The sequence below is a fragment of the Pseudomonas sp. NFACC25 genome, assembly GCF_900100935.1.
Classification (GTDB): Bacteria; Pseudomonadota; Gammaproteobacteria; order Pseudomonadales; family Pseudomonadaceae; genus Aquipseudomonas; species Aquipseudomonas marginalis.
This window is the reverse complement of sequence record NZ_FMUC01000006.1, coordinates 1-115343: the sequence shown is the minus strand read 5'-3', so window position 1 is coordinate 115343 and position 115343 is coordinate 1. Positions and strand designations below refer to the sequence as shown.

Here is a 115343-nt window from a genome sequence, read left to right as displayed (position 1 = left end):
CGAAAACGCCTTCTTCATGCACAGCGCCCGCGAGCATTGGGTACTCCAGGCCCACAGCACACCGGGCTATGTGGACAGCCAGCCCGACCTGCTGCTGGCCTGGGACCAGGATGGGCGCCTGCACGCGCTGAACAGCAAGGCGCGCCAGGCACTGCGCCGGCGTTTCGGCCAGGTGCCGGCGCATATCGGCGAGGTGTTCGACCTGGATGCATTGCGCGCGGCCACCGATCAATCGACCCAACATCTGCAATGGCTGGGCGAGCCTGGCGTGCTGCACGTGCGGGTCAACGCCCCGCGCCGCAAACCGGCACGGCCCGTTGCGCACACCCAGGTCGACCCACGGGTGGAAGAACACCTGCGCCTGGCCGTGCGTGTCAAGGACCGCAACCTGCCGGTGCTGGTGCAGGGTGAAACCGGCGCCGGCAAGGAAGTTTTCGCCCGCCAACTGCACGAACGCAGCGCCCGGCGAACAGGCCCCTTTGTCGCGGTGAACTGCGCGGCGATCCCCGAAAACCTGATTGAAAGCGAGCTGTTCGGCTACGTGGCCGGAGCCTTTACCGGTGCCTCCAGCAAAGGCATGCCGGGGCTGTTGGTGCAGGCCGATGGCGGCACCCTGTTCCTCGATGAAATCGGCGATATGCCGCTGGCGTTGCAGACGCGCCTGCTGCGGGTGATGGCCGAGGGTGAAGTCGCGCCCCTGGGCGGGGCCAAGACCCGCACGGTGGACATTCAGGTGATCTGCGCCAGCCACCGCGACCTGGCCGTGCTGGTCAGCGACGGGCGCTTTCGCGAAGACCTGTACTTCCGCCTCGGCTGTGCACGCTTCTGCCTGCCGCCGCTGCGCGAGCGCAGTGACAAACTGGCATTGATCAACCGGCTGGTGGAGCAGCAAGCGCGCGGCAGCGGCATCTCGGTAGGCATCGGCCAGGCCGCGCTGGAACGCCTGCTGGGCTATGCCTGGCCGGGCAATGTGCGCCAGCTGCACCATGTGCTGGCGTATGCCTGTGCAGTGTGTGAAGGCGGCACGATTCAGCTGGCGGACTTGCCGGTGGAAGTGCGTGGGGAGCAGGTCGAGACGCTGGCCGAACACAGCGTCAGCCCGGAACGCCAAGTGGTACTGGATGCCTTGATCCGGCATCGCTGGAAGCCGTTGCCGACGGCGCAGGCGCTGGGGATTTCCCGGGCCACCCTGTACCGCCGAGTCAACCGGTTGGGCATCGACATGCCCGGCAAGCACTGACACAACAGGGTCACCCATGTGGGAGGGGCTTGCCCCCTCCCACATTTAACACCGTCGGCCTTGGGAGATCAGCGATAAACCAGCCCACCGTCGATCAAGGGCGCCTGTCCGGTCATGTAATCCGCATCCGGCCCGGCCAGGTAGGCCACCAACCCCGCCACATCCTCCGGCGTTTCCGCACGGCCCAGGGCAATCCCATCCACATACTGCTTGTAGGTCGCACCCACTTCGGCGCCGGTAATCTCGGCCATGCGCTTGTCGATCTCCACCCACATGTCGGTGCCCACTACGCCCGGGCAATAAGCGTTGACCGTGATCCCGGCGCTCGCCAGTTCCTTGGCCGCCGCCTGGGTCAAGGCGCGCACGGCGAACTTGGTGGCCGAGTACACGCCCAGCAGCGCGAAGCCTTCGTGGCCGGCGATGGAACAGGCATTGATGATCTTGCCCTTCTGCTTGAGCGCCTTGAATTTCCTGCCTGCAGCCTGGATACCCCACAACACGCCCTGCACGTTGATGCCCAGGGTGCGCTCGACCTGTTCCGGGCTGACGTCCAGCAGCGCGTCGATCTGCGCGACCCCGGCGTTGTTGACGATAATGTCGAAGCCGCCGAGGGCCTGGTGTGCGTGTTCGACCGCCGCCACTACCTGGTCGCGCTTGGACACGTCGGCGATAAACACCGAGGCCTTGCGCCCCAGGGCCACGACTTCGGCGGCCACGGCTTCGAGCTTGGCGCCATTGATGTCGACCAGGGCGATGTCGGCACCGTCCTGTGCCAGGCGCAGGGCGATGGCCCGACCAATGCCCTGCCCGGCGCCGGTCACCAGTGCAACTTTTCCAGCGATACCCATGATGATCTCCTGCAAGGGTTAGAGAAGTCCTGTCTATCGCAGGTGGGCACGCAGGCTGTCGAGAGGCACGTCATTCAGTGGGCGGGCTGAGACGGGACGTCTCACTTGTAAAACCGGGCGGTTATGCCTAGCTTATGCGCCCCCCGCCCTGCGCTTTAAGGCCCTCCCCCATGGTTTTGCGTTTTCGTCCTGTCGTCAGTACACGTTTCGCCCTCGGCCTGCTGCTCAGCGGCGGGATCGGCAACAGTTGGGCGGCACAACTCGAGCTGCCGGCGTTGCAAGTCCAGGGCGAGGACACGTCAGGCTATCGCGCAGACACCGCCTCGGTCGGCGGCTTCAACGAGGCGCCGCTGCTGGACACTCCTGCCTCGATCACGGTGATCAATGCGGCGCTGATCAAGGACCAGCAAGCGCGCCTGCTCAGTGAAGTGCTGCGCAACGACGCTTCGGTGGGCGATAGCTACGCCCCCATCGGCTACTACGAAAATTTCGTGGTGCGCGGTTTCTCGCTGAATGCGGCGAGCAGCTACAAGATCAACGGGCGCACCATCACCGGCGAGCAGAACGTCGCCCTGGAAAACAAGCAGCAGGTGGAAGTGCTCAAGGGCCTGGCCGGTTTGCAGAGCGGGATTTCCGAGCCCAGCGGCGTGATCAACTACGTGACCAAGCGTCCGGAAGACGTGCGCCAGGTGACGGTGTCCACCGATGACCGCGGCAGTGGCTATATCGCCACCGATGTGGGTGGCTGGTTTGGCAGCGAGCAGCAATTCGGCCTGCGGGCCAACGTCGCCCATGAAGACCTCAATGCCTATGTGGAGCACGCCAACGGCCAGCGCGACTTTGTGTCCCTGGCCTTCGACTGGAACATCAGCCCCGACGCGGTGCTGCAACTGGACGCGGAATACCAGAACAAGCAACAGCGCTCGGTACCGGGCTACCAGTTGCTGGGCGGCACCGAGGTGCCCCACGACGCCTCGCCGAAAAAACTGCTGGGCCACCAGAGCGGTTCCAGGCAGGTCGGCATCGATTCGCTGAACCTCAACGGCAGGTTCGAGTACCGCTTCAGCGACCAGTGGAAAGGCAGCGTCAGCGCCGCGCGCAGCAAGGTGGTGATCGATGACTACAGTTCGTTTGCCTGGGGCGGCGACACCAACGGTGTCGGCAACCACTTCACGCCCGAAGGCAACTACGACGTCTACGACTACCGCAGCCCCGACGACACCCGCCGTGACGATGAAGTCCAGGCGGCGATGACCGGCCTGTTCGACACCGCAGGCATCGGCCATGAACTGACCTTCGGCACCAGCGCGTTTCGCCGGGTGATCGACAAGCGCAAGTCCGTCAACGAGTACATCGGCACGGCCAATATCGACGCTGACGCGCCGACGTTCACGCCCACCGACAAGCCGTTGAACGACAGCCATCGCACCCTCGACAGCCGCCAGTATGGCCTGTTCATCACCGACCGCATCCGCCTCAACGAGCACTGGCAAACCCTCCTCGGTGGCCGCGAAGTGCGCCTGGATGAAAAAGCTTTCGACGGCGTCACTGGCAACCAGGCCCGCCACACCCAGCAATACGTGTTCCTGCCCCAGGCATCGTTGATCTACAAACCGGTGGAAAACATCTCGCTGTACACCAGCTACAGCAAAGGCCTGTCCCTGGGCGGCACCGCCCCCTGGTTTGCCAGCAACGCCGATGAAACCCTGGCCCCGACCACCTCGCGGCAAATCGAGGCCGGGGTGAAATACGACTGGCGTCGCATCAGCTTCGCCGCCGCTGTGTTCCAGACGCGCCAGGCCTACCAGTACGCCAAGCCGGATGGCGCCGGCCAGTTCACCTACGTGCAGCAGGGCGAACAGAAAAACACCGGCGTGGAACTGTCGGCCAACGGCTGGGCCACCGAGCGCCTGCAGATTTCCACCAGCGTGGCGGCGATTCGTGCACGGGTCAGCGGCAGCGGCACACCGGCATACGAAGACCACCAGGCGATCAACGTGCCCAAGCTGCGCGCCAGTGTGTACGCCGATTATGCGTTGCCGTGGGTCAATGGCCTGGCGGTGCTCGGCGGCGTGCAATACAGCGCCAAGAAGTACGCCAATCGTAGCGGCAATGTGGAGGTGGGGGATTACGCGGTGGTCAACGTCGGCAGCCGCTACACCACCCGGGTCGACGGCTACGAGACGGTGTTGCGCCTGAGCGTCGACAACCTGTTCGACAAGCGCTACTGGCGCGACGCGGGCGAGTACATGGGCGATGACTATCTGTTCCAGGGCGCGCCGCTGACGGCGCGCCTGAGTGCTTCGGTGAACTTCTGACACTTACTGCTGTGGCGAGCGGGCTTGCGAATCGTCGCACCGCCCGCGTTGGGGTGCGAAGCGCCCCTGATGAAGACGAATGGGGTATATCAGGCACTCCTCTGCGCCTGGTTTTGGGGCTGCTGCGCAGCCCAGCGCGGGACAAGCCCGCTCACCACAAAAGAGCCGTCTTCAACCGCCTTATTCAGGCATCTTGCGGAAACCTACCGCGAGGCGGTTCCAGCTGTTGATGGTGGCGATGGCCACGCTCAGGTCGACTTGCTCCCGGGGGCTGAACTCGGCGGCGAGCGCGGTGAAGTCTGAGTCCGGGGCGTGGGTCTGGCTCAGCAGCGTCAGGCTCTCGGCCCAGGCCAATGCCGCGCGTTCACGCGGGGTGAAGAATGGCGTTTCGCGCCAGGCCGACAAGGTGTACAGGCGACGCTCGGTCTCGCCACCCTTGCGGGCATCGGCGGTGTGCATGTCCAGGCAAAAGGCACAGCCGTTGATCTGTGAGACCCGCAGGCGGATCAGCTCCAGCAATGGCAGTTCGATGGAGAGTTTGCCGACGGCGGCTTCCAGGGCGAGCATGGCTTTCATGGCGTCTGGGGAAGCGGTGTAGAAATCGGTACGGGCTTGCATGGGGAACTCCGGAACGGTGGGAAGTGGTGGCTAGGTTAGCCACCGGGCCGTAGGGGAGAAATAGCCAATTACGGGGAAGAACAGGTGACCAATGGCGCGATCAACCTGGTAATGGAATTACCCGCAACGGTCGCACCGACTTATAGGAAAAACTCGAATAGATCTCCTTGACGCACGGCAGCGTCTGCAACACCTCCCGCGCAAACTCGCCGAACGACTCCAGGTCCCTGGCCACCACCTCGAGCAAAAAGTCATAGCGTCCCGACACGTTATGACAGGCCACGATTTCCGGAATATCCAACAGGCGTTGCTCGAACGCCCGGGCGATTTCCTGGGTGTGGCTCTCCATCATGATGCTGACAAACGCCGTCACCCCATACCCCAGCGCCTTGGGCGAGAGGATCGCCTGGTAGCCGCTGATCACCCCGCTTTCCTCCAGGTTCCTGACCCGTCGCCAGCACGGTGAAGTGGTCAGGGACACGCGGTCGGCCAGCTCGGCCACGGTTAAACGGGCATTACCCTGCAGGGCGTTTAATAGCGCTTTGTCGGTGCGATCCAGCGTGATGGGCATGACGTGCCTCTGTTTATTGTTTTTAGCGAGTTTTCATCCCAGGACAAGGGATTTGTCGGCAAAGTTTGGAAAATACGGCCGTGGTTATAAGCATAGCATTGTAGGAAATAAGGAGCGCCCGACATGAACACTAAACACTATGCATTCGGCTTTTCCACCCGTGCCATCCACCACGGCTACGACCCCAAGGACCACCACGGCGCACTCGTGCCGCCGATCTACCTGTCGGCCACGTTTGCCTTTCCCACCGCCGAATACGGCGCCGCCTGTTTCGCCGGCGAGGCCGGCGGCCATTTCTATACGCGCATTTCCAACCCGACCCTGGCGCTGCTGGAGTCCCGCATGGCCAGCCTGGAAAACGGCGAGGCGGCGGTGGCGTTCAGTTCGGGCATGGGCGCGATTGCCGCGACGTTCTGGACCCTGCTGCGCCCAGGCGATGAGGTGATCGTCAGCCAGACGCTCTACGGCTGCACCTTCGCCCTGCTGCATCACGGTATCGGCGAATTCGGCATCAAGGTGCGCCACGTGGACCTCACCGACCTGGCGGCCCTGCAAGCGGCACTCAGCCCCGCCACCCGCATGATCTACTGCGAAACCCCGGCCAACCCCACCCTGCAACTGGTGGACATCGCCGCCGTGGCCGCCCTCGCCCATCAACAGCCGAACGTGACCGTGGTGGTGGATAACACCTACTGCACGCCGTACCTGCAACGCCCCCTGGAACTGGGCGCCGATGTGGTGGTGCACTCGGCCACCAAGTACCTCAGCGGCCATGGCGACATCACCGCCGGCATCGCCGTGAGCAACCAGGCCCTGGCCCAGCGCATTCGCCTGCAAGGCCTCAAGGACTTGACCGGCGCGGTGATGTCGCCCCAGGACGCTTCGCTGTTAATGCGCGGCCTCAAGACGTTGGCCCTGCGCATGGACCGCCATTGCAGCAGCGCCCAGGCCGTGGCCGAAGCCTTGCAGGCGCATCCCGCCGTGGAGTGGGTGACGTATCCGGGGCTGCGCGGCTTCGCGCAACACGCATTGGCGGCGCGGCAGATGAGCCAGGCCGGCGGCATGATCGCCTTCGAACTCAAGGGCGGGATCGACAGCGGACGACGCTTCATGAATGCCCTCAAGCTGTTCACCCGCGCGGTCAGCCTGGGCGACGCCGAGTCACTGGCCCAGCACCCGGCGAGCATGACCCATAGCACCTACACCCCTGAAGAACGCGCGCACCACGGCATCAGCGAAGGCCTGGTGCGTTTATCGGTGGGGCTTGAGGACGTCGCCGACCTGTTGGCGGACGTGCAGCAGGCGCTGGCCAAGTGCACCCGCGCCTTGCCACGCCAAGCGCTCAAGCCTCTCGCACCCTCACCTTCAAATGCCGCGCATACCAAGGCCGCTTCGGCACGCGCTTGAACAGGCCCTGCAACAGGTGCTCGTCCTCGCCAAAGGTAATGCGCAAGGCGAGCTTCATGGTCTCCGGGTCCATCTCCATCGACTTGCCCATCTGCAACCCCGGGGTGGTGCTGCAGCCATGGGTGTCCGGGCCCAGCCACGGGTCGTCGACTTCGACCCAACGCCCCGGGGCGAACCAGGCCACGCCGTTGACGTCCAGGCGCCTGACTTCGCCGGGGTTGAAGCGTTCGTGGGCGCGATACCAGTCTTCGATACGGTCGTCGATCCAGCCGTGGAAGTGCCAGAACACCGGGTTTACATGGGATGAAAACGGGTCGCCGAGGAAGTCGTTTTCCGCCGCGTACCAGCGCGGGGCAAAGTCTGCCGGGTCGCGGGCCAGGGGGACCGGCGCGCCGTTGGACGGGTCGCGGGGCACCGAGGCCCAGCGCATGTGCAGCCAGTCGTGCAGGCCCAGTTCCATTTCGGAGCCGAGTTGGCCCAAGGTCAGTCTGGCCAGGTAGCGCGGGTCGCGGTACTGCGATTCCCAGACCTGGAAGTTGCTGTGGTAGGTCTCGGCGGCCTTGATGTCGCTGACCCACTGGGTGTATTCGCTGTCGTCCGGGGCTGACCAGGTGGGCGGCAGCGCGAAGCCGTCGTGGTTGTCGAAGTAACGCAGGAAACCCAAGCGGTCGCGCTCCAGCGCCGGTTGCGGTTCGGGGAATACGGGCCACGAGGGCAGATCCTGCATGGAACGCGCGGTGCCGAGCATATGCCGGTGCATGAAGAAGAAATCGATGCCCGAGCCGTTGCGGTCTTTGTGTTTGCCACGGGCGTCACGCTCCTTGCCGCGCGGGCCGGGTTGCCAGCCGATGCCGCGCAGGGCGTCGCGTTTTTCTTCGGAGAGTTTGTGCCACTGGTCACGGGTGGCGTGCCACAGCTGGTGAAACAGGCGGTGCTCCGGGGCAATCAGCCAGGCCAGCAGGGTCGGGTTGAGGCCGATGCGTTGGCGGGCTTCGGGAAACAGCTGTTTGTGGGCGATAAAGCGGTTGTCACGTTCGGTCAAGGCCAGGGGCCGATCAAGGTCGAGGATGTGCCCGCTGAGGGTGCCGCTGCCGGCGTTGGCAAAGTCGGCCCAGACTTCATCGAGGGTCATCTTGAACTCATAGGCGGGCCGGCCGTCGAGGGCATCGCGGTCGATCAGGCGCCAGTAGAGCAAGGCGCCCTCGCCCGTCAGCAGGTCACCCAGCACGCGGTAGCGCGGTTCGCCTTCGCTGCGCAGGTTGGCGGCGGTGTCCAGGTAGCCGCGCAGGCCACGGCCACGGGGGGCGATGTCGAGCAACAGTTCCAGGCCTTGCAGCGGCAGGCCCTTGAGGCCGGCATCGCGGCCTTCCAGGCGCAGGCGCCACACCCCGCGCAAGGTGTTGGCCAGATGCTGCCCGGCGGTGTCGGCCAGGTCCACGGTGGCTTCGCCGGGGGTGATGGGGAATTCTTCTTCGCGCGTCAACTCGCGATGGGCATAGAAAGCGGCCGGCACAGCCGCGCCGGTCAGCGCCAAGCCTGCGATGAACCCACGTCGAGAGATGGTCATTGTCTACCTTAGGAAACGGCTTTATCAGAGCTAGAACGTTTGCAGGCCGGGGAAATTTACCGCCCTGCCCGCGCCGCCTAAATTTCCCCGCGCACCACTCGTTCTTCCCTGATAGCGAAGGCCTCAACTGACTGAGATGGCAATGACAAAACCACGTTCGAAAAAGGCGCTGTACATCGGCGTGCCGCTGGCACTGGCCATCGGTGCCGGCGCAGGCTTCCTGGCCTGGGATCACTGGTTCAAGGGCAATGCCGGCTACCCGCTCGCCGTGATCAAGCAGGCCAATGAACTGCAGGACCGCCTGCTGTCGTTCGACAGCCACATCACCGTGCCCATGGACTTCGGCACCGCCGGCAACGAGGCGGACAAGGACGGCAGCGGCCAGTTCGACCTGGCCAAGGCGGCACGCGGTCGCTTGTCCGGCGCAGCCCTGACGATCTTCGGCTGGCCGGAAATCTGGAATGGCCCCAATGCCCCGCACAGGCCTACTGACGGCTTTGTCGAGGAAGCCCGCCACGAGCAGGAGGTGCGCTACAAGATCATCTCCGGCATGGTGCGTGACTTCCCCAATCAGGTCGGCATCGCCTATACCCCGGATGACTTTCGACGCCTGCATGGCGAAGGCAAGTTCGCGATTTTTATCAGCATGCTCAACGCCTACCCCCTGGGCAATGACCTGAACCAGCTGGACCTGTGGGCCGCCCGTGGCATGCGCATGTTCGGCTTCAGTTATATCGGCAATAACGCCTGGTCCGACTCATCGCGCCCACTGCCGTTTTTCAATGATTCCGTCGATGCCCTCGAAGGCCTGTCGGACATCGGCAAGCAAGCAGTGCAGCGCCTCAATGACCTGGGGGTGATCATTGACGTGTCGCAGATGTCGACCAAGGCCCTGGAGCAAGTCGCGCACCTGAGTCGCACGCCGATGGTGGCGTCCCACTCGGCACCGCGCGCGTCGGTGGACATCCCGCGCAACCTCAGCGACAAGGAACTGCAACTGATCAAGAACAGTGGCGGCGTGGTGCAGGTGGTGGGCTTCCCGGCCTACATACGCCCCCTGAGCCAGCCGACCCAGGACAAACTCAACACCCTGCGCGCGCGTTTCGACCTGCCGCCGCTGCCCAACCTGGCCATGGCCCTGATGCCGGGGGACGCGATCATCGCGGCATGGCCGGAGCAGAAGTTCGGCCAGTACGCCCAAGGGCTGTACGGGATTCTTGAGGAAGAACCCAAGGCCACGCTCAAGGACTGGGGCGACGCCGTCGACTACACCGTGCGCAAGATCGGGATCGATCACGTCGGCATCGCTTCGGACTTCAACGACGGCGGAGGTATCGACGGCTGGAACAACGTCGGCGAAATCCGCAACGTCACCGCCGAACTGATCCAGCGCGGCTACTCCGAAGCCGACATCGCCAAGCTGTGGGGAGGCAACTTCCTGCGGGTCTGGGACCAGGTACAAAAAGCCGCCAGACCCTTGGCCAACCGCTAATCACCTAGAAGCAAGTCCATGACTGACCGCCGTACGTTTCTCAAGCAGGCCGGGGTATTCGCCGCCAGCCTGCCATTGGGCGCTGCACTCATCCCGCAGGCACTGGCTGCCACCACCACGGATGACCCATGGACGGGGTTCAAGCAGCTGTTCAACCAGGACCCGGATTACCTGCACTTCTCCAACTTCCTGGTGGCCTCGCACCCCAGGCCGGTACGCGAGGCCATCGAGCGTTACCGCGCCCAGATCGACCGCAACCCAGGGCTCGCCATGGACTGGGACCTGGAGGAAACCTGGAAGCGCGAAGGCCAGGTACGCGAATGGGCCGGCCGCTACCTCAAGGCCACCCCGGCGCAGATCGCCCTGACCGGCAGCACCTCCGAAGGCCTGGCGATGATCTATGGCGGCATCAAGGTGCGCCCGGACCAGGAAATCCTCACCACCGTGCATGAGCATTACGCGACCCAGAACGTGCTGGATTTTCGCGTACTCAAGGAAGGCACCCAGGTGCGCCGGATCAAGCTGTTCGAGCGGGCCAGCCAGGTCTCTGCCGATGAAGTGCTGGGGAATATCCAGCGCAATATCCGACCCAACACCCGCGTGCTGGGCATGACCTGGGTACAGTCCGGCAGCGGCGTGAAACTGCCCATCGGCGAGATCGGCAAGCTGGTGGCGGCGCACAACCGCAACCGCGACGACAAGGACCGCCTCCTCTATGTGGTGGATGGCGTGCATGGTTTCGGCGTGGAAAACCTCGATTTCCCCGACATGCATTGCGACTTCTTTATCGCCGGTACCCATAAATGGATGTTCGGTCCGCGGGGTACCGGGCTGGTGTGCGCGCGCAACCCTGAAAACACCTACGTCACGCCCATGGTGCCGACCTTCTCCGAAGACAAGGACTTCGCCACCATCATGACCCCCGGCGGCTATCACGCCTTCGAGCATCGCTGGGCGGCGGATGAGGCCTTCAAGCTGCACCTGCAACTGGGCAAGGCGCCGGTCCAGGCGCGCATCCATGGGCTGAACGCCGAACTCAAGGCGCAATTGCTGGCGCACCCGCAGATCGAACTGGTCACGCCGCGCAGCCCCGAACTGTCTGCCGGCTTTACCTTCTTCCGGGTCAAGGGCCAGGACAGTGATCGGGTGGCGGCCTACATGCAGAAGAACCGCGTGGTGATCGACGCGGTGGACCGCGACGTCGGCCCGGTGATCCGCACGGCGCCAGGCCTGCTCAACAACTCCGACGAAATCCAGCGCTTCATGACCCTGCTCAGCCAGCGGTTGTGACGCGCCTTTTTCCCTTTGCACGAGAGGCCCCTATGACGCCACTGCGACTCAACCCCCTGACGACCCTGGCACTGACCGCCCTGTGCGGCGCGCTGCTGCCGGGCCTGGCCCAGGCTGCCACGCCGCAACCGGGCAAAGTGTTCAAGGACTGCAAGGACTGCCCGGAAATGGTGGTACTGCCCGCCGGCACCTTCACCATGGGGACGCCGGAAGACGAAGTCGGCCGCGAGCCGGACGAAGGCCCGATGCATGAAGTGACCTTCGCCAAGCCGTTCGCCATGAGCCGCTTCCACATCACCGCCGGCGAATGGGACAGCTATATCCGCCAGACCGGGGTGAAGATCGCAGACGGCGACACCCGCCCCGGCCGCGAATGCATCGCCAGCAAGCCACGCTACCCCCAGGGCCCGCGCCAGCCGGCGGTGTGCATGGACATGGACGACATCAAGCACTATGTGGCCTGGCTGTCGAAAAAGACCGGCCAGCAGTACCACATGGTCAGCGAAGCCCAGCGCGAATACGCCGCACGCGCCGGCTCCACCGGGCCATTCCCGTTCCCGTTCGACGAGGGCAAGGGCTACAGCATCGCCAAGCATGCCAACACCTACGGCCCGGCGGACGGCTACAGCTATTCCTCGCCCGTGGGCAGCTACCCGCCGAATGCGTTTGGCATGTACGACATGCATGGCAATGTCTATGAGCGGGTGGCCGACTGCGAGCACTCCAGCTACATCGGCGCGCCCACCGACGGCAGCGCATGGATGGAGCCAAACTGCGAGGGCTACATGATTCGCGGCAATGACTGGGGCGAGGCGCCGGTGTTTTCGCGCTCGGGCAACCGCAACAACATCTATCCGCAGACACGGGGGGATTGGATTGGCTTCAGGGTCGTGCGCGATCTCTGAAGCTGACGGGATTTAATCTGGGAGGGGGCTTGCTCCCGATGGGGTGCGGCAGTCGACATCGCCATTGACTGATACTCCGCCATCGGGAGCAAGCTCCCTCCCACAGTCAAATCGTGCGCGGCTTAGACCCCCTTCTGCGCCAGCAACTCCAGGCCTTCATGCAACGCCGGGAACAGGCTGTTATTGAAGTTGTTCCAGCGCAGTTCGAGGATGGTGTCGTCCGGCGAGATTTCGGTCTTGAGCACGTCGTGGAACACTTCGCCGGAGTCGATGCCGTTGTCCACGTAGTGGAACGAGGCGCCAGTCAGGTACAGCGGTTCACACGGCTGCGTCTGCTTGGTCGCCCAATCCACCACGGCTTGTCCGCGGGCACCGTACAAGGCATTCCAGGTGGCGTAGGCACCCCGGCGTTCATAGGGCGATTCGATACGGGTAATACCGGGGTGAATGTTCATGATCCGACGGGCAAACGGCGCGCCCGGACGCACCAGTTCATCGAGGATCACCAGCAGGCCGTCCAGCACCACGATATCGGCCTTCAACTCCACCAGGGTGTCATGCAGGCGGCGTTCGAAATCCTGCTTGCCGGCAACGTGTTCCGCGCTGCCCCGAGGCAGGCGCCGATAGGTGGACGGCACGCTCAGCAGCAGATCGTTGACCAGGCGCCCCTGCACCCGCAGGTCGGCCGGGTACAGCCACTGGCGGCCGGGCTTATAGGCAAAGCCGTAGTCGGCCACCAACTGCTGGTCCCGCGGGTTCTGCTCATCGTCGTCATATATCACGCCCACCAGGTTGTAGGCCTCGCCCAGTGACGTGTCGTTGAGCGACCCCACCAGAAACTCCAGCACCGACTTCATGTAGCGCTCGTGGTCCTTGTAGGCCACCGGCTGGCCGGCCTTGTCGGCAGCGGCATTGCGCAGGGACCACACGTACACCAGGTTCTTTTTCGTCATTGTTTCGCTCTCGCTGGAAAGATCAGGCACGCGCCGATACGCGTGCGCCTACACCACAAGAACGAACCAGCCCACGCGCAATTTATCCGCCACCACCACCGCCGGGCACGCCGAGCTAAATAGTCGCGCCAATCCTTCGTTTGTCATGGGTAAGGGTCTGTGTGCCCAGCCCCCTCTTTTTCACTTTCCGGGAAGTACTTATGACCGATCCCAAGCGCGGCGCCTTCACAGGTTTGCTTGCATTGCTCAGGCCGTTTCGCACCATCGTGACGGTCTCCATCGCCCTGGGCATGGCCGGCGGCCTGGCCATCACGCTGTTGCTGGCGACCATCAATAACGCGCTGCACTCTTCCACGGGTATGACCCAGGGCGTGATCCTGAGCTTTGCGGCGCTGTGTGTGCTGGCGCTGACCAGTTCGATCGTCTCCGATATCGGCACCAACTACGTGGGCCAGCGGATCATTGCCGCCCTGCGCAAGGATCTCGGCGAAAAGGTGCTGTCGGCGCCCATCGAACAGATCGAACAGTATCGCTCCCACCGCCTGATCCCGGTGCTGACCCATGACGTCGACACCATCAGCGACTTCTCCTTTGCCTTCACCCCGCTGGCCATCGCCACCACCGTGACCCTGGGCTGCCTGGGGTACCTGGCGTACCTGTCGGTGCCGATGTTCCTGATGATGGTGGTGGCGATCGTCATCGGCAGCAGCGTGCAGTTCATCGCCGGCGCCAAGGGCATTCGTGGCTTCGACGAAGCCCGCGACCAGGAAGACGAGTTGCAACGCTACTACTCGGCAATCGCTTCCGGCGCCAAGGAGTTGCGCATCCACCGACCCCGCCGCTACCGCATGAACACCCACCGCATCCAGGAAACCGCCGACCGTATCAGCGATATCCAGGTGCGTTCGGTGAACATCTATATCGTCGCCAAGACCTTCGGCTCGATGCTGTTCTTTGTGGTCATCGGCCTGGCGCTGGCGATGCAGGCCTACAACCCGAACCCGGACCCGGCGGTGATCACCGGTTTTGTGCTGGTGCTGCTGTACATGAAGGGCCCGCTGGAACACGTGGTGGGTTACCTGCCGATCATCGGCAAGGCGCGCATTGCGTTTGCGCGCATCACCGAACTGTCCGAACGCTTCTCTTCCCCCGAACCGCACCTGCTGATGGACGGCAGCGAAGCGCCGACACCGGTGGTGCACAGCCTGGAGCTGCGCGGCGTGAGCTACAGCCCGCCGCCGGTGGAAGGCAGCCAGCCGTTCCACCTGGGGCCGATCAACCTGAGCATCAAGCAGGGTGATATCGTGTTTATCGTCGGCGAGAACGGCTGCGGCAAGACCACCCTGATCAAGCTGCTGCTGGGCCTGTATCAACCCGAGGCCGGGGAAATCCGCCTCAATGGCGAAACGGTGACCGACCCGGCGCGCGATGACTATCGCCAGCTGTTCACCACAGTGTTCGCCGACTACTACCTGTTCGACGACCTGGTCCAGGGCAGCGCCACCCAATCGCTGGACAGCGCCGCCAAGTACCTGGAGCGCCTGGAAATCGCGCACAAGGTCAGCGTCAAGGACGGCGTATTCAGCACCACCGACCTGTCCACCGGCCAGCGCAAGCGCCTGGCACTGGTCAACGCCTGGCTGGAAGAGCGCCCGGTGCTGGTGTTCGACGAATGGGCCGCCGACCAGGACCCGGCCTTCCGCCGCGTGTTCTATACCGAACTGCTGCCGGACCTCAAGCGCCTGGGCAAGACCATCATTGTGATCAGCCATGACGACCGCTATTTCGATATTGCCGACCAGTTGGTGCGCTTGAGTGCAGGGAAAGTCGTTGCGGAGTTGGAGCCCGCATAATTTTTTCCGGTTTATGCGAGTGCGAACGTCTCATATGCAGCAATGAGAATTAACCGCATTAAGTACCCATCTGCCAACACTTAAAAAAGAGAAACAACACCATGCCAGTACGGCTTGCCCTCAGCCCATTGAGCACCGCACTTTCCATGCGGCGGGCCCTGAAATTCAACGCTCTGCCCAATAGCCTGGCCCTGGCGGCCAGCCTGTCGATGGCGGGTTATGTGCAGGCGCAAGAGTTCGAATTGAACATCCCCGCGCAGCCGTTGAGTACTGCGCTGCAGGTATTTGGCCAACAGACCGACCTGCAAATCCTGTACAGCCCGGAAACCGTGCAAAACAAGCACAGCGTGGCGGTCAGCGGCAAGATGGACCCGGTACGGGCGATCGAGCAAATGCTGGGAGGGACCGGCGTCAGCTACAGCCTGCAAGGCAGCTCGATGATCATCAACGCGCCCGGCTCCGGTAGCGGCGCCCTCGAGCTTGGCGCCACCCAGATCAACGCCAACCAACTGGGTACCATAACCGAAGGTTCCGGTTCCTACACGCCAGGCACCATCGCCACCGCCACCAAGATGGTGCTGACACCGCGCGAGACGCCCCAGTCGATTTCCGTGGTCACCCGCCAGACCATGGACGACTTCGGCCTGAACGGCATCGACGACGTGATGCGCCACACACCGGGCATCACCGTCTCGACCTTCGACAGCGAGCGCACCAACTATTATTCCCGGGGCTTCCCGATCCAGAATTTCCAGTACGACGGCGTGCCGACCACCCGCAACGAAGGTTACTCGGCCGGCCAGACCCTGAGCGACATGGCGATCTACGACCGCGTCGAAATCCTCAAGGGCACCACCGGCCTGATGACCGGCGCCGGCGGCCCGGGCGGCACCATCAACCTGGTGCGCAAGAAGCCGACCGCCGAGTTCCAGGGGCATGTGGGCCTGGGCGCCGGCTCGTGGGACAACTACCGCTCGGAGCTGGACGTGAGCGGCCCGCTGACCGAAAGCGGCAACGTGCGCGGGCGTGCCGTGGCGGTGTACCAGGACAAGCATTCGTTCATCGACCACTATGAACGCAAGACCAATGTCTACTACGGCATTCTCGAATTCGACCTGTCACCGGACACCCTGCTGACCGTCGGTGCCGACTATCAGGACACCGATCCCAAGGGGTCGAGCTGGTCCGGCAGCCGCTCGTTGTTCGATGGTGCAGGTAACGAGATCAGCTTTGACCGTGGCTACAACAATGGCCCGAAGTGGAGCAGCTGGGGGCAATACAGCCGCAGCGTTTTCGCTACCCTGGAACACGCGCTGGATAACGGCTGGATCGCCAAGGCCAACTACAGCAACCAGCTCAATGGCTACAACGCGCCACTGGGTTACGCTTCTCCAATAGATAAATCCACCGACAGAGCCTCGGTCTATGGCTCCAAGTTCACCGGCAAGACCATCAGCAACAACGGTGACTTCTACCTCTCCGGGCCATTCAGCCTGGGCGGTCGCGAGCATCAACTGGTCGTCGGTTCTTCGGTTTCGCGCTCGCACTGGGAAGGCAACGACTATTACGGTTACGAAGCGACCTACAGGGACAGCAATAACTTCCCGCTCTATGAGTGGAACGGCGACAGCCTCGAACCGCAATGGGGCCCGGCCCACGAGAAAGACGACATCACCCGCCAGGCAGCGGTCTACTTCTCGACACGCCTGAGCCTCACTGACGACCTGTCCCTGTTGCTTGGTTCGCGCCTGACCGACTACCGGCTGACCGGCACCAACGACTCGCGCGAGACCGGCAAACTCATCCCGTATGCGGGCGTGGTGTACGACCTTAATAAAAACTTCTCGGTGTACGGCAGCTATACCTCGATCTTCATGCCGCAGCAGCTGCGGCCCGACCGCAACAACAAGATGGTCGAGCCTGACGAAGGCGAAAACTATGAACTGGGTGTGAAGGGTGAGTTCTATGACGGCCGCCTGAATGCCAGCCTTGCCTACTTCGAGATTCATGAGTCCAATCGCGCCGAGGAAGACACCGAGTACAACAACAATATGCCGGCCAACTCGCCTGTCGAGTGGGCCTACATGGGCGTCCAGGCCAAGACCAAGGGCTATGAAGCCGAGATTTCCGGTGAGCTGCTGCCAGGCTGGCAGGTGCAGGCGGGCTACACCCACAAGGTGATCCGCGATGACGATGGCAAGAAGTTCTCCACCTGGGAACCTCAGGACCAGCTCAATTTCTACACCAGCTACAAGCTGACCGGCGCCCTCGACAAGCTCACCCTCGGCGGCGGTGCGCGCTGGCAAGGTGAGGCGTGGCAGGATGTCTACAATCGCGGCAAGAGTGTCACCCAGCGGTTCTCCCAAGACCCGTACTGGCTGGTCGACGCCATGGCGCGCTACCAGATCAGCAAGAACCTCTCCGCCTCGATCAACGTCAACAACGTGTTCGACAAGCGCTACTACACCAACATCGGCTTCTACACGTCGTCCTACTCGGGCGACCCGCGCAACGTGATGCTGTCGACCCGCTGGGACTTCTGATCTAACCCCGGCAACCTCCAGACACCCTGCGCAGCCCGCCTGCCCGGGGTGTTTTTTATGGGCGATGCTTCACTGCCCCTCCCCCCAGAGCCCACCCACAAAAAAGCCCCGGTTCACACCACGTGAGCCGGGGCTTTCTGCCCAATTGACGGTTACGCCATGGCCGTCACCAGGCTGTGTACAAATTCGGCGTTGTCGATGATGCGCTCATGGTCCACCTCAATCACCACCGACCGCACCACACAGCCCTCGCCAATCACCCGCTGCATGCTGGCTTCGATCAACGCCCGGTGCTGACCGGCCCGGCTCATGGCGGCCCACCAGCAACTGATAGGCGCCTTGAGTGGCTTGAAGTCAGCCTGCTCCATGCGCTTGACCAACGTTCGGTCGACGTCCCAGGACACCTGCGCTTCGTTGCCCTCCAACAGCGCTTGCCTGATGTCGAGGAAGGCGTCACCCAGGGTGGCCTCGGCCCATTCGACGAAGCGTGCCCATTGCGTGCCTGCATCGGCGTGGGTGGCCTGCACGTCCTGCCAGGTGGCATGGACAGCCTCTGCAAACGCCGGGAACATCACCCCGAGCAAGTCCACGCGCCGTTCGTTGTCGGATATCTCGCTGTCGTCGGTCACGATTGCCGCTTCCCAGTACGGGGTGAGCCAGCGCGGCGGCGACGAATCGATCCAGCCGACAAACTCCACCTGTCGGCCCGCCTGTTCCAGGTGATAGGCAACCTCTACCGCCAGGTTGCCGCCCAACGACCAGCCCGCCAGGCGGAAGGCCCCTTCGGGCTGGGCTTCCAGCAATTGCGCGGAGTAATCCTCGACCATGCTGGACCAGGCCGGCACTTCGGTGCCCTCCTCGGCCAACGCACGGCAGATCACCCCGACGACCGGCCGCTGCTCACGCAACGCCAGGGCGATGGCCTTGTAGCAATGCACCGAACCGTAGCTGGGGTGGAACAGATAGAGCGGCGTGCCTTCGGTGCGGCTGTTAAGCGGCACCAGCAGCGAGCGGCGAGTGATGCCTGCGAGACAGCCGACCTGCGCGCGTACGGTCGGGTTGAGCATCAACTGGCTGACCGAAAGGCCGATGCCGCTGGCCTTGCGAATCCGTTCCTTGAGCATCAGCACCAACAGCGAATGGCCGCCCAATTCAAAGAAGTTGTCATTCAACCCGACGTGTTCCACACCGAGCACATCGGCCCAGATCGCGGCGACTTTCTGTTCAAGCTCGGTCCGTGGTGCTTCAAACCGCTGGGTCGACTGCGTGTCCGGTTTCGGCAATGCCTTGCGGTCCAGCTTGCCGTTGGGGCTCAGGGGCATCTGTTCCAGCAGCAACCATTGCGTCGGTACCATGTAATCCGGCAACTGCACAGCCAAGTGTGCACTGAGGGTTTCACGCCAGCCCTCGCCCTGCTCCTGCAAGACCAGGTAACCCACCAGGTGCTTGCCGTCCACCGCCAGCACCGCCGCCTCGCGCACCGATTCGTGCTCCAGCAGGCGTGCTTCGATTTCACCCAGCTCGATACGCAAGCCGCGCAGTTTGATCTGATGGTCGATACGCCCGGCGTATTCGATCACACCGTCAGGGCGGTAGCGCGCCAGGTCTCCAGTACGGTAGAGGCGCTCGCCCTTGATGAACGGATGCGCGATGAAGCGCTCGGCGGTCAAGCCCGGGCGCCGGTGATAACCGCGCGCCAGGCCCACGCCGCCCAGGAACAGCTCACCCAGCACGCCGGCCGGCACCGGCTCGAAATGGCTGTCCAGGACATAGCAGCCCAGGTTGGCAATCGGCTTGCCGATCGGCACTGCGTCGCGGCCTTCATCCACGCACGTCCAGTGGGTCACGTCGATGGCCGCTTCGGTCGGGCCGTACAGGTTGTAAAGCGCGGTGTGCGGCAGTTTGGCGAACACTTGCTGTTGCGCATCCACCGGCAACGCCTCGCCACTGCACACAATGCGCTGCAGGCTGGCGCAGGAAGACACGTTCGAATCCTGCAGGAACGCTTGCAGCATCGACGGCACAAAATGCAGTGTGGTGACCTGTTCACGCGTGATCAGGCCGACCAGTTTTTCAGGGTCGCGATGGTCCCCCGGTGCGGCGACCACCAGGCGTGCGCCGGTCATCAGCGGCCAGAAGAACTCCCACACCGAGACGTCGAAACTGAACGGGGTTTTCTGCAACACGGTATCGCGGGCATCCAGCGCGTAGGCCTCCTGCATCCAGCACAGGCGGTTGGTCAGTGCGCAATGGCGGTTGCCCGCGCCTTTGGGTTGCCCGGTGGAACCCGAGGTGTAGATCACGTAGGCGAGGTTTTCGCCGTCCAGGGCGATGCCTGGGTTGGCGTCGCTGTAGCCCTCGAAGGCAGACTCGCCCAGCACCAGGGTTTCCAGGCCTTGGGTAATCGGTAATTGCTCAAGCAAATGGGCTTGGGTCAGCAGCAGTTTCACGCCGCTGTCGTCCAGCATGTAGGCCAGGCGCTCACGCGGGTATTCCGGGTCCAGCGGCACATAGGCGCCACCGGCCTTGAGCACCGCGAGCAGGCCCACGACCATTTCGATGGAGCGCTCCAGCGCCAGGCCGACCAGCACGTCCGGGCCTACGCCGGCTTCGAGCAAACGATGGGCCAGGCGGTTGGCGCGGCGGTTCAACTCGGCGTAGCTCAGCCGCTGCGTGCCAAATGCCAGGGCGGGAGCCTGCGGCGTCAGGGCGACCTGATCTTCGATCAATTGGTGCACACCGCGCGGCAGCGGGTACTCGCGCGCCGTCGCATTCCAGTCCTCGACGATCACCTTGCGCTGTGCCTGAGGCAGGGATGGCAGGTCCGCCAGGCGCTCCACCTGCGCAAGAGTGAGTGCCTGCAACACCTGCTCGAAGTGCTCGGCCAGATGGACGATGTCCTGCTCGCCGAACGCAGCCGGGTCGTAGTTGAACTCCACGGCCAGGCGTTCACCCATGGCCAGCAATACGGTCAAGGGATAGTGCGTCTGTTCCAGGCTGTCCATCGCGCCGAAACGCAGGCCCGCCGGGGCGCCCTGCTCCAACGCCGCCGACACCGGGTAGTTCTCGAACACCAGGATGCTGTCGAACAGCGCTTCGCCACCGAGCCCGGCCCATCGCTGGATGTCGAACAACGGCGTGTGCTCTTGCTCGCGCAGACGCAGGTTTTGCCCCTGCACCTGCTGCAACCAGGCGTCCACGCTCAACTGCGGGCTCGGCGTCGCCACCACTGGCAAGGTGTTGATAAACAAACCGACCTGCTGCTCGATGCCCGGCAACTCGGTCGGACGTCCCGCCACCGTCGCACCGAACGCTACGGTGTCCAGGCCGGTATGCCGTTGCAACAGCAGAAGCCAGGCACTTTGCACCAGGGTATTGAAGGTGACCTTGTGCCGCTGGGCAAAGGCCTTGAGCTGCTCGGTGGCCGACTGCTCCAGTACCAGCCGGTGAATGCCGTTGACCTGGGACACACCCTGCTCGCGCCTGGCACCGCGCGACAGCCGGGTAGGTTCCTGCAGCCCCGCCAGCTGCGCCTTCCAGAAGGTTTCGCTGGTGACCGGGTCCTGTGCCTGCAGCCAGGCGATGTAGTCACGGTAACGCCCGTTCGGCGCGCGCAACACCTCACCGGCGTACTGCTGCAGGACCTCGCCGAACAACTGCGATGAACTCCAGCCATCCATCAGGATGTGGTGGTTGGTGTAAATCAGATGATGGCTGTCGGCACCGGTACGCACCACCACCAGGCTCAACAATGGGGCCTGCTCAAGCACAAAGCCTTCGGCCCGGGCGGCTTCGGCCAGTGCGTCGAGTGCTTCGGCGCGGTCCGTGCGGTGCTGCCAGTCGTGTTCGAGCAAAGGCACCCGCACCGTCTTGTAGACCACTTGCAACGGCTGCTCCAGCTCGGTCTGCCAGAGAAACGCCGTGCGCAGGATATCGTGATGTTCCACGGCAACCTGCCAGGCCGCCTGGAACCTGCTTACATCCAGCCCTTGCACATCGACGCGCATCTGGTTGATGTAGTCGCCGGAACCCTGTCCATACAAGGATTGGAACAGCATGCCCTGTTGCATCGGTGACAACGGGTAGATGTCCTCGACCCGGTTCAACGGCAACGACAGGCCATCCAACTGTGCCTGGCTCAAGCGCGCCAATGGGAAGTCCGACGGCGTGGCACCGGTGTTTTCAGGCTGGCAGCAATGCGCGATCAGTGCCTTGAGTTCCTGGGCATAGTCATCGGCCAATTGCTGGATGCTGGCCGGGTCGAACATCTGCTGGCTGAAGCTCCAGGTCAGGTTCAATTCGCCGCCATACACCTGGCCGTTGATTTCCAACCAATTGCCCAAGGATGCCTCAGGGCTTTGATCGGCCCCTGCAGCGTCACCGGAAGGCGCAAACAGGCCCGGCTCCTCGCTGTCATCAAAACTGGCATCGAACTGGCCCAGGTAGTTGAAGGTAATGCGTGGCTGCGGCAAGCGCGCCAGGGCTTCGCGAACCTGCGGTTGCCCCAGGTAACGCAAGGCACCAAAGCCGATGCCTTTGTCGGGAATGGCGCGCAGTTGCTCCTTGATCCCCTTCAACGAGTCCGTCGGGGTCAGGGCCGGCGTCAGTTTGACCGGGTAGAGACTGGTGAACCAACCGACGGTACGGGTCAGGTCGATATCGTCGAACAGGTCTTCGCGGCCATGGCCTTCCAAACGGATCAGGGTCGACGCGTGCCCGGTCCAGCGCCCGATCACCCGGGCCAGGGCGGTCAGCAACACATCGTTGATCTGGGTGCGATAGGCCGCCGGTGCATCCTGCAACAGACGCCGGGTGTGAGTGCTGTCCAGGTGCGTGGTCGCACTGCCGGCATGCCGGTTGCTCAAGCTGGCACCCGGTCTGGCAGCTGGCAGGTCGACCTCGGCGTCGTGCAACTGCGCTTGCCACCATGCCAGTTCGCCGGTCAGCGCATCGCCCTGGGCGTACTGCTGCAGTCGGTGTGCCCAATCGCGGGTGGAACTGGTCTTGACCGGCAATACCACGGCAACGCCACGGGCGAGCTGACGGTAAGCCGTTTGCAGGTCCTCCAGCAGGATCCGCCACGACACACCATCCACCACCAGGTGGTGGATCACCAACAGCAAGCGCTGTGCACCACCGTCCAACTCGACCAGTACCGCCCGTATCAGCGGGCCGTGGCCCAGGTCCAGGCTGCGTTGTGCCTCTTCACCCAAGGCCGCGAGTTCGTCGATGTCCTGCAGCGTGCGGTGCCACAGCACGGCGTCGGCCTGGTGCTGTTCGGCACCGCGATAGACGCCCTGCCAGCCACCCGCACCGTCAAAGAACTGCGAACGCAACGCATCGTGATGCACGATCAACGCCTGCAAGGCCTGGGTCAGCGTCGTGGCGTCGAGGTGTTCATGGGGTTGCAATACCACCGATTGGTTCCAGTGATGACGCTCGGCGATCTCATCGGCGAAGAACGCTTGCTGGATAGGCAGCAGCAAGGTTTCACCACTGAGCGCGGCCTGGCTGATCGTCACGCCTTCGACGCCTTGGCGCGCGACACCGGCCAGGCTTTGTACGGTCTGGTGCTGGAACAGGTCCTTGGGCGTGAACCGAATACCCGCCTGGCGAGCACGGCTGACCACCTGGATCGAGATGATTGAATCACCACCCAGCTCAAAGAAGTTATCGTTCAGGCCCACTTGCGGCAGGCGCAGCACCTCGGCCCAGATCGTCGCGAGCTGTTGTTCCAGCTCGCTCTGCGGGGCCACGTAAGCCTGTTGCAACAGGCTCGCATCCGGTTGCGGCAGGCCCTTGCGGTCGAGCTTGCCGTTGGGGGTCAGCGGCATTTGCGCCAGGAACATGAAGTACGTTGGTACCATGTAATCCGGCAGGCGGGTTTTCAGGGCACGGCGCAGGTGGTCGCGGAATTCGGCTTCGTTGACCAGGCTGGCGTCGGCCGGCACCACGTAGGCCACCAGCTGTTTGCCGGTCGGGCCTTCCTGGGCCACCACCACGGTTTCACCGACGTTGTCCTGCTCACGCAGGCGCGCTTCGATCTCCCCCAGTTCGATACGGAAACCACGGATCTTCACCTGGTGGTCGACACGCCCGAGGTAATCCACCACGCCATCCGGGCGGCCACGGGTCAGGTCGCCGCTGCGATACACGCGGCTGCCCGGTTTGCCGAACGGGTCCGGCACGAAGCGTTCGGCGGTCAGCGCCGGGCGTTCCAGGTAACCACGGGCCACGCCCTCGCCGCCCAGGTACAGCTCACCGGCGACGCCGATGGGTTGCAGGTTGAGCTGCGCGTCCAGCACGTAGCCGCTGCGGTTGCCCAATAGCGTACCGATTGGCGCATAGACGGCGCCGCAGGGGTCGCCCTTGCGCGCCTTCCACAGCAGTGGCGTGACCACGGTTTCGGTCGGGCCGTAGCCGTTGAACAGGTAGGTCGGCTTGAGCGCGCGCCAGGCCAGGTCATAGCTGGCCTGGGCCACGGCATCACCACCGAAGCAGTACACCCGCACTTTCGGTGGATTACCGTCGCGCTCGGCATGCTCGGCCAGTTGTTGCAGGTACACCGGCGGGAACACCGCCATGGTCACGTTGTGACGGTGCATCTGCGCGTAGGTGTACTCGGGCAGCCACAGGCTGTCGTCACGGATCAATACGCTGGCGCCGTTGATCAGCGGGTGCATCCAGCCTTCGTGGGAGCCGTCGAAGGCGAACGACATGAAGTGCAGTTCGCAATCGGCCGGCGATGTTTCATAACGCTCGCCGGTAGCGATGATGTGCGCCACCAACGGCCCATGGGACACCGCCACGCCCTTGGGCAGGCCGGTGGAGCCGGAGGTGTAGATCACGTAGGCGAGGTTGTCGCCGTGCAGTTTTACCGCCGGCGCGGTGTCGCTGTAGTCGGCCCACGCCTCGGTGCGATCGATGGCCAGCGTCTGCATGCCGTCGGGAATCGGCAGTTGCTGCAAGGCACTGGAATGGGTCAGCAGCAGTTGCGCGCGGCTGTCCTGCATCATGTACAGCAGGCGATCACGCGGGTATTCGATATCCAGCGGCATATACACACCGCCGGCTTTCATCACCGCGAGGAACGCCACCAGGCTCTCGGCACTGCGCGGCATGGCAATCGCCACGCGCACTTCGGGGCCGATGCCACGGGCGACCAGGGCATGGGCCAGGCGGTTGGCCTGGCGGTCCAGCTCGCCATAACTCAGGGTTTGCGCATCGAACTTGACCGCCACCGCAGCGGGGTTTTCGGCGGCGCGGTCGGCAACCATTTCGTGTACCAGACGCTCGGCCGAGAAGCCGGCGTCGGTCTGGTTCCACAGCTGCAGGATGTGTCGTTGCTCATCCTGGCCCAGCAGGTTGAGTTGGCTGATGGGTTGCTGTTGGTCGGCAACCATCGCCTGCAACAGGTTCTGCCAATGGCAGGCCATGCGCTTGATGGTCGAGGCGTTGAACAGGTCGGTCGCGTAACCCAAGGTGGCCCAGATGCTGTCCGTGCCTTCATGCACATCCAGGTCCAGGTCGAAATGGGCGGTCTGGCTTTCCCATTCCAGGCCTTCGACGCGCAGTGTGCACAGCGCGTGTTCGACGCCGCCCAGGCGCGCTTCGGTCTGGTGGTTGAACATCACCTGGAACAACGGGTTAAGACTCAAACTGCGCTCGGGTTGCAGCGCCTCCACCAGTTGTTCGAACGGCAGGTCCTGATGGTCCTGGGCCTCCAGCGCACGCTGGCGGACCTGCTGCAACAGTTGCGTGACCGAAGTCTGCTCATCGATATCGGCCTTGAGCACCTGGGTGTTGACGAAGAAGCCGATCAGCCGCTCGATCTCGACCCGGTTGCGGTTGGCAATCGGCACCCCGACGCGCACGTCTTCCTGGCCGCTGTAACGGTGCATCAGCGCCTGGAACGAGGCCAGCAACAGCATGAACAGGGTCACGCCTTCGCGTTGCGCCAGGCCCTTGAGGTCGGCAACCAGCGCGGGCGGCAGCTCGACAAACAGGCGCGCACCACGATGGCTTTGCTCGGCCGGGCGCTGGTGGTCGAAAGGCAATTCCAGCACCGGTTGCTCGCCGCCCAGCAAACCTTGCCAGTACGCAAGCTGCCGGGCTTTTTCGCCCGCGTCCATCCACTCGCGCTGCCAGCGGGCATAGTCGGCGTACTGGATCGGCAAGGCCGGCAGTTGCAGATCCAGGCCCTGGCTGTAGGCGCTGTACAACTGCACCAGCTCATCGACCATGATTTGCATCGACCAGCCGTCGGAGACGATATGGTGCAGCACCAGCACCAGTACATGCTCGTCCTCGCCCTGGCGCAGCAACGTGGCCCTGAGCAATGGCCCGGCCTGCAGGTCGAACGGGCGGGCGATCTCGGCTTGCACCTGGGCCTTGAGCCGGGTCGGGTCGCTCTCGACCAGAACGATGTCGACCGTGGCCTGCGGAGCAATCACCTGCACGGTCTGCTCATCACCCTGATGCAAATGGGTGCGCAGACTTTCATGGCGCGCTACCAGCGTGTCGAAGCTGCGTTGCAGCGCGTTCAGGTCCAGCTGGCCCTTGAGGCGCAACGCGCTGGGCACATGGTAGGCGGCGCTTTCGGGCTCCAGCAGCCAGAGGAACCACTGGCGCTCCTGGGCGTACGACAACACCAAGGGCACATCGCGGGAAGACGGCACCAACGCCGGCGCCGTCGAACCGCCCTGCTTGCCCTCGCTGTGCAGGGCCGCGACAAAGCCGTCGAGGCGCGGTTGTTCGAACAGCACGCGCAGCGGCAACTCGATCCCCAGGTTATGCCGCAGGCGCGACGCCACTTGCATGGCCAGCAAGGAATGGCCGCCCATCTCAAAGAAATGATCGGTCAGGCCAATACGTTCAGCACCGAGGATATCCGCCCAGATCGCGGCAACCTGCTGCTCCAGCACACTGACCGGCGCCACCCAACTGTGCAGCGCCTGGCTCGTATCCGGGCGTGGCAAGGCATGGCGATCCAACTTGCCATTGGGGCTCAACGGCAGTGCCTTCAGGAACATGAAGTGCGCCGGCACCATGTAGTCCGGCAGCTCATCGCGCAAAGCCGTGCGAAGCTGCTCACGCAGTGCGTCCTGCCCGGACTCGGCCATGGGGGTAACCAGGTAGGCGATCAGTTGCTGGTCGGCAGCAATCACCAGCGCTTCGCGCACCGCATCCTGGGCCAGCAGGCGCGATTCGATTTCACCCAGTTCGATACGGAAGCCACGCACCTTGACCTGATGGTCGATGCGCCCGATGTACTCGATCACACCATCGGCACGGTAGCGCGCCAGGTCGCCGGTGCGGTACAGGCGACCGCCGCCAGCGGGGTCGAAGGGGTCGGGAATAAAGCGTTCGGCGGTCAGCGCCGCGCGGTTGAAGTACCCCCGCGCCAGCAATGGCCCGCCGATCACCAGTTCGCCGGCCACGCCCACAGGCACCGGGTTGAGGCTGGCATCCAGCAGGTAGATGGCGCGGCCGTCCAGTACGCGACCAATCGGCATCATTTGCGTGACGGCTTCGCGGCCATCGACATAACCCGCACAATCGAGGGCCGTGACCGTAACGGTCGCCTCGGTGGGGCCGTAGGTGTTGAGCAGGCGCACATGGCCCAGGCCGGCATCGCGCCAGGAAGCCAAACCTTCCGGCGGCATGGCTTCGCCGCCTGCATGCACCTGGCGCAACCGCCCATAGTCCCGCACACCTCGCTCGGCAAAGTCCCGGGCAATCAGGTGCCAGTAGGCGGTGGTGAGGTCGACCACCGAAATCTCATGTTCGATCAGTTGGGTGTAGAAGGTGTCGCTGTCCCACAGCTCGCCGCCACGCACCACCACCGCGGCCCCGCAGCATAGCGCCGGGTAGAGTTGCTCGACGAAGCCGTCGAAGTTGAATGTACCGAATTGCAGCACGCAGTCAGCGGCGGTCAGCGCAAACACCTCGGTAAACACCTCGACGTGGCGTGCCAACGAAGCCTGGTCGATGCCCACGCCCTTGGGCCGCCCGGTCGAACCCGAGGTGAACATCAGGTAGGCCAGGTTGGCCGGGAACGCGCGCACCTCGGGGTTACTCGACGGGTACTCGGCCAACCACTGCGGATCGGACTCCAGGCAGATCAACGCCAGGTCGGCACTGATCGGCAGGCGCTCCAGCAAGGGATGCTGGGTCAGCAACAGCTGCAAGCCGCTGTCTTCAATCATGCATTGCAGGCGGTCGCAGGGGTATTGCGGGTCCAGCGGTACATAGGCGCCGCCGGCCTTGAGCACAGCCAGCAGGGCCACGATCATTTCCAGCGAACGGTCCACGGCAACGCCGACCAGGCTGTCGGCGCCCACGCCCTGTTCGATCAGGGCGTGGGCCAGGTGGTTGGCGCGCTGGTTGAGGTCAGCGTAACTCATGCGCCGCTGATCCATGATCAGGGCGACGGCGTCGGGCCGGCTCGCCACCTGCTGCTCGAATTTAACCAGCACGCTGCTGTGGGCGGCACGCGCGGGTTGCGGCGGGTTCCACGCATAGAGCATCTGCGCTTGCTCATCGCGGCCCAGCATCGGCAAGTCGGCGACACACTGCCGGGCCGTGCCTACCACGCTCTTCAGCAGGTTTTGCCAATGCGCGGCGAAGCGCTGCAGGGTACTGGCGTCGAACAATGCGGTCGCGTAGGTCAACGAAGCGTGCAGGCCCTCGGCAGACTCCTGGGTGTCCAGGCTCAGGTCGAAATGCGCCGTATGACTGTCCCACTCCAGCCCCTGCACCTGCAGCCCCGGCAATTGCTGGCTGCCACGGTTGGCATGGGCGTCGGACTGGTGATTGAACATCACTTGGAACAGCGGGTTGTGGCTCAGGCTGCGCTCGGGTTGCAGGGCCTCGACCAACTGTTCGAAAGGCAGGTCCTGATGGGCCTGCGCCCCCAACGCGTGCTCCTTGACCTGCTGCAACAGCTGGGCAAAGGTCATGTGCCCGTCGATCTCGGCCTTGAGCACCTGGGTATTGACGAAGAAGCCGATCAGTTGTTCGGTTTCCAGGCGGTTACGGTTGGCGATAGGCACGCCGACACGGATATCCGACTGGCCGCTGTAGCGGTACAACATCGACTGGAAAGACGCGAGCAGCAGCATGAACATGGTCACGCCTTCGCGCTGCGCCAGGGCGCGCAAGCCCTCGACCACGGCAGGTTCGACCAGCACATCCAGGCGCGCACCTTCGTAACGTTGTATCGCCGGGCGCGGGCGGTCCAGCGGCAGCTCCAGTACCGGCTGCACATCCCCCAGGCGGGCCCGCCAATAGGCCAATTGCCGGGCTTTTTCGCCCGCCTCCATCCAGCCACGCTGCCACTGGGCGTAGTCGGCGTATTGAATCGGCAGTGCCGGCAGCACTGGCTCGAGCCCCTGGCTGTAACCGGCATACAAACTCACCAATTCATCGACCATGACCTGCATCGACCAGGCATCCGACACGATGTGGTGCTGGACCAGTATCAGCACATGCTCGTGCTCGCTCAGTTGCAGCAGCTTGATGCGCAGTAACGGGCCGGCCTGCAGGTCGAATGGCCGGGCGATTTCGCGCTCCACCCACCCCTGCAATTCGCCGGAGGTGGCTGCGCCCACAACCTGGTGTTCAATGACCGGCGCAGCCTGTTCGAGCACACGCTGAACGGTCTGGCTAACGTCGGAAAAAAACACCGTGCGCAAGGTTTCATGGCGCTGCACCAGAGTGTCGAACGCACGTTGCAGGGCCACACGGTCAAGCGCACCCGACAGGCGCAGCGCGGCAGGAATGTGATAGGCCGCGCTGTCGGGTTCCAGCTGCCAGAGGAACCACTGGCGCTCCTGGGCGTACGACAGGGCCAGCGGCTGTGCGCGATCGGCGCGGGTGATCTGCGCGACCTCGGCGCCTGCATCCCCCAATGACGCCACGAAGGCGCCCAGCACCGGCTGCTCAAACAGGCTTTTGAGTGCCACCTCGATACCCAGCGCCTGGCGCACACGGGACACCATGCGGGTCGCCAGCAGCGAATGACCGCCGAGCTCGAAGAAATGGTCCTCCAGGCCCACCTGTGGCACACCCAGCACCTCGGCCCAGATCGCGGCCACCTGCCGGGCTTTCTCACCGACCGGCGCCACATAGCGTTTTTGCAGCAGGCTGGCGTCTGGCTTGGGCAGCGCCTTGCGATCCAGCTTACCGTTCGGTGTCAGCGGCAGGCGGGCCAGGAACAGCATGTGCGCCGGCACCATATAATCCGGCAGCACCTCGCGCAGTGCGGCCTTGAACGCTTCGCGCAAGGCGCCCTGATCGGCTTCCGGCGTCAAGGTGTCGGTCACCAGATAGGCCAGCAACTGGTCATGCTCGGCCACCACCACGGCTTCGCGGATCGCACGCTGCTCACGCAGGCACGCCTCAATCTCTCCCAGTTCGATACGGAACCCACGCACCTTGACCTGATGGTCGACGCGGCCGATGTACTCGACCACGCCATCCGCGCGATAGCGCGCCAGGTCGCCTGTGCGATAAAGCCGCTCGCCGTTGCGCGCAAACGGGTTGGGCACAAAACGTTCGGCGGTCAACGCAGCCCGGCCGTGATACCCCCGGGCCAGGCCGACACCGCCGATCAGCAGCTCGCCTGCAGCGCCTACCGGGCACGGCACGAGATCGGCATTAAGAATGAACAATGAGGTGTTGGCGATCGGCCGCCCGACAAAGGGCACCGGCTCGACCAACTCATGGGCCGCCGACCAAATAGTGGTTTCGGTCGGGCCATACAGGTTCCACACCGTGCCCTGCTGGGCCAGCATGCGCTGGGCCAGGTCGGCCGGCAACGCTTCGCCACCGCACAGGCACTTGACCCCGTGCAGCAAGGCACGGCGTTCGCTGTCCAGAAGCATGCGCCAGGTCGAGGGTGTGGCTTGCACCACACTGATCGCATCGCGCTGCACCAGACCCAGAATCGCCTCGGGGTCCAGGGACACTTCCTTGTCGGCCAGCACCACCGTCGCTCCCGTCGCCAGTGGCACGTAGAGTTCCAGGGCAAAGATATCGAACGAGAACGTGGTCAACGACAACAGCCGCGCGTCAGCGCCAATGGCCAGGGTGCTGGCCATGCCATGGGTGAAGCTGCTCAGTGCGCCATGACGCACCATCACGCCCTTGGGCTTGCCGGTGGAACCGGAGGTGTAGATCACATAGGCCAGGTGCTCGCCCGTCAGTGCCACCTCGGGGTTGGCGCTGCTGTAGCGTGCGTCTTGCTGCGCGTCCATGAACAACACCTGCTGGTCGGCCGCCAGGGGCAGGCGTTGGTGCAGGTCGCCGGCAGTCAATAGCACGCGAGCGCGGCTGTCTTCCAGCATGAAGGCCAGCCGGTCCGCCGGGAATTGCGGATCGAGCGGCACGTAGGCGCCACCGGCCTTCAGCGTCGCCAGCAGGGCCAAGACCATGTCCACCGAGCGGTCGAGGGCCACCGCCACCAGCACGTCCGGCCCGACACCCGCAGCGCGCAGGCGATGGGCCAGGCGGTTGGCGCAACAGTTCAGCTCGCCGTAACTCAGCGCCTGGCCGTTGCACACCAGGGCAATGGCGTCGGGGCGCGCTTGCGCCTGGGCCTCCAGCAACCGATGCACGCCCTCGTCCTGCGCAAACGCCATGGGCGTGTGGTTCCAGCCGTGCACCTGTTGCTGCCACTGGGCATCATCCAACAGGGGCAATTCACCGATACGGCCACCGCAATCCTGGGCCACCCGGTGCAACAGGCGATGCCAATGGGCAAGGAAGCGCTCCAGGCCCGGGGCGTCGAACAAGTCAGTGGCATAGGTCAGCGACGCCTGGATACCGTCAGCCGACTCCTGAGTGTCGAGGCTGAGGTCGAACTGCGACGTCTTGCTGTCCCACTCCAGCCCTTGCACTTGCAACCCCGTTACGCTGCCGCCACCGCGCTGAGTGTCGGTCTGGTGGTTGAACATCACTTGGAACAACGGGTTGTAGCTCAGGCTGCGCTCGGGCTGCAGCGCTTCCACCAGCTGTTCGAACGGCAGGTCCTGATGGGCCTGGGCCTCGACCGCGCGTTGGCGGGTCTGCTGCAGCAGTTCACGGAAGGTCATCTGGCCGTCGATATCGGCCTTGAGGATTTGCGTGTTGACGAAAAAGCCGATCAGGCGCTCGGTCTCCACCCGATTACGGTTGGCCACCGGCACGCCGATGCGGATGTCACCCTGGCCGCTGTAGCGGTGCAGCACAGCCTGGAACGACGCCAGCAACAGCATGAAGATCGTCACACCTTCACGCTGCGCCAAGGTCTTGAGGCCTGCCACCAGAGAGGCTTCCAGGGTCAGGTCCAGCCTGGCCCCGCGGTAGCTCTGTAGCGCTGGCCGTGGACGGTCCATGGGCATTTCGAGGACCGGTTGATCGCCGCCGAGCATGCCTTTCCAGTAACCCAATTGGCGCTCACGCTCGCCCGCCTCCATCCAGCTGCGCTGCCATAGCGCGTAGTCGGCGTACTGGATCGGCAAGGCCGGCAGTTGCAGGTCCTGGCCCTGCACATAGGCGGCGTACAGTTGCACCAGCTCGTCGACCATCACCTGCATCGACCAGCCATCGGAGACGATGTGATGCTGCACCAGCACCAGCACATGCTCCTGGGGCGCCAGGCGCAGCAGCTTGACCCGCAACAGCGGGCCTTGTTGCAAATCGAATGGCTGGGCGATCTCGGCTTCCACCAGCGCCTTGAGTTCGGATTCCTCGGCGTCGACCAGGGCGATCTCCACCCGTACCTGATCGGCAATCACCTGCAAGGCACTGTCGCCGTCCTCCTGCAAATGCGTGCGCAGGCTTTCATGGCGCAGCACCAGTGTGTCAAAGCTGCGCTGCAACGCGGCCACGTCCAGTTCGCCGGTAAGGCGCAAGGCCCTTGGCACATGATAGGCGGTGCTCTGCGGCTCCAACTGCCACAAAAACCACTGCCGCTCCTGGGCATAAGAGAGCCGAAGAGGCTCACCTTCCTGGCGCTTGAAAACCGGGGCAATCTCAAACAGGTTGATGCCTTGCTGCTTGAGCATTACCGCCAACGCTTTCTTTTGCTGCGCCGAAAGTGACCCAACCGACTCGATTAATGCTTGCACGCCACGCCCCTCAGGAAGTCAATTTATCCAAATCTTCTGCTGATAGACGTTTGAGAGCCTCCAAGGATTTAGCCAATGCGTCCTGCACCGGCGAATTATTTGTCTGCTGGCCTGCCACATAGGCGCTGAAATCGGCCAGGGTCGGGGTGGTGAAGATCGATTTGACGTCGAATTCGGCATGCAGCTGCTCGCGCAGGCGCACCACCACCTGGGTCGCCAGCAGCGAGTGCCCGCCCAGTTCGAAGAAGTTGTCGTTCAACCCCACGCGCGGTACCGCCAGGACTTCGGCCCAGATCGCGGCGATCTGCTGTTCCAGCTCGCTCTGCGGCGCGACGTACGCCCGCGCGTGCAAGCTGGCGTCCGCCTTGGGCAAAGCCTTGCGATCCAGTTTGCCGTTGGGGCTCAGAGGCATCTGCTCCAGCAGCACCCATTGGGCGGGCACCATGTAGTCCGGCAACTGCTGGGCAAGATGGGCGCTGAGCACATCGCGCCAGTCGTCCCCGGCGTTTTGCAGCACCAGGTAGCCCACCAGGTATTTACCGTCGACCGCCAGCACGGCGGTCTCGCGCACCCACGCGTGTTCCAGCAGGCGCGCTTCGATTTCCCCCAGTTCGATGCGCAGGCCGCGCAGCTTGACTTGATGGTCGATACGCCCGGCGTATTCGATCACGCCGTCTGCGCGGTAACGTGCCAGGTCGCCGGTACGGTAAAGGCGCTCGCCCTGGATGAACGGGTGGGCGACAAAACGTTCGGCAGTGAGTGCCGGGCGGCGGTGGTAACCCCGGGCCAGGCCGATGCCGCCGAGGTACAACTCGCCGAGCACGCCGACCGGTACAGGTTCAAAGTGGCTGTCGAGGATGTAGCAGCCGAGGTTGGCGATCGGGCGGCCAATTGGCACCGCATCGCGGCCTTCGTCCACGCAGGTCCAGTGGGTCACGTCGATGGCGGCTTCGGTCGGGCCGTACAGGTTGTAGAGACCGGCCTGGGGCAGCTTGGCGAAGACCTGCTGCTGGGCGTCCACCGGCAACGCTTCACCACTGCACACGATGCGGTGCAGGGTATGGCAAGTCGCAACCGTCGGCTCCTGCAGGAAGGCCTGCAACATCGACGGGACAAAGTGCAGCGTGGTGACCTGCTCGGCATTGATCAGGCGCACCAGTTTGCTCGGATCACGATGATCCCCCGGCGCGGCGACCACCAGGCGCGAACCGGTCATCAGCGGCCAGAAGAACTCCCACACCGACACGTCAAAGCTGAACGGGGTCTTTTGCAGCACCGTGTCGCTGACGTCAAGGCCGTAGGCTTCCTGCATCCATTGCAGGCGGTTGGCCAGGGCTGAATGGCGGTTGCCGGCGCCTTTGGGTTGGCCGGTGGAACCCGAGGTGTAGATCACGTAGGCGAGGTTTTCGCCGTCCAGGGCGATGCCTGGGTTGGCGTCGCTGTAGCCCTCGAAGGCAGACTCACCCAGCACCAGGGTTTCCAGGCCTTGGGGAATCGGCAGCTGCTCACGCAAATGCGCCTGGGTCAACAGCAGCTTCACACCGCTGTCGTCCAGCATGTAGGCCAGGCGTTCGCGCGGGTATTCCGGGTCCAGCGGCACGTAGGCGCCACCGGCCTTGAGCACCGCGAGCAGGCCGACCACCATCTCGATGGAACGCTCCACTGCCAGGCCCACCAGTATGTCCGGCCCTACGCCGGCTTCGATCAGGCGGTGGGCCAGGCGGTTGGCGCGGCGGTTCAGCTCGGCGTAGCTCAAGCGCTGCTCGGCAAATACCAGTGCCGTGGCGCCTGGCGTGCGCGTCACCTGCTGTTCAATCAGCTGATGCACGCCGTGCTGCAACGGGTAGTCCCGCGCCGTGGCGTTCCAGTCCTGTACCACTTGCCGGCGTTCGGCCACATCGAGCATCGCCAGTTCGCCGAGGCGCTGCTGGCCGCCCTCGAGCATGGCTTGCAGCAGGTTGAGCAGATGGCGGCCGTAGGTTTGCACCGTGTCCGGGTCGAAGTGCGCACGCGCAAAGCTGAACTGCACCGACAGCGTGTCACCGACGTCCACCAGCACCGTCAGCGGGAAGTTGGTCTGCTCGCGGGACTCCGGCAGGCCAAAACGGATACCGCTGCCGCCACTCTGTTCCAGGGCCTTGGACACCGGGTAGTTCTCGAACACCAGGATATTGTCGAACAGGGCTTCACCGCCCTGCCCGGCCCAGCGCTGGATATCGTACAGCCCGGTGTGTTCATGCTCGCGCAGGGCCAGGTTCTGCGCCTGCACCCTTTGCAACCAGTCGGCCACGGTTTGCTCGCCCTCCACTGCGCAGATCACCGGCAGGGTATTGATGAACAGGCCAATCTGCTGCTCCACCCCCACGAGGTCTGCCGGGCGCCCGGCCACGGTGGCGCCGAACGACACCACCGCCTGCCCGCTATGGCGCTGCAACAGGACCAGCCACGCCGCCTGGACCAAGGTGTTGAGCGTGACTTTATGGCGGCGGGCGAAGGCCTCGAGGCGACCCGTCAGCGGGCGATCCAGGCTCAGCGCGTGCTCGCCATGCCCGTCCGTCGCCATGGGCTGGCTGCGGCCCAGGCGAGTCGGCGCTTGCAGTGCACTCAACTGCTCGCGCCAGAAGGTTTCGGTCGCACCGGCATCACGCTGCTGCAACCAACCGATGTAATCGCGATAGCGCCCGGCCGCTTCGGGCACCGCCACGCCGGCGTAACGTTGCAGCACTTCACCGAACAGGCGCGAATTGCTCCAACCGTCCATCAGGATGTGATGGCTTGTGTAGATCAGCTCATGGCGTTGCTCGTCGGTACGCACCAGCACCAGACGGACCAGGGGCGCCTTGGCCAGCTCAAAGCCCTGGCGACGCTGGGCTTGCTGCAGGTCTTGCAACGCCAGCTCAGGCTCCGGCATGGCGCGCCAGTCGAGAAGCTCGATGGGCAGCCGGGCCTCGCGGTACACCACCTGGCATGGCCACTCCAGCTGGCCCTCCCAGAAAAACCCGCTGCGCAGCACGTCATGGGCCTGCACCGTGGCATCCCAGGCCTGCTGGAAGCGCGCCACATCCAGGCCCTCGGCCGTCACGCGGATCTGGTTGATGTAGTCGCCGGCGGCCTGTTCGTACAGGGTGTGGAACAGCATGCCCTGCTGCATGGGCGACAAGGTGTAGATGTCGTCAATCCCATCGGCGGCCAGCGGCAAGGACTCAAGCTGATGCTGGTTCAGGCGTGACAACGGGAAGTCGGAAGCCGTCACGCCGTGATTGCCGGGGGTGCAGCAATGTTCCACCAATGCCGTCAGCTCACGGCTGAAGGCCTGGCTCAAGGCGTCGATCTGCGCGGCCTCGAACATCAGCGGGCTGAAGGTCCAGCCCATGTGCAGTTCACCGCCGAATACCTGGCCGTTGAGGGTCAGCCAGTTGCCCAGCGGCGCCTCCGGGCTCTGCTCGGCTCCGGCGCTTTCCGCTGCGAGTACAAACAAACCGTCCGGCTGGTCAAAGCTGGCGTCGATCTGGCCCAGGTAATTGAAGGTGATGCGCGGCACCGGCAACGCGCTGAATGCCTGGCGCGTGGCCTCGTCGCCGAGGTAGCGCAGCGCGCCGAAGCCCAGGCCCTTGTCCGGCACGGCGCGCAGTTGCTCCTTGATCTGCTTGATCGAGGCGCCAAGGGATTCGGCCGGGGTCAGGCGCACCGGGAACAGGCTGGTGAACCAGCCCAGGGTGCGGGTCAGGTCGATATCCTCGAACAGGTCTTCACGGCCGTGGCCTTCCAGTTGGATCAGGCTGGAAGCCTGCCCGGTCCACTGGCAGATGACACGCGCCAGGGCGGTCAGCAGCAGATCGTTGATCTGGGTGCGATAGGCCGCAGGCGCCTGTTGCAGTAATTGCCGGGTGTGCTCGGCGTCCAGTCGGCTGACCACTGTCTGCGCCAGGCGGCCAGGACGCGCGCCATGGGGATCACGGCAGGGCAGATCGGTAGGCACGTCCTGGAGCTGTTGCAGCCAGAAGTGTTTTTGCGGCTGTACCGCTTCGCTGCGGGCATGGGCCTGCAAACGCTCGGCCCAGGCCTTGAACGACGAGGTCTTGGCCGGCAACGGCTGTTGGCGGTAGAGGCTTTGCAGGTCCTCGAGGAACACCCGCCAGGACACGCCATCCACCACCAGGTGGTGCATGACCAGCAACAGGCGCTGGGAACCATCGGCCAGTTCAGCAAGCACCGCACGCAACAAGGGCCCCTGTTGCAGGTCGAGGCTGCGCTGGGCTTTTTCGCACAGCGCGGCCAGCTCGTCGGCATCCGCCACCGTGGCCTGCCACAACACCTCAGGGGTGGCGGCTGCATGCTCGGCCCGCCACCCTTCGGCGGGCTGGCTGAAGCTCAGGCGCAGCCCATCGTGGTGGTGGACGATGGCGTGCAAGGCCGCTTGCAGTCGATCTGCCCGCACCGGCTCGCGTGGCACCAGCAGCAAGGACTGGTTCCAGTGGTGGCGCTCCGGCAGGTCCATCTCGAAGAACAGCTGCTGGAACGGCAGCAACGGCGTCTCGCCCTGCGCCGGGCCCTGGTCAAACACCTGGGCAACCTGCAACTGCGCCACCCGCGCCAGGCTGCGCACGGTCTGGTGCTGGAACAACGCCTTGGCGGTGAAATGGATACCGGCGGCGCGGGCGCGGCTGACCACTTGGATCGAAATGATCGAGTCACCGCCGCGCTCGAAGAAGTTGTCGTTCAAGCCCACCTGTTCGACACCCAGCACCTCGGCCCAGATCGCCGCGATCTGCTGCTCCAGGGCACTTTGCGGGGCTTCGTAGTGATGGGTGGCTTCGGGTTTGGGCAGGGCCTTGCGGTCGAGTTTGCCGTTGGGGCTCAGGGGCATTTGCTCCAGCAGCACCCACTGTGCCGGGACCATGTAGTCCGGCAGGTGCTGGGCCAGGTGGGCGCCGAGGACTTCGCGCCAATCATCGGCAGCGTCCTGCAGCACCAGGTAGCCCACCAGGTATTTACCGTCGACCGCCAGCACGGCAGCCTCACGGACCCACGCGTGTTCCAGCAGGCGCGCTTCGATTTCTCCCAGCTCGATGCGCAGGCCGCGCAGCTTGACTTGATGGTCGATACGCCCGGCATATTCGATCACGCCGTCTGCGCGGTAGCGTGCCAGGTCGCCGGTGCGGTACAGGCGCTGGCCCTGGATGAACGGGTGGGCGACAAAACGTTCGGCAGTGAGTGCCGGGCGGCGGTGGTAACCCCGGGCCAGGCCGATGCCGCCGAGGTACAACTCGCCGAGCACGCCGACCGGTACGGGTTCGAAGTGGCTGTCGAGGATGTAGCAGCCGAGGTTGGCGATCGGGCGGCCAATTGGCACCGCATCGCGGCCTTCGTCCACGCAGGTCCAGTGGGTTACGTCGATGGCGGCTTCGGTCGGGCCGTACAGGTTGTAGAGCCCGGCCTGGGGCAGCTTGGCGAAGACCTGCTGCTGGGCATCTACCGGCAACGCTTCACCGCTGCACACGATGCGCTGCAGGCTTTGGCAGGTCGACACCGCCGGATCCTGCAGGAAAGCCTGCAGCATCGACGGCACGAAGTGCAGCGTGGTGACCTGCTGTTGATTGATCAGGTTGATCAGCCTGGCCGGATCACGGTGGTCACCGGGCGCTGCAACCACCAGGCGCGAACCGCTCATCAGCGGCCAGAAGAACTCCCACACCGACACGTCGAAGCTGAACGGGGTCTTTTGCAGCACCGCGTCGCTGGCGTCCAGGGCATAGGCTTCCTGCATCCAGTGCAGGCGGTTGGTCAGTGCGGAATGGCGGTTGCCGGCGCCTTTGGGTTGGCCGGTGGAGCCCGAGGTGTAGATCACGTAGGCGAGGTTTTCGCCGTCCAGGGCGATGCCTGGGTTGGCGTCGCTGTAGCCCTCGAAGGCAGACTCGCCCAGCACCAGGGTTTCCAGGCCTTGGGGAATGGGCAGCTGTTCACGCAAATGCGCCTGGGTCAAAAGCAGTTTCACCCCGCTGTCGTCCAGCATGTAGGCCAGGCGTTCGCGCGGGTATTCCGGGTCCAGCGGCACGTAGGCGCCACCGGCCTTGAGCACCGCGAGCAGGCCCACGACCATTTCAATGGAGCGCTCCAGCGCCAGGCCGACCAGCACGTCCGGTCCTACGCCGGCTTCGATCAGGCGATGGGCCAGGCGGTTGGCGCGGCGGTTCAGCTCGGCATAACTGAGCGACACCTCATTGAAACGCAACGCCGGTGCATCCGGCTGCGCCTGCACCTGGGCCTCGATCATCTGATGCACCCACTGCCCTTGGGGGTAGTCGCGCGCGGTGGCGTTCCATTGAGCGAGTATCTGCTCGCGCTCAGCGGCGTTGAGTGTCGCCAGGTCGTGCAAGGGCAATGCAGGATTCGCCACGGCCGCCCGCAACAGGCTCAGCCAATGTTCGGCCATGCGCGCGACGGTGGCGGCGCCGAACAGGTCGGTGGCGTAGGTCAGGGACGCCCAGATCGCGTCGCCGCTTTCCTGGGTATCCAGGCTCAGGTCGAACTGGGCGCTGTGGCTGTCCCATTCCAGGTTGGCCACGCGCAGGCCCGGTAACTGCTGCGCGGCGGCGGGGGAATTGGCCTGGTGGTTGAACATCACCTGGAACAGCGGGTTATGGCTCAGGCTGCGCTCCGGTTGCAGGGCTTCCACCAACTGCTCGAACGGCAAGTCCTGATGGGCCTGGGCCTCCAGCGCACGGCGCTTGGTCTGCTGCAGCAGCTGGGCGAAGCTCATGTGGCCATCGAGGTCGGCCTTGAGCACTTGGGTATTGACGAAGAAGCCGATCAGCGATTCGGTCTCGACCCGGTTGCGGTTGGCAATTGGCACGCCGATGCGGATGTCCTGCTGGCCGCTGTAGCGGTACAGAAACGCCTGGAACGAGGCCAGCAACAGCATGAACATCGTCACGCCTTCGCCCTGGGCCAGGGCTTTCAATCCTGCCACCAGTACCGGTTCCAGCGCGATGTCCAGACGCGCGCCACGGAAGCTCTGTTGCGCCGGGCGGGGCTGGTCGAACGGCAATTCCAGCACCGGCTGCGTGCCGCTGAGCAATTCGCGCCAGTACGCCAGTTGACGGGCCTTCTCCCCCGCTTCCATCCAGCTGCGTTGCCACAGTGCGTAGTCGGCGTACTGGATCGGCAGCGGCGCCAATGCACAGTCCTGGCCCTGGCTGTAGGCGGCATAGAGTTGCATCAACTCCTGAACCATCACACCCATCGACCAGCCATCGGAGACGATATGGTGCTGCACCAGCACCAGCACGTGCTCGTTTTCAGCGACGGTAAGCAGGCTGACGCGCAGTAGCGGGCCTTGCTGCAAATCGAACGGGCGGGCGATTTCGGCTTCGACGCGGGCCTTGAGCAGGGCCTCGTCGACCGAGCTTTCAGCGATCTCGATCACGCCGTGGGCCAGTACTTCCTGGGAGCGCTGTTCATCATCCAGGTGCAGGCGCGTGCGCAGGCTTTCATGGCGCACCGCGAGGGTGTCGAAACTCTTTTGCAGCGCAACCTTGTCCAGGCGCCCGCTCAGGCGCAGGGCGCCCGGTACGTGATAGGCGGCGCTGTCCGGGTCCAGTTGCCAGAGAAACCACTGCCGTTCCTGGGCGTAGGACAACGGCAGCTTCCGGCCGTCCTCGCGGATCGAGGCAATCGGCAGCTGGGCGAAGCTCATGCCCCGGCTTTGCAGGCGCTGGTAGAACTGCTGGCGCTGCTCCAGAGGCAGGCGAAGAAAGCGCGAAACCAGATCGATATTAGGGTTGGAAAGCATGGGTCAAATCGCCTCTAGTTCGCTCAAAAAGTCACGAAGATCATCAAAGTCTTCCGCGCTGCCGGCGCGGAAGGTGGCAGCCGCCTGCACATAGGCGCGCAGCGTTTCAGTCTGGAACACTTCCACCAGCGGCACTTCCAGGCCCAGCTCGGCCTGGACCCTGGAGGTGATCTGGATGGCCAGCAGGGAGTGGCCGCCCACTTCGAAGAAGTTGTCGTTCAAGCCCACACGCGGCAGGCGCAGCACCTCGGCCCAGATCGTGGCGATCTGCCGTTCCAGCTCGGTCTCGGGGGCCACATAGGCCTGTTGCATAAGGCTCGCATCCGGTTGCGGCAGGCCCTTGCGGTCGAGCTTGCCATTGGGGGTCAACGGCATTTGCGCCAGGAAGATGAAATGCGCCGGGATCATGTAGTCCGGCAGGCGGGTCTTGAGTGCGCGGCGCAACGCGTCACGGAACTCGGCTTCGTTGGACGGGGCGGACACCGGAACCACATAGGCCACCAGCTGTTTTCCGGTCGGGCCGTCCTGGGCCACGACCACCGTTTCACCGACGCTGTCCTGCTCACGCAGGCGCGCTTCGATTTCCCCCAGTTCGATGCGGAAACCACGGATCTTCACCTGATGGTCGACACGCCCGAGGTAATCCACCACGCCATCCGGACGACCACGGGTCAGGTCGCCGCTGCGATACACGCGACTGCCCGGCGTGCCGAACGGGTCCGGCACGAAACGTTCGGCGGTCAGCGCCGGACGTTCCAGGTATCCACGGGCTACACCCTCGCCGCCCAGGTACAGCTCACCGGCGACGCCGATGGGTTGCAGGTTGAGTTGCGCGTCCAGCACGTAGCCGCTGCGGTTGCCCAGCAGCGTGCCGATTGGCGCGTAGACGGCGCCGCAAGGGTCGCCCTTGCGCGCCTTCCACAGCAACGGCGTGACCACGGTTTCGGTCGGGCCGTAGCCGTTGAACAGGTAGGTCGGCTTGAGCGCGCGCCAGGCCAGGTCATAGCTGGCCTGGGCCACGGCATCACCACCGAAGCAGTACACCCGCACTTTCGGTGGATTACCGTCGCGCTCGGCATGCTCGGCCAGTTGTTGCAGGTACACCGGCGGGAACACCGCCATGGTCACGTTGTGACGGTGCATCTGCGCGTAGGTGTACTCGGGCAGCCACAGGCTGTCGTCACGGATCAATACGCTGGCGCCGTTGATCAGCGGGTGCATCCAGCCTTCGTGGGAACCGTCGAAAGCGAAGGACATAAAGTGCAGTTCGCAGTCGGCCGGCGATGTTTCATAACGCTCGCCGGTAGCGATGATGTGCGCCACCAACGGCCCATGGGACACCGCCACGCCCTTGGGCAGGCCGGTGGAGCCGGAGGTGTAGATCACGTAGGCGAGGTTGTCGCCGTGCAGTTTTACCGCCGGCGTGGTGTCGCTGTAGTCGGCCCACGCCTCGGTGCGATCGATGGCCAGCGTCTGCATGCCGTCGGGAATCGGCAGTTGCGGCAACGCACTGGAATGGGTCAGCAGCAGTTGCGCGCGGCTGTCCTGCATCATGTACAGCAGGCGATCACGCGGGTATTCGATATCCAGCGGCACATACACGCCGCCGGCTTTCATCACCGCGAGGAACGCCACCAGGCTCTCGGCACTGCGCGGCATGGCAATCGCTACCCTTACTTCGGGGCCGATGCCACGGGCGATCAAGGCATGGGCCAGGCGGTTGGCCTGGCGGTCCAGCTCGCCATAACTCAGGGTTTGCGCATCGAACTTGACCGCCACCGCAGTGGGGTTTTCCTCGGCGCGGTCGGCAACCATTTCGTGTACCAGACGCTCAGCCGAGAAGCCGGCGTCAGTCTGGTTCCACAGCTGCAGGATATGTCGTTGCTCATCCTGGCCCAGCAGGTTGAGTTGGCTGATGGGTTGCTGTTGGTCGGCAACCATCGCCTGCAACAGGTTCTGCCAGTGGTCGGCCATACGCTCGATGGTCGCTGGGGCAAACAGATCGGTGGCGTAGCTCAGGGAGGCACGCAGGGTCGCCTGGCTTTCCTCCACGTCCAGTGCCAGGTCGAACTGGGCCACGCCTTCATCCCAGCTCAGCACTTCGACGTCCAGTTCGGTGAGGCGTTGCAGGTGATTGGCTGCCGAGGTCACGCGATGGTTGAACATCACCTGGAACAGTGGGCTCAGGCTCATGCTGCGCTCGGGCTGCAGCGCTTCGACCAGCTGCTCGAACGGCAGGTCCTGGTGGGCCTGGGCTTCGAGGGAACGTTGGCGTACCTGTTGCAGCAGTTGCACAACGCTCATCTGCCCGTGGATATCGGCCTTGAGCACCTGGGTATTGACGAAGAAACCGATCAGCCCCTCGGTTTCCAGGCGATTGCGGTTGGCGATCGGCACCCCGACACGCACGTCTTCCTGGCCGCTGTAGCGGTGCAGCAACGCCTGGTAGGACGCCAGCAGCACCATCGGCAACGTCACTCCGGCGCTCTGCGCCAGGCGACGCAAACCGGCCAGCAGCTGCGGTTGCAACTCGATGCCCAGGCGAGCGCCGCGATGGCTTTGCACGGCCGGGCGCAGGTAGTCGAAAGGCAATTCCAGCACAGGCTGCACACCGCCCAACTGCTCATGCCAGTAGGCCAGTTGACGGGCCTTCTCTCCCGCCTCCATCCATTGGCGCTGCCACACGGCATAGTCGGCGTACTGGATCGGCAAGGCCGGCAGGGCTGGCGTCTGCCCGTGGCTGAAGGCGGCGTACAGTTGCACCAGCTCCTCGACCATCAGTTGCATCGACCAGCCATCGGAGACGATATGGTGCTGCACCAGCACCAGCACATGTTCGTCCTCGGCCAGGCGCAGCAACCGGGCCCGCAGCAACGGCCCGCGCAGCAGGTCGAATGGCTGCGCAACGACGTCAGCCACCCGTGCCTTGAGGCCGGCTTCATCGGTGTCGACCAAATCGATTTCAATCAGGCCCGAGTCTTCAATCACTTGGACCGTACCGGCGGCGTCCTGGCGCAAATGGGTGCGCAGGCTTTCATGGCGTGCCAGCAAGGTGTCGACGCTGCGTTGCAGCGCCGCCAGGTCCAACGGGCCTGTCAAACGCAGGGCGCTGGGGATGTGGTACGCGGCGCTTTCGGGGTCGAGTTGCCAGAGGAACCATTGACGTTCCTGGGCATACGACAGCGGCAACGGCTGGCTGCGATCGGCCTTGAGCAGCGCCGGCGCGAGCACGCCCTCCTCACCCAGGGCCATCACGAAGTCACCCAGCAACGGGTGTTCGAACAGGGTCTTGAGCGCCACTTCCAGCGCCAGTGCCTGGCGCATCCGCGATACCACCCGCGTGGCCAGCAGCGAATGCCCGCCCAGCTCGAAGAAATGGTCGTCAAGACCGACCTGGGGCACGCCCAGCACCTCGGCCCAGATCGCCGCGACCTGTTGTTCGCGCGGGGTGACGGCGGCCACATGGCTCTTCAGCAACAGGCGGGTATCGACCTTGGGCAAGGCCTTGCGGTCGAGCTTGCCGTTGGGGGTCAAGGGCAGGCTGTCGAGGAACATCAGGTGCGCCGGCACCATGTAGTCCGGCAGGCGCTCACGCAATGCCGCTGTGTAGGCTTGCGCCGGCTGTGCCGCAGACGTCACCAGGTAGGCGATCAAGCGGTCGTTGTCGGCCAGCACCACGGCTTCGCGAACGCCTTCATGCTCGCGCAGGCAAGCTTCGATTTCGCCCAGTTCGATACGGAAGCCGCGTACCTTGACCTGATGGTCGACCCGGCCGATGTACTCCACCACGCCGTCGGCACGGTAGCGTGCCAGGTCGCCGGTGCGGTACAGGCGCTCGCCCGGCGCGCCGTACGGGTTGGGCACGAAACGTTCGGCGGTGAGGGCTGGCCGCGCGTGGTAGCCGCGTGCCAGGCCGACGCCGCCGATCAGCAGTTCGCCGGCCGCACCCACCGGGCATGGACTGAGTCCGGCATTGAGGATGAACAACGCGGTGTTGGCGATCGGGCGCCCGACCAAAGGTTGCGCCTCCAGCAGGCGATGGGCCGCCGACCAAATGGTGGTTTCGGTGGGACCATAGAGGTTCCATACCGGGCCTTGCAGGTCGAGCATGCGCTGGGCCAGATCGGCCGGCAGCGCTTCGCCGCCGCACAGGCACTTGATACCGCGCAGCACGTCGGCACGTGGGCTTTCCAGCAGCATGCGCCAGGTGGACGGCGTGGCTTGCAGTACGCTGGCGGATTGGGCGGTGACCAGATCGATTATCGCCTCCGGGTCGAGCGCCAGTTCCTGACCGCTCAGCAGCACCGTGGCGCCGACTGTCAGCGGCACGTATAGCTCCAGGGCGAAGATGTCGAACGAGAACGTCGTCAGCGACAGCACCCGCGCCTGCGCGCCGATGTCCAGGGTGCCGACCATGCCGCAGGTAAAGCTGCACAGCGCCTGGTGCGGCACCATCACGCCCTTGGGCTTGCCGGTGGAGCCGGAGGTGTAGATCACATAGGCCAGGTGTTGTGGCGTGACGCTGACCTGCGGGTTGTGTTCGTCACCGCCGGCGTCCTCGACCAAAAGCACCTGCAGGCCTTGCGGTTGCACCAGGCGCCCAATCAGCGGCGACTGAGTCAGCAGCACCTGGGCGCGGCTGTCTTCGAGCATGAAGGCCAGGCGCTCCGCCGGGAATTGCGGGTCCAGCGGCACATAGGCGCCACCGGCCTTGAGGGTCGCAAGCAGGCCGACCACCATGTGCAGGGAACGCTCCACATGCACCGCCACCCGCACGTCCGGGCCGACGCCCGCCGCGATCAGGCGATGGGCCAGGCGGTTGGCGCGGCGGTTGAGTTCGCTGTAGCTCACGGCCTCGCCATTAAATTGCAGCGCGATGGCGTGCGGCTGTGTCAGGGCTTGTGCTTCGAACAACTGGTGGACACAGCGCTCGCGTGGGTAGTCGACGCTCGTGTGGTTCCAGTCTTCGACCATCTGCTGCCATTGCGATGGGCTGAGCATCGCCAGTTCGTCCAGGGCCTGGGAGGCATCGTTGACCACTGCGCGCAGCAGGTTCTGCCAGTGCACGGCCAGGCGCTCCAGGGTGGCGGCGTCGAACAGGTCGGTGGCGTAGGTCAGGGATGCCCAAAGGCCGTCGACGGACTCCTCGGTTTCCAGATTGAGGTCGAACTGGGTCGTGTGACCGGCCCAATCCACCGGCTGCAGAGCCAGGCCAGGCAGTTGCACCGGGCCGGCGCGCAGGTTGTCCTGGTGATTGAACATCACCTGGAACAACGGGTTATGGCTGAGGCTGCGTTCCGGTTGCAGCGCTTCTACCAGTTGTTCGAACGGCAAGTCCTGATGGGCCTGGGCTTCCAGGGCACGTTGCTTGACCTGGGCCAGCAACTGCTCGAAGGCCATCTGCCCGTGCAGGTCGGCCTTGAGCACCTGGGTGTTGACGAAGAAGCCAACCAGACGCTCGGTTTCCAGGCGATTGCGGTTGGCGATCGGCACCCCGACACGGATCTCGGCCTGGCCGCTGTAGCGGTGCAGCAACGTCTGGAACGACGCCAGCAGAAGCATGAACAAAGTCACGTCCTGGCGCTGGGCAAGTGCCTTGAGCTCGGCCACCAGGGCGTTGTCCAGGTGTACCCGCCGACGCGCACCGCGATGGCTTTGCACCGCCGGGCGCGGGTGGTCCAGGGGCAGTTCCAGCACCGCGTGTTCGGTGCCCAGGCGTGCACGCCAGTAATCGAGTTGGCGTTGTTTCTCCCCGGCCGCCATCCAATCGCGCTGCCACACGGCATAGTCGGCGTACTGGATCGGTAAGGCCGGCAACGGCGCCTGGCCTTGATACAGCGCCAGCAGTTCGTCGACCATCACTTGCATCGACCAGCCGTCGGAGATGATGTGGTGCTGGGTGATCACCAGCACATGGTGCGCGGCCGTGATCTCCAGCAGCATGACGCGCATCAGCGGACCGTTGAGCAGGTCGAACGGGCGTTGGATCTCTTGCGCGACCGCCTGCTCGATGGCCGAGTCTTGCACCTGCTGGCGTTGGATCACCATCGCCAGGTTGGGCTGGATGACCTGCCAGGTGTGCTCAGCCTCTTCCACGAAGGTGGTACGCAACGGTTCATGACGCTGCACCAGGGCCTGGAACGCGTGCTCCAGTGCCGGGATATCCAGCTCACCGCGCAGGTGCAATGCGGTCGGTACGTGGTAGGCGGTGCTGCAGGGATCCAGTTGCCAAAGGAACCATTGGCGTTCCTGGGCGAAGGACAGTGCCAACGGCCGGTCGCGCCCCAGCGCCACCATCGAGCTGGCAGTGCCGGCCTGCAACCCTGCGCAGGCCGCCGCGAACGCTTCCAGCGTCGGCTGCTCGAACAACGCTCGCAACGGCACGTCCAGCTTGAGGTCGTGACGCACGCGGGAGATCACCTGAGTGGCCAGCAACGAATGGCCACCGCGTTCGAAGAAATGGTCATCGAGCCCCACCTGCTCGACGTGCAACACCGTTTGCCAGATCGCCGCCAATTGCATGTGCAGCGGGCTTTGCGGAGCGCGGTAGGCGTGTCGCGCCTGGCTCAGGTCCGGCAGCGGCAGTGCGCGGCGGTCAAGCTTGCCGTTGTTGTTCAACGGCAGGGCATCGAGCACCAGCCAATGCCCCGGCACCATGTAATCCGGCAAGGACTGGCGCAAGACCGCCGCCAGCGCCTGGGTATCCAGTGATTGGCCGTGGGCCGCGACAACGTACGCGACCAACTGCGTACCGGTGGCACTCGGCTGCGCAACGACGGCAGCTTCGCGCACCCACGGCAGGGCTTGCAGACTGGCCTCGATTTCGCCCATTTCGATACGGAACCCGCGGATCTTCACCTGATGGTCGATACGCCCCACGTACTCCAAGGCGCCCGCCTCGTTGTAACGGGCCAGGTCGCCACTGCGGTAGAGTCGCGCACCGGGAACCGTCGAAAACGGATCCGGGAGGAAGCGCTCGGCGGTCAACGCCGGGCGGTCGAAGTAACGCTGGGCCAGGCCGAACTCGGCACCGATGTACAGCTCGCCGACGCCATCGGTGGCCAACAGCTCGAAACCGCTGTCGAGTACATACAGCGAGCGACCATCGCTCGCCCGGCCAATCGGCACACCGAACGCATCACTGGCATCCGCCAGTTGGCACTCATGCACGCTGGACACCACGGTGGCCTCTGTCGGCCCGTAGGTGTTGACCAGGCGCACGCCGCCCAGGCCGGCCGCGTGCCAGGCGCGCAGCCCTTCCACCGACATGGCCTCGCCGCCCACATGCACCTGGCGCAGGTTACCCAGGGCGCGACCATCGGCCGCGCACTCCTTGGCCAACAGGTACCAGTAGGCCGCCGGCAAGTCAGCCAGGGTCACGCCCTGCTCGACGATTTCCCGTGCCAGTTGCCCGGCATCCCACAGTTCATCGCCACGCATGATCAGCGCGGCGCCCACACACAGCGGCGGGTAGCACTGTTCGACAAAGCCGTCGAAACTGAAGGTCGCGAACTGCAGCACGCGGTCCTCTGCACACAGTTGGCTGTAGACCTCGGCGCTGTCGCAGAATTGGCCGAGGGCCGCATGGTCGATGGCCACGCCCTTGGGTTGGCCGGTGGAGCCCGAGGTGTAGATTACGTACGCCAGATCGGCAGCGGCAGCGTGGGTGAGTGGGTTGCTGACAGGGTAGCCGGCCAGCTCGGTACCGGAGACGGTGAAGTCCAGACGGGCCAGCCCTTGCGGCAGCGGCAGGTCGGCCAGCAACCCGGCTTCGCTGAGCAACAGGTCCAGGCGGCTGTCCGCCAGCATGTAGGCCAGGCGGTCGGCGGGATAGTTCGGGTCCAGGGGCACATAGGCCGCACCGCTTTTGAGCACGGCCAGCAGGCTGACGATCAGTTGCGGGCCGCGCCGCGACGCCAGGCCCACGCGCTGGCCCGGGCCCGCGCCCAGTTCCAGCAGGCGATGGGAGAGCCGGTTGGCATGGGCATTGAGCTGGGCATAGCTCAAGCGCGCTTCGCCAGCCTGTACCGCCAGCGCGTCCGGTGTGGCAGCAGCCTGGGCCGCAATGCGTTCGTGCACGCGCAGCTGGCGTTGGGCAGCGCCCGGCGACTGGCTCAGGGCAAGCACGTCGCGCTGTGCGGTGGCGTCAAGCAATTGCAGGTTGCCAAGGGGCGCCTGGGCATCCGCGAGCAACTGCACCAGCAGGTGGTGCAGGTTGGCGCTCAAGCGTGCGACCTGTTCAGCGCTGAACCGCGCCCGGTCGTAACTGAACTCCAGGCGCAGGCTGGCCCCCAACTCAATGCCCAAGGTCAAAGGGTAATGGGTGCGTTCATGGTTGTGAATATGGCCAAACGCCAGGCCTGCGGGTGCGCCCTGCTTCAGGGCCTCGGCCACAGGGAAGTTTTCGAACACCAGCAAAGTGTCGAACAATGCGCCCTGCTGGCCGGCCCAGCCTTGTATGTCGTACAGCGGCACATGCTCGTGGTCACGCAGGCTGAGATTCAGGGTTTGCAACTCGTTGAGCCATTGGGCGGCCGGTTGGGCTGGCGAAGGCGTACTGACGATAGGCAGCGTGTTGATGAACAGGCCCAGTTGCTGCTCGATCCCCGGCAGCGGTGCCGAACGCCCGGCGACAGTCGCGCCAAAGGCCACGCAATCCTGACCGGTGTAGCGCTGCAGCAACAGGCTCCACGCTCCTTGCAGCACCGTATTGAGAGTGATTTTCTGGCGACGGGCGAACTCGCCGAGGGCCTGTGTGAACTCGCCCTCAAGGATCAATTGATGCTCAGCCGTGCCCAGGCCATCGACCGGCGCGCGCAGCGCTTGCGCGAGCAAGGTGGGTGTTTGCAACGGCGCCAGGGCGGCTTTCCAGAACGTCTCACCCGACGCTTGCTGTTGCAGCCAGCCGAGGTAATCGCGGAACTGCCCCAGCGGCGCGGGCAAGGCCTGGCCGGCATAGTGGGCGATGACTTCACCCAGCAACTGGGCGTTACTCCAACCGTCCATGAGGATGTGGTGGCTGGTGAAGATCAGATGCCAGGCGTTACCGGCGCCCCGCACCAGCATCAGGCGAAACAGCGGCGCAGCATTAAGCGCGAAGCCCTTCTCGCGTTCAGCCTCGGCAAGCGCATCGAAGTCGGCATCGATGTCTTCGATCACGTGCAACTGCACGTCGACCTGACGCTGGATGACTTGATGGGCACTGTCCAGGCCCAGCCAGTGGAAGCTGCTGCGCAGAATGTCATGGCGGTCCAGTGCCGCCTGCCAGGCGCGGCCGAACGCCAGCAGGTCGAGGCCGTCGATATCCACGCGCAACTGGTTGATGTACGCCTGGGCTTCTGGCGCGTAGAGGGTATGGAACAACATGCCCTGCTGCATCGGCGACAGCGGATAAAGGTCGGCAATCGCCGGCCCCGCCACGGGCAACGCGTCCAGTTGCTGTTGGGTCAAGCACGCCAGTGGGAAGTCCGAAGGGGTAACCTGCCCTGCCGGGGTGGCTCGGCAATGCTCGATCAAGGCCTTGAGCTCTGCCGCGTAGTCATCCGCCAACTGCTGCACAGTCGACACCTCGAACATCTCGCGACTGAACCCCCATTGCAGCGCCAGCTCACCGCCGTACACCTGCCCTTCCACCGTCAGCCAATTGGCCAACGGTGCCTCGGCATCCTGGGCCTGGCCGCTGCCCTGGGTAGACGGTACAAACAACGCGGATTCGTTGAACTGGCGGTCGAACTGGCCCAGGTAGTTGAAGGTAATGCGTGGCGCGGCCAGGTTCGCCAGGGCTTCGCGGGCCGCAGGCGGGCCGAGGTAGCGCAGCAGACCGTAGCCGATGCCTTTGGCGGGCACGGCGCGCAGCTGCTCCTTGACCGACTTGATCGCGGCCGACAGCTCGCCGTCGGCTTGCAGGCGTACCGGGAACAGGCTGGTGAACCAGCCCACGGTGCGGGTCAGGTCGACACTGTCGAACAGGTCTTCGCGGCCATGGCCTTCCAGCTGGATCAGTGCGGCGGCCTGGCCGCTCCAACGGCTGACCACCCGCGCCAGGGCGGTGAGCAACAGGTCGTTGACCTGAGTACGGTAGGCCGCTGGCGCGTCCTGGAGCAGTTGACGGGTGTGTTCGGCGTCAAGGCGTATTTCGAGCTTGCTGCCCACGCGGTTTTGCAGGCCGCCCTGGAGGTTGTCGCACGGCAAGTCCGCGTCCGCCGACTGCGCCTGCCAGTACGCCAACTGGTGGTCCAGCGTAAGGGCATGGGCTTGCAACTGTTCGGCCCACAGCTGGTAGGCGCTGGTCTTGGTCGGCAACGCTGCCTGGCGGTAAGCCTGTTGCAGGTCTTCCAGGACGATGCGCCAGGACACGCCATCGACCGCCAGGTGATGGATCACCAGCAGCAGGCGCTGGCTGCCATCGGCCATGCTCACCAACGCGGCACGCAGCAGCGGGCCTTGCGCCAGGTCGAGGCTGCGCTGGGCCTCATCGCACAGCGCCGACAGCTCATCGTCGCTGCTGGCTTGTGCTTGCCACAGGCCCGGCGCGGTGACCGGCGCGGCATAGGCTTGCTGCCAGGTGTCGGCCTGTTGCACAAAACGCAGGCGCAAGGCGTCGTGATGGTTGATCACCTGGGTCAGGGCGGCTTCCAGGCGCGCCGGTTCCAAGCGCTCGCGCGGGGTCAACAACAACGATTGGTTCCAGTGGTGACGCGCGGGGATCGCCTGGGCGAAAAAGCCTTGCTGCACCGGGGTGAGGATCACCTCGCCGCGGGCGGGACCTTGGTCGATCACGGCGGTGTGCTCGAAGCCGGCCACCAACGCCAGGCTGCGCACGCTCTGGTACTGGAACAGGTCGCGCGGGCTGAGGCGAATCCCCGCCTGGCGCGCGCGACTGACCACCTGGATGGAGATGATCGAATCGCCGCCCAGTTCAAAAAAGTTGTCGTCCAGGCCCACCTGCTCGACGCCGAGCACATCGCTCCAGATCGCCGCCAGGGCTTTTTGCAGGTCGTCTTGCGGCGCGATATAGGCCTGTTGTGGTGTTGCATCCGGTAACGGCAGGGCCTTGCGGTCGAGCTTGCCGTTGGCGGTCACCGGCAGCTTGGCCAGGGGCACCATATGGGTCGGTACCATGTATTCCGGCAGGCTGCCGAGCAGCCAGGCCTTGAGGTCGGTGGGCGTCTCGCCCTCCAGCACCAGGTAGGCCACCAGTTGTTTGCCGCCGTGTACCAGCACCACCGCCTCACGCACCGCCGGGTGTTGCATCAGGCGTGTCTCGATTTCACCCAATTCGATGCGCAAGCCGCGCAGCTTGACCTGGTGGTCGAGACGGCCAAGGTATTCGATCACACCGTCGTCACGCTGGCGCACCCGGTCGCCGGTACGGTACAGGCGCGCGCCGTCACCAAAGGGGCTGGGCACAAAACGTTCGGCGGTCAGCGCCGGACGGCGGTGGTAGCTGCGCGCCAGGCCGGTACCGCCCAGGTACAGCTCGCCGGCCACGCCGGCAGGCACCGGGTTGAGCTGCGCATCGAGCACGTAGGTGCCGAGGTTGGCAATCGGACGGCCGATGGGCACGGCGTCACGGCCTTCGTCGATGCAGGTCCAGTGGGTCACGTCGATGGCCGCTTCCGTCGGACCATAGAGGTTGAACAAACCGGCCTGGGGCAGCTTGGCGAACACCTGCAGTTGCGCGTCCAGGGGCAAGGCTTCGCCGCTGCAGACAATGCGCTTGAGGCTTATGCAGGCCTGCACGCCCGGCTCATGGATAAACGCCTGGAGCATGGACGGCACGAAGTGCAAGGTGGTGATCCCGTGCTCGCCGATGGTCTCGATCAGGCACGCCGGCTCGCGGTGTTCGCCAGGGGCGGCGACCACCAGGCGGGCGCCGGTCATCAGCGGCCAGAAGAACTCCCACACCGACACATCAAAGCTGAACGGGGTTTTCTGCAGCACCGCGTCACTGGCATCCAGGCCGTAGGCCTGCTGCATCCAGCACAGGCGGTTGACCAGTGCGCGATGGCTGTTGCCGGCGCCCTTGGGCTTGCCGGTGGAACCGGAGGTGTAGATCACATAGGCCAGGTTCAGCGCGTGGATGTCGACGGCGGGCGCTGCGACGCTGTAAGCGTCGAGCCAGCCGGGCGCCTGGTCGAGGCGCATCACCCGAATGCCTTCGACAGGCAGCAGTGGCAGCAGGCTGCGCTGGCTGAGCAGCAGCTGGATGCCGCTGTCTTCGATCATGTAGGCCAGGCGTTCCTGGGGATATTCGGGATCGAGGGGGACGTAGGCGCCGCCGGCCTTGAGCACGGCCAGCAGGCCGATGACCATCTCGATGGAACGCTCAACGCAGATACCCACCAGCGCATCAGGACCGACCCCGTGGTCGCGCAAGGCATGGGCCAGCTGGTTGGCACGGGCGTCGAGTTGCGCGTAAGTCAGCGTGGTCGCGCCGAACACCAGCGCCGGCGCATCCGGCGTGCGCTGTACCTGGTCTTCGATCAGGTGATGAATGCCACGTTCGGTGGGATACGCTTGTGCGGTCTGGTTCCAGGCGTGCACCTGCCTCTGTTGCTCATCGACGGCCAGCATCGGCAACTCGCCGATGCGCTGTTCGCCATCGGCCACCATGGCCTGCAACAGGCTGATCCAGTGGCGTGCCATCCGCGCGATGGACGGCGCGTCGAACAGGTCATTGGCGTAGGTCAGCGCAGCGTGCAGGGTGCCGGACTTTTCATAGGTGTCGAGGGTCAGGTCGAACTGGGTGGTGCGGCCTTGCCACTCCACCAGGGCCAGTTCCAGGCCGGAGGCGGTGCTGACCGAAGCGATGTCGGCCACCACCGGCTGATGGTTGTACATCACCTGGAACAGCGGCGTATGGCTGAGGCTGCGCTCGACCTTCAGGGCTTCCACCAGGCGCTCGAAGGGCAATTCCTGGTGCGCCTGGGCGCCAAGGGCGTGCTCCTTGATACCTTGCAGCAACTCGGCGACCCGGGTTTGCCCGCTCAGCTCAGTGCGCAGGACTTGTGTGTTGACGAAGAAGCCGATCAACCCTTCGACTTCCGTACGGTTGCGGTTGGCGATCGGCACCCCGACGCGAATATCGCCCTGGCCGGTGTAGCGATGCAGCAACACATTGAAGGCGCCGAGCAGCAGCATGAACAGGGTGACGTTGTGCTGTTGCGCGCAGGTGCGCAACTGCGCGGCCAGCGCCGGCTCAATCGCGAAGGTGTGACGGGTACCCTGATAGCTGGGCATGGCCGGGCGCGGGCGGTCCGTCGGCAGTTCCAGCACCGGGTGCTCGTCGCCCAGGCGCGCCTGCCAGTAGTCCAATTGACTAGCCTGCTCCCCGGCTTCCAGCCAGCGGCGCTGCCACAGGGCGTAGTCGCTGTACTGGATCGACAGCGCTGGCAATGGCGGCGCTTCGTTGCGCTCATGGGCGTCGTAGAAACGAATGAACTCGTCGATCAACACGTTCATCGACCAGCCATCGGAGACGATATGGTGCAGGGTCAGCAGCAGTACGTGCTCCTGGGCATCGAGCTTGAGCAGTTGCACACGCAACAGCGGGCCGTGTTCCAGGTCGAACGGCAGCAGCGATTGGCGGGTGGCCGCATCGTTGACGGCGTGTTCGCGTTCGGCCGCGGCCAACGCCGTCAGGTCCAGTTGCTCAATGGCCAGCGACGGCTGTACGGCCACCTGCATCAGGCGCTCATCGGCCTGGCGCTGGAACACCGTGCGCAGGGTTTCGTGCCGGTCCACCAGGCTGGCAAACGCCTGCTCCATGGCGCCCAGGTTCAGCGCACCCTTGAGGCGCACCGCGCCCGGCAGGTTGTAGGCGCCACTGCTCGGGTCCAGTTGCCAGAGAAACCACATGCGCTGTTGCGCATAGGACAGCGCCTGGCGGTCCTCTGCCTCCACGCCGGCCGGAATCGGAAACCGCGAAAAATCCACCCCTTCTTTCTGCAGTGCCTGCAGGAACAGCTGGCGCTTTTCCAGGGGCAACCCGATAAACCGGCGAGCAAGTTTCAAGGAGTCTTCAGCATTCATTTGTTGGAGTCCGGAGCAATAGGCAGGAAGCACAAAGGCACGTCGTCCCTATAAAACGAACCGGACAGGGAAAAATTAGCGGGGGATGGGAGGCGTAGAGCGAGCTGTCATCAGGGGTTACATCAATCCTCGGGAAAGACCCACGAACCCCAGCTAGCATTGACGAATACCACTTTTTGCAACTACATTTAGTTACACGCAGGGAACGCCGTGTCCAAAAATGAAAAGCTGCTCGCCAAATTGCTCAACGAGCAGATGGCATTTACCTGGCCAGAGCTCGTCACGCTGCTGCGTCGTCTCGGCTACACACAGATTGAGGGGGCTGGAAGCCGGGTCAAGTTCGACATCGGCGATCCGAGCGCAATGATCACCTTGCACAAGCCTCATCCCGGCAACGAACTGAAACACTACATTCGACGCCAGATCATCGAACAATTGAAATCAGGAGAACTGATTCAGTGAACAACCAACTGAAACACAATGGCTACATCGGCTCTATCGAAGCCAGCCTCGAAGACAATTGCCTGTTCGGCAAGATCCTGTTCATCAAGGCACTGGTGAGTTACGAAGGCAAAACCGTCGCGGAACTGGACGCCGCGTTTCGCGAGGCTGTGGACGACTACCTCGCTACCTGCAAGGCCCTTGGGCAAACACCGGAGAAGCCGTGCAAAGGCTCTTTCAACGTGCGGGTCGGCCACGATCTTCATCTTGCAGCCGCCCTTGAAGCGACACGTAAAAAGGTGACCCTGAACGACCTGACGCGCCAGGCGCTGAACGAATTCCTGCAACACCACCGAGGGGATTCCTGCCCCGTGACTGGCTGACGTTTCATTGCCAGGATGACGCTCAACCCAACCGCCGATACCCCAACACCGCTGACCCCATCACCACCGCCCCCGCCGCCAGCGCCACCCAGAACCCGCTGGCTGCCCCGAAGTGATCGATCATCCAGCCGGAGCTGGCGGCACCGATGGCCACGCCGATGCTCAGGCCGGTGATCAGCCAGGTCATGCCTTCGGTCAGGCGGCTCGCGGGCACGCTCTTTTCCACCAGGGCCATGGACACGATCAGGGTAGGGGCGAAGAACAGTCCGGAAATGAAGATGGCCACTGCCAGGCCCGGAATGTGGGTGACCAGCAGCAACGGCAAGGTGGTCAACGCCGTGGCCACGCCGCAGAACAGGAACTGCCGGGGCAGCGGCGCCTTGAGCTTGAGGGTGCCAAAGGCCAGCCCCGCCAGACACGAGCCGATGGCGTACACCGAGAGCACGATGCTTGCCGCCGCCGGCTGGCCCTGCTGCTGGGCAAAGGCCACGCTGACCACATCCACCACACCCACGATCACCCCCATGGCCAGCAGCAGGATCATCAGGATCAGCACCGACGGTGAGGCGATCAGCCAGCCCCGATGGTGAGCGTGGTGTTCATGCACAGGGGGTTCGGTCGCGCGTTGCAGCACAAACGTGGTAACCCCAACCGCCAGCAGCAGCGCGGCCACCAGCGGCCCGGCTTCGGGGAACAGCACCACGCTCAAGCCCACCGAAATCGGTGGACCGATGATAAAGCACACCTCATCCAGCACCGATTCCAGGGCGAATGCGGTTTGCAGCCTGGGCTGGCCGCGGTACAGCTCGGTCCAGCGCGCCCGCACCATGGCGGACATATTCGGCATGCAGCCCGCCAGGGCAGCAAACAGGAACAGCGTCCAGGTCGGCGCCTGCAACCGCGTGCACAGCAACAGCAGCAACAGCGCCCCGCCGCCGATCAGGGCGGCAATCGGCAGCACCCGGCCCTGGCTGTACCGGTCCACCAAGCGTGACACCTGCGGCGCGCAAAACGCCGTGGCCAGGGCGAACACCGCCGCCACCGAACCGGCCAGGCCATAGCCGCCGTGCACCTGGGAAAGCATGGTGATCAAGCCAATACCGGCCATGGACACCGGCATGCGTGCCAGCATGCCGGCCAATACGAAGGCCCGCGAGCCGGGAACCTGGAACAACTCGGCGTAAGGGTTTGCCATCCTGCTCAACCTCTTCCTGATGCCCTGGAACTTGCTATCCGCAGTGATCAAGGCAAAATACATACGGTGCGTATGTGGCGAATCATGCGTAACATACGCGGCGTATGTCAATCTTTCACTTGCCCATTGTGAGTCCTGCCCATGAGCCGAGCCCGTGCCGAAATGATCGAAGACACCCGCGCCCGGCTGCTTGCCAGTGCACGGCAGGCCTTCGCCACGCAAGGCTATGCCAACACATCGATGGACGATTTCACGGCCCACGCCGGCCTGACACGCGGCGCGCTGTACCATCACTTTGGTGACAAAAAGGGGCTGCTGGCCGCCGTGGTTGCTCAACTCGATCGTGAGATGGACGCATGTTTGCAGCGTATCTCAGACGAAGCCCAAGACCCCTGGAGCGGTTTTTGCGAACGCTGCCGCGCTTATTTGCGCATGGCCCAGGACGGCGAAATCCAACGCGTTGTGCTGCAGGATGCGCCGGCTGTATTGGGCGATACCGGCTCCCAGCAACACTGTGTCGAGTCGTTGCGCCAACAGCTGGAAGCCCTGATGCACGCGGGCGTCGTCCCTGACGCACCGAGCCTGGCGCTGGCGCAGTTGATCAATGGCAGCCTGGTCAACACCGCCCTGTGGATCGCCCGGTCAGAACATCCGCAGGAGCGTCTGGAGCAAGGTTTGCAGGGCCTGGAAATCCTGCTGCGCGGCCTGAAACTCATACCAACCGCTTGATCTGCTTATGCCGCCACACCAGCCGGTAGTACGCGGCCTGCAACCCCAGCATCGCCAGGTACGTCACCGGGAACGCCATCCAGACGCCTTCCAGGCCGAAGTGCGCATTCAGCAGGTACGCCATCGGTAGCTCGACACACAGCACGCAGAAGATCGAGATCGCCACCGGCATCAGCACCACGCCGCTGGCGCGCATGATCCCGCCGATCACGGCCTGGAAGCCGAACACGAGGATGCTCCACAGCATGATGTGCAGCAGGTGCTCGGCATTCACGCGTGCGGCGTCATCGGTGATGAACAACCCGAGCAACCAGTGCGACAACAGATAGCCCAGCACGATCAGGCCACCGGTCAGGCACGTATTGATCAACAGCCCGGTACGCAGGATCGGCCCGATACGCTCCAGCCGCCCTGCCCCAATCGCCTGGGCCCCAAGGATCGAAGCAGTGATGGCAATCGACAGGGCCGGAAACTGCACGTAGTTGACGATCTGCGTCACCGCCCCATAGGCCGCCGTGGCCTGGGACCCATGGCCATTGACCAAGGCGAGGATGACCAACTCCGACAGCGACAACACCACCATCTGCAAGCCTGTAGGCAAGCCGATGCGCAGGACTTTGCCGAGAATGACGCGGTCCAGGCGCAAGGCCGCGAGCAGTTCGCGGTCCGGCGCCATCACATGGTTTTTATGGCGCAGGCGCAGGATCAGAAACAGCATCGCCGAGGCATTCCCCACCAGGCCTGCGTACACCGCGCTCTGGATCCCCAGGGGCGGCAGGCCGATCCAGCCGCGAATCAGCGCCGGGGTCAACAGCAGGCCGACCAGGGTCGAGACCATCAGCGCCAGCAGCGGCGAGATCGTGTCGCTGACCCCGCGCAACAGCTGGGTGTAGAGGATAAATACCAGCAGCAGCGGCATGATCAGCATCATCATCTGGGCATAGCCCACGGCATCGTCGAGCACATCCGCAGGCGTACCCAATGCCTGCAACGCCGGGCGCGCAAACAGGCTGCCCAGCACCGCTGCGATCAGGCCCACCAGTGCACCGAGGGTCAGGGTGGCACCGGTAATCGCCTTGACCATCCCGGTTTCCTGGGCACCCCAGGCCTGGCCAATCAGCACCGAAGCGCCCGCCCCCAGGCCGATCACCAGGGCAATGAAGAAGAACACGATGGGGAACATCCCCGACACCGCCGCCAGCGCCTGGGTACCGAGCATCTGCCCGACATAAATACCGTTGAGGGTGCCGGAAAAACTTTGCAGGAAATTGGACAGCACCATCGGTGCCAGAAAGATCAGGTAGACCTGCCACAGCGGGCGTTGCAAAGGGCTTTGCATGAAAAACGGGGCCTCGGAAAACTAAAGCGTCCGAGGGTTATACCGTAATTGGATCCGATCTTCCTGTGCTTTGCATGATGGATGGATCGCCAACACTCGCTGGTTCCGATGCCCACATTGGATCTTCAGCGTCACCCCGACTCAGGTCGCCGTTCAGAAACGGCTCGGCGTGCCGATGGAATATGCACAGTCCAAGAAAGGCGCGGTGCTGCTCAACGTGGCCGCACGCGTGGTCGCACGCAATGACCAGCCGGAACGGGCGCAGAAACTCACCGCCTAGTTTCTGACCGCCAAAGCCCAGGCACCGGCATTGGAAGAAGGCGAATAGATTCCGTCGAGCCCGACTACGCCGACCACCGACAAGACCCGAGCACGGGTGGACGCGATGCACAGTTACTTGCAGACGGCGAGTTGATCATTCCCACGCTACGTGGGAAGGATCATGGGGCGATGGGTAACGCACGTTTGTGGGCGGTCTTCAGGTAGGCGCGCTCCACGATGTCCCTCACCCGCTCACTCACCGGCTCACCCATCAGGTACGCATCGATCTCCTCGTACGTGCAGCCATAGGCCTGTTCATCCAGCTTGCCCGGCGCCAGTTCTTCCAGGTCGGCCGTCGGCTGCTTGTACACCAGGTTCGTCGGGGCCCCAAGGGCACTGGCCAACAGGCGCACCTGGGTCTTGGTCAGGCCCGACAATGGCGCCAGGTCGCACGCGCCGTCGCCGAATTTGGTGAAGAAGCCCATCAATGCTTCGGCGCCATGGTCGGTGCCGACCACCAGGCCGTTGTGCAGGTTGGCCACGGCGTACTGGGCGATCATGCGGGTGCGGGCCTTGACGTTGCCCTTGATGAAATCCACCTGCGAGGCACTGGCTTCGGTGGCGCCGAGGCTGGCCATCAGGCCGTCGACGCTGGCGGCGATGTTCAGGGTGTCGATGTGGTCCGGGGTGATGAAATCCAGCGAGGCCTGGGCATCGCTCTCATCGGCCTGGGTCTTGTAGGGCAGGCGCATGGCGATAAAGCGCGCGGCGTAGCCCTCGCTGCGTAATTGCTCCGCCGCCAATTGGCACAGGCGCCCAGCGGTGAGGGAGTCGACGCCACCGCTGATGCCCAGTACCAGGGCCTTGCAGCCTGAATGGCGCAAGGTGGTCTTGATGAAGTCGAGGCGCCGTTGGATTTCCTGGGCTTCACCGCCCTTCACCAATGTGCGATCGATATTGAGTTCCTGCGCGATACGTTCCTGCATGTCACACCTCCACGTTGCCGACATTGAATACCTTGGCTGCGTACTGCAAAAACGAGGGGTCTTCGCAGACGTTCTTCACCGGGTCATCGGAGAACTTCACCACCGGTTCGCCGTGCACGCGTACCAGTTTCATGACGATGCTCAGCGGCTCGACGCCTTCCACATCGCAAGCCAGGCTGGTGCCCATGCCGAAACCGAACTTGGCCTTGCCACGCACGTGCCGCAGGATCGGCAGGCATTTTTCGAAGTTCAGGCCGTCGGAGAACATCAGGTCCTTGGTCATCGGGTCGATACCCAGCTGTTTGTAGCGGGCCAGCACCTTGTCGGCCCAGGCGATCGGGTCACCGGAGTCCTGGCGCAGGCCGTCGTAGAGCTTGGCGAAGTACAGGTCGAAATCCTTGAGGAAAAAGTCGGTGCTGATGGTGTCGGTCAAGGCAATGCCCAGGCGGCCGCGGTACTCACGCACCCAGTTTTCCAGGCCGGCGTTCTGGCTTTCGCGCAACCGCCCCAGTTGCTGGTGCACCATCATCCACTGGTGAGCCATGGTGCCGATCAGCGGCAGGTCGAATTCGTAGGCCAAGTGCGCATTGCTGGTGCCGACGAACTGGCCGGGGAAGTCGCGACGCATGATGTCCACCACTTCGCGCTGGGCCTTGAACGACAGGCGCCGGCGCGTGGAAAAATCGGAGACACGCAGGTCTGACAACTCGTCGCGGCTGAGGTTTCTCTCCAGCCAGTCGAACTTCTGGTAGAGCTTGCGGGTGACGTCTTCCAGGGTCACGTCGGGGTATTTGGCGCGGTTGCGCAGCTCGCTGACCAGCGCCAGCAGCGGTTGTTCGAACATGATGCAGTGCAGCATCGGCCCGACCACGCGGATGTTCAGTTGGCCGTCGACTTCACTGACGTGGATGTAGCGCAGGTTGAAGCGGAACAGGCCGAGGAAGCGTTCGTAGTCGGGGGTCAGGTATTCGCGAAAGCGTGGGTTGAACAGAAAGCGCAGCTCGCCCTCACGCATCTGCAGGCCAGCCATGTTCTCAAGCTCGGCGCGTAACTCGGGGATCAGGTGGCCGAGCTTTTCCTTGGCGCGCACGATGAAGTTGTATTCCACATCGACATTCGGGTGCTGGTGCAACACCGCCTGCATCATGGTGAAGGTGTAGTAGTCGGTGTCGAGCAAGCCCTGGATCACCGGGGCTTCGTAGTCGTAGGCACTTTCCATGGTGTATCTCCTTAACGCGTGGCCATCGCGGCCAGTTCTTCGCGGGTGCTGCTGATGACGGCACCGGCCTTGAGCAACTCATTGACGGCCTGTACGCCGCCCTCCTCGCTGATCCCCCGGCACGCCGGCAGGTGCAGGACCACCTCCAGGCCGGCCTTGAGCAGTTGCAAGGCGGTGGTCTTGACGCAGTAGTCCAGGGCCAGGCCGCCGACGATCACGCGAGTGACGCCCTGGGCCCTGAGGTACTCGATCACGCCGGTGGAGAGTTTGTCGTGCAGGTCGTGGTAGCAGGCGCCATAGGGGTGCAGGTCAGGTTCGACGCCCTTCCAGATGAAGTAGTCGTAGTCATAGGGCGTGGGCAACTCGTCGAGCAAGGTAAAGCCTTCGGTGCCCGGTACGCAGTGGCTGACCCAGGTCACGTCGGCGTGTACCAGGCCAGTGGGCTGGAGCATCTCGCTGTGCTGGGCGACCACCCAGGGTGCGTGCGGGGTGTGGGCGTCCTTGCTGCCGACGCGGTGGCCGGCAAGGCTGGCCATGTAGTTGAGTTCGGCACCGATCCGGTCACCGCCGGCCACCGGCAACTCGTTGGGGCACAACGGCGTGAAGCTCTTCTGGGCATCGACGTCGAATGAAGCAATGGCAGTTTTCGCAAGGGTCATGGCGGTTCTCCTGTGGCCTGGAAACAAAAGTACACGTCATGTACTTTCATTGCAAGAAACATTTATTTATCTATCCTGAACCAGGTACATGACATATCTGTTCGATCCGTTAGACTGTGCCCCACCGCTGTTCAGAAGGACGTCACATGCCCCTTAGCCCCTACCTCCATACCGTCGACCTATGCGTGCTGTGCTACTGCCGCGCCGCCGGGGAACTCAAGTTGTTGCTGAACAAGCGCGAAGCCGAACCCTTCGCCGGGCATTGGGCGTTGCCGGGGGTGGTGGTGAATGGCGGCGTGCAAGATCTGAGCCTCCAGGATGCGGTGGAACGCTTGCGCGCCAGCAGCAAGGTCGGCCTGGAGCTGGCCTGGAGCGAGCAAGTGGGCACGGTGGGCGATGCGTTTCGCGATCCGCGTTGCTGGTCGTCGTCCACGTACTACCTGGCGATCGTCGCGGATGAGGTGGCGCCGAGTACGCATCAAGGCTGGTTCGCGCTGAAGGCGGTGGCTGATGGCAGCATCAAGTTGCCGTTCGATCACAACAGCATCGCCGCGGCCGTGCAGGAGCGGTTGTTCTCCAAGTCGCTGTACAGCAACCTGCCGCTGATGTTCCTGGGCAATGAATTCAGCGCGCCGGAGGCGACCACGATCTTTTCCCTGGTGCTGGAACGGCCGGTGCTCAAGACCAGTATTCGCCAGCGCCTGTTGAAGCTGACGGAGGCGGGATATTTGCGCGAGACGGGGCGCAAGAAACAGGGTGAAGGCGGCAGGCCCCAGGCGACGGTGGAGAACCTGAAGCCTGGGGCGGTTTACTTCTTTGATCGCAGTTTTGCCGACTAGGCACCCTTTTCAAGAACGATGACCTTCAAATGTGGGAGGGGGCTTGCTCCCTCCCACATTTTGAGCGGTGTATGGCTTAGTTCATCCAATTACCGCCATCCACGTTATAGGTTTGCGCCACTACGTAGTCAGCCTCTTTGGACGCCAGGAAGATCGCCATCCCGGTCAAATCCTCGGCCGTCCCCATCCGCCCGAACGGCACCTCGGCCCCCACCCGCCGCTTCTTCTCGCCAGGCGCCAGCCCTTCATGCCTGGCGAACAACGCATCCACCCCGTCCCAATGCTCGCCATCCACCACGCCCGGGGCGATGGCGTTGACGTTGATGCCCTGCTTGATCAGGTTGAGCCCCGCCGATTGCGTGAGGCTGATCACTGCCGCCTTGGTCGCGCAGTAGATCGCCACCAACGGCTCGCCACGCCGCCCGGCCTGGCTGGCCATGTTGATGATCTTGCCGCCATGGCCCTGGCGGATCATCTGCCGGGCAGCGGCCTGCAAGGTGAACAGCGTGCCGGCGACGTTGATCGAGAACAGCCGATCAAAGCTGTCGCGGGTGATATCGACGATAGGCGCCAGGTCGAACAGCGCCGCGTTGTTGACCAGGATGTCGAGCTTGCCGGCCTGGGCGACCACGGCGGCAATCGCGCTGTCGATGGAAGCCTGGTCGGTGACGTCCATCGCTACCGCGTAGGCCTGCGGACCAAGTTCGGCGGCGGTGTCCCGGGCCCGCTGCAGGTTGATGTCGGCGATGGCGACGGTCGCGCCTTCAGCGATATAGGCCTGGGCAAACGCGCGGCCAATCCCGCGCGCCGAGCCGGTGATCAGCGCGCTCTTACCTTCGAGTCGTTTCATAAGGCATCTGTCCTTTGAACATTATTTGGGATAGCCGGCGCGTTTCATTTCGCGCTCGGTGGTGGACTGCGCCTGGAGCAACGCCTGCTCGACCGACATGCCCCCCGTCAGCGCCGCCGAGAACAGCTTGCCGACGGACGTGCCGATGGCCTGGAACTCGGGAATGGTCACGTACTGGATGCCCACGTACGGCACGGGTTTGGCCGACGGGTGCGCGGGGTCGGCATGCCGCATCATCTCCAGGGTCACCTGGGCAAACGGTGCGGCCTGGAGGTACCCCGCGTTGTAGGTGGACTGGCGGGTGCCAGGCGGTACGTTGGTGATGCCTTCTTTATCGGCGACCAGCTGGATGTAGTCCTTGGACGTGGCCCAGGCGATAAAGGCCTTGGCGGCGTCCTTGTGCTTGGACGTGGCCGGGATGGCCAGCGACCAGGCGTACAGCCAGGAGGATCCCTTGTCGGTGACTTCGGTGGGGGCCGCGGCGAAGCCTACGCTGTCGGCGACTTTGCTCTGGCTCTTGTCGGTGGTGAAGGAGCCGGCGACGCTGGCATCGACCCAGATCGCGCACTTGCCGCTGTTGAACAGCGCCAGGGTTTCGTTGAAGCCGTTGCTGGACACGCCGGGCGGGCCGTATTGCTTGAGGGTGTTGACGTAGAAGTTGGCGGCGGCGGTCCATTCGGGACTGGTCAGCTCAGGCTTCCACTGCTCATCGAACCAACGCGCACCGAACGCGTTGGCCATGGTGCTCAGCAGCGCGATGTTCTCGCCCCAACCGGCCTTGCCGCGCAGGCACATGCCGTATTGGCCGTTGTTCTTGTCCGTGAGCTTGGCGGCGAATTCACCCAGCTGGGTCCAGGTCGGGTGCGCCGGCATGCTCAGACCGGCCTGCTTGAACAGGTCGGTGCGGTAGTAGGTGACGGTGCTTTCCCCGTAGAACGGCAAGGCATACAGGGTGTCGTTGACCGACAGGCCCTGGCGGACCGAGGGGAAGATATCGTCGGCGTCGTAATCGGCCGGCAATTGGGTCAGCGGTTCCAGCCAGTGCTTGGCGCCCCACAGCGGGGTTTCGTAGGTGCCGATGGTGAGCACATCGAACTGGCCGCCCTGGGTGGCGATATCGGTGGTGAGGCGCTGGCGCAGCACGTTTTCTTCCAGCACCACCCAGTTGAGCTGGATGTCCGGATGCTGCTGCTCGAACACTTTGGACAGGCGCTGCATGCGGATCATGTCGCTGTTATTGACGGTAGCGATGGTCACGGTGTCGGCTGCCTGGCTGGGCATAGCCAAGGCCAGGCCGGAAAGCAGGAACAACGCTTGCGGAATCTTGGACATAGCGGTTTCCACCTGTTGTTTTTGTTGTTGAGGGCCGATTACAGCAGCTTGGGCCTAGCCCTCACAAACGCATGGCGCATGCGCGGCTGATACTTTTTTAACCGCTGGCTCAGGATCAAAAAAGTATCAGTGCCGGGCGAAACCGGGGGTAGCGCAGGGATTGCCAACCCGCGTATTTTTAGGCGATTCCACAACTAAAAGAGGCATGACCATGCCCATCAGCCGCGCCAAGCTGTTCGAACATCGCCCTGCCGAACTCGAAGTGATCCTGCCCGAACCGCAGCACTGCTTTCGCTGGTTCGAACATGACTACCCTTACGATCTGGCCCGCTGGAATCACCACCCCGAATTTGAAATCCACCTGATCCGCCAGGGCAGCGGCAAGTTGGTGGCGGGCGACTATATCGGTGCGTTCAGTGCCGGGCATGTGGCGCTGATCGGCCCGGACCTGCCCCATGACTGGATCGGCGAACTGGCCCCCGGCGAACACCTGGCCGGCCGCGACGTGGTGCTGCAATTCGACGGCGCCGCCCTCCTCGCCCTGCGCAACACCCTGCCGGAACTCGGCGACTTGCAGCCGTTGTTCGAACAGGCCCGGCGCGGCCTGGAGTTCAGCGGCGACACCGCCGTACAGGCTGCGAGGTTGATGGAAGCTATCGGCAACGCCCACGGCCTGCAACGGCTGACCCTGTTCCTGCAACTGCTCGACAGCCTGAAAAACGCCCCGGCCCAGCAGGTAAAGGCCCTGGCCAGCCCCTGTTACGCCCCGACCCTGGACGCACGCAGCGCCGAGCGCATCAACAAGGCCTTCGACTACCTGATGCGCGAACTCACCGGCGACGTGCGCCTCTCGGTCATCGCCCAACAGTTGGACATGAGCGAACCGGGCTTCTCACGCTTCTTCAAGCGCAACACGGGCCATGGGTTTATCGACCTGATGCGCAAATTCCGCGTGCAACGCGCCTGTCGGTTATTGCTGCAAAGCGAGATGTCGGTGGCGGATATCTGTTTTGAAGTGGGCTACGCCAACCTGTCCAACTTCAACCGGCACTTTCGGATCGAGATGCACCAGACGCCCAGTGAATATCGCCGCGAACCGCCGATACACCTGTTCAACCCCATCGAGAAAATGACACCCAGTCATTTCTGATCAAAAGGTCGAGTAATTCTGCTTTTTTCCATGACATTCAAGCCATTAAGCAAAGTTGGTACAGCCTGTGCAACCGTTTGCGGTACGAACTTGACCGCCAAGTTCACCACGACCCGAAGAATCGGGTTCAAACCGCGTACGAATAGGGATTTTCAATGCTCTCCACCTCAAGGCCCCGTGCCTGCTTTGGTGTTTCCTTGCTACTGGCCGCCGTAACGGGAGTACTCAGCCCGCCCATTTTGGCGCAGGAAAAACCCGTGGATGACTCAGCACAGGGCGAAACCCTGAGCCCTGAAGCCAGCCCGGCAAAAAAAGGCGTCTATCTGTCGGAATGGTTCAACCAGGACCTGACGCTGATCGGCAGTAAAGACATCAGCTTCGGCCCCAAGCCCCAGGATGATGTGTACCTGGAATACGAGTACTTCGGCCGCAAGGGGCCCTTCGAGTTGTACGGCTACATCGACGTGCCGAAGATCCTCGGCATCGGCAACAGTAACGACAAAGGCGCGTGGGACCATGGCTCGCCGGTGTTCATGGAGCACGAGCCGCGTATCTCCATCGACTACCTGGCCGGACGCAGCCTGGCCATCGGCCCGTTCAAGGAATGGTATGTGGCGTTCGACTGGATCTACGACCACGGCAGCAACAAAGCCAACCGTGCCAACACCCTGTACAGCGGCCTCGGCACCGATATCGACACCCACTCGCAGGTCAACTTGTCGGCGAACTTCTACGGGCGTTACCAGTGGGAAAACTACGGCGCCAGCAATGAGTATTCCTGGGATGGCTACCGCGCACAGATGAAATACATCGTGCCCATCGGCAAGTTCGATAACGGTGCGTCGCTGACCTATATCGGTTTCACCAACTACGATTTCGGCTCGGACCTGCACAAGGACAACCCGGCGCGCACCGCCAACGCCCTGGTGGCGACCAACGTGCTGCTGTATTCCTTCACCCACCTGCGCTTCACCCTGGTCGGTCGTTATTTTCATAACGGCGGCAACTGGGAAGATGGCAGTGAGTTGAACTTCGGCGAGGGTAACTTCCGCGCCCGCTCCGACGGCTGGGGTTATTACGCTGGCGTGGGCTACCAATTCTGATCAAGGAGTATTAGATGAATACATTTACCCGTCTTTCGCTGGCCGTCGGCCTTGCCCTGCTGCCCCATGTGGTGCTGGCTGATTCTGCTGCCCCCATCAAGCCCAAGGTGATGCTGATCACCATGTTCGCCCCCGAGGCGCAAACCTGGATCGACCGCCTGGAACTCAAGCAGGAAGTGCGCGTGCCGGGCCTGTCTGCCGAATACCCGGTGATCCGCTGCAACACCCGGGACGTGTGCCTGCTGGTGACCGGCATGGGCCAGACCAACGCCGCCGCGTCCACCCTGGCCCTGGCGTTGTCGCCCAAGTTCGACCTGCGCCAGAGCTATTTCCTGATCGCCGGGATTGCCGGGATCAGCCCGAAACACGGCACCATCGGCACTGCCGCCTGGGCCCACTACCTGGTGGAGTTCGGCACCCAGTGGGAGCTGGATTCGCGGGATGCGCCCAAGGATTGGCCGACCGGCTACCTTGGCATCAACACCAAGGGGCCCAACGAAAAGCCGCCGCTGGACTACAAGACCGAAGTGTTTGAGCTGAACCCCAAGCTGCAGGCCAAGGCGTTCGCCCTGTCGCACACCGTCGAACTTACGGAAAGCAAAGAGTCCGCCGCCTGGCGCAAACACTACCCCGCCGCCCCCGCCAACCAGCCGCCGCGAGTCACCCGCTGCGACACCCTGGCGGGCAACACCTGGTTCTCCGGTACGCGCCTGAGCGAACGCGCCGAGGTGTGGACCAAGCTGCTCACGGATAACAAAGGCGAGTACTGCACCACCCAACAGGAAGACAACTCCACCTACGAAGCCTTGCTGCGCGCCAGCCGCGAGGGGTTGGTGGACATCCAGCGCCTGGCCGTCGTACGTGCCGGTTCGGACTTCGACCGCCCATACCCCGGCTACAGCGAAGTCGACAACCTGCTCAAGTACGCCGACCAGGGCGGGTTCGTACCGGCGCTGGAAAACCTGTACCGCACGGGGAACCCGCTGGTACAGGCGATCCTCAAGAACTGGCAGGCGTGGGAAAAAGGCGTCCCAGAAGCCTAGTGCGGAGCGACATGGGTCAAGGCAGCAAGATGATCTTGTCCGCACAGCCTTGATTCACGTCCTCATAGCACTGCACGCCATCGGCCAGCGCCACCTCGCGCAGGCCGGTGGGCAGCGGCAACAAGCCTTCGTCGAAAAAACGTCCGAACTGCTCCAGCATCACCGCGCACTGCTCACAGTTGTAGAGCAATGAATTGATCCCCACCACCGAGCCGCCCTTGCGATACAGGGCCAGGGCCGGCAGTTGTACGTGACCGTCCACCGGCGCGGCAATGATCGCGATGCGACCGAACGGCGCCAGGCCTGCCACGGCCGCCGGCAGCCAGAAACCGGTGGTGTCGAAGATCACATCGGCGCCGCCCTTGAACACCGCATTCACCTGCGCGCCCAGCGCTTCGGGCTTGCCCAACGCAATCGCGTCGAACCCTTGCGCCTGCAATACCTCGACCTGGTCAGCCTTGCGCACCGCCGCCAACACCTGGGCACCCAGGACCCTCCCCAAGGCTAATGCCGCGCTGCCCACCGCCCCATTGGCGCCGATCACCAGCAAGCGCGTGCCTTTGCCCACGCCACTGCGCTGCAGCGCATCCCAGGCCGTGGTGTAGGGCACACCCAGGCTGGCGGCCTGGGCAAAACTCAGGTGGGCAGGTTTATGCGCCACGCCTTTGGCCGACACGGTGAGGTATTGGGCGTGGGAACCGTCGGCGAAAAAGCCCAGGTCGCGACCGGTGCCCCAGACCTCCTGCCCCACCAGCGCCTGGGGCCCCTGCACGACCACGCCGGCGAAGTCGCGGCCAGGTATGCGCGGCACGGTGGTGTAGGGGAAACGCCCGAGTACGTTCTTCACGTCGCTGGGGTTGAGGCCCGCCGCCTTGATCTGTACCAGCACTTCATCGGCGGCCGGTACCGGCGTGGCGACGTCGACGAAGCTCAGGGCGCCGAGGTCGCCAGTAGCGGAAAATTGCAGTGCTTTCATTGCCAGTATCCATCGAAGGGAGAAGAGGAATCAGGACCACAAACCGCTGAGCAACTGCCGCCCCATGGGCCAGAGTTTTTCGCCGAGCAGCATGCCCATCAGGCCCACCAGCGCAATGGCAGGCGGTGCGGGCGAACGGAAGTCCAGCGCGCCGTAGATCACGCCGACAAAGAGGCCAATGGCAAGGGAGATCAGGTAACTCATGGGGGCGACGCCTGGTGGTTTGATGGGCTTAGTGTAGGAAGCCCATCCCGGCAGCATCGGCCAAACGCTTCAGGATTTCGGCCAACTCACATACTGGGAAGGCGCCATCCCCAGTTCACGCCGGAACATGTCGCTGAAACTGCTCGGCGAATAGCCCAGGGAACGCGCGATAGCGCTGACCGACTGACCCTGGATCAACTCGGCCACCGCCGTGGCCAATTGCACCTGGCGGCGCCATTCGGCAAAGCCCATGCCCAGGTGGTACTGGAACAGCCGCGCCAAGGTGCGCACGCTGGCACCGGCCGCTTCCGCATGCTGCTCGAAAGGAATCTCCAGGGACGGCGCCGCCATGACCGCCTGGCACGCGCTGATCAGCCGGCGATCGGCCTCCACCGGCATGGCGATACGAATCTGCGAGCGGCATGCCCGGCGCAACTCCAGCAGGGCCAGGCCGACCACCGCGTCGTAATACCCCGCGTCATCGCGGTCGCCCTGCTCCACCAGCGTGACGATCAACTCACGCAGCAGCCCACCGACTTCAATCACCTGCACCTGGCGGTCCAATGTCGCCGCCAAGGCCGGGCGCAAGTAGATATTGCGCATCTGCAAATCCGACACCACCCGGATGCCGTGCTCCACGCCCGGCGGCAGCCAGACTGCGCGCTGGGGCGGTACCACCAGGGCCTCCCGAGGGGTCTCGACCCACATCACGCCGCTCATGGCATAGAGCAATTGGCCCCAGTCGTGGCGATGGGGCTCCACGTACAGGCCACGCGGGTAAGTACGCGCCAAGGGTTGCACGGGGACGGCGTGATCACTGAGGTCAGGGGGTGCGGCCAGGGCCATAGGGAGCACATCTATCGGGAGTCAGCCGCCATGGTAATGACCACCGCCGGACAATCCGAGTGAATTTTTGCCGCCGAGGGCGATCACTTGCTTACACCACCAGGGTTGAGGGGCCAATGAATAACGCAAAACTGTTTGTGATCGACTACACCCTTCATGGCGAAGCCAAGTCCTTCATTATTCGTCTGGAAAAGCTGGATACCTTGGAGGCCTGGCATTGGGCAAGCTGTGACGCTGGCGTGGGCCGTATCGGCCGTTTCGCCCGCGAGCGGGTGAAGAAAACCAGCCAGGAACAGGCCGAGAAATTCGGCATAAAAAACGTGCAATGGCGCCGCTCGGATGCGCGCGCCCAGGCTTGATCAAGGAGAAATGAGCATGGATTCAATCAACGGCAAGGCACGCATCGATTACACCCGGGACACATTGTTCGGGCCACTGGCCAAGCATGTCGAGTGCCAGGTGAGCGTGCAGCATAAGCCCGGCTGGCTGGTGCTGAAGGTGTTCCAGCCGCTGCCGGACGATTTGCATGATGCGCAGACCCTGGTGCTGGCCCTCGAAGGTCGACGAACCAGCGGCGTGGTAAAAGACAGCCGGCGCTTGTCCGACCACAGCCTGCGCCTGGAGCTGGAACCCCAGTAAGGGATACGCAGGGAGCCCACTATCGACGCTCCCTGCGAACGTATTCAGCCTTTAGCCGACTTGGCGCACTCGCACCCCGTCGCCGCCGCACAAGGCTCGCCATGGGCATGATGCTCGGCGCAGCCCTGGCAGCAATAGCCCTTACCGTCCTTCATTACCGCATCGACGCCCAGCACACACTTGCAATGCGGGCAGGCACAGGTTTGATCAGGCATGGCCAGACTCCTTCTTCATGGTCGTCCGGTGCGGCGGTTGCCGGCACCTTAAGCAGTGACTGCCAGGCGTCGGCGATGGTTCAAACCATCAGTCGGTGCGCGTATTGCTGCGGTACATGAACACCAAGGCCAGAGCCAGGCATACCATCGCCAGGATGCGGCTGCTCGACAGTTCGACGGCCGGGTTGCCCAGCCACCCGAAGTTATCGATCAGCATGCCCATGCCCAATTGCCCGGTAATCACGGCCACGGTCGCCACTGCAGTACCGACCACCGGCACGGCCCCGACCATCACCATCATGTACACCACGCCGAACAGGGCGCCGGTCAATTGCCATTTGGGTACGTCGAGCAGGCTCACGGACTGGGCCGGCTCGAAGAAGAAAATCAACAACGCGGTAGTGAGCGCGCCCACCGCAAACGTCAGCAGACTGCTGCGCAACACACCCACCGCCTGGCCCAGGCGACCATTGATCGCCGCCTGCACACTCAGCACCGCACCCGCCGCGATCACCAGCACCAATAACAGAATCAGATTCATCGCCTTACCCTCGTGCAATCAGAACAAGTGCCGCCACAATCAACGCAAGGGCTATCCAGCGCTCGCCATTGACCCGTTTGCGTGCGGTGCCGAACCAGCCGAAATGGTCGATCAGCACGCTCTTGCCCACCTGGCCGGACAAAATCGCGATCATGGTCATGGCAATACCGATGTGCGGCGTGGCCAGGGTCAGCACCACCACATACATCGGCCCCAGGAACCCACCGATCAGTTGCCAGCGCGGCAACTCGGACAACGCCGGGCCCTTTTGCGGGCCGCTGAACAGCAGCAGCAAAAACAGAATCGCCGAGCCGACACCGAAGATGCTCAAGGTTGCCCATAAATGCCCAACCTGCACGCCCAATGGCCCGAGCAACCCGGCCTCCACCGACAGCCCCATGCCCGCCAGGATCACCAGCGGCAACAACAGCAACCGTAAAAGGCTGTTTTTTGGCCTGGCTTGCGCCACACCCTCGATAGAACTGGCCTGCATACATCACCTGCGCGTCAATAAAGGAAACATGGCGCGCATTATCCGGTGGCCTGCCTGTGCGATAAATGGGAGTATGCCGACAACACCTTTGCGCAATACGCACAACCCGGAGGCCTGATGCAGGGCTTGAATGAATTGAGTTTCAAGGCGCTGCGCCTGTTCGTCGCGGTGCTGGATCACGGCAGCTTTTCCGAAGTGGCCCGCCGCGAAGGCCTGGCGCCCTCCTCCATCTCCCGGCAGATCCAACTGATGGAGCAGGCCCTCGGCCAGCAGTTGCTCTACCGCCACACCCGCGCAGTGAGCCCCACCGAGGCCGGGCGCCTGCTGGGGCGACACGCGCGCTTGCTGCTCGAACAGCTGGAAGCCGCCGGCCAGGCCCTGCAGGAACAGGAAAGCGAACCCAGCGGCCTGGTGCGCATCAACGCGCCGATGGTGTTCGGCCAGCGTCACCTGTCACCGTGGCTGGGCGAGTTATGCCGGCGCTACCCGAAGCTGCAACTGGACATCCAGCAAACCGATACATACGTCGACCCGCTGCAAGACGGCACCGACCTGCTGTTCCGTATCGGCGTGCTCAACGATTCCAGCATGCAGGCACGCATCTTCGCCCCCCAGCGCTTTCGCCTCGCCGCCAGCCCAGCCTACCTGGCCCGCCAGGGCACGCCCCAGCACCCCGAGGAACTGCTCCATCATCAGTGCCTGGCCTACAAGGGCATCACCGGCCAGCAACGCTGGTTCTTCCGCAAAGGCCAGGACGACTGGACGCCCTACAGCGTCAAGGGCCCGATCACCGGCAACCACGCCGACACCCTCACCCACGCCGCTGAACAAGGCCTGGGCCTGGTGGTGTTTCCGTCCTGGCTGATCGGCGAAGGCCTGCGCGCTGGCACCCTGCAAGCAGTACTGACGGAATATGAAGTGGCGACCACGCTGGAGCCGCAGCAGATCGCGGCGCTGTGGCCGGGGAGCCGCAGGCTGTCGCTGAAGGTGCGCACGGTGATCGATTATTTCGTGGAGTGTTTTGGGACGGTGCCGTATTGGGATCGATAAACGGTTGAGGAATTTTCCGAGTAGTAAAAGTAGGTTCGGTCTGATTTAACGGGCCACCCTATTTTGGACCGGGTGCATTGGGGCAGACTTTGGCGATGTCCTTTTTGGAGAGATGCCATGGTTTTCATGTACCCAAAGCCGTCACGCGCTGAACGTGAGGCGGCAACCAGCGGTCGGCTCGTCTTGGATAGCTCACCCAGTTTTGGCTATATTTGGCCAAAATACGCGGAGCACCTCATGATTACCGTACCCTTGGGCGAAGCAAAAAATAACCTGTCAAAACTGGTGGATGACGCCGCCGCCGGCAAAATTATCACCATTGCCAAGCATGGGCGTGCGATGGCACAACTTGTTCCCGTGGGGAAATCCAACGGTCAGCGAATTGGCGCGATGAAAGGAAAGCTCGTTGTCCCCGAGGACTTTGATGCGCCCCTGCCAGGCGATCTGCTGGATGCGTTTGAGGGCAGCCATCCATGAGGGTGCTGCTGGATACCCATGTTCTGCTCTGGGCACTGAGTGACGACCCGAAGCTATCCAGCAAAGCCCGACGACTGATCGAGAATGCCGCAGAGATCTACGTCAGCGCGGCAACCTTCTGGGAAATGGCGATCAAGGTCGGCCTTGGAAAACTCGATGCAGACCTGGACGAAATCCGGGGATACTGCCTTGAAAGCGGTTTCGTCGAACTGCCCATCACCTCGGAACACGCGATTGCCGTCAAGGAGCTTGAGCCTCATCACAAAGACCCTTTTGATCGGCTCATCGTAGCGACAGCCATCAGTGAACCGATGAGGCTATTGACCGCCGACACGCAGATTGCCCAGTACACATCCTTGGCAATCCTGGTATAGCCCGCACCCACGGCCTGGAACTCAGAACACCCACTGCCCGATCAACCACGCATTGGCGCCACTGATCAGCGCAAACAGAAACCATGCCAGCACCCGGGTGTGCAGGCGATTGACGAACGGCCCCATCAGCTGCTTGTCGCCGGTCATGCGGATCAACGGGTACAACGCAAACGGCAACTGCAGGCTGAGCACCACCTGGCTGAGGATCAGCAGCTTGCCAATGGCCTGGTCGCCCATCAGCCACACCCCGAGAAACGCCGGGATCAGCGCCAGCCCACGGGTGATCAGGCGGCGTTGCCAGCAGGGAATGCGCAGGTTGAGATACCCCTCCATGATCACTTGCCCGGCGATGGTGCCGGTAAAGGTCGAGCTTTGCCCGGACGCCAGCAAGGCGATGCCGAACAGGATGCTGGCAAAGGCGCCGCCCACCAACGGGTCAAGCAAGCGGTAGGCGTCCTGGATCTCCACCACCCCAGTGTGCCCGGTCTTGTAGAAGGCGGAGGCGGCGAGTATCAGGATGGCGGCGTTGACCAGCAGTGCCAGGGCCAGGGAGCCAATGGTGTCGATCCGGGCCAGCTTGACCGCGTCCTGTTTGCTGGCGAGGTCTTTGCCGATCAGGCGGGTTTGCACGACCGAGCTGTGCAGGTAGAGGTTATGGGGCATCACCGTGGCGCCGAGAATACCGATGGCCAGGTACAACGGCGCGGCATCGCTGATGGCCGACAGTGATGGGGTGAAGCCGCTGAACACATCCGGCCAATACGGTTTGATCAGCACCAGCTCAATGAAGAAACACACGCCGATGGTCGCCACCAGCGCCAGCATGATCGCTTCCAGGCGGCGGAACCCCCGGTTTTGCAGGGCCAGGACCAACAGCGTATCGAAGGCGGTGATGACAATGCCGGTGGTCAGGGAAACGCCCAGCAACAGGTGAAACGCCAGGGCGCAGCCGAGTACTTCGGCGAGGTCGGTGGCGATGATGGAGATTTCCGCCAGCACCCACTGGGTGCGTGCCGAGCGTTTGCTGTAGCGCTCACGGCACAGTTGCGCCAAGTCCTTGCCGGTAGCGATACCCAAGCGCGAGCACAGGCACTGCACCGCCATCCCCGCCAGGCTGGCGAGCAATACCACGAACAACAGGCTGTAGCCGTAGCGCGACCCGGCTTCGATGGCCGTGGCCCAGTTGCCCGGGTCCATGTAGCCGATGGAGATCAGCAGGCCGGGGCCGGCGAACATCAGGATGCGCTTGAAGAAGGACGCCTTGGGGTCAACGGCAACGGAGCCGGCCACTTCCGGCGGGCAGAATGGAGCGGTAGCGATTTTCGGCAGGCTGAATTTCACGCGGTATCCCAGGCAAACACACTCGACAGGGGCTCAGCTTATCAGTCGGAAGCAACCGTGCGCATCACCGTCTCCCGAGGCAGGTCAAACGCCTCCACGACCTGTACCACCAGGTCCATCTCCTGATTCAAGGCTTCACGCTCCATGCGCTGGCGAATCACCCCGATCACCAGCACGGCCAGGGTGGTGATCGAGTAAGCCGGGCCGGAAAACGCCCGTACACCGCTCACCAGCAGCATCGCCGCCGCCAACGCCTGGCCGACCACCGGGATCGCAGAGGCCGCACCCCGACGCAGGATAAACCCGGTCAACCCGGCCAGCGCCGTGCCGCTCAACGCCGTAGTGGCTGTTCGGCCGACATCGAAACGGCTGAACAGACCCTGCTCCTTTTGCGCGGCCGTCTTGAGTTCAGCATCGAATACCTGGCGGTCGGCGTGGCTGAGTTTGTCCTTGTACTGCTCGAGCAGTTTTTCCGCGACCCGGGCTTCGAGGTCAGCCAATGCCACCGTTTCAACGGGCTCGGCAAACTTGATTCCCAGTCGCTGCGCCACCTCTTCGGCAATCTGCCGATAGTTCACGCCATGGCCACGGGCCAGGTTCATAAAGCTGTCGCCGCCCATGCGCTGCAACTCGATGGCCAGCTTGAGCGGCTCGCGCACCGTGGCGTCGATCGATGCACTGCGCTTTTGCGCCATCAATTCGGCCAGGAACGCCAGCTCCTCCGGCCGCGCCTGCACCAGGGCCGCTAACAAGTCGGTGTCCTCTTCGGCAAAGCGTACCTCGCTGCTGCGCTGGTCGGCGCGGATCAGGCCGCGCCGCTCGTGCAACAGGTCGGTGTACTGCACCACGGTCTGCAACTGCGGCCAGTAGGCAGCGTGATCGAAGGTGGCCAGGTGCACATTGGTGACCTTGGCCTTGAGCGCCGGCGTCACCGGGATCGCATACCGGCCGATGCACCGCTCGGTGTCCGGCTTCATGGCCAGGGCCCAGTCCTTGCTGGAGTGGCAATTGATCACCCGCCCCTTGAGCGGCGCGCACACCTCATCCCAAGGGCTGGACGTACAGATCGCCCCGCCCATCAACAGCAGGTTGTCCAACGGCAGTTCCCGGGCGGTATCCGGGCTGGCCAGCAGGCTCTTGACCAGAATCCGCGCCCCCAGGGAATGCCCGATCAGGTTGATACGCCGCACAGGCAGCGCCTCGCCATGCAGGTAGCTGGCCAGCTCCGGCAGCAAGCTCCTGGCCACTTCGTCTACCCGCGCCTCGACGCTTTTGTAGTGGTCGAGAAAATAGGCAATCGCCTTGCCCACGCCGACAGTCGCGGCACCGATGCTGCCGCCCCCCAGCATCGCGGCGATCACCTCCTTGAAGGGCGCAAACAGGTTTTCCAGGAAATGCCCCGCCGGCCAGAACAGCATCAGGTTGGTCGAACCCTCGATACCCGCCAGCTGTTGCTTGAAATTGCCCAGCTGTTGCCGGTTAAAGAACGCCGAGTAACCGTGAACATAGAGATTGAGCACATCGCCCTGAGGCTCGCCGCACAATACGAACGTGGGCTTGCGGGTGCGGTGCATTTCATCCCACTGGTGCTGCATGGGCCGGTGACTCCTGGTGACGAGGGACGGCGATAATAACAAAGGGAGGCCTGCAGAACGGTGAATCCTGACCGGCGTGGCGGTCGCGAAGGCTCAGAACTGCGCCGCAGCCTTTGATTTGGCCAGGTAGCGCGCCGGCGAATCCCCCAGGTTGCGCCGGAACACGGAGGTGAATGCACTGGAACTGCTGAACCCCAATTCGAACGCGACATCGGTGATGGACGTGCCATGGCTTAGCCGTGCGGTGGCTTCCAATAGGCACACCTGTTGGCGCCAGGACACGAACGTCATCCCCGTGCCCTCGTAGAAATGGCGGGTGAAGGTGCGCCGGCTCATGTTCGACCAATCAGCCATCTCATCGAGGGTGATTTTCTGCGTGGGCGCATCCAGGAAGCGCTGACATGCTCGCGCCAGCCGCGGCTCGCGCGGCAATGGCGCGCTGAGTGGCAGCTCGGGCATGGCTGCGATTTCATCAATCAACAGCGTCAGCACGCAGTGATGCCTCACGCTGGGTAATGCCGAGGAGTCGATAGCCAGCGCCGCCTCCAGTAAATGCCTGAGCAGGGGCGACACTTCAAACACCTGGCAGCGCTCCTGCAACCGCGCCCGCTTAGCGGCATCGGCGTCCAGGTAGGTATTGAGCATCACCACATCCCCGCGCATATGCATTTCATGGGGCACACCACCCGGCACCCAGATCGCCCGTTGCGGCGGTACCACCCAGTTGCCGAGATCGGTGAACATTTTCAGCGCGCCGGTGGAGGCATAGGCGAACTGCCCACGTGAGTGCGTGTGCCGCTCAAAGACGGTGCCGCAAGGGTATTCGCGCAGCGTTACCACGGCTTCTGGGCTGGCGGAATCAAAGGTCGGAATCATGGCCCGATTCTGTCAAAAGATGGCCTTGTATAGCAAGCGGGCCAACCCGCCCCTCCCTAACATCAACGCCCTCGAAAAGCGTCATGACCAAGGGAACATTCCATGCTGAAAAAACACCTGGCGTTAGCCGTGCTCGTCACCCTGGTATGGGGGGTGAATTTCCCCATCACCAAACTCGGCCTGCGCTCGGTCGACCCTTTTGTCCTCACGGGCATCCGCTTTTCCCTCGCCGCCCTGCCGCTGGTGTTCTTCATCAAGCGCCCCGCCGTCAAATTCAGCTACGTGGCCGCCTACGGCGTCATCTTCGGGCTGGGCATGTGGGGCGTGATCAACTATGGCATCGAGAGGGGTGTGAGCCCCGGCATCGCGTCATTGATCATTCAACTCAGCGTATTTTTCACCATGGGCTGGGGTTGCGTGTTGTTCAGGGAAACACTCCGCGGGACGCAAATGGCGGGTGCATTTATGGCCCTGATCGGCCTGGCAGCTATCATCTCCACCCGAGAAGGCAGCCACGCAGTGCTGGGCGTGATGTTGATCGTACTCAGTGCGCTGGCCTGGAGCGTGGGTAACGTCATCGTCAAGAAGTCGGGGGTCACTGAGGTCTTCTCGTTCATGGTGTGGGCCAGCCTGTTTCCGCCGATCCCGTTATTTCTCATGGCGTGGCTGATGCATGGCAGCGCGCCGTTCGAAGGCTTGCAATCCAGCCTCGACATCATTGCGATCCTGTCCATTCTGTTTCAGGTGTACCTGGCGACGCACTTTGCCTACTGGGGCTGGAACTCGCTGCTCAAGCTGTACCCGGTGTCCATGGTGGCGCCACTGTCGTTGTTGATTCCGGTGTTCGGGCTCAGCAGTTCGATGCTGCTGATTGGCGAGCGCGTTCCCGCGCCAGACCTGATCTCGATTGCGATCATCATCGTCGGCCTGGCCGTGGGTTTGTACCGCAAGCCGGCGTGAACCGCCCGCCGCCAGACACACACTGGCGTGTTGTCCCCTCAAACGCAGCAAAAACACAATTTTCGAAAGGTAAAAAGCGCTCTAATACCCTCCTGTCGATTGGTTTTAAAGATCCTGGAGTTCGCAATGCCCCATGAAGGCAATCTGTTACAAGCAGCCGTGGTGTTCCTGCTCGCCGCCGTGCTGACCGTGCCCCTGGCCAAGCGCCTGCAATTGGGCGCGGTGCTGGGCTATCTGTTTGCCGGTGTGATCATCGGCCCGTCGGTATTGGGCCTGATCGGTAACCCGCAAAGCGTCGCGCAGTTCTCCGAACTGGGCGTGGTGTTGCTGCTGTTTATCATCGGCCTGGAGCTGTCGCCCAAGCGTTTATGGGTGATGCGCAAGGCGGTATTTGGCGTCGGCCTGGCCCAGGTGCTGCTCACCGGCCTGGTCATGGGCGCGGTGGCGTTGTGGCTGTTTGGCCAGTCGTGGAACAGCGCAATCGTGCTCGGCCTTGGCCTGGCGCTGTCGTCCACCGCGTTCGGCCTGCAAAGCCTGGCCGAGCGGAAGGAGCTGAACCAGCCCCACGGGCGCCTGGCGTTTGCGATCCTGCTGTTCCAGGACATCGCTGCGATCCCGTTGATTGCCATGGTGCCGCTGCTGGCCGGCAGCGATCATCCGGCCACCGAAGCCCAGGGCCTGCAACACGTCCTGCAGATCCTCGGCAGTATTGCCGTGGTGATCATCGGCGGGCGCTACCTGCTGCGACCGGTGTTTCGCATCGTCGCCAAGACCGGCCTGCGCGAAGTGTCCACCGCCACCGCCCTGCTGGTGGTGATCGGTACCGCCTGGCTGATGGAACTGGTGGGCGTGTCCATGGCCCTCGGCGCCTTCCTCGCCGGCCTGCTGCTGGCGGACTCGGAGTACCGCCACGAACTGGAATCCCAGATCGAGCCGTTCAAGGGCCTGCTGCTGGGGCTGTTCTTTATCAGCGTGGGCATGGGCGCCAACCTCAGCCTGCTGCTCAGCTCGCCGCTGGTGGTGATCGGCCTGACCCTGCTGTTGATCGGTTTGAAGCTGCCGCTGCTGTACGCCGTGGGCCGCATGGTAGGTGATCTCAACCGCGAAAGCGCCCTGCGCCTGGGTGTGGTGCTGGCGGCGGGCGGTGAGTTCGCCTTTGTGGTGTTCAAGATCGGCCGCGACCAGGGCCTGTTCGAACCGCACCTCTACGACGTGCTGGTGCTGACCATCACCCTGTCCATGGCCGTCACCCCGCTGTTGCTGCTGGTCTGCCCCAAGCTGTTCAAGCCCAAGGTCAAGCCGGTGGAAGTACCGGAGGAATACCGCACCATCGAAAGCGATGCGCCGCGCGTGGTGATCGCCGGCATGGGCCGTATGGGCCAGATCGTCGCGCGGATCCTGCGCGCGCAGAACATCTCCTTCATCGCCCTCGACACCTCGGTGGAAACCATCGAACTGACCCGCAGTTTCGGCGGCATGCCGGTGTTCTACGGTGATCCGCAACGTCCGGAGATCCTGCACGCCGCCAAGGTCGACCAGGCCGAGTTCTTCGTGATCGCCATGGACGACCCGGAGATCAACATCAAGACCGCCGAACTGGTGCGCAACCTCTACCCGCACATGCAGATCATCGCCCGTGCGCGTAACCGCCAGCACGTGCACCGCCTGGTGGACCTCGACGCCTCGCCGGTTCGCGAGACCTTCTACTCCAGCCTGGAAATGAGCCGCCGTACCCTGGTGGGCCTCGGGTTGACCCAGGCCCAGGCCGATGCCCGCATCACCCGCTTCAAGAACCACGACCTGCAAGTGCTCGCCGCCCAGCACGCGGTGTACGACGATGCGGCCAAGGTGATGCAGACCGCCCAGGAAGCCCGGGCGGAACTGGCGCGACTGTTTGAAATGGATCGGCTTGAGGAAGAGTCCGACAAGGTGTGAGGCTAAGGGCGAACGATATTGCGAATTTTCTGACAGAATGTGCCGCAATCTCGTTCACCCCTGGAGCGCTTCATGGCCACGTTCACCAAGACCGCTATCCTGCTGGCCCTCGCGCTGACCGCCGGCAGCGTCTTCGCCGCCGCCAAGCCGGCCACGCAAACCATCTCCACCCTGGGCGGTAAGTTCAACTTCAACCTGCCCAAGGGATATGCCGCCGACACCCTCCCGGCCGGCAAGGCCGAGGACGGCAGCGCCAATACCCAAGGCACGATGTACGCCAACCAGAGCACGAAAAGCGTGGTGATCGTCGCCGAAACCGTGCGTAACGACGGGGTGAGCATCAAGGACAACGACCCGCAGTTCCTCGATGGTGCCGTGGCCGGTTTCGTCAAGGACCAGAGTGCTGCCCTGCCCGACTTCAAGAAGCTAAGCGAGAAGAAACTGACCTTCAAGGGCCTCGGCCTGCGCCAGGTGGACAGCACCGCCACCCAGGGCGGCGGCAAGACCTTGAACTCCACGTTCCTCGGCGGCTCCGGCAACCACTTGCTGGTAATCCAGGCGATCTCGCGGGCCGATGATGCGAAGGGGCATGCAGAGCTGGTGAAGCAGATTACCGGCGGCAAATAACAAAGAGTCCTGACAACACCCATCAAAGGTGGGAGGGAGCTTGCCCCCTCCCACCTTTGTTCAGCGCGCTCACTTCAAACTCGTTTCCAGCCAGGCCTTTAGATCCTGCACCTCCGCCTCACTGACCGTGTGGTTCATCCCCGGATAGCCATGAAACTCCGGCTTCAACCCAAGCCCCACCAACACCTCATTCGCCCGCGTCGCCGAGGCATAGGGCAGTGCCTGGTCCAGGGTGCCATGGCCAATAAAGATCGCCAGGTTGTTCAAGCGTTGATCCGGCTTGAGCTCAGCCTTGAGCACCGGCAGCACGCTGCCACTCAGCGCCGCAATGCCACGCACCAGCTGCGGGTCACGTAAAGCCACCTCATACGCCATGATCGCGCCCTGGCTGAACCCCACCAGGAATACGCGGTCAGGCTGGGTGTGATACTTCGCGGTGGCTTGGCCGACAAAATCCTTGATCAGTTGGGCGCTGCTGTGCAAATCGGCGGTCACACCATCGTAATCGCCGTCACCTGGGGTCTTGGTAAACCAGCGAAAGCCATTCGGTTGCACCGGCGTCGGCGCACGGGCCGAGAGGTAGGTCCAGGTGGACGGCAGTGCGTCCTTGATGCCGAACAGGTCTTCCTCATTGCTGCCGAACCCGTGCAGGAAAATCACCAGCGGCTCGTTGCGCGCATCGCCCTGGGTCTGTTCCAGGTACGCCAGCGGCAAATCGGTGTGCAACTCGGAATCGGCGTGGGCAACGCCGGCCATCAGGGTCAGCGCCAAGGCAAACAGTTTGAGCATGGGAAATGACCTCAGGGTTTGCGCAATAAATAGGTGTCCATGATCCAGCCATTCTCAAGGCGCGCCGCCTTGCGCACCCGTTCGATCTGTTCCGCCACGTCACTGACCTTGCCGCTGATCAATATCTCATCCGGCGTGCCCAGGTAGGCGCCCCAGTAAATCTCCAGGTCCTGATCAGCCACCGTGCGGTAGGAATCTTCTGCGTCGAGCATGACCACCAGGGTATCGGCCTCGCTGGCCTGCCCCGCCGCCAGGCGACGCCCCGTGGTGATCTCGATGGACTTGCCGATACGGTTCAAGGGCACCTTATGCTGGGCCGCCAGGGCCTGCACACTGGTGATGCCGGGAATCACCTCGAATTCAAAGGCGCAGCGGCCACTGGCCAGGATCGCCTGCAGGATCCGGATGGTGCTGTCGTACAGTGCCGGGTCGCCCCAGGCCAGGAAGGCGCCCACTTCACCGTCGGCCATTTCTTCGTTGATCATGCGCTCGAAGGTGGCCTGCTTGTCGCGGTTGAGGTCCTGCACGGCGGTGGTGTAGTCGACGTCGCCGCGTACGCGCTCGGGGCAGTCGGCCTCGACAAAGCGGTAGCCGGGTTCGGTGATATAGGTCTCGCAGATCTCACGGCGCAGGTCGATCAGCTTGTCCTTGCTCTGGCCCTTGTCCATCAGGAAAAACACGTCGGTGCGGTTCAGCGCCTTCACGGCCTGCATCGTGATGTAGTCAGGGTTGCCGGCGCCAATGCCGATGATCTGGATGCGTTTCATGGGGTGCTCTCATTGCGGGGCGTGGATTTTGCCATGTTCACGCCCTCAGGCGTGAGTTTCCAGGCGCAGGCGCCACACCGTGTTGAAGCGCAGCTCGGTGGCGGACAGCGGCTCGACGTCGATCCGGTAGAACATCGACACCGGGCACTGCATGACATGCAGTAACGCGGCGCGGACGACAAAGGGATGGGTGATGGCCACGATGTGCCCGGGCTGGGCCTCCAGGGTTTGCATCCACTGCGCCACCCGCCTGCACACCTGATCGACCGACTCGCCGCCATGGGGCGCGCTGGCGCTGTCAGCGAGCCAGGCCTGCAACTCATCGCCGTGCAGGCGACCAATGTCCACACCTTTCCATCGTCCGAAATCGCCATCGCGCAGGGCATCCTCAATCACCGCGTCACTGCCGAATAGTCCTGCAGTCTGCCTGGCGCGTGCCTCGGGCGCACACACCAGGCGCGGGGTTTTCTTATAGCGCCCGGCCAGGGACAGCGCGGCGGCTTGCCAATCCATCGCCACGGACTCGTTATCGGGAAAACGCCCGTACTGTTGAGCAGGCGTGGCGGCGTGGCAAATGAGGGTCAAGCGGGTGGCCTGCATCACTGCTCGCTCTGCATCGGGATAGGGCTCCGTATACACCAGAAACACATGGGCGGAACTGCCGAGTTTAGACATGCCACTCCCTACAAGCCACAGGTCGCAGGCAACAAAACGCGATTACGGTGTCGTCTTTTCCCTGACCATTACGAGAAAATCCTATGACCATCATGTCCCAGCCGGTAACCGTACAACCACAGCCAGCCACAACCCGATCATCGGCGAGCGCTCAGGACGGCGAACCGTCAGTACAGGGCAGGACCAAACGGTCACTGATTCAAACCGTCACACAGTGGCCTGTGAATCCACCGCCCAGCCCCAGGGATCCCCATTTTCAACACACCCTGGAACAAAGCAAGCAACTGCTGCACAAGAGCGATAAGGAAATGGCGAGCCAGTATTGCGCCGCATTGATGCTGCTGGAAAGTCGCAAAGGTTCTGTTCCGAAAACCGCCGACCAGCCACCCACGGTCACTGACATTCCACCGTTTTCCACCTTCGGCCAGGCTTGGGCACTCTTCACACTGGCGCTCAAACAAGAGCCGTTCGCAAGCTATGCCAAGAACCACAACATCGATATTTCCAGCCTCAGGTGGTTCCCCCATGCGGACTCTATGGAATGCACTATCAATGGCAAAGTTCAACTTTTCTCGCGCAATACGCCTGGCTGGAGAGAAGCCAGCGCCGCTGTCGCAGCCGCGGCAAAAGAGGTGGCTGCCGGTCGAGTTGAATCGTTCCCGTACACCGGCGAACACAGTGCCCCCATTGACGTAGTGGGTAACTTCTATGGCGAAGAGCCCGTGAACCGTCAGTTCGACCTGCTCAGTTCAATCCGCAGCCTCCAGGGCGGCACCTTCAAATCCCTGATGCCCCACAACGGTCCGCTGGCGCCGCAATTCATGCGCGTCAGGAAGGCACAAGGCGAAGTCGAGAACGCCATCGCCACGGCGACCTACAACGAAACCCGGGGTGTAGCAGATGCCAACCGCACGCCGACAATCTCGCAACGTGTCGAGGAGGCCGACCGGGAACTTGCCCGTGATGTCAGCAGATGGGTGGGAGTCAAAGCCACAGGCGGCCAGAACGAAGCGACTGAATTGACGGTCTCCGACCTTCCTAAGGATTCATCCTATATGCAGGCAGTGCAAGCCTATAAAGAGGCTCTCTCCAGCGATACTTTCAAGAAGTTCATGCAAACACACTGCGTAGATCCAAGAACTGTAGAAATCGATAATAAAGGGACTCTGTTTTGCAAGATAAGGAGCTCGGACGGCAGCTTCAAATGGATCCATTTCCCGGTTAAAAATCGACATTGGAAACCCATTCAAGATGACATTTTGAAAGCGGCGCGCGAGATAAGGGGTAGCAGTTCGCAGAGATTGCAGAACTATAACTACGTTAGGGAAAATCTCCCCATGGCGGGCATTCTGGATTTTTACGGAGTCCGCGAGCATTACGGCTCACCGCAGTGGCTCGAACAAAGCGCAGCACTCATTCGCGATGGGTTCCCTGCCCTGGACAAAGACAATCCTCCAAACGACCCACTCTCCCTTGCTGTGCGCGAACACCAACAGGCAGCCAAACAGCGCCTGGCGCATACGGAAGGACTCCCCCCGCCAAGCTTCCCCGTTCCCACAACGCCGTTCAGACGCAACCAGATCGACGCGGCCATACCTACGCCGGCCATGCCATCCGCCCAGCCTGTAACGCCAGCGGATATCATCGGACAGCGTCTGTTTGGGGGCGAACCGAACCGTCAAACAGTGGTAGCCGGATTGCTAAAGGATGCCATCAGCACGGCATCTCCCTCTCTGAACGTCGATGTCCAGCAGTTGGCCTTCGCCGCCCCGGACCCGCAGAATCCGGGCCAGTTCCTGGAAACACCCCTTATGGAACTCGCCCTTAACCATATTGCCGGTGCCGATGCACCGGTGTTCAGCCATGACGGCAAGTTTGTCGACACGCGTGCGAACGCGCAGGCACTTACGGGCAATCCGCCGGGCACCGCGCTGAACATCGATAGATCGGCGCTGCAAACGGCTATCAGTCAGTTGCCAGGCAAGCTGGACGAAGCCATGCAAGCAGCCAGGCTCGATTATTGGGGCAAGCCACCTTTCAATGAACCCGCCCCTGGTGTCGGTGCCGACGCGTCCATTTTCGGCGGAGATCGCCGATTGATGCTCGGTGAACTGATGCGCAGCAACCTGCTCCTGGCCAGTATGAAACACCCTGGGTTGAATGACATGCAACGGGAAACCCTCGACCTGGTGGCCAGGTACCCCCACGGCTCGACACGCCCCAAATTGGCGGATAGCTCCGTAACCGTGTTCGCTTTCTCCAGCACCGACAATGCCCGCCCCGATACCCCGCAATCCCTGACCCCCAACCTGGTCATAGAACGTATGTACCCGGGGCGTACGCTCGTGCTGGTGTGCGAGCCGAGCGGCAAGGTGACCCCCTACAACTCGTTGAATGCAGCCAAACAGGCGTGGGAAGGGAACCTGAAAATACAACAACCGAACGCAACGTTCAGCACTGAAGTGACCAAAGTGGATGCCGATGCGTTCTATATCCAGGCAAGCAATCTTATCAACAGAAACAACGCGGATGCAGTCACCACCTACCCTGCACTGCTCTCCTCCCAGCCCTCTGACGCAGCCGCGGAAAAGGTGTCCGACTGGATAAAAAACACCACCGATGTCAACCGTTTCATGCTGTATGAGCTCACCACGGAATTGGCGGGCTACATGCATCGCAACAAAGAACAAACCTATAACAGCGGGATCCCTGACCTCCACACGTATATACAGGACCAAGTAAAAGCCCTCTCACCGCCCCCCTTCACCTGTGATATCGATGATGTGGAAGTGCACTACTCCACGAATCTTGCCTACCTTACAACCCCGTTAGTGCGCCAAAAGTCCGGTAAAATGTCCCTCACCGAAGCGTTCATGCAGAACCTTGCACAGTTCATGTTCACCGAAGTAGAAGTACGAAACAAAACAACGGGAGCGCTTATACCCGCCCTAAGCAATAGAGATGCTTTCGACACGCTTATTGCGGGCATCGATGTCGGCAAGAACTATCCTGAGTTACTTAAAAAGGAATTGCTTGACGACCCAACTAAAAAGACAGAGCGCCAACAACGTTATGGGCAGCAAGTGCCCATTGAATTAAAAATCAAAGCCCTGGAACTGACCGCCAAAGGCGAGTCCGGCTTCGATAACGCAATGGGGTTTCGCTATCTCCAGGCAATTCTTGATCCCACGCCAGGCAATAAAACGGTTGACGGCAAAGAGATCACAATGCGTCCATTGGCGTTCGTACGTCAGCCCGGCAGCAGCCCTGACGTTGTTGAGAATATGTTCCTGATCGAACCCAAGGACAGCACCCAAGGCCCTCATATTCTCTATCGCCCACTGATGAACGATGCACCTTTGCTGCAGTTTCCTTCGCGGCAGGCATTGATGGAAGCCATCCAGAAGCCCGGAAAGTTGCAAACCGATATTATTGCCTGGCTACCGGATGAGTCCAGCCGCACGGTTTATCGCCATGGAGGGTTCAGCGAACCTCACCTGCCAGCTAACCGAGTTTTTTTTAGTGACTTCAATGCATTGCGAAAGCCGGATGCGCCGACGATCGCCACCGCCGGAACTGCGATGGATGACCTGCAAACAAAACTGCAATCCGGTCAATTGATGAACTATCTGTACGAGGCCAATGCCAAGGCCATGATCTCGTTGCAAGAACAGCACACGGTTTCGGATTCGGAAAGTCGGTGGGCGACACTGAAAGAAGGTGGATTTATGGTCCTCTCCGCAGTATTGCCCGTTCTTCGCGGACCCGCTGCCGTCCTCGGCATGGCAATGCAGCTTTACGGCGTCCTTGGCGATCTCGAAACTCTGACTAATGAAGAAGAAGGTAAAAAGGGCGATAAACTAACCGCCGCAGCCGATCTGTTGGTCAACTTCGCAATGTTGCTGTTTCTTCATCGTGCTGCAGGATCAAGATCTGCTGCACGTTCAAACTCAAGCAGTGCCGTCGGCATGCTGCCCGAAAATAGTGGGCGACCGCCACTAACTGACAATGCCTTCGTGTCAGGAGGCCGCATCGAACCACCAACAACGGTCGTTGAAAACAATCGTGTGCCCACCACCGAAGTAACAACCTCGACTGCAACAGATGGAACGCAATATCGCCCCGTCATTGAAGCCTTCGAAAAAGACGGATTACTGATCAGAACCCTTCAGCTCAGAAACGCGCATCTGGAGTTTCATAACACCGGTGAGACCCTTGACAACATTCGCGCACAGGGCGATGCCAACAGAGGACATGGAGGGCTGCGCAAATGGAGCCTGGCTCAAGCAGACTTGCTGCCCAACTACTACAAAATGGGTGACAACGCTGGAGCCCTGCCGCGAAACATGGCCATCTTGGCGTTTCCGGAAAAACTCCAGAACAACATCACCGCCATACATGAAAAAGATGCCTTCTCTGGGAACATCCAGGCCGACACGCGTTACATGGGGCAGGAGAACGCCCGCAAAGGCATGCAAGACTTATTGACGGAACTGAAAACCCAACAAGGCGAGCATCCCGACAACCCACTTGAAAACAGCGAAATCCAGACAGTGGGCGTGCCACCCGACGCACTGGCCGGCCTGGTTTTCTATGGTTCAAACGGTCAGACCTGGGAGGCCGCCAAGCCACAGTTTCAGAGAGCCATTAACCGAGCCGGCCCCGAGTTCGATGGGAAGTCATATCCTGTCTTTACCTACAAGGTCGAGGAAGGTAAAACCAGACTGGTATACCTCGAAACACTCAAGGTTGATACCAAGGCAAGCTAACGACACCGTTAGCCTCGCATTGCTGCGCTAGTCAAACCACTCCCGCCGCCCCTCAAAGGTGCTGATGATCAACTCGACGATCATCTGCACCGCCTCGGGGTGGCGCACCTGCGCATTCACCGCCAGCCACACCTGGCGCTGCATGCTGTCCTCGGCCAACAACCCCGGCAACGCCACCAGCCCCCGGTCGAAGCTGCTCATGTAGTGCGGCAGCAAACCGATGCAGGCGCCGCAGCGGATCATCTCCAGCATCAGCGAATAGGCATGCACCTGCACCACCGCCGCCAGGCGCTGTTGCACCACCTGGTTCCACGGCTGCAGGGCCTCGACCTGGGCGTCCGGCTGCCATTGCACCAGCATGTAGTCAGCCAGGTCTTCCACGCTGTCCGGGCGCGTGGTCAGGCGTGAATAGCGCTTGGCGATATGCGGCAGGTACCGCAATCGCGCCAGCGCCCGCGGCGGTTCGGTGACGAAGCTCGGGCCGGGCACCGGACCGTCGGTGTCCGCCAGCCACAGCACCACATCCACGTCCACCGCTTGCAGGGACAGGTGGCTGTCGAGGGAGATGATCTCCAGGCGCACGCTGGCATTGCGGCGCAGCAAGGCGATCAGGTCGCGGCCGAGGATGTCGTGCAGGATCGGCTCGGCCACCGCCAGGCGAATCAGCGGCTGTTCCAGTACCGGCAGGCGCCGTTCATGGGCCAGGGCGATCAGTTGGGCCTGCAACTGCTGGCCGTCGCGGCTGAGCACCAGGCCGTTGCCCTGGTAGCTGAACAGCGCATGGCGCAGGTGTTCTTCCAGCTGGGCCAGGCGCTTGCGCAACAGGGTTGCCTTGATATTCAGGCTGCGCGCGGCCTGCATGAAACAGCCGCAGCGCGCACTCACCAGAAAGTAGCGGGCCACCTCCGGGTCGATCTCGCTGGCCAGGGCCAGCCAGGCACTGCGTGGCTCGGTAGGTGCACGGTAAGCAGTGGGCCCCTGTGGGGCAGACGGTTCGAGAAATGCCATGGGAGACTCCCTGTCTGGTTGGTCTGTGCATCCAATGCGGGTTGAGGCGTGTTACTCCAGCACTTTGTTCAACTCGGCGCCGTCGATACTCAAGGTCGCGGTGTTGAGCATGCCTTCCAGGTAGGCCTTGGCGATCTGTTCCTGGCGCTGGGCGCGCAGGGCCTGGGTCAGGCGTTCACGCAGCTCGTCCAGGGTGGCGGTGCGCGCCGGCTGCTGGCCGATGAGCTTGAGCACATGAAACCCGGCCGGGCTCTGCACCACGTCCGAGACCGCACCGACCTTGAGCCGCGCCACCGCGCCGCGCACCTCCGGCACCAGTTGCTGCAACGGCTGCATCCCCGAATCGCCACCGCGCGCGGCGCTGTCGGTGTCCTGGGAAAACTGCGTGGCCAGGGCGGCAAAATCAGCCGGCGCGGCCTGGGCCTTACGGCTCAGTTCCTGGGCCTGGCGCCGTACGGCGTCGAGGTTTTGCGGGTCATTCACCGCGAGGAAAATCTGGCTCACCTGGTACAACGGCGGCGTCACCCATTGCGCCTTGCCGCTGTCGTAGGCCTGTTGCAACTCGGCGGCGCTGGGGTAATCGGCCGGTACCTGGCTGACCGAGAGCATGTAGTCGCGAAACACGATCTGCTCGGCGGCGGCGCGGGTCTGCTGCTCCACCTCCGGGCGCTGGCGCCAGCCCTGGGCATCGGCCTGTTCAAGCACGGCTTTTTGCGCCAGCCTCGAGCGAATCCAGGTTTCCAGGGCGCCACGGTTGCCGCGCAATTGCTCGCGGGATTCGGCCGGCAGGCTGGCCAGCACGCTTTTCAGCTCCGCCAGGTCGATCTGCTGGTTGCCCAGGCGCGCCACCGCTGGCCCGCTCGGCGCGGGAGTGATCACCGGCGCCGATTGCTGCGCCGCCACCGGGTCGCTGCCCGGTCGCAGGCTCAACGCCACGGCCACCACCAGCACAGCCAGCGCCCCCGCGCCGAGCATCAGGGTTGGCTTTTTCACAGCACCGCCACCTCTTCACCCACCGCGGCAGCCTGCAACTGCGCGGCCTGCTGGCTGTACTCACGCAGGTAGACGATAAACTCCTGCAACAGGCGATCCCACAATTCCAACTGGCTGCGCAGGTGCGTGACGCCAACCCCGGCCACCACCACGTCCATTTCCATCAACAGGAACTCGCCCTGCACCGACAACCGCGCAAAGCGCCGCGAGGCGTTCCATACCGGGGCCAGGCCTTCGGGCAACTCGCCCTGTACCCGCAGCGCGCAGCTGTAGGTGAAGTCAACATAGCTGCCCTGCTCCGCCGCCGGGTTGCCGAAGCGCACGGCAAAGCCGATGCCCTGGCTGGCGCTGAGCAACTGCACGATGCCGTTCTGTTCGCTCTGGTTAACCCGGTAGCCGGCGTCCTGCAACAGGTCGGTGAGGCTCTGGACGGTGACGCTGGTGATCAATTCGCTCATGGTGATCTCTTCCTTGTCTATCAGTGATTGGCGGCTGCCTGGGGCGCATCAAAACGGCTCTTGTACAGATCGTCGCCAAAACCCTGGGCCAGTTCCTCGAACTTGACCCGTGCGCTGCTGGCGAACGGCTGGCGAATGCTCATCACCTCGGCCACATCGATTTTTTCGTAGGCCGCGAGCAGTTGCTGGGCCACGCCGTACATCTGTTGATTCTTGACTGAACATTGCTGCACTTGTGTGTCACGTTCGCTTAAGGCCGCCTGCAGGCGCGCGCGCTCGGCTTCCTTGCCCTTGGCCAGCACCAGCAGTTCGTCATAGGCCTTCTTGAACTTGCCGATCTGCTCGTTGCTCGCCGCCACCTGGGCCTGCGCCTGGCTGTGCAGGCTCTGTTGCTGGCCGGCCAGTTGCTCGGCGGTGCCACGGGCCTTTTCCAGCTCAGCGGTCAATTGCTTGATTTGCGCCTGGGCCTGTTTGGCCTGGTTTTCGGCGGCCAGCCGTGCGGCACTGGCCTGGGCCTGTTCGCTTTGCAGCGCCTGCAATTGCTGGGTGGTGCTGCGCAGTTGCGTACGCAGGCGCTCCTCCATGCCTTCGGCCGACGCGCCGGTGCTCACCAGCAGCAGTAACAGCGCGCAGATTCGTGTGTTCATGTGGCATCTCCCTGCGCATCAAAAGCGCGTGTTGAGTTCCAGTTGCATCACATCGACTTCGAACGGCTGGCCATACACTTCGGAGGCGCTCAACCAACGCGCACTGGCGTAGATGTTCTTGTCGATACCGTAGTTGCCGCCAATGAAATAGCCCTTGGCGTTGGTGCCGCCCAGGTGGAACGACGAGTCGTTGAAGCCGTCGGGCAAGGCGTCGGGCTGGATGTACTTGTAGCCGGCCAACAGGTTCCAGTCGCCGCGCTTGCGCATCTCCAGGGCGCTGCCGAGGGTGAACGAGACCATCAGCGCATTACCGCCACTTTCAAACTGGCCGTTGCTGTTGATGTTGTTGACGATCTCGCCTTCGCTGCGCTTGAGCATCTCGCCCTTGTCGTAGGCCAGGTTGTGAATGAAGTTGGCCTGGCTGCGCAGCTTGAAGTCGCTGGGCAGTTCGCTGTCCCAGACCAGGTTGAGGTCCAGCACATCGAACTTGGACGCCAGGCCTACGTACTGCGGGTCGGGTGTGCGCGCAGGATCCGCCGGGTTGGTGGTGTTGTTGCGCAGGTTGAACACCGTGTTGCCTTTCTGCATGAAGGCCACGCGCGTGCCGTCGGTGTCGCAACCTGCCGCGCCCTGCCAGGTGGAGCAAGGGCTGGAGCGCTCGCCTTCGATGTCCTGGAACTGGTAATAAGCCGCGGCGAGTTTGAGGCGGTTGCTGCGGTTGATCTTCCAATCCGCGCCGATCTGCCCGCCAAACAGCCATTTGGTGTCGCTGTCTTCCTTGTCGATACCATTGGTGCTGGCGGTGTCGGAGGTGTACTCCACCGGGAAGGCGCCAAGGGTACCGAACAGGCCCCACTCGCTGTTGAGGCTATGGTTGAAGATCGCCGCCACGCCGTCGAAGTTGAGGTCGTTGGAATACATCATGTCGGTGGAATAGAACGGGTTGCCGATGCGCCCGGCGGTCAACGTCATGTAGTCGGTGGTTTTCCAGCTCAGATAACCCTGGTCGAGCCAGATGTCCTTTTTGCCAAAGCCGCCGCCCAGGGTCTGGGTGGTGGACACCGGGTTATTGTCGGAGCCGGTGGCGATGCGAATGCCGGCGGTCCATTCCGGCGAGATCACCGCTTTCATGCCCAGGCGTGCACGCAGGCGGAACAGGTTCTCGCGGTCCTCGCGGGTGTTGAGCAGCGGCGGGAACTTGGTGTTGGAGTTCTTGTTGACGTCGTACGGGCCGGTGTCATTGAGCTTGGCAAAATCGGTGATGTTGTTGCTGTTATTGCCCGAGAAGTAGCGCGACTCGTCGCGCAGACGAATATCGCCATCAAAGCTGATGCGCGAGATCCAGTCGGGGAACGTATTGGGCTGCGCCCAGTTTTCCCGCTTGGCGGTGGACATGACTTCGGCTTTGACCTGGTCGCGGATCTGGTCGCGCACCGCCTGCGGCACGTACTGCACGCGCACATCCCCAGGCGCGGTCGCCGGGCCGCTGGCAACCACCGGCGCGGCGTTGGCCTGGCGGGCCTGCTGGGCTTCCTTTTCGGCCTGGGCGATCAGCCCATTGGCGGTGTCCTGGGTCAGCACGCCTTGCTGCACCAGCAGGCGGATCAGGTTGATGGTGACGTTTTCCGAAGGCGCAACCGGGGCGGCCGCCGCCTGCCCGACCAGGGTCGCGATGACCATGCCAACCGCCAGGGTCAGTCGATTCACGGGGGAAATCATGTGTACGCAACTCCTGTAAAAAACCGTAGGTAAGAGGTTTCGTGCAATCAATCCGGGCGCCGGCCCTTGAGGGACAGGCGCATGGGCAGCGTCAGCGACGCCGGAGGTTTCTGGGTGGCGCGAGGCGCACGGATCAGCGCCAGCATCTGCGCGTCGGTGTCGGCATCTCCGCTGGACTTGGCCACCAGCGCCTTCGTCACCTGGCCGTCGGCGCCCAGCCACAGGTCGATCTGTATCGCAAAGGCCTTCTTGCGCAGCTCCGGGTCTTCACGCATCAGCCGTTGATAGGTACCGGCCAGGTACTGCTTGTACGTGCCGGTCCCCAGCCCGCCGCCGCCACTGCCGGCCATGCCGCCGCCCTTGCCGGCGCCGATGTTGAAGCCGTCGTTACCGGACTGCGCATCCCCGTCGATCTGCATCGGGTTGGCCAGGTCTTCATTCGGTGAAGGCGGTGCTTCCTCGGCCGGCTTGACCTCTTCGGGTTCGGGACTGGGCACCGGTTCCGGGACCTTCTCTTCAACCTGGGGCTCGGGTTCCTTGGGTTTTTCCGGGGGTGGCGGCGGCGGTGGCGGCAACGGAATAATCGTCGGCACCTTCGGCGCTTCACGGCGTACGCCACTCATGTCATTGGCCCACTGCCAGAGAAACCAGGCCGCCACGGCGCCCAGCAACAGGCCGGCGCCCCACTTCAACGGGCGCAACGGCGGTTTGTTCTTCACCGGCAATGGCGCGATCGGGATCTGTGCGGTCATCACTCAGCCCTGGCTCGGTTTGCCGGTGACCAGCCCGACCTGGGACAGCTCCAGCCGGCGCAGCAGGTCGAGCACCTCGATGACTTTCTGGTACTGCACCATCGCATCGCCGCGCACGATCACCGGGAAGTCCGGGTTCAGCGCTTTCTCGATGCGCAGGCGCTCCTCCAGTTCGCCGAGGGTCACCGGGTACGCGTCGAGGAACACCTGGCCTCCGTCATTCACGGAGATGGCCTTGGTCTTGGCCTCCGACAGCGACACCGAGGCGCTGGCCTTGGGCAGGTGGATCTGGATCCCCGAGACCTGGGCGGTGGCGGTGAGGATAAACATCACCAGCACCACCATCAGTACGTCCACCAGGGGCGTGATGTTGATGCTGTCGACGGCGGCATCATCGTCATCGTCGTGGGAGGCATTTACGGAAGCCATGGCGATTCTCCTCAGGCCGGAACCGATGCGTGATGGTCGCGGCGGTGCGCGGTTTCACTGTGCTGGCTCTCGCCGTGCATCTCCGCCAGGCGGGTGATGAACTCGTCGACGAACACGCGCATGTCGGCGCTGACTTCCTTGTTGCGCGTGATCAGGCGGTTGTAGCCAAACAACGCGGGGATCGCGACGAACAGGCCCATGGCCGTGGCCAGCAAGGCCGCCGCCATGCCCGGAGCGATGGCGTTGATGTTCACGTCGCCGGCCATGGCCGTGCCGAGGAACACCACCATGATCCCCAGCACCGTACCGAGCAGGCCGATATACGGGCCGCCGGCGATGGCGTTGGACAGGGTCGACAATTTGGAACTCAGGGCCTGGTTCTCACGGGTGCGCACGCCGTCCATGGAGCAGCGGATCGCTTCGATGGTGGCCGCCGACACCGACGAGGTGTCGGCGCCCTGGGCACGCCGGGTACGGATCTCCTTGACCGCCACCAGGTACAGGCGCCACAGCGAAGAGTGGCTCAGGCGCTCAGCCAACTGCGCGTCGTCGGCATACATCTCCAGGCGCGTGCCGATCTGGGCGAAGTGCTCGCGGAACACTTCGTTGGCACTGCTGAGGCGGCCGACCTGACGGTTCTTGCGCAGCATGATGACCCACGACTGGAACATCATCGCCACCAGCACCAGGATGATCACCCAGGCGTCCACCGGTACGGCGTTGAGCAAAAAGCCCAGGCTGCCGAAGCCGAAGCCGGACTGTTCTTCATCCACGCCGTAGGCCACCAGTTTCGACTCGGCGCCCTGGGCGCTCGCGTCAGCCAGCAACAGCGCAGCCGGGCGCGCCACCTTGGACAGGCGCAGCTCATCCATGGCCCCGGCGAACGGCAGGTGCGTGCTGCCGGCTTCCGGCAGGTCGGCGCCGACCGCCAGCTGCGTGTTGAACCCAGGCATGGCCACGGCGAGCGTGGCGCTTTCACGGCCATTCACATACAGCGTGACCTTGTCGCCCTCGGCGGTGAACGCCAGGTGCTGCCATTGGCCTGGGTTCAGCGGTTGGGTCGACACCGCGCGCTGGCCGTCGATCTCCACAAACGGCGAGCCCTGATTCAGGCCCAGCAACAGGCTGTGGGCACCGTCACGTCGGGCCAGCACGATTTGCTCACCGCTGGCCTGGTCCAGGCGCAGCCAGGCGCTGAACGTGAAGGCAGCGCCGGCGGCGTGTTGCAGCGACGGGCTGGCCGGCAACAGCAGCGGCTGGCCGCCGAACTGCAAGGCGCGGCCGATCACGCCGTCGATGCTCGCGCCGGTGGCGTTCAACGCGGTGTTGGCGTAGGCCGTGGTGTCCCGTGGCGGCGTCGCGTTGGCGCCATCGAAGTGATAGAGCGCGGTGTAATTCGGATCGAACGTCAGCTGGCCATTGGCGGTGGCCGGGGCCTTCTGGTTGCCGTAGTACATCCAGAAGTCCTGGCGCTGGCCGCCTTCGACCTTGGGCACATCGACCCAGATCAACGCCATGCCCATCAACGGGTCGAAGCTTTCGATCTGGTGATTGAACACGGTCTTGTCATCGGCACTCACAAAGCGCAGGTCGGCGCCGTCGTCCTTGACCCCGTCAAAGGTGAAGTTGCCGGTGTGCAGGCGCACCAGCAACGCGGTGCGGCCCAGGGCCTGGCTGATCGCGGCGCCCTGGGCGGTGGTGTCCACCGAAATCTGTTTGCGGTAGTGCCAATCGTCCTGCCACCAGGCGTGGGCAGTGGCCGGGAGCGCGAAGCCCAGGCAGATCAACAGGCTCAGGAATAGGCGTTGCATGGGTGAAGTCTCCGGAAGAAAAAGTCAGAAAGTCGCCTGCACACTGAAGTGCAGTCGCGAGTCCTGTTTCTGGGTGTTCGGTCCATCGAGCAGCGGGTAACCCCAATCCAGGCTGCCGGACAACCACTTGCTCAAACTGGCGCGGGTGCCCAGGCCGACACTGGCCAGGCTGTATTCGTCTTCCTGCTCGGGCAGCGGGTCGTGCAGGCGCATGCGCGCGCCTTCGGCGAACGCATAGAAGCGCCACTCCTGCACATAACTGCCGAGGAACTTGGCCAGGGACGGCGTGCGCAGTTCCTGGGAGAGCAAATAGCCCTCGTCCCCGGTGCGCTCGGCCGCCAGGTAGCCACGCACCGAGGTGGCGCCGCCGGCGGAATACTGCTCGTTGGACACCAGCGGCCCGGAGGCCAGCTGGAAAGCGCCCTTGGAGGCCGACTGCCAATCGTTGGCGAAGGTGTAGGTGTAATTCAGGTCGCCCTTGAGCACGGCGAAACTGGCACTGGCCTTGTAGCGCTTGTAATCGAACTCCTCGGCGTCGCTGCCGTAGCCAAAAAATGCACGGGTGCCGACCACCAGGTTCAAGCCCAGCCCCAGCTGGGATTGCTCGGTGTAGCGATAGCCGTTGTAGCCCAGGGTGAACGGCGCGTACTTGAGCGGCACCTGGTCGCTGCTGGCGCCGAACTTCATCTGCTCGTCGAAATCCTTGAAGTCCACACCGAACGAAAACGAATTGGCCCAGTTGCCCGCCGCCGGCAAGCTGTAGATGGCGGATACGCCGTAGGAATGGCCCTTGCCCAACACGTTGCTGCCGCCGATGGTGGCGATGTTGCTGTCGGACTGGTAACCGGAGAACTGCAAGGTCCAGCGTTCGTTCAGCGGCGCACTGTAGGAGCCCGACCAGACCTTGGCATTCTCGGTGTCCTGGGGCGCGGTGAAGTAGGTCAGGGAAATGCTGTGGCCCAGTTGCCAGAGGTTGTCGTAGCCCAGGGTGGCGACCGAGCGCAGCTTTTCGGTGTCGGCGCTGTAGTCGTTGTTCAGGCCGAGGCTGGCGTGCCAGGGGTTCTGGTCTTCGACCTGCAGATCCACGTCCATGGTGCCCGGGCGCTGGCCTTCGCGGACCAGTGGCGTGACCTGCCGGCCGGCACTGCGGTTGAGCCCGGCCAGCTGGGTTTGCACCGTGGTGAAATCCGGCACCGCGCCTTCCTTGAGCCCCGGCACTTCCTCGCGGATCTCCACCGGCGAGTAGTGCTTGGCGCCGACCACACGCACGCGGCCGACCTTGGTTTCGCTGACCTGCAGATAGACGATGCCGTCATCGACCTTCTGTTCCGGCAGCTCGACAAACACCGACTGGTAGCCACGCGCCTGGTAGATCTTCTGCAACGCATCGCGCGCGCCTTCGATATCGTCCAGGGTCTTTTGCGGGCCAAGGAACGGGTACACCGCCTCCTCGATCGTCGCCGCATCGAGCACGGTATTGCCGCGCACGAAGTACTCGTTGACGTCCACCTTGCGCGCCGGGGCCTCATCGCCCTCCTCGGCCCACACCGCTTGCGCCAGGACGCCCAGCGTCAGGCAGCACAACGCCAGCGTTGATTTGAACAGATGCTCCACACCGCCCCCTAACTGTCTAAGATTTTGCGCCGTCGCCGATTGCACGGCGTCTGGCCTGCTCAATTGCTGCTGGTCGAAAGATGGCTGTGCCGCGCCAGCCAGGTGTGCAGCAAGGCGAAGTTCAGAGAGAACTCCGGCATGTGCAGCAAGGCGCCACAGAACACGTCACCGATGATGGTCTGGATCAACTGCACGGCCTGCGGGTTGTTCAACAGGCTGGCGATGTCGCGCTGCAAAGCGTGGATGCTCCACACCTTCTGGTTCAGCTCCAGGCCGACGAACCAGCGGAACAGCAGGTTGTAGTTCAGTTGCTCGTGCAGCTGCTGTTCGCTGGGCACCGAATACAGCAGTTGCAGCAGCAGGATCTGCACCACGGTCTGCGGCGCGATCGCCATGCCCGGCGCGGCCTGGAGCAGGTCGCGATGCTGCTCGAGCACCTCGTCGATCTGCGGGCGCAACAACACCAGCGAATGCCCCGCCGGGATGTAGCTGGACACTTCCTTCAAGGCGCCCTGCCAGTCGTCCTGGGAGACGATCCACACCCACGGCGCGCCGTAGCGGTACACCGAAACCGGCTTCTTGCGCGCAGCCTCGACGATCTTCGACAGGCGCTGGTCGAGCTCCTGCATGCCAACTTTCGAGTAACGTTCCATAGTTCCCATTGCCCCACTCCTGGCGTCCCGCTGACGGCTGGGGAGGCGGCTCGTGGCGGCCTCCAGCGCGTTACATAGGCAAGACGGAAGTGGCGATGAGCTACCGAACTTTTGTCATGAAAGCTTCATTTGGGATTGTGAGGGGGGCAATTTTTCCGGGTCGGCATGTGCGGCCCTGGAGCCGACCGGAGTTGGGTCTGGTGTACTGGGTAAATGTGGGAGGGGGCTTGCCCCCGATTGCAGTGGGTCAGTACCAAATCCATCAACTGACACTCCCTCATCGGGGGCAAGCCCCCTCCCACATTTGGATCTCCATATATCAGATGGACCTCGGTCTGCTTTTGCTCTGCTTTTGCTCTGGCTTTTGATCTTGATCCTAGGCGCCCCGTCAAACACGCTGGCCGAACGCAGGCTTGAATCCGTGGGTAACCCGGCAGGACGCCGGGTTAGCCGTCCTGGGCCAGGGATGGCCCATGACGGCGGCCCACGGATTCAAGCCGGAGTGAGGGCATGCCGAGCCTAGGCGAGGCACCAAGTGGTGGGGCAAGACCTTTTGGTTACTTTTGGGGCGTTTGCCAAAAGTGACCCGCTGTAAGAGCGGAACCATAGGCAGCCGTTACCGCAGCAACGGATATGTACTCATTCCAACTCCAACAAATGGTCGACCCAAAGGCCGCCATCGGGAGCAAGTCGAATCGTCGCACCCACAGTTTTAACCGAGTCTCCCCCACCATACCGGTCGGCTAATAAGAAGCTCGCCACCCTTCTGCTTGCGCAAAAAAATGGGGCGATCACTGATCGCCCCGAACGGTACATCGAGAGGTCCTTCTGAAGTTCTACAAACTGATCTGCTTACGCTCCTCATCCGTCAACCGCGCCCGCGCCTGATCACTCAGCGGCCCCGCGCCCAGCACCTGCACCGGGCTGTCGGGGTTGTAGCCCGAGGTTTTCCGAGGTTCCGGTTCACGCGGCAACGGCTCGGTGCCCAGGCTCAGCACCTCCACGGTCATGATCGACGGCCGGCCCTGCCTGGACGCCGCCTGCTGGCTGCGCGCCGCGTCTTCTGCGGCCTGGGACGCCGCCGCGCCCGCTGCGCTGGCCGAGCTCATGGCGCCGGTATTGACGGTGGCCGACACCGGCACCCCGGACGACTTGCCCTGGGTCTGGATGTTCGCCGCGTTCACCACCCGCAGGGCGGCGATGTTGACGTTACCCGACACCCGAATGCCCGCCTCCCCCGCATCGATGGTGCCCAGCGGCGCGATCAGGTCGATATCCCCCGCCGGCACTTCCGGGATCGGGTTCAGCGTGGCGATCCCCGCACCGGTGCTCGGCACCGATGGCGACAGGCTCACGTTGCCCCAGTTGTCATAGACACGCTTGGGCGGCGTGTACACCACGGTGGTCTTGGAGCCGCGCCCGGCGTTGATGTCGCCCTCGCTGGTCCAGGCCATGATCGAGCCGCCGAAGGTGGTCATGATGCGGCTCTGGCCGAGCAGGATGCTGCCCAGGGAGTACAGCTGGATATCTCCCGCGCCCTGGGTGATCACCCCAGCCGTGGACGGCGGTGCGGCGCCTTCGATACCGAACGTCTGGCGGCCACCCGGCGTGAGCATCTGGATCGAGCCACCGAAGTTGGTGTGCACGCCCGCGCCGCCGAACATCGTGATGTCGCCTTTGTAGGTGATCGGGTTGCCGGCCACGTCGGTCTCGGGGAACAACCGGGCAATCGCGGCACGACCACGCACATAGCTGCCCTGGCGCACACTGCCGTCCTGGTTGTACTCACGGCCGGCGGCCTTGAGTTCGGCAAAGTACACGTCGCGGGCGAAGATCCGTTGTTGTTCGGCGGGCAGTGTGGCGTAGTAGGTCCGGGCCTGTTCGCTGTCGCCGGCAAAGCCGAAGCGTTCGGTGAGCCAGGACACCAGTTCATTCTCGTAGGTCTTGGCGACTTTGCTGCCCTGCAACGACTCACCCGCTTGAGCCAGGTTGGCGGGATTCAGGTAGGCATCGACGAAGCGGCGGTAATCCGGGCCATTGGCGCCCATGCCGGCTTGCATGACGATGCTTGCGCCAGGGCGGCTGTCGCCCGCCGCCACAGCACCCAGGCTGTTCACCGCGACTTTGTCTTCCATCTGGATGTTGCGCCCCGCCGTCAGTTCCAGCGTACCGGGGCCGGCAACGTTAAAGCTGCTGTAGAGGATGTCGCGGCCGGCGCTGGCGATGGAGATATCGGTGGGGCTGTTGTGCACGAACAGGTTGCCGGTAAAGGTGTATTGCCCCGTAACGATGACACCTGCGCTGGCACCGCTCAAGCGCGTGCCGCTGCCAACAATATCGCGTCCGGCTTGCATCCATACCGGGCCTGCGCCTTCGTAAAAGGTTTGCCCGAACCGAGCGTCACCCACCCCCGTGATCGTGAGGGCGCGCCCACTATTGACGCCCAGCAGGTCCCCGCTCAGCGCATAGAAACGCGCAGGTTCCAGGGCGTCACCCCAGGCCATGCTGGCGGTGTTGGGGCCAAAGGCAAACAGCGGGGAAACCGTCAAGGTGGCAAGGTTTCCATCGCTGGAAAGATTGCCACTGCCCACTATTGCCGTTTTTTGATCCGTCAGGAAACCGGCGAAGGCCGGACGCAGAATAGTCGCCAGGCTGTTGGGTGCCGCACTGGAGCGGCTGATCGTCAGATCGCCGCCGGAGATCGAATCGCCGGCCAGCAATTCCAGTTGCCCATTGGACGAAGGTGCGAGTACCAACGCCCTGAGCGGCTGCACGTCGCCAGGATTACTGGTCGAGGCGCTGCCGTAATAGAGACTGCCGTTAGCGGCAACCGCACGCAATGTCGCGGGATAGACCGCCGCCATATCGGTTTCCAGGGTCTGGGTCAGCGGCGTGAGGTTGCCCCCGGCAGAGAACAGGTCCACTGCTGTGCGGTCGGTCCACAAGCTGAACCAGCTTTGTCCGATCCCGTTGACCCCCTTATTGACGAAGGTCAAGGCGTTCATCTGCGGCGCGCGCCCAGGGTCGGCGACGTCCTGCAACACCAGGTCGCCACGGGTGGACAGGCTGAAAGTGGCATCGCCCGGCAACAGGCTCAAACCACCCGAGGCCATGGCCGAAGTGGAACGTAAAGGATCGTAGGCGCGCACTTCGCTGGGGCTCTGGTCTGTGAACCGGTTGCCATAACGCAGCGTCAGGCTGCCCAGGGCGCCACCGGTCAATTGCACGTGCCCACGCAGGTTCACCAGCGCACCATTGAGGTGGTCTGCGAAGGTCTGGCTGGCGGGGTTCACCGCTCCGCCGACCCGCAGGTTCAGATCACCGCCCCCCGTCAGTTGCACACTGCCATCGGCCCCGACCCGACCGGTGCTGCCGACTGCCAGTACCAGGCCTTGGCTGCGGCGACTGACGTTCAGAGCTGTTGACGAGACAGGGCTGATGAGTCCTGCATCGCCACCCACATCAACATTCAGGTTGCCGCCTCCCAGGGTGCCAAACCCGGTGAACCCGACCATCTGGTCCGAACGGTCGCTGGCGACGTAGGAACCAAAATTGATCCACCAGGCGGTAGCTTGCGCCTGGCTCCCACTGAGCCCATTGCCCTGACGCCACAGCCAGTTGCCGACGTTGGCTGAATCCTGACCCTGGTCGCTGGGTACCGGACGACCAACGCCATTCTGCGCCGGGCTGGTGATATTGCCCGTCAGGTTGCCGCCCACTTTAAGCAGCAAGTTGCCGCCCGTATCCGGGTACCAGGCGCGGTACAGGCTGCCGGTGTCTGCGTTGACCAGCTTTTCGTTGCCCCCGGCGTTAGCCAATACCTTGCCATTGCTGCCCAGGGCTCGCTTGAGGTTATACGGATCGTTGGTCGAGGTGCCGGTGGACGAGCTGCCTGCCGTGTATACGCCGAACAGCGACTCCATGCTCAGGTTGCCGGCGGCCAGCAGGTCAAGGTCTGCGGCGCCGGTGCGGATTACGCTGAAGCGAGTACTGCCGCCCACCAGCAGCGTGTAGGCCTCACCACTGATAACGCAGTATTCCGGGAAGTCGTCACATACGCCTGGGTATTGTATTGCGTCGAAATCAACCGGTTGGCCTACCATGCTGTCATCGCCGAACCACCCCATGGAGCCCTCCTCGGTCCAGACCTGGGCTCCTTTCCCGAACGTCCCATAGTGACTGTCCGCCAAGCGTAGATTGCCGCTTACCGGATGCGGTTGCAGCAGGCGACTGTCGGCTGCCTCGGTGTCGGCCCCCGCAACCAGGCGAATCGACCACGACTGCGCACCCTCCTCCAGCATGGGTGCAATTGCCCAGTTCTTGCCTGGGTGGCCGGCGTCACGCAACGTCACCGACTCCACGCCGCCCGGCAGCTTCACGTCTGTTCCCGACGGCAACAGGGCGCCCCGGGGCAGCACTTGGCTGGCGGTCAACGTCACCTTGGTGGCCAATGGCACGCCCTTGGGCCAGATCAAGCCGTCGACACTGGCTGACGTGCTCAACAGGCTGCCGGCATCCAGGACACTGCCGATGGCGAGGGTCTGGCTCTGAGTCAGCAACGTGCCCGCCGCGAACAGCACATTGCCCGAGGCATCCCGGACAGCCGCCGCCAACACAGTACCCGCCGGGAGTACCAACGGTTGTTTGAGCGTAGCCGCGACGGGCAATCGGGTGCCCGGCGGCAGAAACAGGGGGTTGGTCAGTACATCGAAATTAAGCGCAGCGCCCGCGGGGAACACGGTGCCCACCTCCAGGGTCACGCCGCTGCCCGGTACCACCACGGTGCCGCCGGTGTAGTCGATACCGGCGCGCAGCACCCAGCCATTGTCATCGTCGGTGGCCGGTGGCGCGGCAAAGCCGTCGTTGATGCTGCCATAGATATTCAGGTCGCCACCGGCGCGCAGGGTCAGGCTGCCGGACTCGGTCTTGGCCGTTGATTTGAGGCTGGCGTAGCGATAGCCGGAGAGGTCCAGATCGCCCTGCACTACAAGGTCGCCATCCGGGGTTTTGCTGATGATCTCTACGCCGGGGCGCAGGTGGAACACATCGCCGTACGTGGCGTTGTTCAAGCCGGCGAGCTTGCGCAGCAAGTTGCTGTTAACACGCGCGGCGTTGATGAAATTCGTATTTGCTGGATCGACGACTTTCGTGAGGTAGTCCTGATCAATCACTTGGTACGGGCGCCCATTGGGCGTTTCATCGGTGTTGGTCGGGGCATCGTCGTAGGTTCTCATGCCATTGAGCGCAATCGAACGCGCGCCCTGGATAGTCAACGGCCCACTGGCATCAATGGCGATGTCATTGCCGCCCACGCGCGGCGCGTTGAGTTCCAGCGTGCCACGGTTGCGCCCGTCATTGCCGGTCGCGGCCTCGGTGCCATGGCGCAGGTCGATGCGCGCGCCGTTGGCCAGGGTCAACTGGCCCTGGCCAGAGCCGAGGACCACGATGGCGCGGTTAGGCGAATCGATGATCTTGCCGTAGCTGTCCACCCGCAGTTGGCTGCCATGGGCATCGAGCACCGCCGTGCCGTCCAGGCTCAGGCCGTTCTTGGCAGCCAGGTTTATGCTGCCCACGCGCTCACCGCTGGCGTCTACCAGGCCGGTCACGCGCAGGCTGCCATTGTCGATCGAGACGTTGACGCTGTTGGCCTTGACGTCATTGCCGATGGTCAGGTCGCCCTGCTTGAGCTGGAAGCTGCGCGCACCGTAGACCTGGCCTTGGTTGAGGCGTTGGTTGAGCGCTGCGAACTGGTCGCTGAGCGTACCGCTGCCGCCCAGGCGCTGGGCCTGGATCTCCACCGCACCCGCGAGGTATGGCACCCGCGTGCCACCGGCATCGTAGTCACCGCTGCTGCCGGCGATGATCTTGCCTGCCAGGTCGACGATCCCCGCAGCGCCGTCCACCGCCACCGCGCGCAACTTGCCCGCCTGGTTGTGCTGCGCCGACAGGTCGATGGTCGAACCGGCGGCCTGCTGCACATTGCCGGCACGGCTCTCCAGCAAGACCTCGCCGCCTGCGCTGTATTTGGTCAAGTCATTGAAGGCAATGGCCCGGCCGGACACATCAATCGAGGCGGCATCGGTCAACACCACGTCGCCCCGCGCGCCCAAAGTGACCTTGCCGCTGGGCAGCACCACGGCAGTGGCCAGGCGAAGGCTATCGCCTTGCAATGACCATTCGCCGCCGATGCCGTCCACCTTGCCTACTGCGCCAGCCGAGGCGCTGACATCAATCGCGCCACCGGCGGTAATACGGTTGACCGAACCGGCCTCACCGGTCATCAGCGGCGTGAGGATATTCAGGTTGCCGCCGCTGTAGGCAAAGCCCTTGATCGCATCAAACGCGCCCTGGCTCTGGTACACCGAGAGGCTGCCCTTGTGGTTGGCGGTGATGCGTTCACTGGCATTGAGGTTGACGTTGGCAAAGCCCAGGGCGAGGCGGTCGAAGGTATTGGTCGTGCTCGGCTGGGCAAAATCCCCATAGCCGAATTCGATACGCTCGGCATTGATGTCCAGGCGCCCGCTGCCGCTGCCGGCACCGCCGGTCACCGCCGCCACAGGCGGCGCGACGGCACCTTGCCAGATCAGGTTGGCGGTGTGGATAGTCGCCACGTCGTTCAAGCCGCCAGAGCCGTAGATCGCCGGCGCGGACAGCATCAGGTTGCTCAGCAACGACTTGCCGGTCACGGCGTCATAAGTGTCCAGGGTGGTGGTGCCGTAGAAGTTAAAGCTGTCACGCGCCGACAGCTGCAGGGTTTCCAGGGCCGGGGCGCCGAATTGGGTGTCGCCGCGCAGCAGGCGTTCCAGCACTTGCTGGTTGAGGGTCATACCCACCGGCAGGCGATTGTTGGCGGCTGCAGCGGCCAGGGCTTCGGGGCTGCCGACGTTGATGCTGGACACGCCCAGGTTCAGGTGGCGGGTGCCATAGCGCACCTCATCGCCCATCTGCAGGGAGCTATCGGTCAAGGTAACGATGCTGCCTTCGGAATACAGGGCTGTCTGGCCGCTGCAGGGCGCGCGGTTGCACACGCCTAACTGGATGCCCCCACTGATGACTTCGCCCAATGACGGCGCGGCGATTACGTTGAGCAAACCGTTGGACACCGCCAGCACATTGCTCAGGTTGTAGATAAAACCGTCACGTGCGTCGTAGCTGGCCTTGCCCTGGCCTATCGTGTTGATCGAGGCGCCTTGTTCGAGCGTAATTTTTCCGGTGGAGGTCACCAGTAATACCTCCGGTGCCGCCAGTTTCGCGCCGTCGCGCAGGATGATGGAACTGATGATGCTGCTGGGGAGGTTGATGTAGTTGCCACCCTGGCCGTACGTGACATAGGTCATTCCACCGATCAGCAGGCGAGCCGCGCCCATTGCATTCAGGCTGTCCGCATCCACCGTAATGCCTTTGAAATTGGCGGTAGCCGCGTTGCCTGCCGCGACAATTTCGATGCCCCTTCCCAAGCTGCCCTTTTCTTCGTTGATCAGCGATACGGTACCGCCGTAACCGCCGTCAGCGGCCTCGAAGCGGCCGATCCCCTGGAACGAAAAGGCATCCGCACCTGCGCCTGGCCGCAGGGCCAGTTGCAGGGTCTTGGCATCCACCGGCAGCAGTGCCCGAGGTACACCAAGCCTGGTGGCGTCGGCCACGGCGAACTGTGCGTAGCCGGTTTCGTTGTATTGGGAGTAACGACGCAACATATCGGCCGACGTGAGAATCACCTGGCTGGCCGTACTGTTGCTGATCCCGGTATTGGCGACGGACAAGCGCCCTGCCGTGGCCCATGAGCCATTGCGCAACGCCTGGGTCGCACCGTCGGTGCCCAACCCGGCCAGGCCGTTGATCTCGAGCCGGAAAGCCCCGGGCATCAACGCATAGGTGGAGGGCATCAGGGTATAGGTGCCGGCCGCCAGGCCCGGCACGCCGGCGCCGATTGTGATCTGCTGGCCGATCAACGGATCGACCGCGCCACCTTCCGGCGCCACCGGTGCATAGCCCGGTTGCACGCCCGGCACAATCGCATAGATCGGGTTGGTGCTCAGACCCGGCAGTACAAACCCGCCGTTGGCACCGAACTGTACCAGTGGGTTGTAACGTGCATCCGTAGAGCCCCCGCGCCCGGAAATAAATCCGGCGCCGAGCAGTTCGCCACCGCCGGACAGATCCACCGTCGCCTGCGGCAGCACCGTCAACTGCTGGCCACCGAGAATCACCCCAACGTTCAGGCTGCCCGCACTGTTGCCGCCACCCTGGCCGACAAACGTCACTGTCTTGCCGTTGTACTTGTAGATCTGGCCATCCACGGTACCGCCGTAAGGCAATACCAGGCCCTTGCCACTCACCGACGTGAGGCTGCCCGGCAGCAGTTGCACGTGGGTAGAGCCCAGGTTGCCAATCTCGATCAGCCCCAGTGGCGCACGCACCACGCCGCCCTGCCTGATGGTGGGCCCGCCCAATTGCAGACGACCAAAGGCCGAGTAAGGCATGGCGGCATTGCTATTGGCGGTGCGTGCGATGGTCAGGGTGCGTGTCGGATCGTAATTGAAGCCTGTGTCATTGCTGGCAGCATTATTCAGATAGCCCGCCAGTACCCGGGCGCCGACTTCAGTCGCCGGGTACAACTGCGCCGCGCGCAGGGTCATGTCGCCACTGGTCACTAATTGCGTGCTGATGCCCTGGGCAATCACATCTGCCCCCGCCCCCGCCAGGAAGCGCAAGTCGCCCTGGCTGGTCAGTTGCACATCATCAAACCCCCGCCGTTCGAGGCTGACCTGGCTGTTGTCGGGCCGCAACAGATAGCTCTTGTTGCCGAACAGCACATTGCCACGCACGTCGATCAGGTTGGCGTTGGCGTTGAACTGCGCCGTGGTGGCCAGCGCGGAGGGATTGGGCAACACCGGCACCGCGCGGGTATAGGCTTCCTTGCCGGACTCTGCCGGCGCGAGGATGCCGGCCAACAGCAGGTATGGCGCCGACAGGTTGACCCGCGAACTGGCCGCCGCGTTTTCACTGAGGTTATAGCTGCCACCGTACAGGCGCAGGCTCTGGCCCATGTTCAACGACACGTCACCGTCGAAACTCAGCAAGCCGTTGCTGAGCAGCGCCAGGTTGTCAAACCCGCCGGCGCTGATCTGGTCCACGCCGAGGCGGCCATGGCCGTACTCGAGGCTGGAAGTCGGGCTGGCTTGATGGGTCTGGCTGAGCACCAGTTCACGCACCTTGAGCACACTGTCGTTGACGCCGGCCTTGAGGTAATACGGGCTTTCCAGGGCCAGGGCCAGGCTACCGCCCGCAGCACCTGCGCCACCCGCGCGGGCAACGAAGCTGCCGTCCAGGTACAGGCCGTTGTTCGACGCAAAGCTGATGCTGCCGCCATTGCTGGCCACCGGCACGCGGCCCTGGCCGGGAACATCCAGCATCGCCTGGGCACCGGACGCGTCCAGGCGCGCGCCGTCGCGCACCACCACAAACAGGTCACTGGCCTTGGCGATACCGGTGGCCAGGTTGATGTCGCCGCCGATGCTGATGGTGCCCCCATTGCGCACCTGGCCGTAGACATTGCCACGGTTGCTCACCGCCGTGACCCCACGCGACGCCACGTCGATCAGCGCGTTTTCACCCACCCAGATCGAACGGCTATGGCCGGCGGCGTTGGCCGCTTCCGAGCCCGTCGCCGTCAGGCCGCCCAGGCTGACGCTGCCGCCCCAGGCGTTGAGGCGGCCGTTCATGGTCAACTGGCCGACGCTGCGCAGGTTAATGGCCTGGCCTGGGTCGACAGTGATCACCGCGCCCTGCCCCACGCTCAAGGCTGTGGTGGCCAGTTCAGCCGCCGTGGAATTTAGATTGCCGGCGGTCAAGGTCAGGCTGGCGCCACGGCGCTGGGTCAGTACGCCTTTGGCAGCGTCTTCCTGGTACAGCGCTGGCGTCCAGCGTTCAAGGGCGGTGGCCGGGTCGCTGCCCGTGGGAGCGGCCGAGGTCCGCTCGCCAATACGGTAGACCGGCGTCGTGACGTCGACCTGGGTACCGTCCGTGACCAGCAGCCCTTCATTGCCGGTGATGTCATAGGCCGAGAAGCCCTTGTTGAAAAAATCCCCCGCCAGTTGCACGGTGCCAACATCGGGCGCCGTGGCGCTGTCGCCGATCTGTACTTTGCGCGCCTGTAACGCCAGGGTGCCGCCACCGCTCACGCCATAACCGCGAATCTCGCCGTCCAAACCCAGGGTACCGAGAGACGCCAAGGTCACGTCGCCGCCCTTGCCACCGTTGAGCTTGCCATCCAAGCCGAGGGTGCCACCGGAGGAGGTGTCCACCACGCTGCCGGCCGCCAGGTTCACACCACCAGTGCTGCGCAGCGACACCTTGCCGCCGTTCACATAGGCCAAGCCGCTGCTGTTGGCCGGTTCCAGCAGCAGATTGTTCCAGCGCCCGGTGGCATCCAGCGTGACCCCGCTGGCCACGTTCAGCGTGCCGCCGCCGTTGAGGATGCTGTCGCCTACCGCACCGCCTTTAAGCGGGTCGACCTGGCTGAGGATATTGCCCGCATTGAGGCTGCCGCCGTGGGCCGTGAGGTTGGCGTTGATGTCGACCCTTGGCCCGAACAGGGTGATATCGCCGCCATCGGCCACCTTGAGCGCTCCGTTGACGGTGACCTGCTGCTTGGCCGCGACCTTGATCGCGCCCAACTGATAGCCATTGAGCTGGTCGCTGTCGAGTACCATCTTGCCCTGGCGGTCCGCGGGCAGCGCGGTGGTGAGGTCCAGGCCATCGGCGATTTTTTGCGTACCGCCCTCGATCAATACCTCGTCCGCGTTTGCGCCCAGGGCATAGCGCAGGGTGCCGGTGGTCTTGTTGTAGATAGGCGTGTAGCCGCCAATGATCAATTGCGCGCGCTGGGCCATGGCCTTCTGCGACTGCTGGTAACCGTCGAGGTTGATGTTCGGCGCCTGGGTCTGGCGATCGCCCTGGAACACGTCACTGATCACCTGGCCCTCGAGCACCGCGCTGGTGGTACCGATCACCAGCTTGCCGGCATCGCGGCCCACCGTGTAACCGCTCTCATAACGACGCTGCTTGGCGATCATCGGGTTGTAGTAGTAATCGGTCTGGCCCCAGCGCTTGCTGGTGTCTTCATACCCCTTGTAGAACCCGGAATAGAGAATGTCGCCCGGCGCGTTGGACAGTTCATACAGGCGCCCGTCCGGGCCCTTGAGCCAGGTCTGCCGGATATACCCGGCCTGCACATCCACGGTGCCGCCCGACAGGTTGATCTGCGCGTCCTTCTGGGTCACCACGTCCTTGCCGGTAAACGTCACGGTACCGCCCTGGGCCATCCACTCACCCACCGAGTGGCCTTGGGTGCCCAGGTAGCCGCCCACTTCCAGCAAGCCGCCAGCGGTGTACCAGCGATCCGTCGCATAGCCGTTGGTGCCTGCGGGCACAAACACCAGCTCGCGCAGGTCGACCCACACATCGTTATTGATCAACTGCCCATCGTCACGGTTGACCGGTGCGTCGCGCTGCTCGTTGCCCTGTACGTTGATCTTGATGTTGTTGGATTCCATCGACACCTTGACACCGACCGCCCCGGAGACATCGATCATCGCCCCGTCGCGTACCAGGCTGCGCCCGGTGGCACTGACCGCGACCTGCCCACCGGTAGCCAGGGTGATCGAGCCTTTCTGGAAGTCCACGGTGCCGCCGCTGACGATCTCGATGCGTGATTGGTCGGTGCGGTCGGCCACGGCGCTGAGGTTGTTGAACTGGCCGGTGATCAGGTTGGCGGGCGTGCCGTCGAGCTTGATCAGGCCGTTGTCCTTCTGGCCGTTGAGCGCGGTGCTGCCGCTGCTGTCGAGCAGGATCGCGGTGGTGCTGCCCTCCCCCAGGATCACGCTGCTGGTGGTGTCGGTAGCGGAATTTAGCAAATGGATGGTGCCACGGGCGTCCACTGACGTGCTGGCCAAGGCCACGCCATTTTGCTGCACCTGGTGCCCGGTCAGGGTGATGTCACCGGTGGACGCCATGATCAGGCCCGTGTTGCTGACCTTGCCTGCGCTGCTGCCGGCCTTGAGGCTGGTGGCCACTTCATTGCCACGGGTGGTGGAGCGGTCATTGCCGGTGGTGCCGACACCCTTGCGGATGTAAAAGCTGTCGCCGGCGGCCAGGGTGGTCTGGCCCTTGGCGGTAGTGAGGGTACCGGCGTTTTCCACTTCCGAGCCCAGCAGCAAGGCATAGCCGCCGGCGTCGGTGGAGGTGGCGGGGTTGTGGGTCTGGATCAATGCGCCGCGCTGCACCTCGACCTTGCCGGCCGCGTCAGTGAAGGTCGGCTGGGTGCCGGTGGCGTCCACGTAGATACCGCGCTGGGTGAACTGCTCATCGGTGATGTTCGCCGCCGCCGCCACCAGATTGCGCACGTTGACCTGGCTGGTGCCACTGAACACCACGCCGTTGCGGTTCACGATCATCACCGTACCGGCGCCGTTGATCTGGCCCTGGATTTCGCTCGGGCGCGCATTCGGGTCGTTGACGCGGTTGAGCACGGCCCAGCTCGACTGCTGCTGGAAGTCGACGCTGGTGTTGCGCCCGACGTTGAAGGTTTCCCAATTGAGGATGGCCTTGTCGGCGGTCTGTTCGATGGTCACCGTGGTCTTGCCGCCGGCCTGGGTCTGCACCGGGCCCTTGGCGTTGGTCCAGCCCTGGGTCAGGCTGTTATCCACCTGCAGGCCACCCTTGCCGAGGCCATCGGGAATGGTCGAGATCTGGCCGAACGCAGCCTGGCGCCCGGCGGCCTGCGCCGCCTGCTGCGCGGCAATCGCCGCCACACTGGTGTTCAAAGTGCTGATGGAACGCGCCAACTGCTGGTTGACCCGCGCCTGCTGGTTCAGCGAAGGAATCCCCTGCACCTGCCCGGCACTGATCCGCGCCGCCGTCGCCGCCTGGGTCGCACCTTTATCGGCAAACCAGCTGGAACTGAACGCCGTGGCCGCATGGGCATTGCCCGCCACCATCAACAAGGCGATGGCCTGGGCCAGGGGCTTGAGGCGCAGCACAGTTTCTTGGGCTTTCAGGTTAACCGGCGATTTGCAGCGGACCATCGGGGATCTTCCTTCTTTGTTATCACGCAGGGAGCAAGACAGGCTCACGTATGAGGGTTAGGCGGTTGGCGAGGGACGGGACTGAACTTCTGTCACGCAAAGTTCATAGAGGGCTGTTAACGGGTCGAAAAACCGCACAAACGCAAAAATCAGCAACGGCACAGGCCGTTGCTGATCAGGTGGTGCAGGTCGTTGAAAGCGAGGGTTACAGCGGACGACCGATACCGTTGCAGACGTTGGTGTTGCCGATGCTCAGGGCGTTGCTCGCGGTCAGGAAGCTGGCGCGAACGGTGGCTTTCCAGGCGGTTGGCAGCGGAACGAAAGCGTTGGCGGTGATGGCTGCATCGTTGTTGTTGGAGGCGCCGTAGTGCTTGGTGAAGAAATCACGCACTTGGCTGGTCTGGGTCGCGTCGGCGTAGCACTGGCTGAAGATCAGGTTGGTAAAGCCCAGGATCGGGTAGCCCGAGGTTGGGTAAGGCTGTACACCGGCGGTGTTGTCCGGACCGAAGACTGGAACCCAGGCGTCCGGGTTGGAACGATCAGCGGCAGCCGGTACCGGTACTGCGCCGATGGCGGCAGACACGTTGGCGGCGGCAGGCGAAACGCCCTGGGTGTTGGTGGCGACGTTTTTGCCCACGCGAGCCACTTTGGTGGCGTCGTCCAGGCCGGCCAATGTCGGGGCGGCGAAGTCCGGGCTCATGTAGGTGATGCGGCCATCGCCGGCGGCCAGGGCAGTCATTACGCCTTGGCTGCCAGTAGCAGCAACGGCGCCGGCAGGCAAGCCGCCGGAGAAGCTGGTGCCGAAGGTGGTGGTGACGGCGAAGTTGCCTGTTTCTGCGTTGCACTTGGCATTCAGGAAACGGGTGAACAGCTCAGTGGTACCACTGCTTTCGCTGCGATAAACCACAACGATCGGACCGGTACGGCCAGAACCGGAAATCCCGTCCCAGGTATTGATACGGCCCGAGAACACGCCGCACAACTCTTGAACGCTCAGGTCTACAGCGGCGGAACCGCTTTTATTGAAAGGAATGGCAACCGAAGTCCCCACCGATGGCACCTGGATCAACTTGCCCCAGGTCGGTTGCTTGGCAGAGGCGTAGGTCGACAACTCAGTGGCGCTCAGCTTGGAGTCGCTGCCGGCCCAGTGCACGTTCTTGTTCGTCACGCCCGCCTGGAACTTGGTGTAGTCGTTGTTCAGGAAGGCTGCCTTGCCGTTGCCGCTGCCGACACCGATGTACTGGGCGAAACCGGCCGTCAGCACGCCGGAGGTCTGGTACAGCGCTTGTGGCAGGGTGGCACCGCCACCGTTGATGTCAGCCATTGCAGCCTGTGCCGAGCACAGTGCGGCGAGGGTCATGGATACCGCGAGAACGTTGCGCTTAAACATGAAGAATCTCCTTTCGTCGTGTTTGTACGTTGGGGGTAGATGGCTCTTGCATGACGCCATGGCTTCGGTCCCAGGCCGTGTCTCGGGGGTGGCGAGGGGTGAGGCCATGGGTAGGAAATTTCGCAGCTTCCGATGACAGCAAAAGGAAAAAACCTCGGGAGGAAGGGCTTGATTTTAAAAAGATTCTCGGGTGTTTTGGTCATGGTTTTGAGCGGTTTGGCGGCAGGTGACAGCGAGGTTTCAGCGTGGGTTTCGCCAAGGCGGCGCGGGCTGTGACGCGGGGCCTGGATGTGACGGAATGAGGAACCCGAGGTTGGGGTCTGGCGATATCGGCCCACCCCAACATCAACTGAACAGACAGGGTTCAATGTGGGAGGGGGCTTGCCCCCGATTGCGGTATGTCAGCAACAACTGAGGTGACTGACCCACCGCTATCGGGAGCAAGTCGAATTGTCGCACCGCCCCTCCCACATTTTTTAACCGCATGCATTCAGGTAACGAGTTGGTTGATCTCGATGATCGGCAACAGCACCGCCATCACGATCACCAGCACCACCGCGCCCATCACCACAATCATCAGCGGCTCCAGCAACGCCGTCATGCCCATGGCCCGCCGTTCAATATCCCGCGACAAGGTCTGCGCCGCCCGCTCCAGCATCGGTGGCAGCGAGCCGGTTTTTTCGCCGCTGGCGATCAGGTGGATCAGCACCGGCGGGAAGACTTTTTCCACCGCCAGTGCCGGGGCCAGGTTGACGCCTTCGCGCACCTTGGCCGTGGCATCGTTGACGCACTGGCTCAGGCGCTCGTTGGACAGGGTTTGCCGCGCCGCTTCCAGCGCACGTAACAGCGGCACGCCGGCACCGCCGAGGATCGCCAGGGTCGAGGCAAAGCGCGCGGTGTTCAGGCCCAGCACAAAACGCCCGATCAGCGGCAGGCGCAGCACGCGGCTGTGCCAGTTCAAGCGCGCCACCGGGTTGCGCAGGTACAGGCGCCAGCCCCAAAACCCACCGACAATCCCGCCGAAACACAGCCAGCCCCACGCGCGGATAAAGTCGCTGGCGTTGAGCATCGCCAATGTCAGCCCGGGCAGGTCCTGGCGCGCCTGGGAAAACGCGCTGACCACCTGGGGCACCACGTAGCTGAGCAGGAAAATCACGATACCGATGGACACCAGCCCGACCACACCGGGGTAGATAAACGCGGTGAGGATCTTGCCGCGCAGGTTGTTGCGCTCCTCGATGTAGTCGGCCAGGCGTTCCATCACCTGGGCCAGGTCGCCGGACTCCTCCCCCGCCGCGATCAGTGCGCGGTAGATCGACGGAAAGTCCCGTGGCCGCGCCGCCAGCGCATCCGCCAGACGCATGCCGCCGCGCACGTCGGCACGCACGGCGGCCAGGGTCTGGGCGATGTGTTTTTTCTCCGCCTGTTCCACCGTGGCGCTTAATGCCGCCTCCAGGGGCAGGCTGGCGCCGAGCAGGCTCGCCAGTTGCCGCGTGGCCCAGGCCAGGTCGTTATCCGACAGCTTGGCGCTGAACAGGCTGCTGCCGACGGCGCTTTGCTGGCCGCCCTCGACCTGCACCAGCAGCGCGGTCAGGCCACGGCTGCGCAACACGGCAAACGCCCCGCTCTGGCTGTCGGCCTCCAGGTGCCCGGCCTCGACTTTGCCGCTGGCATCGGCGGCTTCATAGCGGTAGCGATTCATCAGGCGTCCCGTGTCACGCGCAGGATTTCTTCCGGCGCGGTGGCGCCGCTGCGCACCCAGCGCTCGCCGTCTTCACGCATGCTGAACATCCCCGCACGGCGTGCCGCCACGCGCAGATCCTGCTCGCCGGCGCCCTGGTGGATCAGGCTGCGCACCTCGTCGTCGACGCAAAACAATTCATGGATACCGGTACGCCCGCTGTAGCCGATCTGGTTGCACTGCGCGCAGCCCACCGGGCGCCAGGTGCCGGGCGCGGCCGGGTCTTCCTGCTTGCAATGCGGGCACAGGCGGCGGACCAGGCGTTGCGCCAAGACCCCCAGCAGTGACGAGGCCAGCAGGAACGGCTCGACGCCCATGTCGATCAGGCGGTTGACCGCCGACACCGCATCGTTGGTGTGCAGGGTCGCCAGCACCAGGTGCCCGGTGAGCGAGGCCTGCACCGCGATTTGCGCGGTCTCCAGGTCGCGGATTTCACCGATCATGATGATGTCCGGGTCCTGGCGCAGGATCGCCCGCAGGGCCAGGCCGAAAGTCATATCGATCTTGGCGTTGACCTGGATCTGGCTGATGCCCGGCAGGTCGTATTCCACCGGGTCCTCCACGGTGAGGATATTGCTGGTGCTCGCATCCAGCCGCGCCAGCGCGGCGTACAGGCTGGTGGTCTTGCCGCTGCCCGTAGGCCCGGTGACCAGCACGATGCCATGGGGCTGGCGGATCAAGGTGTCGAGGCGCGCCAGCAGCTGCGGCTCCATGCCCAGGGTCTCCAGTTGCAGCCGCCCGGCCTGCTTGTCGAGCAAGCGCATCACCACCCGTTCGCCATGCCCGGTGGGCACGGTCGACACACGAATATCAATCGGCCG

At 63.4% G+C, this 115343-nt stretch carries 63 protein-coding genes and 2 pseudogenes (1 of these 65 running past the window's edge); 25 read left to right on the top strand and 40 right to left on the bottom strand.

The features are described from left to right. Positions 1 to 1240, top strand: partial view of a sigma-54-dependent Fis family transcriptional regulator gene (locus BLQ09_RS15820; protein ID WP_092357766.1) — the 3' portion only. Its footprint begins 620 nt before the window's first position; the window shows 1240 of its 1860 coding nt (coding positions 621-1860); its start codon lies off the left edge, out of view; it ends in the stop codon at positions 1238 to 1240. A gap of 68 nt (positions 1241 to 1308) precedes the next feature. Here BLQ09_RS15820 and BLQ09_RS15815 read toward each other — a convergent pair whose 3' ends face one another. Next, complete coding sequence (locus BLQ09_RS15815; protein ID WP_027606547.1) at positions 1309 to 2088, bottom strand: acetoin reductase; 780 nt, start codon at positions 2086 to 2088, stop codon at positions 1309 to 1311. 170 nt (positions 2089 to 2258) lie between these two features. Between BLQ09_RS15815 and BLQ09_RS15810 the strand changes: the two genes are divergently transcribed. Then, positions 2259 to 4406, top strand: a complete 2148-nt coding sequence (locus tag BLQ09_RS15810; protein ID WP_092357764.1) for a TonB-dependent siderophore receptor — start codon at positions 2259 to 2261, stop codon at positions 4404 to 4406. A gap of 180 nt (positions 4407 to 4586) precedes the next feature. Here the strand turns inward: BLQ09_RS15810 and BLQ09_RS15805 are convergent, their stop codons facing one another. Both BLQ09_RS15805 and BLQ09_RS15800 read right to left on the bottom strand, forming a co-directional pair. Continuing rightward, on the bottom strand, positions 4587 to 5024 hold the full coding sequence (locus BLQ09_RS15805) for a carboxymuconolactone decarboxylase family protein (RefSeq protein WP_027606549.1): 438 nt from the start codon (positions 5022 to 5024) through the stop codon (positions 4587 to 4589). Positions 5025 to 5124: 100 nt separating this feature from the next. After that, complete coding sequence (locus BLQ09_RS15800) at positions 5125 to 5595, bottom strand: Lrp/AsnC family transcriptional regulator (protein ID WP_027606550.1); 471 nt, start codon at positions 5593 to 5595, stop codon at positions 5125 to 5127. Positions 5596 to 5718: 123 nt separating this feature from the next. Between BLQ09_RS15800 and BLQ09_RS15795 the strand changes: the two genes are divergently transcribed. Continuing rightward, positions 5719 to 7002: a methionine gamma-lyase gene (locus BLQ09_RS15795; RefSeq protein ID WP_256568831.1), complete on the top strand. Its 1284-nt coding sequence runs from the start codon at positions 5719 to 5721 to the stop codon at positions 7000 to 7002. Here the strand turns inward: BLQ09_RS15795 and BLQ09_RS15790 are convergent. Further along, positions 6938 to 8569: a pyoverdine maturation tyrosinase PvdP gene (locus BLQ09_RS15790; RefSeq protein WP_092357762.1), complete on the bottom strand. Its 1632-nt coding sequence runs from the start codon at positions 8567 to 8569 to the stop codon at positions 6938 to 6940. The two genes, BLQ09_RS15795 and BLQ09_RS15790, sit on opposite strands and share 65 nt — an antisense overlap. A 142-nt stretch (positions 8570 to 8711) precedes the next feature. Here BLQ09_RS15790 and pvdM point away from each other — a divergent pair, with 142 nt between their 5' ends. The 3 genes from pvdM to BLQ09_RS15775 are packed head-to-tail and all read left to right on the top strand — an operon-like array spanning position 8712 to position 12256. Then, positions 8712 to 10061 (top strand): pyoverdine-tailoring dipeptidase-like protein PvdM, encoded by a 1350-nt coding sequence (pvdM, locus tag BLQ09_RS15785; RefSeq protein ID WP_092357760.1) that lies wholly within the window; start codon positions 8712 to 8714, stop codon positions 10059 to 10061. An 18-nt stretch (positions 10062 to 10079) separates the two neighbouring features. After that, on the top strand, positions 10080 to 11351 hold the full coding sequence (locus tag BLQ09_RS15780) for a pyoverdine-tailoring periplasmic protein PvdN (protein WP_092357758.1): 1272 nt from the start codon (positions 10080 to 10082) through the stop codon (positions 11349 to 11351). A gap of 32 nt (positions 11352 to 11383) precedes the next feature. Beyond that, entirely contained in the window at positions 11384 to 12256 is an 873-nt protein-coding gene (locus BLQ09_RS15775; RefSeq protein WP_092357756.1) for a dihydropyoverdine dehydrogenase, read from the top strand. Positions 12257 to 12378: 122 nt separating this feature from the next. On the opposite strand, the gene BLQ09_RS15770 is transcribed toward BLQ09_RS15775, so the two are convergent. Further along, positions 12379 to 13209, bottom strand: coding sequence for a formyl transferase (locus tag BLQ09_RS15770; protein WP_027606555.1), 831 nt, complete (start codon positions 13207 to 13209; stop codon positions 12379 to 12381). Positions 13210 to 13409: 200 nt separating this feature from the next. Between BLQ09_RS15770 and BLQ09_RS15765 the strand changes: the two genes are divergently transcribed. Both BLQ09_RS15765 and BLQ09_RS15760 read left to right on the top strand, forming a co-directional pair. Next, positions 13410 to 15062 (top strand): cyclic peptide export ABC transporter, encoded by a 1653-nt coding sequence (locus BLQ09_RS15765; protein ID WP_092357754.1) that lies wholly within the window; start codon positions 13410 to 13412, stop codon positions 15060 to 15062. Between the two features lie 101 nt (positions 15063 to 15163). Next, positions 15164 to 17605, top strand: coding sequence for a TonB-dependent siderophore receptor (locus BLQ09_RS15760; RefSeq protein ID WP_043293617.1), 2442 nt, complete (start codon positions 15164 to 15166; stop codon positions 17603 to 17605). Between the two features lie 152 nt (positions 17606 to 17757). Here BLQ09_RS15760 and BLQ09_RS15755 read toward each other — a convergent pair. Both BLQ09_RS15755 and BLQ09_RS15745 read right to left on the bottom strand, forming a co-directional pair. Beyond that, positions 17758 to 40510: pseudogene (locus BLQ09_RS15755) on the bottom strand (non-ribosomal peptide synthase/polyketide synthase). 3 nt (positions 40511 to 40513) lie between these two features. After that, complete coding sequence (locus BLQ09_RS15745; protein WP_092357748.1) at positions 40514 to 54544, bottom strand: non-ribosomal peptide synthase/polyketide synthase; 14031 nt, start codon at positions 54542 to 54544, stop codon at positions 40514 to 40516. A 210-nt stretch (positions 54545 to 54754) separates the two neighbouring features. Between BLQ09_RS15745 and BLQ09_RS15740 the strand changes: the two genes are divergently transcribed. Beyond that, on the top strand, positions 54755 to 55006 hold the full coding sequence (locus tag BLQ09_RS15740; protein WP_027607491.1) for a type II toxin-antitoxin system HicA family toxin: 252 nt from the start codon (positions 54755 to 54757) through the stop codon (positions 55004 to 55006). Further along, the gene (locus tag BLQ09_RS15735; protein WP_027607492.1) at positions 55003 to 55368 is read left to right on the top strand and encodes a type II toxin-antitoxin system HicB family antitoxin; all 366 of its coding nucleotides are present in this window, start codon (positions 55003 to 55005) and stop codon (positions 55366 to 55368) included. Before BLQ09_RS15740 ends, BLQ09_RS15735 begins: the two co-directional genes overlap by 4 nt. 22 nt (positions 55369 to 55390) lie before the next feature. Here BLQ09_RS15735 and BLQ09_RS15730 read toward each other — a convergent pair whose 3' ends face one another. Next, the gene (locus BLQ09_RS15730) at positions 55391 to 56563 is read right to left on the bottom strand and encodes an MFS transporter (protein WP_065939764.1); all 1173 of its coding nucleotides are present in this window, start codon (positions 56561 to 56563) and stop codon (positions 55391 to 55393) included. A 141-nt stretch (positions 56564 to 56704) separates the two neighbouring features. On the opposite strand from BLQ09_RS15730, the gene BLQ09_RS15725 reads away from it, so the two are divergent. Beyond that, the gene (locus BLQ09_RS15725) at positions 56705 to 57292 is read left to right on the top strand and encodes a TetR/AcrR family transcriptional regulator (protein ID WP_027607494.1); all 588 of its coding nucleotides are present in this window, start codon (positions 56705 to 56707) and stop codon (positions 57290 to 57292) included. Here the strand turns inward: BLQ09_RS15725 and BLQ09_RS15720 are convergent. After that, positions 57276 to 58631: an MATE family efflux transporter gene (locus tag BLQ09_RS15720; RefSeq protein ID WP_065924401.1), complete on the bottom strand. Its 1356-nt coding sequence runs from the start codon at positions 58629 to 58631 to the stop codon at positions 57276 to 57278. The genes BLQ09_RS15725 and BLQ09_RS15720 overlap by 17 nt on opposite strands. Positions 58632 to 58752: 121 nt before the next feature. Between BLQ09_RS15720 and BLQ09_RS15715 the strand changes: the two are divergent. Then, a pseudogene (locus tag BLQ09_RS15715) lies at positions 58753 to 59040 on the top strand (ABC transporter substrate-binding protein); the annotation flags it as partial. A 31-nt stretch (positions 59041 to 59071) separates the two neighbouring features. Here the strand turns inward: BLQ09_RS15715 and nadE are convergent. The 3 genes from nadE to BLQ09_RS15700 are packed head-to-tail and all read right to left on the bottom strand — an operon-like array spanning position 59072 to position 61756. Continuing rightward, entirely contained in the window at positions 59072 to 59878 is an 807-nt protein-coding gene (nadE, locus tag BLQ09_RS15710) for an ammonia-dependent NAD(+) synthetase (RefSeq protein WP_092357746.1), read from the bottom strand. Position 59879: 1 nt separating this feature from the next. Next, the gene (gene pncB / locus BLQ09_RS15705) at positions 59880 to 61097 is read right to left on the bottom strand and encodes a nicotinate phosphoribosyltransferase (protein ID WP_092357744.1); all 1218 of its coding nucleotides are present in this window, start codon (positions 61095 to 61097) and stop codon (positions 59880 to 59882) included. Positions 61098 to 61108: 11 nt separating this feature from the next. After that, entirely contained in the window at positions 61109 to 61756 is a 648-nt protein-coding gene (locus BLQ09_RS15700; RefSeq protein WP_027607501.1) for a nicotinamidase, read from the bottom strand. 146 nt (positions 61757 to 61902) lie between these two features. On the opposite strand from BLQ09_RS15700, the gene BLQ09_RS15695 reads away from it, so the two are divergent. Continuing rightward, positions 61903 to 62595 (top strand): NUDIX hydrolase, encoded by a 693-nt coding sequence (locus BLQ09_RS15695; protein ID WP_092357742.1) that lies wholly within the window; start codon positions 61903 to 61905, stop codon positions 62593 to 62595. Between the two features lie 76 nt (positions 62596 to 62671). Here the strand turns inward: BLQ09_RS15695 and BLQ09_RS15690 are convergent, their stop codons facing one another. Together BLQ09_RS15690 and BLQ09_RS15685 are read right to left on the bottom strand one after the other, a co-directional pair. Continuing rightward, a complete protein-coding gene (locus BLQ09_RS15690) occupies positions 62672 to 63445 on the bottom strand; it encodes an L-iditol 2-dehydrogenase (RefSeq protein ID WP_027607503.1) in 774 nt (257 codons plus the stop codon). Positions 63446 to 63466: 21 nt separating this feature from the next. Beyond that, positions 63467 to 64777: an ABC transporter substrate-binding protein gene (locus BLQ09_RS15685; protein WP_027607504.1), complete on the bottom strand. Its 1311-nt coding sequence runs from the start codon at positions 64775 to 64777 to the stop codon at positions 63467 to 63469. Between the two features lie 211 nt (positions 64778 to 64988). Here BLQ09_RS15685 and BLQ09_RS15680 point away from each other — a divergent pair, with 211 nt between their 5' ends. The 3 genes from BLQ09_RS15680 to BLQ09_RS15670 all read left to right on the top strand — a co-directional run bounded on the left by BLQ09_RS15680 (position 64989) and on the right by BLQ09_RS15670 (position 68073). After that, on the top strand, positions 64989 to 65927 hold the full coding sequence (locus BLQ09_RS15680) for an AraC family transcriptional regulator (protein WP_092357740.1): 939 nt from the start codon (positions 64989 to 64991) through the stop codon (positions 65925 to 65927). Positions 65928 to 66082: 155 nt separating this feature from the next. After that, entirely contained in the window at positions 66083 to 67030 is a 948-nt protein-coding gene (locus BLQ09_RS15675) for a nucleoside-specific channel-forming protein Tsx (protein ID WP_092357739.1), read from the top strand. A 14-nt stretch (positions 67031 to 67044) separates the two neighbouring features. Beyond that, positions 67045 to 68073: a purine-nucleoside phosphorylase gene (locus BLQ09_RS15670; protein WP_027607507.1), complete on the top strand. Its 1029-nt coding sequence runs from the start codon at positions 67045 to 67047 to the stop codon at positions 68071 to 68073. Positions 68074 to 68089: 16 nt separating this feature from the next. On the opposite strand, the gene BLQ09_RS15665 is transcribed toward BLQ09_RS15670, so the two are convergent. From BLQ09_RS15665 to BLQ09_RS15655, 3 genes are all read right to left on the bottom strand, one after another. Next, on the bottom strand, positions 68090 to 69049 hold the full coding sequence (locus tag BLQ09_RS15665) for a quinone oxidoreductase family protein (RefSeq protein WP_027607508.1): 960 nt from the start codon (positions 69047 to 69049) through the stop codon (positions 68090 to 68092). A gap of 30 nt (positions 69050 to 69079) precedes the next feature. Then, entirely contained in the window at positions 69080 to 69253 is a 174-nt protein-coding gene (locus BLQ09_RS15660; protein ID WP_092357737.1) for a DUF1427 family protein, read from the bottom strand. A gap of 69 nt (positions 69254 to 69322) precedes the next feature. Further along, the gene (locus BLQ09_RS15655) at positions 69323 to 70099 is read right to left on the bottom strand and encodes an AraC family transcriptional regulator (protein ID WP_092357735.1); all 777 of its coding nucleotides are present in this window, start codon (positions 70097 to 70099) and stop codon (positions 69323 to 69325) included. A gap of 116 nt (positions 70100 to 70215) precedes the next feature. Between BLQ09_RS15655 and BLQ09_RS15650 the strand changes: the two genes are divergently transcribed. Both BLQ09_RS15650 and BLQ09_RS15645 read left to right on the top strand, forming a co-directional pair. Continuing rightward, positions 70216 to 70458, top strand: a complete 243-nt coding sequence (locus BLQ09_RS15650) for a DUF6555 family protein (RefSeq protein ID WP_027607510.1) — start codon at positions 70216 to 70218, stop codon at positions 70456 to 70458. Positions 70459 to 70474: 16 nt separating this feature from the next. Beyond that, positions 70475 to 70738, top strand: coding sequence for a hypothetical protein (locus BLQ09_RS15645; protein WP_027607511.1), 264 nt, complete (start codon positions 70475 to 70477; stop codon positions 70736 to 70738). A gap of 44 nt (positions 70739 to 70782) precedes the next feature. Here the strand turns inward: BLQ09_RS15645 and BLQ09_RS15640 are convergent, their stop codons facing one another. From BLQ09_RS15640 to BLQ09_RS15630, 3 genes are all read right to left on the bottom strand, one after another. Continuing rightward, positions 70783 to 70953 carry a metallothionein gene (locus BLQ09_RS15640; protein WP_074846300.1) on the bottom strand — a complete coding sequence of 57 codons (171 nt, stop codon included), beginning with the start codon at positions 70951 to 70953 and terminating at the stop codon, positions 70783 to 70785. Between the two features lie 88 nt (positions 70954 to 71041). Continuing rightward, complete coding sequence (locus BLQ09_RS15635; protein WP_027607512.1) at positions 71042 to 71494, bottom strand: DMT family transporter; 453 nt, start codon at positions 71492 to 71494, stop codon at positions 71042 to 71044. 4 nt (positions 71495 to 71498) lie between these two features. Then, positions 71499 to 71987 (bottom strand): DMT family transporter, encoded by a 489-nt coding sequence (locus BLQ09_RS15630; protein ID WP_027607513.1) that lies wholly within the window; start codon positions 71985 to 71987, stop codon positions 71499 to 71501. Between the two features lie 117 nt (positions 71988 to 72104). Here BLQ09_RS15630 and BLQ09_RS15625 point away from each other — a divergent pair, with 117 nt between their 5' ends. From BLQ09_RS15625 to BLQ09_RS15615, 3 genes are all read left to right on the top strand, one after another. Then, entirely contained in the window at positions 72105 to 73037 is a 933-nt protein-coding gene (locus BLQ09_RS15625; RefSeq protein ID WP_027607514.1) for a LysR family transcriptional regulator, read from the top strand. A 126-nt stretch (positions 73038 to 73163) separates the two neighbouring features. Further along, entirely contained in the window at positions 73164 to 73514 is a 351-nt protein-coding gene (locus BLQ09_RS15620) for a type II toxin-antitoxin system Phd/YefM family antitoxin (RefSeq protein WP_371914519.1), read from the top strand. Next, positions 73511 to 73888: a type II toxin-antitoxin system VapC family toxin gene (locus BLQ09_RS15615; protein WP_027607516.1), complete on the top strand. Its 378-nt coding sequence runs from the start codon at positions 73511 to 73513 to the stop codon at positions 73886 to 73888. Before BLQ09_RS15620 ends, BLQ09_RS15615 begins: the two co-directional genes overlap by 4 nt. A gap of 21 nt (positions 73889 to 73909) precedes the next feature. Here the strand turns inward: BLQ09_RS15615 and BLQ09_RS15610 are convergent, their stop codons facing one another. The 3 genes from BLQ09_RS15610 to BLQ09_RS15600 all read right to left on the bottom strand — a co-directional run bounded on the left by BLQ09_RS15610 (position 73910) and on the right by BLQ09_RS15600 (position 77700). Beyond that, positions 73910 to 75229 carry an Nramp family divalent metal transporter gene (locus tag BLQ09_RS15610; protein WP_027607517.1) on the bottom strand — a complete coding sequence of 440 codons (1320 nt, stop codon included), beginning with the start codon at positions 75227 to 75229 and terminating at the stop codon, positions 73910 to 73912. Positions 75230 to 75270: 41 nt separating this feature from the next. Beyond that, a complete protein-coding gene (locus BLQ09_RS15605; RefSeq protein ID WP_092357733.1) occupies positions 75271 to 76824 on the bottom strand; it encodes a DUF726 domain-containing protein in 1554 nt (517 codons plus the stop codon). Between the two features lie 93 nt (positions 76825 to 76917). Next, positions 76918 to 77700, bottom strand: a complete 783-nt coding sequence (locus BLQ09_RS15600; protein WP_027607519.1) for an AraC family transcriptional regulator — start codon at positions 77698 to 77700, stop codon at positions 76918 to 76920. Positions 77701 to 77802: 102 nt separating this feature from the next. Between BLQ09_RS15600 and BLQ09_RS15595 the strand changes: the two genes are divergently transcribed. The 3 genes from BLQ09_RS15595 to BLQ09_RS15585 all read left to right on the top strand — a co-directional run bounded on the left by BLQ09_RS15595 (position 77803) and on the right by BLQ09_RS15585 (position 81222). Continuing rightward, on the top strand, positions 77803 to 78660 hold the full coding sequence (locus tag BLQ09_RS15595) for an EamA family transporter (RefSeq protein ID WP_092357731.1): 858 nt from the start codon (positions 77803 to 77805) through the stop codon (positions 78658 to 78660). A 126-nt stretch (positions 78661 to 78786) separates the two neighbouring features. Then, positions 78787 to 80595 (top strand): monovalent cation:proton antiporter-2 (CPA2) family protein, encoded by a 1809-nt coding sequence (locus BLQ09_RS15590; protein WP_092357729.1) that lies wholly within the window; start codon positions 78787 to 78789, stop codon positions 80593 to 80595. 72 nt (positions 80596 to 80667) lie between these two features. Continuing rightward, positions 80668 to 81222: a DcrB/PsbP domain-containing protein gene (locus BLQ09_RS15585; protein ID WP_027607522.1), complete on the top strand. Its 555-nt coding sequence runs from the start codon at positions 80668 to 80670 to the stop codon at positions 81220 to 81222. 69 nt (positions 81223 to 81291) lie between these two features. Here BLQ09_RS15585 and BLQ09_RS15580 read toward each other — a convergent pair whose 3' ends face one another. From BLQ09_RS15580 to BLQ09_RS15570, 3 genes are read right to left on the bottom strand one after another with little or no spacing between them, the layout of a single operon-like run. Beyond that, on the bottom strand, positions 81292 to 82011 hold the full coding sequence (locus BLQ09_RS15580) for an alpha/beta hydrolase (RefSeq protein ID WP_027607523.1): 720 nt from the start codon (positions 82009 to 82011) through the stop codon (positions 81292 to 81294). Positions 82012 to 82022: 11 nt separating this feature from the next. Then, the gene (cobF, locus tag BLQ09_RS15575; protein ID WP_092357727.1) at positions 82023 to 82778 is read right to left on the bottom strand and encodes a precorrin-6A synthase (deacetylating); all 756 of its coding nucleotides are present in this window, start codon (positions 82776 to 82778) and stop codon (positions 82023 to 82025) included. Positions 82779 to 82823: 45 nt separating this feature from the next. Next, positions 82824 to 83378: a histidine phosphatase family protein gene (locus BLQ09_RS15570; RefSeq protein ID WP_027607525.1), complete on the bottom strand. Its 555-nt coding sequence runs from the start codon at positions 83376 to 83378 to the stop codon at positions 82824 to 82826. 158 nt (positions 83379 to 83536) lie between these two features. Between BLQ09_RS15570 and BLQ09_RS15565 the strand changes: the two genes are divergently transcribed. Beyond that, positions 83537 to 88222: a dermonecrotic toxin domain-containing protein gene (locus BLQ09_RS15565; RefSeq protein WP_139202118.1), complete on the top strand. Its 4686-nt coding sequence runs from the start codon at positions 83537 to 83539 to the stop codon at positions 88220 to 88222. 27 nt (positions 88223 to 88249) lie between these two features. Here the strand turns inward: BLQ09_RS15565 and BLQ09_RS15560 are convergent, their stop codons facing one another. The 14 genes from BLQ09_RS15560 to BLQ09_RS15490 all read right to left on the bottom strand — a co-directional run. Further along, the gene (locus BLQ09_RS15560) at positions 88250 to 89230 is read right to left on the bottom strand and encodes a LysR family transcriptional regulator (protein ID WP_027607527.1); all 981 of its coding nucleotides are present in this window, start codon (positions 89228 to 89230) and stop codon (positions 88250 to 88252) included. Positions 89231 to 89281: 51 nt separating this feature from the next. Further along, complete coding sequence (locus BLQ09_RS15555; protein ID WP_092357723.1) at positions 89282 to 90223, bottom strand: peptidylprolyl isomerase; 942 nt, start codon at positions 90221 to 90223, stop codon at positions 89282 to 89284. Beyond that, on the bottom strand, positions 90220 to 90681 hold the full coding sequence (locus BLQ09_RS15550; protein ID WP_043293764.1) for a YbjN domain-containing protein: 462 nt from the start codon (positions 90679 to 90681) through the stop codon (positions 90220 to 90222). Before BLQ09_RS15550 ends, BLQ09_RS15555 begins: the two co-directional genes overlap by 4 nt. A gap of 20 nt (positions 90682 to 90701) precedes the next feature. Further along, positions 90702 to 91328, bottom strand: a complete 627-nt coding sequence (locus BLQ09_RS15545; protein WP_027607530.1) for a hypothetical protein — start codon at positions 91326 to 91328, stop codon at positions 90702 to 90704. 18 nt (positions 91329 to 91346) lie between these two features. Then, positions 91347 to 93047: a putative porin gene (locus BLQ09_RS15540; RefSeq protein ID WP_092357721.1), complete on the bottom strand. Its 1701-nt coding sequence runs from the start codon at positions 93045 to 93047 to the stop codon at positions 91347 to 91349. A gap of 47 nt (positions 93048 to 93094) precedes the next feature. After that, positions 93095 to 93799, bottom strand: a complete 705-nt coding sequence (locus tag BLQ09_RS15535) for an energy transducer TonB family protein (protein WP_065924370.1) — start codon at positions 93797 to 93799, stop codon at positions 93095 to 93097. A gap of 3 nt (positions 93800 to 93802) precedes the next feature. Continuing rightward, on the bottom strand, positions 93803 to 94228 hold the full coding sequence (locus BLQ09_RS15530) for an ExbD/TolR family protein (protein ID WP_010211136.1): 426 nt from the start codon (positions 94226 to 94228) through the stop codon (positions 93803 to 93805). A gap of 11 nt (positions 94229 to 94239) precedes the next feature. Next, the gene (locus BLQ09_RS15525) at positions 94240 to 96039 is read right to left on the bottom strand and encodes a DUF2341 domain-containing protein (RefSeq protein WP_027607533.1); all 1800 of its coding nucleotides are present in this window, start codon (positions 96037 to 96039) and stop codon (positions 94240 to 94242) included. Between the two features lie 24 nt (positions 96040 to 96063). Then, positions 96064 to 97653 carry a ShlB/FhaC/HecB family hemolysin secretion/activation protein gene (locus BLQ09_RS15520; protein WP_027607534.1) on the bottom strand — a complete coding sequence of 530 codons (1590 nt, stop codon included), beginning with the start codon at positions 97651 to 97653 and terminating at the stop codon, positions 96064 to 96066. Positions 97654 to 97712: 59 nt separating this feature from the next. Continuing rightward, a complete protein-coding gene (locus BLQ09_RS15515) occupies positions 97713 to 98306 on the bottom strand; it encodes a transposase (RefSeq protein WP_027607535.1) in 594 nt (197 codons plus the stop codon). 836 nt (positions 98307 to 99142) lie between these two features. Further along, complete coding sequence (locus tag BLQ09_RS15505; protein WP_092357719.1) at positions 99143 to 111391, bottom strand: filamentous hemagglutinin family protein; 12249 nt, start codon at positions 111389 to 111391, stop codon at positions 99143 to 99145. Between the two features lie 205 nt (positions 111392 to 111596). Further along, the gene (locus BLQ09_RS15500; protein WP_027607538.1) at positions 111597 to 112781 is read right to left on the bottom strand and encodes a substrate-binding domain-containing protein; all 1185 of its coding nucleotides are present in this window, start codon (positions 112779 to 112781) and stop codon (positions 111597 to 111599) included. A gap of 490 nt (positions 112782 to 113271) precedes the next feature. Continuing rightward, on the bottom strand, positions 113272 to 114483 hold the full coding sequence (gspF, locus tag BLQ09_RS15495) for a type II secretion system inner membrane protein GspF (protein ID WP_092357717.1): 1212 nt from the start codon (positions 114481 to 114483) through the stop codon (positions 113272 to 113274). Beyond that, positions 114483 to 115343 (bottom strand): GspE/PulE family protein (locus BLQ09_RS15490; protein ID WP_175472317.1); only part of this gene is annotated, 861 nt, incomplete at its 5' end. The genes BLQ09_RS15490 and gspF, both read right to left, overlap by 1 nt.

What these genes read in the sequence shown, in the direction of transcription:
- BLQ09_RS15745 (WP_092357748.1), bottom strand. Translation starts at nt 54,544, where the DNA reads ATGAATGCTGAAGACTCCTTGAAACTTGCTCGCCGGTTTATCGGGTTG.
- BLQ09_RS15565 (WP_139202118.1), top strand. Translation starts at nt 83,537, where the DNA reads ATGACCATCATGTCCCAGCCGGTAACCGTACAACCACAGCCAGCCACA.
- cobF (WP_092357727.1), bottom strand. Translation starts at nt 82,778, where the DNA reads ATGAAACGCATCCAGATCATCGGCATTGGCGCCGGCAACCCTGACTAC.
- BLQ09_RS15720 (WP_065924401.1), bottom strand. Translation starts at nt 58,631, where the DNA reads ATGCAAAGCCCTTTGCAACGCCCGCTGTGGCAGGTCTACCTGATCTTT.
- BLQ09_RS15540 (WP_092357721.1), bottom strand. Translation starts at nt 93,047, where the DNA reads ATGATTTCCCCCGTGAATCGACTGACCCTGGCGGTTGGCATGGTCATC.
- BLQ09_RS15615 (WP_027607516.1), top strand. Translation starts at nt 73,511, where the DNA reads ATGAGGGTGCTGCTGGATACCCATGTTCTGCTCTGGGCACTGAGTGAC.
- BLQ09_RS15655 (WP_092357735.1), bottom strand. Translation starts at nt 70,099, where the DNA reads ATGGCCCTGGCCGCACCCCCTGACCTCAGTGATCACGCCGTCCCCGTG.
- BLQ09_RS15770 (WP_027606555.1), bottom strand. Translation starts at nt 13,209, where the DNA reads ATGACGAAAAAGAACCTGGTGTACGTGTGGTCCCTGCGCAATGCCGCT.
- BLQ09_RS15645 (WP_027607511.1), top strand. Translation starts at nt 70,475, where the DNA reads ATGGATTCAATCAACGGCAAGGCACGCATCGATTACACCCGGGACACA.
- BLQ09_RS15545 (WP_027607530.1), bottom strand. Translation starts at nt 91,328, where the DNA reads ATGAACACACGAATCTGCGCGCTGTTACTGCTGCTGGTGAGCACCGGC.
- BLQ09_RS15680 (WP_092357740.1), top strand. Translation starts at nt 64,989, where the DNA reads ATGCCCATCAGCCGCGCCAAGCTGTTCGAACATCGCCCTGCCGAACTC.
- nadE (WP_092357746.1), bottom strand. Translation starts at nt 59,878, where the DNA reads ATGCAGGAACGTATCGCGCAGGAACTCAATATCGATCGCACATTGGTG.
- gspF (WP_092357717.1), bottom strand. Translation starts at nt 114,483, where the DNA reads ATGAATCGCTACCGCTATGAAGCCGCCGATGCCAGCGGCAAAGTCGAG.
- BLQ09_RS15605 (WP_092357733.1), bottom strand. Translation starts at nt 76,824, where the DNA reads ATGCAGCACCAGTGGGATGAAATGCACCGCACCCGCAAGCCCACGTTC.
- BLQ09_RS15685 (WP_027607504.1), bottom strand. Translation starts at nt 64,777, where the DNA reads ATGTCCAAGATTCCGCAAGCGTTGTTCCTGCTTTCCGGCCTGGCCTTG.
- BLQ09_RS15700 (WP_027607501.1), bottom strand. Translation starts at nt 61,756, where the DNA reads ATGACCCTTGCGAAAACTGCCATTGCTTCATTCGACGTCGATGCCCAG.
- BLQ09_RS15530 (WP_010211136.1), bottom strand. Translation starts at nt 94,228, where the DNA reads ATGGCTTCCGTAAATGCCTCCCACGACGATGACGATGATGCCGCCGTC.
- BLQ09_RS15670 (WP_027607507.1), top strand. Translation starts at nt 67,045, where the DNA reads ATGAATACATTTACCCGTCTTTCGCTGGCCGTCGGCCTTGCCCTGCTG.
- BLQ09_RS15560 (WP_027607527.1), bottom strand. Translation starts at nt 89,230, where the DNA reads ATGGCATTTCTCGAACCGTCTGCCCCACAGGGGCCCACTGCTTACCGT.
- BLQ09_RS15760 (WP_043293617.1), top strand. Translation starts at nt 15,164, where the DNA reads ATGCCAGTACGGCTTGCCCTCAGCCCATTGAGCACCGCACTTTCCATG.
- pvdM (WP_092357760.1), top strand. Translation starts at nt 8,712, where the DNA reads ATGACAAAACCACGTTCGAAAAAGGCGCTGTACATCGGCGTGCCGCTG.
- BLQ09_RS15640 (WP_074846300.1), bottom strand. Translation starts at nt 70,953, where the DNA reads ATGCCTGATCAAACCTGTGCCTGCCCGCATTGCAAGTGTGTGCTGGGC.
- BLQ09_RS15600 (WP_027607519.1), bottom strand. Translation starts at nt 77,700, where the DNA reads ATGATTCCGACCTTTGATTCCGCCAGCCCAGAAGCCGTGGTAACGCTG.
- BLQ09_RS15795 (WP_256568831.1), top strand. Translation starts at nt 5,719, where the DNA reads ATGAACACTAAACACTATGCATTCGGCTTTTCCACCCGTGCCATCCAC.
- BLQ09_RS15580 (WP_027607523.1), bottom strand. Translation starts at nt 82,011, where the DNA reads ATGCTCAAACTGTTTGCCTTGGCGCTGACCCTGATGGCCGGCGTTGCC.
- BLQ09_RS15810 (WP_092357764.1), top strand. Translation starts at nt 2,259, where the DNA reads ATGGTTTTGCGTTTTCGTCCTGTCGTCAGTACACGTTTCGCCCTCGGC.
- BLQ09_RS15675 (WP_092357739.1), top strand. Translation starts at nt 66,083, where the DNA reads ATGCTCTCCACCTCAAGGCCCCGTGCCTGCTTTGGTGTTTCCTTGCTA.
- BLQ09_RS15630 (WP_027607513.1), bottom strand. Translation starts at nt 71,987, where the DNA reads ATGCAGGCCAGTTCTATCGAGGGTGTGGCGCAAGCCAGGCCAAAAAAC.
- BLQ09_RS15660 (WP_092357737.1), bottom strand. Translation starts at nt 69,253, where the DNA reads ATGAGTTACCTGATCTCCCTTGCCATTGGCCTCTTTGTCGGCGTGATC.
- BLQ09_RS15505 (WP_092357719.1), bottom strand. Translation starts at nt 111,391, where the DNA reads ATGGTCCGCTGCAAATCGCCGGTTAACCTGAAAGCCCAAGAAACTGTG.
- BLQ09_RS15790 (WP_092357762.1), bottom strand. Translation starts at nt 8,569, where the DNA reads ATGACCATCTCTCGACGTGGGTTCATCGCAGGCTTGGCGCTGACCGGC.
- BLQ09_RS15780 (WP_092357758.1), top strand. Translation starts at nt 10,080, where the DNA reads ATGACTGACCGCCGTACGTTTCTCAAGCAGGCCGGGGTATTCGCCGCC.
- BLQ09_RS15800 (WP_027606550.1), bottom strand. Translation starts at nt 5,595, where the DNA reads ATGCCCATCACGCTGGATCGCACCGACAAAGCGCTATTAAACGCCCTG.
- BLQ09_RS15515 (WP_027607535.1), bottom strand. Translation starts at nt 98,306, where the DNA reads ATGGAACGTTACTCGAAAGTTGGCATGCAGGAGCTCGACCAGCGCCTG.
- BLQ09_RS15635 (WP_027607512.1), bottom strand. Translation starts at nt 71,494, where the DNA reads ATGAATCTGATTCTGTTATTGGTGCTGGTGATCGCGGCGGGTGCGGTG.
- BLQ09_RS15650 (WP_027607510.1), top strand. Translation starts at nt 70,216, where the DNA reads ATGAATAACGCAAAACTGTTTGTGATCGACTACACCCTTCATGGCGAA.
- BLQ09_RS15815 (WP_027606547.1), bottom strand. Translation starts at nt 2,088, where the DNA reads ATGGGTATCGCTGGAAAAGTTGCACTGGTGACCGGCGCCGGGCAGGGC.
- BLQ09_RS15525 (WP_027607533.1), bottom strand. Translation starts at nt 96,039, where the DNA reads ATGCAACGCCTATTCCTGAGCCTGTTGATCTGCCTGGGCTTCGCGCTC.
- pncB (WP_092357744.1), bottom strand. Translation starts at nt 61,097, where the DNA reads ATGGAAAGTGCCTACGACTACGAAGCCCCGGTGATCCAGGGCTTGCTC.
- BLQ09_RS15570 (WP_027607525.1), bottom strand. Translation starts at nt 83,378, where the DNA reads ATGCAGGCCACCCGCTTGACCCTCATTTGCCACGCCGCCACGCCTGCT.
- BLQ09_RS15805 (WP_027606549.1), bottom strand. Translation starts at nt 5,024, where the DNA reads ATGCAAGCCCGTACCGATTTCTACACCGCTTCCCCAGACGCCATGAAA.
- BLQ09_RS15550 (WP_043293764.1), bottom strand. Translation starts at nt 90,681, where the DNA reads ATGAGCGAATTGATCACCAGCGTCACCGTCCAGAGCCTCACCGACCTG.
- BLQ09_RS15690 (WP_027607503.1), bottom strand. Translation starts at nt 63,445, where the DNA reads ATGAAACGACTCGAAGGTAAGAGCGCGCTGATCACCGGCTCGGCGCGC.
- BLQ09_RS15595 (WP_092357731.1), top strand. Translation starts at nt 77,803, where the DNA reads ATGCTGAAAAAACACCTGGCGTTAGCCGTGCTCGTCACCCTGGTATGG.
- BLQ09_RS15585 (WP_027607522.1), top strand. Translation starts at nt 80,668, where the DNA reads ATGGCCACGTTCACCAAGACCGCTATCCTGCTGGCCCTCGCGCTGACC.
- BLQ09_RS15775 (WP_092357756.1), top strand. Translation starts at nt 11,384, where the DNA reads ATGACGCCACTGCGACTCAACCCCCTGACGACCCTGGCACTGACCGCC.
- BLQ09_RS15590 (WP_092357729.1), top strand. Translation starts at nt 78,787, where the DNA reads ATGCCCCATGAAGGCAATCTGTTACAAGCAGCCGTGGTGTTCCTGCTC.
- BLQ09_RS15620 (WP_371914519.1), top strand. Translation starts at nt 73,164, where the DNA reads ATGTACCCAAAGCCGTCACGCGCTGAACGTGAGGCGGCAACCAGCGGT.
- BLQ09_RS15535 (WP_065924370.1), bottom strand. Translation starts at nt 93,799, where the DNA reads ATGACCGCACAGATCCCGATCGCGCCATTGCCGGTGAAGAACAAACCG.
- BLQ09_RS15665 (WP_027607508.1), bottom strand. Translation starts at nt 69,049, where the DNA reads ATGAAAGCACTGCAATTTTCCGCTACTGGCGACCTCGGCGCCCTGAGC.
- BLQ09_RS15765 (WP_092357754.1), top strand. Translation starts at nt 13,410, where the DNA reads ATGACCGATCCCAAGCGCGGCGCCTTCACAGGTTTGCTTGCATTGCTC.
- BLQ09_RS15725 (WP_027607494.1), top strand. Translation starts at nt 56,705, where the DNA reads ATGAGCCGAGCCCGTGCCGAAATGATCGAAGACACCCGCGCCCGGCTG.
- BLQ09_RS15730 (WP_065939764.1), bottom strand. Translation starts at nt 56,563, where the DNA reads ATGGCAAACCCTTACGCCGAGTTGTTCCAGGTTCCCGGCTCGCGGGCC.
- BLQ09_RS15695 (WP_092357742.1), top strand. Translation starts at nt 61,903, where the DNA reads ATGCCCCTTAGCCCCTACCTCCATACCGTCGACCTATGCGTGCTGTGC.
- BLQ09_RS15625 (WP_027607514.1), top strand. Translation starts at nt 72,105, where the DNA reads ATGCAGGGCTTGAATGAATTGAGTTTCAAGGCGCTGCGCCTGTTCGTC.
- BLQ09_RS15500 (WP_027607538.1), bottom strand. Translation starts at nt 112,781, where the DNA reads ATGTTTAAGCGCAACGTTCTCGCGGTATCCATGACCCTCGCCGCACTG.